The organism is Pseudomonas sp. Z003-0.4C(8344-21), assembly GCF_900104975.1.
Taxonomy (GTDB): Bacteria; Pseudomonadota; Gammaproteobacteria; order Pseudomonadales; family Pseudomonadaceae; genus Aquipseudomonas; species Aquipseudomonas granadensis.
The window spans coordinates 57,304-172,646 of record NZ_LT629756.1 but is presented as its reverse complement, the minus strand read 5'-3'; the positions used below and the strand labels follow the sequence as shown (position 1 = coordinate 172,646).

The following is a 115,343-nucleotide window of genomic DNA, read 5'->3' as shown; positions in this document are numbered from 1 at the left end:
TCTTGCCGTACTCAGCGAGCAGGACGGCCGCCGCGCCGCGCCGCCGACCGTTTATCGGGCACTGGATTTCCTCCTGGAAAACGGTCTGGTGCACCGCATTTCGTCGCTCAACGCCTTCGTCGGTTGCGTCCACCCGGAGCACGCGCATCAGGGCCAGTTCCTGATCTGCCGGGTGTGCCACGCTGCCATTGAGCTTGAACAAAAAGTGATCAGCGACGCGATCATCAACAGCGCCAGGGATGTTGGCTTCATCGTTGAAGCGCAGACCGTCGAAGTCGTCGGCCTGTGCTCCGGTTGCCAGGGGGCTTGATGAGCAACGCGCTGATCCGTCTGGAACAGGTCGCCGTGACATTTGCCGGGCAGACCGTGCTGGACAACATCGAACTGAGCGTCGAGCCGGGGCAGATCGTCACCCTGATCGGCCCCAACGGCGCTGGCAAGACCACGCTGGTGCGCGCCGTGCTCGGCTTGCTCAAACCGGACAGCGGCAGCGTCTGGCGCAAGCCGAAACTGCGCGTTGGCTATATGCCGCAGAAACTGCATGTCGATCCAACCCTGCCGCTCTCGGTGTTGCGCTTTCTGCGCCTGGTGCCAGGTGTTGATCGTCCGCGTGCATTGGCTGCGTTGAAGGAAGTCGGCGCCGAGCATGTGATCGACAGCCCGGTGCAAAGCGTTTCCGGCGGTGAAATGCAGCGCGTATTGCTCGCTCGGGCATTGCTGCGTGAACCAGAACTGCTGGTGCTCGACGAACCGGTGCAAGGCGTCGACGTCGCCGGGCAGGCCGAGCTGTACAGCCTGATCACCCGCCTGCGCGACCGCCATGGCTGCGGTGTGTTGATGGTTTCCCACGATCTGCATCTGGTCATGAGCACCACCGATCAGGTGGTTTGCCTCAATCGTCACGTCTGCTGCTCCGGGCATCCCGAGCAGGTCAGCGGCGACCCGGCGTTCGTTGAACTGTTCGGCAAGAACGCGCCGAGCCTGGCGATCTATCACCACCATCACGACCACGCCCACGACCTGCACGGTTCGGTGGTCAAAGGCCCGGTTGCCGGGCAACCCCATGTTCACGGAGACCACTGCAAGCATGGCTGATTTTCTGTTGTATGCCCTGCTTGCAGGTCTGGCATTGGCGCTGGTGGCAGGGCCGTTGGGTTCGTTCGTGGTGTGGCGGCGCATGGCTTATTTCGGCGACACCCTGTCCCACGCCGCGTTGCTCGGCGTGGCCCTGGGCTTTTTGCTGGATGTCAGCCCGACGGTGGCGGTGACGGTCGGTTGCCTGCTGCTGGCGGTGTTGCTGGTGACCTTGCAGCAGCGCCAGCCGCTGGCCTCCGACACGTTGTTGGGAATTCTTGCACCGAGCACCCTCTCGCTCGGTCTGGTGGTACTAAGCTTCATGCATGAAGTGCGGATCGACCTGATGGCCTATCTGTTCGGCGACCTGCTGGCGATCAGCCCGACCGATCTGGCGTGGATTCTCGGCGGCACGGCGGCGGTGCTGGTGTTGCTGGTGACGCTGTGGCGGCCCTTGCTGGCGGTTACCGTGCACGAAGAACTGGCGCGGGTCGAAGGACTGCCGGTGGCCGGCCTGCGCATGGCACTCATGCTGTTGATCGCGGTGGTGATCGCAGTGGCGATGAAAATCGTCGGGGTGTTGCTGATTACTTCGCTGCTGATCATCCCGGCGGCTGCGGCACAGCGTCACGCCCGCTCGCCCGAGCAGATGGCGCTGGGCGCGAGCCTGCTGGGCATGCTCGCGGTGTGTGGCGGGCTGGCGCTGTCGTGGTTCAAGGACACCCCGGCGGGGCCGTCAATCGTTGTGACGGCCGCCGCACTGTTTCTGCTGAGTTTTGTTCTGCCCCGTCGAGGGGTGTAGACTTGCTCGCTTTTTGCGCAATTAGAGAGTCGCAGGAATGAAGCCGTTCGCCTCCCGTTATCTGCTCCTTGTCGCATTTTCCGTGCTGCTGGGCGCCTGCCAAAGTACGCCGCCGGTGGCTGAAGTCCCCGACGCGCGGGCTACGGCCATCGCACAGCTGGAGCAAAGCCTGGCCAGCAGCGAACTGGCCACCGCCGAAGACCAGTTGGCCGCTTTGCAGGCCGCAACCCCGAACGATCAGTCCCTTGAGCAATACCAGCGGCAACTGGCCGAGGCGTACCTGCGCCGCAGTCAGATCGTGCTGCAGAAGGGCGATGTCAACGCCGCAGCCACCGCGTTAAGCCGCGCCCGTGTGCTGATGCCCAAGGCGCCAGCGCTGACCGGTGGCGTCAACGGCGCCATCACCGAAGCGCGCAAGGCCGAGCTGGAAAAGGCCGAGGCTGCATTACTCGCCGCCGAAGCCCGGCCGAAAGCCAGGGTGATCGACCCGACCGCCGAAAGCACCACGGTTGCGCTGAACATCCATGATATCCACAAGCTTCAGCGGCAACTCGACGCGATCGCCGCCGATGTCGTGAATTACGAATGTGCCGTCAGCATTCAAGCGCCGCGCACGGCGGATTATCCGTGGCTGGCGACGTTGCTGAGCAAACGGGTTAAAAAGCTCAATCCGGACTTTGATTTGCAGATCGAGAAGCAGATTGTGCGCACGGTGCCGGCGCAGATGGTTTTAAGCCCGCGCAAGCCATAAAAAGCATCGCGGGCAAGCCCGCTCCCACAAGGACAATATGACTCTGTGGGAGCGGGCTTGCCCGCGATGGCGTTGTTACTGTCAGCGAAGATTTTTCAGGCGGGAATCGCCTTGGCTTTAGGCTCCCGCGCCCAAACCCGATGCTCGCCAATCGCGGCGAAGAACGGCTTGGTCAGCGCAGCCACATCCACGCCCTGCAACAACCCGGCATCCGCCTCCAGTTTGAGCAAATCCTGCAACTGCTTGGCGTCGCCGTGCAGCGCAATCGCCTTCAGGTGTTTGTAGGCCTCAAGCAGGTAATGCAACGCCACGCCGTCAGCGCTCAGTGCCTTGATCGACGCCGCGCCACCCGGCACGAACACCGCGTCGAAGGCGATCGACGGCATGCCTTCCATCGACGCATCCACCGGCAATGCCTTGCCATCCGCAGTTTTCACCGGCGCTGATGTCGGGCCGAGTACTTTGGCGTGGGCGCCTTCGGCTTTCAGCGCGTTCTTCATCGCATCGATGGCCGCGCTGTCTACGCCGTTTGCAGCGAGAATCGCCACTTTGCGCGTTTTGATATCACCCGGCAGCAGGTTGGCCTGGCTCAGCGCTGGCGAGCGTTCCAGTGAGGTCTTGCGAACCTCGACGGTGCCCTGGGTTGGCGCTGGCAAACCGAGGTTTTCCGCGACGCGCTTCGCTAGCGTCAGGTCGATATTGGCGAGAATTTCGTTCACTTCCCGTGCGCGGATGAACTCGCGCTCGACCTTGCCCAGCTCGAAGCTGTAGGCGGCGATGATGTGCTCCTTCTCGTGGTCGCTCATGCTGTTGAAGAACAGCCGCGCCTGGGAGAAGTGGTCGCCGAACGACTCGCTGCGCTGGCGGATCTTGGCGGCGTCGATGCGCTCCGGATAGCTCTCGAAACCACCGTCCTGCGCGGCCGGCGGGGTTTCTTTCGGCCAGCCGCCATCGATCGAGTTCGGCTCATAGGAGGCGCGGCCCTTGTCGATGGTGGTGCGGTGCTGGGCGTCGCGCTGGCCGTTGTGGAACGGCGCCACCGGGCGGTTGATCGGCAACTCGTGAAAGTTCGGCCCGCCGAGTCGGCTGATCTGCGTGTCGGTGTAGGAAAACAGCCGGCCCTGCAGCAGCGGGTCGTTGGAGAAGTCGATGCCCGGCACGATATGGCCCGGGCAGAACGCGACCTGTTCGACTTCGGCAAAGAAGTTGTCCGGGTTGCGGTTGAGGGTCATTTTGCCCAGCGGCGTGATCGGCACGATTTCTTCGGGGATGATCTTGGTCGGATCGAGAATGTCGAAATCGAAGGCGTGTTCGTTTTCCTCTTCGACGATCTGTACGCCAAGTTCCCATTCCGGGTAGTCGCCCATTTCGATCGACTCCCACAGGTCCCGACGGTGGTAGTCGGTGTCTTTACCAGCCAGCTTCTGCGCCTCATCCCACACCAGCGAGCAGGTGCCGGCAGTCGGGCGCCAGTGGAATTTGACGAAGCGCGATTTGCCCTCTGCGTTGATCAGGCGGAAGGTGTGCACGCCGAAACCCTGCATGCTGCGCAGGCTTTTCGGGATGGCCCGGTCGGACATCGCCCAGATCACCATGTGCGCGGATTCCGGCACCAGCGAGACGAAGTCCCAGAAGGTGTCGTGAGCCGAGCCGCCGGTAGGAATTTCATTGTGCGGTTCGGGTTTCACCGCGTGGACGAAGTCGGGAAACTTGATCGCGTCCTGAATGAAGAACACCGGCATGTTGTTGCCGACCAGGTCGAAGTTGCCTTCGTCGGTGAAAAACTTCACCGCAAACCCTCGTACGTCACGCACGGTATCGCCGGAACCGCGCGGGCCCTGTACCGTGGAAAAGCGCACGAAAACCGGGGTTTTCTTGCCCGGGTCCTGCAGGAAACCGGCCTTGGTCAGTGCCGCGTGGTTCTCGTAGCTCTGAAAGAAACCATGGGCACCAGTGCCGCGGGCGTGAACAATGCGCTCGGGAATGCGCTCATGGTCAAAGTGCGTGATTTTCTCACGCATGATGAAGTCTTCCAGCAGCGACGGCCCGCGTGGCCCGGCTTTTAGAGTGTTCTGGTTATCGGCGATCTTCACGCCCTGATTGGTGCGAAGGGCCTGACCGGTTGCGTCGGAACGGAATTCTTCCAGGCTCTCGAGCTTGGCGTTGGTGTTGGCGCGATCCGGGGTATCGGTCCCGGCCAGTTCGCTTTTAGCGGGTGCAGGCTTTTTGATGCTCATCAGACGTAAACTCCTCGTTTGGCCCCGGATGCCTTCCGCAGACCCTTGAGTGATTCCCGGGCACGGCACCCAGGGTTTCAAGTCGCTTACTTAGTGACTGGCGAGCGTTTCAGCCGTTCCGTTTATCTGACCTTTGATCGCGTTATTGCCAAATCGAAGGTTAATTGCGAAATAAATGCTAAGAACCTCTATACGGACAGGCTAAAATGCGCGCCCGGCTAACCGCTGATCCTTTTCCAACGCGCCCCACAAGGTTCGCTACGTGATCGAGTTTCAAAACGTGCACAAGACTTACCGCGTCGCCGGTAAGGACATCCCCGCGCTGCACCCGACCAGTCTCACCATCGAGAACGGTCAGGTGTTCGGCCTGATTGGCCATTCCGGTGCGGGAAAAAGTACCCTGCTGCGTCTGATCAATCGCCTGGAAGATTCCAGCGGCGGCAAGATCATTGTCGACGGCGAAGAAGTCACCGCGCTGGACGCCAACGGCCTGCGCCGTTTCCGCCAGCAAGTCGGGATGATCTTTCAGCACTTCAACCTGCTGGCGTCGAAGACGGTCGCGGATAACGTCGCGTTGCCGCTGACCCTGGCCGGCGAACTGTCGGGCAGCGACATCGACAAACGCGTCGCCGAATTGCTCGCGCGGGTTGGTCTGTCCGATCACGCGAAGAAATACCCGGCACAATTGTCCGGCGGCCAGAAACAGCGCGTCGGCATTGCCCGTGCGCTGGCGACCAAACCGAAGATTCTGCTGTGCGACGAGGCCACCAGCGCCCTCGACCCGCAGACCACCGCCTCGGTGCTGCAACTGCTGGCCGAGATCAACCGCGAACTGAAACTGACCATCGTCCTGATCACCCACGAAATGGACGTGATTCGCCGTGTCTGCGACCAGGTGGCGGTGATGGACGCCGGTGTGATCGTCGAGCAGGGTTCGGTGGCCGATGTGTTCCTGCATCCGCAGCACCCGACCACCAAGCGTTTCGTCCAGGAGAGCGAGCAGATCGACGAAAGCGAGCAGCGCGACGATTTTGCTCACGTGCCGGGCCGCATCGTGCGTCTGACCTTCCAGGGCGAAGCGACCTACGCGCCGTTGCTCGGTACCGTCGCCCGGGAAACCGGCGTCGACTACAGCATCCTTGCCGGTCGCATCGATCGCATCAAAGACATTCCGTACGGGCAATTGACCCTCGCCGTCACCGGTGGCGACATGGAAGCGGCCTTTGCCCGCTTCACCGCCGCTGACGTTCACATGGAGGTATTGCGCTAATGGAAATGTTTGACGCTGCAATCAAGCAATACGACGCCGCGATAGAAGCCATCAAGCTGTTCTTTCAGAACATCGACTGGCTCGAAATCGGCCTCGCCACCAACGACACTTTGCTGATGCTCGGCGGCTCGCTGTTGTTTACGGTTCTGCTCGGTCTGCCACTGGGCGTGCTGCTGTTTCTCTGCAGCCCGCGTCAGTTGCTGGAGAACCGAGTCCTCTACGCGATCCTGTCGGTTATGGTGAACATCCTGCGTTCGCTGCCGTTCATTATTCTGCTGATCGTGATGATCCCGTTCACCGTGCTGATCACTGGCACGTCGTTGGGCGTGGCCGGTGCGATTCCGCCACTGGTGGTCGGTGCCACGCCGTTCTTCGCGCGGCTGGTGGAAACCGCGCTGCGTGAGGTTGATCGCGGCATCATCGAAGCGACCCAGTCGATGGGCGCGACCACGCGGCAAATCATCGTCAATGCCCTGCTGCCGGAAGCACGCCCGGGCATCTTCGCGGCGATTACGGTGACGGCGATTACACTGGTGTCCTACACGGCGATGGCCGGTGTGGTCGGCGCCGGTGGGCTGGGTGACCTGGCGATCCGTTTCGGTTACCAGCGTTTCCAGACCGACGTGATGATCGTCACTGTGGTGCTGTTGCTGATTCTGGTGCAGGTGTTGCAGATGGTCGGCGATCGACTGGTCGTGCATTTCTCGCGCAAATAAGCGGTTTTTAATCAAGAGAGGCGCGGGCCATTCGCTGGCGAGCGCCATCACAAGGAGTTCGCTGAATGAAAAAACTGATCGCTGCTTTTGCTGCCGTTGCAGCATTCTCGGCGCAAGCCGAAACCCTGACCGTTGCCGCCACCCCGGTGCCGCACGCGGAAATCCTCGAGTTCGTCAAACCGGCGCTGGCCAAGGAAGGCGTGGATCTGAAGGTCAAGGTATTCACCGACTACATTCAGCCAAACGTGCAGGTGGCGGAGAAGCGTCTGGACGCGAACTTCTTCCAGCACCAGCCGTACCTCGATGAGTTCAACAAGGCCAAGGGCACCAGCCTCGTTTCCGTTACCGGCGTACACCTGGAGCCGCTGGGCGCCTATTCAAACAAGCTCAAGGATCTGAAGGATCTTCAGGGCGGCGCCAATGTGGTCATCCCGAACGACGCCACCAACGGCGGCCGTGCGTTGTTGCTGCTGGCCAAGGCCGGCGTGATCACTTTGAAGGATCCGACCAACATTCTGTCGACCATCAAAGACATCGCCGAAAACCCCAAAGACCTGAAATTCCGTGAACTGGAAGCCGCGACCATCCCGCGTGTGCTGACCCAGGTCGATCTGGCGCTGATCAACACCAATTACGCGCTGGAAGCCAAGCTCGATCCGTCCAAGGATGCGCTGGTGATCGAAGGTAACGACTCACCGTACGTGAACATCCTCGTGTCCCGCGCGGACAACAAGGACAGCGACGCGATGAAGAAACTGGCGGCTGCGCTGCACAGTCCGGAGGTGAAGCAGTTCATCACCGAGAAGTACAAGGGTGCGGTGTTGCCGGCGTTCTGATTTCGGTAGTTGCAAATGAAAAAGGGGCGCATTTGATGCGCCCCTTTTTTTGCCTGGAATATGGCCCCTGTAGGAGTGAGCCTGCTCGCGATCGCGGTGTGCCTGTCACATCAATGTTGGATATGCCGACGCCATCGCGAGCAGGCTCGCTCCTACAATGAATCTGCGGTGTTCTTATTTGCGGTTAAGCATTTGCGGAAGTTGCGCAACCAGCTTGGCATTGTTCAGCGGCGCCCGGATAAACCCGCGCTGCTTGCCGTCCGGGCCGATCACCGCCAGATTGCCGCTGTGATCCACCGTGTAATTGGGCTTGCTGGTGTCGGCCGGGATAAACGGAATGCTCACCGCATTGGCAACCTTCTGCAGCTCCTCGATCGAGGTCGGCGTCAGGCCAATGAACTGCGGATCGAAATACCCCAGGTACTGCTTCAACTGTTTTGGCGTATCGCGGTTCGGGTCAACGCTGACCAGCACGATCTGCAGCTTGTCCACCGCATCCTTGGGCAATTCGCTCTTGATCTGGCGCAGTTGCGCAAGCGTGGTCGGGCAGATGTCCGGGCAGAAGGTGTAGCCGAAAAACAACAGGCTCCATTTGCCCTGCAGTTCATTGATGGCCAGCGGTTTGCCGTCCTGATCGGTCATGGTCACGTCCGGCAGGGTGCGGCTTTGCGGCAGCAGAATGATTCCGGCGTCGATCAGCGCGGTCGGGTCGCCCTGGCCTTTGCCGCTCAGCACTTTGTTGACGGTCAGGCCCAGGATCAGCGCGATGACGGCGACGAGGATGAAAACGGTTTTCTGGGTTCGGGTCATAGGTTCAACAGTAAGTAGTGGTCTACGAGCAGGGCGATGAACAACAGGAACAAGTACCAAATAGAGTACTTGAAGGTGTTGATCGCCGCGTGCGGCCGAGTGCCACGGTACAGCACCACGGCCCATTGCAGAAACCTGGCGCCGAGGGCGAGGGCGCAGATCAGGTAAAGCATGCCGCTCATGTGAATCACGTACGGCAACAGACTCACCGCCAGCAGCGCAAAGGTGTACAGCAGAATGTGCACTTTGGTGTAGTGCTCCCCGTGCGTCACCGGCAGCATTGGAATGTCGGCCTTGGCGTATTCCTCTTTGCGGTGGATGGCCAGCGCCCAGAAATGCGGCGGCGTCCAGGCGAAAATGATCAACACCAGCAGCAGCGGTTCGGCGCTGACGTGACCGGTGGCGGCGGTCCAGCCGAGCAATGGCGGTGCGGCGCCGGCGAGGCCGCCGATGACGATATTTTGCGGCGTCGCGCGTTTGAGGAAACCGGTGTAAACCACCGCGTAACCAAGCAACGAGGCGAGGGTCAGCCACGCCGTCAGCGGGTTGGTGAAGGTCAGCAACAAGGCCTGACCGAGCAGCGCCAGCACCAGCGCAAACGTCAGCGCTGCCGCCGGTGAAACCCGGCCCTCGACCAATGGCCGTTTGTGCGTACGCGCCATCACCGCATCGATGCGCCGATCGACCACATGATTGACCGCCGCCGCGCCGCCCGCGCACAGCGCAATACCGAGATTGCCAAACACCAGCACCGTCCACGGCACGCCGGCGCGGGTGGCGAGGAACATGCCGACCAGCGAGGTGATCAGCATCAGCACCACGACTTTCGGTTTGGTCAGCTCCAGATAATCGCGCCACAGCGCTTGCGTCGCGCGCGCGCCGGTCAGACTCGCCATGGCGTTTCTCCTTTAAGTGCAATGGGCGCGACGGCGTGTTTACGCGGGCTGAGGTGCCAGCGTGCGAGCGCCGGTCGGGTGACCCGGACGAGGCGGGTGCGCGCGTGATAATTGACCAGCACCATGCTCAGCAACAGCGCCGCGCCCCCGATGTTGTGCGCGACCGCGACCGCCAGCGGCAGATGGAACAGCACGTTGCTGATACCGAGGCTGATTTGCGCGGCGAGGGCCACCAGCACCAGCCCGGCCAGGCGCGTCATGCCCACTGCTTTCAACTGCCAGGCCAGGCCGAGCAGCACAGCGGTCACGAGCAGCGCGCCGATGCGATGGGTCAGGTGAATCGCGGTGCGCGCATCACTGTCGAGTTGCCCGCCCAGATAATTCGGGCCGATGTGTTGAGTCAGGTGAAACCCATTGGCGAAATCCGCCGGCGGCAGCCATTGCCCATGGCAGGTCGGGAAGTCGATGCACGCCACCGCGGCGTAGTTGGAGCTGACCCAGCCGCCGAGAGCAATCTGGCCGATGACCAGCAACAACCCGGCCGTGGCCCAATATTGCAAACGCCTGGGCACGGTCAGCGCCGGCAGTACGCCGGACAAGCGCAGCGTCAGCAGAAACAGCAGGCTCAAGGTCGCAAAACCGCCGAGCAAATGCCCGGTGACCACCTGCGGCCAGAGCTTGAGCGTCACCGTCCACATGCCGAACGCCGCTTGTGCAAACACCACTGCCAGCAGAAACAGCGGCAGCTTCAACGGCAGCCCCGGGTGGCGGCGATTGACCCAGGCGCGCCCGGCCAATACGGCAATCAGCAACCCGAGGGTGCCGGCGAAATAACGGTGGATCATCTCGTTCCAGCCCTTGTGCGCTTCCACCGGCGAGTCCGGGTAATGCAGTTCGGCATGGGCCAGTTGCGCCTCGCTTTTCGGCACGCTGATAAACCCGTAGCAACCCGGCCAGTCGGGGCAGCCGAGGCCGGCGTGGGTCAGGCGCGTGTAGGCGCCGAGCAGCACCACAATCAGTGCCAGCAGGGTGGCAAACAGCGCGAGGCGAAATCCAGGTTTGGCCATGACGATGCCCTTATCCGATGTTGGACAGTTTCAGCAGATGCCGCAGGTCGTTGAGCAGATCCTTGCCTTTCACGTTCGGTTCGTAGCGCAGCACCAGATTGCCGTGCGGGTCGATGATCCACAGTTGTGGCGTGGCTTTATCGCCGGTGGCCTTGCTGAAGGCGGCAGCGTCCAGCGGATAGCGCTGCAGTTGCGGATATTCGCGTGTGAGCTTGGCCTCGTAGTCAGCGCTCAGTGGTTGCGTCGCGGCAAGGGCATGGCTGGCGCGCCCGGCTTCGCGGCCGAGACCGATCTGGATCTGCCGCGCCAGATACACCAGTTGCTGGCAATCCACCGCACACGCTGTCGGCGCCGTCACCAGCAATTGCCAGCGCTCCTCGTCCGCCTGCACGCCGAGGTCGGCGCGGGTCTGGCCGTTGCCGATCAGTTCGCCGTGATAGCTGCGGCCCTCGGGCACCCAGAACTGCAATTTGTACATGCCGGTGGCGAGGATCATCGGCCCGACCACGCCGAGGACAATCAACAGCAGCTGGATGCGTCCGCGACGGCGGCTGACGGCAGGTTTGGCTTCAGACATGCTGGGTGGATTCATGGCCGTTCCCATGGTGCTTCTCCTTTGCGTTGTGCAAGCCCAAATAAACGTAGAGACCGAGCAGGGCGGTCGCCATGGCGAACCACTGCACGGCGTAGCCGAGATGTTTTTCCGGGCCCATCGCGACAACGGGCCAGTCGGTCCGGTAGCTGGCCGGGCCGGGTTCGGCGCGCACTTCATAGGCGAAGCCGTCGCGCTCAAGCGTTTGCCAGAGCTTGCCCGGCTCGACGGCGGTGACGGTTTGCGGCCAGGTGCGGCTGACCGGATCGGCATGCAATTGGAACGTCGCGCCGGGGGCGACGTAGACCCAGGCGTCGAGCGTCAGCGCATCAGTAGGCGTGGAGAACTGCGGCGCCACACGGCGATCCGGCCACGGCAGCCAGCCGCGATTGACCAGCAGCCACAACCCGCTGCGCTGATCCTGAAACGGTTGCAGCAACTCGACGCCAACCTTGCCGCCACGCTGGCGGTTATCGAGCAACAAGCTGTGCGCGGCATCGAATTGGCCGTGCAGACGCACGCGGCGATAAGCCGGATCGGCGCTGGTTGCGAGTTCGCTGCTGGCCATCGGTTCGGCCGCACGGCGCTCGGCATAGCTGGCCAGCAGCGCGGTTTTCTCCGCGCCGCGGCCCAGTTGCCAAAAGCCCAGCGCGATCATCAGCGGCAGCAACAACGCGACCATTACGGTCGGTATCACCCCCGGCCGGAAGCGCTTCATGGCCGCGCCACAAAGTCAGTCGTCGCGCTCGCTATACTCAACTGCATCGCCTGTCCCCCGGAGTTCTTCCCATGCTCAAAGCAGCGATCGTCCTGATGCTGATTGCCACGGTGATCAGCCTGTTCAGCGGCCTGTTTTTCCTGGTCAAGGACGACAGCAGCTCCAATCGCCTGGTCATCGCCTTGAGTGTTCGGGTGGCCTTGGCCGCCGTCACCGTCGGCCTGATCGCCTGGGGTTTCTACAGCGGCCAACTGGTGTCCCACGTACCGTGGTAGCTGCAAGCGGTCAGCTACAAGCTACAAGTAAAAGCTTTACCGCTTGAGCTTGAAGCTTGAAGCTAGCGGCTTGCAGCTGCTGTCCCACGTACCGTGGTAGTTGCAAGCTACAAGCGGCAAGCTACAAGTTGGGAGCCATCGCGCTTTGACTTGAAGCTTGCAGCTAGCAACTTGCAGCTGTTTTCAGAGCACATAAACGAAGAAGAACAAGCCGATCCACACCACGTCGACGAAGTGCCAATACCAGCTCGCCGCTTCGAAGCCGAACTGATGCTCGTTGTCGAAATGGCCCTTCATGATCCGCATCAGCATCACGAACAGAATGATCGTGCCGATGGTCACGTGGGCGCCGTGGAAGCCGGTGAGCATGAAGAACGTCGCGCCGTAGATCCCCGAACCGAGGGTCAGTCCCAGCTCCTTGTAGGCATGAATGTATTCCTCGGCCTGGAAGCCAAGGAACGCGATGCCCAGCAGCACGGTGATCGCCAGCCACAGTTTCAGCGCGCCGCGATGGCCCTTCTTCAAGGCGTGGTGGGCGATGGTGATGGTCACGCTGGAGCTGACCAGCAGAATGGTGTTGATCAGCGGCAGGCCCCACGGGCTGATGACATCCTTGGGTGGCGGGAAAAGTTTCGGGTCCGGATTGTTCAGTAATGGCCAGACGTACTCGAAGTTCGGCCAGAGCATTTCCGACACGCCCTTGCTGCCTTCGCCGGCCAGACCCGGCGCGGAAACCGTACGGATATAAAAGAGCGCGCCGAAGAAGGCGACAAAGAACATCACCTCGGAAAAGATGAACCAGCTCATGCCCCAGCGAAACGAGCGGTCCAGCTGCGGGCTGTAGAGTCCCGCGCGGCTTTCCTTGATCACCGCGCCGAACCAGCCGAAAAGCATGTACGCCAGCAACAGCCCGCCGACGAAAAAGATCAGCGGGCCGTGGGAATCCGGGCGCGCTGCCTTCAGATCGTTGAACCAAGTAGCCAGGCCGTACACGGTGACGAACATCCCGAGCGTGGCGATAATCGGCCATTTGCTCTGGGCCGGGACGTAATAATGCTCATGAGTTGCCATTTATTGTTCTCCTTATCGGCCACGCTCAACCGCCGGTATTAACAGCCACCGGTGGATGTCGGGCGGTGATATCGAACAGCGTGTAGGACAGCGTCAGGTGCTTCACTTCCTTGGGCATGTCGCGGTCAACGATGAAACGCACCGGCATTTCGATTTGTTCACCGGGCTGCAGCACCTGCTGGGTAAAGCAAAAGCATTCGGTCTTGTGGAAGAACGCCGCCGCGTTGCTCGGCGCGATGCTCGGCACCGCTTGCGCACTCATCGGCTTGTCGGTGGGGTTGCGCGCAATGAACACCATCTCGTTGACCGCACCGGGGTTGGCGGTCAGTTCGTCATGCTTGGGATAGAAATCCCATGGCATGTCGGCGGTGTTGGTCGAGAGAAACTGCACGCGCACCTGGCGCGAAGTGTCGACCACTTGCTCGCCCTCGTACTGCCCGCCGGTCTTGCCGTTGATGCCGAAGGCCTTGCACATCACGTCGTAGATCGGCACCAGGGCAAAACCGAAGACGAACATCGCCACCACCACCAGTAACAGGCGAGTGACCAGTTTTTTCAGCGAGATCGAGTCAGCCATGGTGTTTGACCTCTGCCGAGAACCCTGTGGGAGCTGGCTTGCCAGCGATAGCACCCCCGCGGTGTGTCAGGCAGGCAGCCATCGCTGGCAAGCCAGCTCCCACATAGATTTTCACAAGGCTGAAGGTGTTCATTTCACTTCCGGCGGCGTGGTAAAGGTGTGATACGGCGCCGGCGACGGCACGCTCCACTCCAGGCCTTCGGCGCCATCCCACGGTTTGGCCGGGGCCGGTGCGCCGCCACGAATGGTTTTGATGACGATGAACAGGAAGAAGATCTGCGTGGCGCCGAACATGAACGCGCCGATCGACGAGACCATGTTGAAGTCGGCAAATTGCAGGTTGTAGTCCGGAATCCGTCGCGGCATGCCTGCCAGCCCGACGAAGTGCATCGGGAAGAAAGTCAGGTTCATGCCGACGAACGAGAGCCAGAAATGCAGCTTGCCGAGAGTTTCGTCGTACATGTGCCCGGTCCATTTCGGCAGCCAGTAATAGGCCGAGGCGAAGATGCCGAAGATCGCCCCCGGCACCAGTACGTAGTGGAAGTGCGCAACGACGAAGTAGGTGTCCTGGTACTGGAAGTCCGCCGGAGCGATCGCCAGCATCAGCCCGGAGAAACCGCCGATGGAGAACAGAATCACGAACGCCACCGCGAACAGCATCGGCGTCTCGAAGGTCATCGAGCCCTGCCACATGGTGCTGGCCCAGTTGAACACCTTCACCCCCGTCGGTACGGCGATCAGCATGGTCGCGTACATGAAGAACAATTCGCCCACCAGCGGAATGCCGACCACAAACATGTGGTGCGCCCAGACGATGAACGACAGGAAGGCGATGCTCGCTGTGGCGTAAACCATCGAGGTGTAACCGAACAGCGGTTTGCGCGCGAAGGTCGGGATGATCTGGCTGACCGCGCCGAAGGCCGGCAGGATCATGATGTACACCTCGGGGTGGCCGAAGAACCAGAACACATGCTGGAACAGCACCGGGTCACCACCGCCGGCAGCGCTGAAGAAACTGGTACCGAAGTGGATGTCCATCAGCATCATCGTCACGCACCCGGCCAGCACCGGCATCACCGCGATCAGCAGGAATGCGGTGATCAGCCAGGTCCAGACGAACAGCGGCATTTTCATCAGGGTCATGCCGGGGGCGCGCAAGTTGAGAATGGTCGCGACCACGTTGATCGCGCCCATGATCGAGCTGATGCCCATCAGGTGAATGGCAAAAATGAAGAACGTCACGCTTTCCGGCGCATAGGTCGTCGACAGCGGCGCATAGAACGTCCAGCCGAAATTCGGCCCGCCGCCCGGCGTGAACAAGGTCGAGACCAGCAGCAGAAACGCCGCCGGCAGCAACCAGAAGCTGAAGTTGTTCATCCGTGGCAGGGCCATGTCCGGCGCGCCGACCATCAGCGGAATCATCCAGTTGGCGAGGCCGACGAACGCCGGCATCACCGCACCGAACACCATGACCAGACCGTGCATGGTGGTCATCTGGTTGAAGAATTCCGGCTGAACGATCTGCAAACCGGGCTGGAACAGCTCGGCGCGAATCACCATGGCGAACGAGCCGCCGAGCAGGAACATGCAGAACGCGAACCACAGGTACAGCGTGCCGATGTCCTTGTGGTTGGTGGTCAGCACCCAGCGCATCAGGCCTTTGGCGGGGCCGTGGGCGTGGTCGGCGTGACCGTGGTCATCGATGACAGCGCTCATGGCCGGTCTCCTTCAGGTGAGTGAACTGGGTTTGCCGGGGCACGCGGCCCCGAGCGATTGACGAAGTACGCAATAGACCGGCTCATTGGCTTTCCGCCTGTTTCAGCTCCAGCACTTCCTTGGGCGTGACCATGTCGCCCTTGTTGTTGCCCCAGGCGTTACGTTCATAGGTCACGACCGCAGCGATATCGACTTCCGACAGTTGCTTGCCGAACGCCGCCATGGCGGTACCGGGTTTGCCGTGGAAGACAATGCCCAGGTGATCCTTGATCGGTCCGGTGGCGATTTTCGAGCCCTTGAGCGCCGGGAACATCGGCGGCAGGCCCTGGCCTTCGGCCTGGTGACAAGCCACGCAAGTGGTGTGGTAGACCTTGTCGCCGCGCTCCTTGAGTTCGTCGAGGGTCCATTCCTTGCTGGTCAGTTCTTTGAGCTGCGCCGCTTCGGCCTTGCGCTCGGCGAGCCATTTTTCGTAGTCGGCCTGCTCCTTGACCTCGACCACGATCGGCATGAAGCCATGGTCCTTGCCGCACAACTCGGCGCACTGGCCACGGTACAGGCCGGGCTTGTCGATACGGGTCCAGGCTTCGTTGACGAAACCGGGGATCGCATCGCGCTTGACCGCGAACGCCGGCACCCACCATGAGTGAATAACGTCGGCGGAGGTGACGAGGAAGCGCACCTTGGCGCCGATCGGCAGCACCAATGGCTTGTCGACCTCGAGCAAGTAGTGCTCGCCTTTGGCTTCCTTGTTGTGGATCTGCTCGGCGGGGGTGGCCAGGTTGCTGAAGAACTCGACGTCCTGACCCAGATATTTGTAGTGCCACTTCCACTGATAACCGGTGACCTGGATATCGATATCCGGCTCACTGGTGTCGTACATCTTGATCAGTGTTGCGGTGGCGGGGACGGCCATGGCCACCAGAATCAGCAGCGGCACAATGGTCCACATGATTTCGACGCCGGTGCTTTCGTGGAATTTTGCGGCGACCTGGCCGGTGGAACGGCGGTGCACCATCATCGACCAGAACATGGCGCCGAAGACGATGATCCCGATCACCACACAGATCCAGAAAATGGTCATGTGCAGGTCGAATACTGCGTGACTGATTTCAGTCGCTCCAGGCGCCATATTCACCGTCCAGGCCGCATTGGCCTGGCTGAATATCGACCACAACAGGAGGCCCATCCAGACATGTGGATGTCGCATCATTGCGGGTTCCCCTTATCGTTCTTGTTATCCCGCCGGCATACGCCTGCGGCAAGGGAGCGGCTGCATCAGACTACGAACTTGAATCGCCGGGCCTTGCTGCGGGTGCAGTCGGGCGTCATCAGCTAACTCCATTCATTGGCGAGTATAGACAGCGTCGGGAAATTGCAACCCGAGCACGTAAATCATCTGAAACAGCCTGCGCTTGCGTTCAAGGGCACGAATGGAGAAGGATGCAGACGAGTGGTGGCGAATGGATATAACGCAGCTGCATCAAGGATGAAATAATTATGACAAATGCGTCTTAGCGTTTTTCGTAAGCCAGCTAAGTTATGTCTTCCCTATTTCATTGCCTTGTTTCCTGGAGTTTTCATGAACACCGCCGCATTGCGCGAGCAGATCCAAAAAGCCCAACAACACGAAAAGGATACCGGCCTGCTGACCCGTCAGCTGGAAAGCAAGCTGCCTCACCTGCACCCGGCGATCCAGTTGCCGGAAGCCGACGCCAACGGCGTGCTGACGCGTTTTGTCGCCGCCTACATCGATGAAGTACCCGATCTGCTGGATGCAGCCAATGAAGTCGCCAGGGAAGCGGGAATCGAATCGCAGATCAAACCGGTGCTGAAAATCGCCGAGCAGTATTTCCTCCAGCCGCCGGCCATCATGGCCGGGCATGTCGGCCTGGACAGCCTGCTCGACGAAGCCTATCTGGCGCACCGTTTTGTCGAAGAGGTCAACGACCTGTACATCAAGCATTTCGGCCAGCCATTGATCCCCCTGGACATGACGGTGGCCAATCTGATTGCTCACCAATTGATCGGTGAGGCATTTGCCAACCAACTGGACGAAGCGGTGCACCACGCCATCGACGAGATGCTCAACGACGAGAGTTTTGCCCTGGAGTCGGTAGAAGCCTACCGCGACAAACTCAGCAGCCCGGACACAGGCGCTGCGTGGAAACGCTGGCCGTGCATGAGCCGGCGGTTGGGTGTGGGGCTGGAGCTGGATCAGCCGGCTGCCTGAGTCAAACACGATCCTAATGTAGGAGTGAGCCTGCTCGCGATGTGGATAGAACATTCAACATCTTTGTTGATTGATCCGCCGCCATCGCGAGCAGGCTCACTCCTGCAGGGGTTGAGTTCAACCCGGAGTTTAACCGGCTGCACCAATCCCGGTATTGGTCCGAACCCTGCCTTCAAGCCTGCGCTTCAATCCTCGCGACTCGATCAACAGCTTCGACCCTTTTGCCGCATTCGCCCGGCCCCATTCCTCGAGCAGTTCCAGACACGAGTGGTCGATATAACTCAGGTTATTCAGCGGCACATGAACGGTCGTGCCGTGGGGAATGGTGTTCAGCACCTGGGTCAGCGCCGGCACTTTGAGGAACGTCGCCGCGCCGATCAGGCGCAACTCCATCTCGCCGTCCTGTGGCAGATCGATCAGGCTGATTTTCAGGCGCGAGGCCTTGAATGCCAGCTTCAACAACGTCAGGCCGAAACCGATCAGCACGCCGGTCAACAAGTCGGTAAAGATGATCGCCAGCGCCGTCGCGGCGTAGGTGAACATCGGCATCCTTCCGTAGCGACCCAAGCGGCGAAATGCCTTGAGATCGACCAGTTTGAACCCGGTGTACACCAGCACGCCGGCCAGACTGGCTACCGGAATGCTCTGCAGCACACTCGAGAGCAACAGCACGAACGCCAGCAGCCACAGTCCATGGAAAATCGTCGAGTAGCGCGTGGTCGCACCGGCCTGAACGTTGGCCGAACTGCGCACGATTACGCCGGTCATCGGTAACGCACCGACCAGCCCGCAGAGCATGTTGCCGACACCTTGCGCCGACAGTTCACGGTCGAAATCCGAGCGCACGCCGCTGTGCATTCGGTCCACCGCGGCGGCGGACAACAGGGTTTCGGCGCTGGCGATGAACGCCACGGCGAACGCAGCAATCAGCAGCGTCGGGTCGGCGAGGCTCATCAGGTCGGCGGGCTTGAGCCAATCGATGGCTTCGGCCAGATTCGCCGGCACTTCCACACGCTTGACCTGCAAGGCCAGCAGCAGACTCACGGCCGTCGCCAGGCCTACACCCAGCAGCGCACCGGGAACGAAACGCAGCGAATGCGGGCGGAATTTTTCCCACAGCCACATCACCGCAATCGTCGCGAGCCCGAGCACCCCGGCCTGCCAGCCAAACGACGGCAGGGCTTGCGCCACCGCCGCCGGGAATGCCGTGAGGTTATCCAGCCCTGACGGTTGCGGCTTGGCATCGAGCATCACGTGCACCTGCGACAGCACAATCAGCACGCCAATTCCCGCCAGCATGCCGTAGACCACCGCTGGCGCCGTGACCCGGAACCAGCAACCGAGCTTCAGGCGCCCGGCGACCAGTTGCAGAAAACCGGCCAGCAACAGAATCGGCCCGAGCATCTCGATGCCGTGCTGGCGCACCAGTTCGAAGACCAACACCGCCAGCCCCGCCGCCGGCCCGCTGACCTGCAACGGCGACCCCGCCAACCAACCGACTACCAGGCCACCGATGATTCCGGTGATCAGACCTTTGGCCGGCGGTAACCCTGAGGCAATCGCAATACCCATGCACAGCGGCAGGGCGACCAGAAACACAACCACGGAAGCGAGCAGCTCCCGAGGCAACACCGCTTTCAATTGAGCCGCACGCATGGCGATTCTCCCGAAGTTTTCTTCAGGCATGGCGAGGCCGGGCCGCTGAATCAGCGGCCGGCGTCAAACCACACAGATGTTTAGGAAGAGTTAGAAGCGCGCTTTGGGCGTCGCGACCGGTATCGGATGGCTGCCATCAAGCGGCAGGAAACGACCCTGATCTGCGTCGTAAGCTTTGATTTCGCTGGTTTCGATGTTGTAGACCCAGCCATGGATGAACAGATGACCGTTCGCCATGCGCGAGGCTACCGAAGGATGGGTACGCAAGTGCTGCAGCTGGGCGATGACGTTTTCCTCGGTGAGGATCGGCATGCTTTCTTTTTCGTCGGTGCAGTTGCAGTTGTCATGCACCATGGTTTTCGCCACTTCGGCGTGGCGCAGCCAGGCTTTGACCGTCGGCATTTTTTCCAGGCTGTCCGGGTTGAGTACCGCACGCATGGCACCGCAATCGGAATGGCCGCAGATGATGATGTGCTGCACGCCAAGCGCCAGCACCGCATATTCGATCGCGGTGGAAACGCCGCCGTTCATCTGCCCGTAGGGTGGCACGACGTTGCCGACGTTACGGGTCACGAACAGATCGCCAGGCGAACTCTGGGTGATCAGCTCGGGTACGATGCGCGAGTCAGCGCAGGTGATGAACATCGCTTTGGGCGCCTGGGCCGTAGCGAGTTTCTTGAACAGTTCTTCCTGCTGGGGAAAAACGTCATGATGAAAGCGTAAAAAGCCATCAACGATCTGTCGCAGTGCTGCATCGGCGGATTCCGCTTCAGGGCTTTGCGCCGAGGCAGCCAACGACTGTTTATCCTTGTCACTCATGATTCATCCTCTTTGGCGGATTCAGGGGGTCTTCCCCCGGTATTCCGGTATGAAGCCAGTGGCTGTTTAAACCATCCGGGTCATCCCGACCCGTCAGTCACTCGATGAACAAGGTAGCTGCCGAAACTTAACTCAAACTGAATCAAACGCTCTAGAACGTGTGTTCCAGGTCACAAAAACGTGACCGGGAATTTCGGCAGAAGGATTCCAACCCACAACCCTGAGTCAATTGTCGCTAAATCAGCGACATCTGGCGACCCGGCGGACAGAAGGCTGTGCAATTGAGGTCGTAACCTTCGCGATGATTCAAGCCAAGGCGTTTGATGGCCTTGGCAAAACGCTGCGCGAGCAGCTCGGCAAAAATGCCTTCGCCACGCATGCGCGCACCGAAACGGCTGTCGTAGAGCTCGCCGCCGCGGCTCTGGCGGATCAGGCTCAGGACGTGGGCGGCGCGTTGCGGATAATGTGCGGCCAGCCATTCCTCGAACAGTGGCGCCACTTCCAGCGGCAGGCGCAGCATCATGTACGCCGCGCTTTGCGCGCCGGCAGCGTGGGCTTCGCTGAGCAGGCTTTCGATTTCGCTGTCATTGATCATCGGAATCATCGGCGAACAGAGCACGCCGACCGGAATCCCGGCCTCGCGCATCACCCGGATCGCGCGCAAACGTGCCTTCGGCGCGGCGGCACGGGGTTCAAGAATGCGTTTGAGTTCGTCATCCAGGGTGGTCAGGCTGATCATCACTTTCACCAGCCGTTGTTGCGCCAGTTCGGTGAGCAGATCCAGATCACGCAGGATCAGCGAACCTTTGGTGACGATGGTCACTGGATGCCGATAGCGCAGCAGCACTTCGAGGGTCTGCCGGGTAATTTTGTATTCGCGTTCGATCGGCTGATACGGATCGGTGTTGGAGCCCAGATTGATCGGCGCGCATTGATAGCCTTTCTTGCTCAATTGCTCTTCCAGCACTTGCGCGGCGTTGGTCTTGGCAATCAGCCGGGTTTCGAAATCCAGCCCCGGCGACATGTCCCAATAGGCATGGCTGGGCCGCGCGTAGCAATAAATGCAGCCGTGCTCGCAGCCGCGATAGGGATTGATCGAACGGTCGAAGGGCAGGTCTGGCGAAGCGTTGCGGGTGATGATGGTTTTTGCGGTTTCGATCAGCACCTCGGTGTTCTGCGTTTCAGGCACTTCCTGATACCAGCCGTCATCCTCGGCCACCGAACGGTTAGGCGCGAAGCGGTTGTGCGGGTTGGTTGCGGTGCCGCGACCGCGAGGCGGTGGAGTGATCATGATGCTGCTCTCGGTCTGTATGGACATACAGTAGCCGAGTGAGGGGTGTCTGATCCAGTACCGTTCAGCGATGAGTCCACTGCCCTTTCTTGATCCGCAAACAAGAGACAACCGGCGATACACATACTGGGTTGTTGTGCAAAGTTACCGCAGATAATCTTCAGCACTTAAGTGGACCCAAGATGGGTTACAAAAACAAAAAGGATTTAGTTCATGTCGTTTCTTAATCAACGTGGCGTTTTCATGCAAATGATGTTGCCCAATGCCTCCGAGCCCAACACCATTGTTTCCCTGCAACTGGCACGCAAGGAATTGGGCTGGGACGCCGAGCAGGAGCAGCCCACCGAGGCCTTGGTCGACTCGAGTTACGTGGTCGCAGTGTCTGCTGATCGTGGCAAGACCTTCACTATTCGCAGCAACAAAAATGATGTAGACGGCGACGGTGATATCGATAGCGATGACAAGGAAAAGTTGATTGCGCTGGCCAAGGCGTATGTGAGTATCGTCAATCCGTAAGTTGGATTTACGCTCACCGCTTTAAATAAAAACCCTGCATGAAAAGCTCATGCAGGGTTTTGTTTTATTGATGCTCGGTCACTTGACCAAGATCATTCGGCGACATGGTTTCCATGTCATTGCTGCGCAGGTTGGCGACGTCTTTGGCGCTCACCGGTGTGCCCTTGTTGCCCCAACTGCCACGAATGAAACTCACCACATCCGCGACTTCCTGATCCGACAGGCGCCAGGCGAAGCCGGGCATGGTAAAGGTCGATGGCGCAGTGTGCGTGGCCGGCAGCGTGCCGCCCTTGAGGACGATGTGGATCAACGAAGTCGGATCGTCCGTCTGCAACACCGGATTGCCCGCCAGCGCCGGGAACACGCGGGTGTAGCCGTGCCCGTCGGTGCGGTGGCACGCCGCGCAGTTGTCGATGTACACCGAAGCGCCACGCTGACTGTCGTCACCGTTCCACAGCGCTTTGGCGGCTTTTTCATCGTACTGATGTGGCTGATCCGAAGGGTCGCTGGCCGGCAGCGACTTCAGATAACGGGCGATGGCGGTCAGGTCGGCGTCGGTCATGTACTGCATGCTGTGCGTGACCACGTCGCTCATGCCGCCGAACACCGCGCTGCGATCACTGCGGCCGGTCTTGAGGAATTGCACCAGTTGCTCCTCGCTCCAGCTGCCGAGGCCGTCCTTGTGGTCGCCGCGCAGGCTCTTGGCGATCCAGCCTTCCAGCGGCGCACTGCCGGCGAGAAAGGTTTTGCCATCCGATGCGCTGAGGGATTTTTCCTGCATGGTCAGGGCGCGCGGCGTGTGGCAGGCGCCGCAGTGGCCGAGGCCTTCAACCAGATAAGCGCCGCGGTTGATTACCGCATCCTCACCCGTAGCCGTGAAGTCCTCGACCTTGGGCGCAAACAGCCAGCGCCAGCCCATCAGCGGCCAGCGCATGCTCAGCGGCCACGGGATGTCGCTGGCCTTGTTCTCCTGCGCGACCGGAGCCACGCCATGCATGAAATACGCGTACAGCGCTTGCATGTCGGCTTGGTTGACCCGGGCGTAGGATGGATACGGCATCGCCGGGTACAACGTGCTGCCGTTTTTGGCCACGCCATGACGCACGGCCTGGTCAAAGTCCTCGAAGCTGTAATCACCGATACCGGATTTGTCCGGGGTGATGTTGGTCGAGTAGATCGTGCCGATCGGCGTTTCCATCGGCAGGCCGCCGGCGAACTGCTTGCCGTTTTTCGCGGTGTGGCAAGCCACGCAATCACCGGCGCGGGCGAGGTATTCGCCTTGCTTGATCAGATTCTGATCTACTTCCGCTGCCTGAAGGGAGGCACTGCCGAGCAGCGCCAGGGTGGCGATAACGAGATTTTTCATGGTCATCGCTCCTTATGCCTGAACCAGCGGGCCGGGGTTTTTCAGGTACTGCTCACGGATCGCTTTTGCCGACCAGTACGTCAGTGCCGCGACCAGCCCGGTCGGGTTGTAGCCCAGGCCTTGCGGGAACGCCGAGGCGCCAGGCACGAAGACGTTGTGCACGTCCCAGCTCTGCAGGTAGCGGTTCAACGCGCTGGTCTTCGGATCGGTGCCCATGATCGCGCCACCGTTGAGGTGGGTGGTCTGATAGGACGCGGTGTTGAAGTGGTCGCCGACCTGTTTGCCGATCACAGCAATCGCTTTTGGCCCCATCGCTTGGGCGACCTTGCCCATTTTTTCGACCATGAAGCGGTTCATCTTGATGTCGTTTTCCTGCCAGTCGAAGGTCATCCGCAGCAGCGGCAGGCCGTAGGCATCGCGATACACCGGATCAAGATCGAGGTAGTTGCCGCGGTACGACTGATGCGCACCATGGGCGTCCATCGACACCTGATGGGTGTAGTAATCGGCGGTCGCACGTTTCCACGCGCTGCCCCACGCCGGAGTGCCGGGCGGGTTCGAGGTGCCGGCAATCGGGCGGCTGCCGGCCTGGTTGACCCACATCGGCGAGCCGCCGACGAAGCCGTGCGGGCCGTGGTCGAAGTTGTCGGCGTTGAAGTCATCCAGCGCCACGCCGTTGCCGCCGGCGCCGATGAAGTTGTTGGTGTGAGTATCCTTATCGAAGAACGCCTTGATGGTCGCCATGTTCTGGTAGGCGAAGTTGCGCCCGACCACGCCTTCGCCGCTGATCGGATCGTACGGTTTGCCAATGCCCGAGAGCAGCATCAGACGCACGTTGTGCAACTGGAACGCGCCGAGAATCACCAGATCCGCCGGTTGCTCGATCTCGCGGCCCTGGCCGTCGACGTAGGTCACGCCGGTGGCTTTGCTCTTGCTGCTGTCGAGGTTGACCCGCAGCACATGGGAGTTGGGCCGCAGTTCGAAATTCGGCAGCGGCTTGAGCGCCGGCAGAATGTTCACGTTCGGCGACGCCTTGGAATACATGTAGCAGACATAACCGCTGCAGAAACCGCAAAAATTGCACGGGCCCATCTGCGCGCCGTAGGGATTGGTGTACGGCCCCGACGTATTGGCTGAGGGCAGGTTGTAGGGTTTGTAACCGACCTCCGTCGCGGCTTTGCCGAACAGCTGAGCCGAAACCGTATTCTTCTGCGCTTCGAGCGGGAACGGGTTGGAGCGGTCCGGGGCGTAAGGGTTGCCGCCCTTGCCCTGACCGATCAGCTGGCCTTTGACGGTCCAGGCCTGGCCGGAGGTGCCGAAGACTTTTTCGGCGAAATCGAAGAACGGCTCCAGCTCTTCATAGCTGACGCCGAAGTCCTGAATGGTCATGTCCTTGGGGATGAAGCTTTTGCCGTAGCGCTCTTCGTAATGGCTGCGCATGCGCAACTCGATCGGATCGACACGGAAGTGCACGCCCGACCAATGCAAACCGGCACCGCCGACGCCATTGCCCGGCAGGAACGCGCCCAACTGGCGGTTCGGCAGGGCGATGTCGTTGACGCTATGCCGAATGGTCACGGTCTCTTTGGAGATGTCCTGAAAGAGTTTCTTGCGCACGCTGTAGGTGAGTTCGTCGATCACCTGCGGATAGTTGCCGTCGGGGTAGGTGTCCTGCATCGGCCCGCGCTCCAGCGCCAGCACGTTGAGACCCGCTTCGGTCAGTTCCTTGGCCATGATCGCGCCGGTCCAGCCGAAACCGACGATCACGGCGTCGACCTTTTTCATTACCGTTGCCATGCTTACGCCCTCTCGCCGCGAATCGACACTGCCGGGAAGGGGTACTGCTCGTTGCGTTCTACCCAATCCATGAAATCGGCGCGGGCGCCGGGGAAACCGATCATGGTCCAGCCGACCATGCCTTTATTGCCACCGTGAATCGGGTCGCAGAAGAAGCCTTCCTTGGTGTTTTGCAGCAGCAGATTGAAGAAAATCTTCGCCGGAACCGCGTCGAACTGTGGTTTGCCGGCTTCAAGCTGCTTGAGCAAATCGTCTCGGGTAGCGCTGTCTTGCTCGGCAAATGTTTTACCGTTGAGGGCTTTTGCCCACTGATCAGTGGCGGCGATGCCCAGACGATAGATGTCCTTGGGCACCAGTTTGCTCTGCCAACCCATCTCCGGCGCGGCGTCGGCATTGAACGGGCCTTGCATGTACCACAGGGCACCGGCGGCGTACGGCGTGTTCATCTGACGATCGATGTATTCCGGCACGCCGGCTTCGAGCGCGCCCGGGCCTTGGGCATCGTTGGGGATCAATTGCGCGACGGCGGCATTGATGAACGCCCATTCCTCAGCGGTGAAATAGCTGGGCTGGTACTCGCCGGCCTTGGCACGAACTGGCTGGGTGGCAGGTTTGGCGGGCGCGGTTTCAGGCGCGGCGTTCAGCACGCTGCTGCCCAGACCGCTGCCGGCCAGGGTGACGACTGGGATCAGGGTCAGGGATTTGCGCAAAAACTCACGCCGCGGGTTGTCTCGATTTTCATCAGACATGGGGTACACCTCATCAGGCATTAGCATTGAGCCGATTCTGCGAAAGGCTTGGGATTTTGCGTCGCAACGACAGCGCCCTGGCCTGAAAAAGGCAGGGGTGCCTGCAACATCGTGTGACAAATGGTAGCAGGCTAAGCATCAGCATGAACCGGCTCGATGGAAAAAAGCCGCGACCGCCATGAAATTTTTGTCATCAATGGCCATTCACAATTCTTTAACAAGCGGCTCACAGGGCTTTGACCGCACGACCGCGAAGCTGCGCCGTCTCTCACTGAAACCTCCGAAACGGTCAATTCCAGCATGTCTCGAGTGCGTGTGTTTCCTGTTCTTTGCTCGGTGCTTGTCGCCCTGTTGCAGCTGACGTCCGCTCAGGCGGAGTCGCTATCGATGGCCCGTCCGGCTGAATGGGCGCAGCCGGTGGAGGTGCAATACAACCTGTTCCAGATGTCGCCGACCTTGTATCGCAGCGCTTTGCCCGACGGTGGTGCGCTGCCGCTTCTGAAAAATCTGAAGATCATCACGGTGATCAATTTTCTCCCGGACGATGATCGCAGCTGGCTAGCGGATCCTGCCATTGAGCAGGTGCGATTGCCCTACCGCACCAATCATGTCGACGACAGTGACGTGCTCAAGGCTTTGCGTGCGATCCAGGCGGCCGAAGCCAACGGCCCGGTGCTGATGCATTGCAAGCACGGTTCTGATCGCACCGGGCTGATGGCGGCCATGTATCGGGTCGTGGTGCAGGGGTGGAGCAAAGAGGACGCACTGAGCGAAATGACTCAGGGCGGTTTCGGCGACAGCACCCACTTCAAGGACGGCATTCGCTACATGATGCAGGCGGATGTAGACAAGTTGCGCACTGCGCTGGCCAACGGTGATTGCAGCACCAGTGCCTTCGCCACCTGCTCGATGAAAAGCTGGTTCAAATCGGCCCACGTCGAGTAGCCCGCGGTTCAATCCGGCTGTGCTGGAAAAAGTTCGGCAGGTATTGGATAACCGAGGAACGTCTCCATTGCGTCTGGCAGCGAAACCGAATCGCCAGAGAAGAATGCCTCGCGCAGATCCCGACCGGTCTGTGGGTTGAACACGCCTTCGCGTTCGACGCGCTTGAACGCTTCGGAGGCCAGCACACCTGACCATTTGTAGGCGTACACCGAGGCTTCGTAACCGGTCACCACGTAATCGAAACTGTTTGCAAACCGGCAATAGGTCGGCAGGTTCAGTTGCGGTATCTGCTGCAGCACCGCGTCGAAGCACTGTTGCACGTTGCGGCCATTGGCCTCGCTGCGGTGCAATTCAAGATCGAGCAATGACTCAAGCAACAGCATCGCGGTATCGCGGCTGGTGTGCGCCGCGATGGCGGTCAGCGCCGAGCTGATCCGCTCACGGCTCAACGGCACACGGTTCTGGTAATGCGCGGACAGCCACTCAAGAAGCTCACCCGACAGGCTCAACTGCTCGAACAGCTGCCCGGCGAATTCACCCGAGTCACGGCCCATTTGCGAGATTCCCGAAAGGTTAAAGTGAGGCGAGCGGGTCAGCACATGCTGCAGGCAATGCCCGAACTCATGAAACAGCACGCGCAAGTCCTTGTGCGACAGCAGGCCCTGATGCCCGCCGCTGATGGGCGGGAAATTGCAATGGAGGACAGCGATCGGCAGAGCCGGTCGACCTTCGGCATTGATACGGTGGTCGCGCACGGTGTGGGTCATGGCATAGTCGGGTGCGTCCGGGCGATGAAAGAGGTCCAGGTAGATAAAGCCGATGACTTGATCGTACTCGCTGATCTCCAACAGCCGCACCGCCTCGTGCCAATGGCTCAGGTCCTTGCGCTCGGTCAGTTTGACGCCGAATAGATGTTCGATGAACAGGCAGAAACGGCGCAGCGTTTCGTCGAGTTCAAAGTGCTGGCGAAGGCCTTTGAGTGCGCTCGCCGAATGTTGCTGGCGCCATTGTTCAGCGAAATAGTCAAAATCCCAGGCCTGCAGATCATCGACCCCCCGGGTCGCAGCAAATGCCTGCAAGTCCTGTGTGTCCCGCTCCAGCGCCGCGCGGTTGCGTGCGATCTGCTGCTTTAGAAACGCTTCGACCTGAGCCGGCGAGGCCGCCATCTGTTGCGAAAGGCGCAGATGGGCAAAGCTTTCGAAGCCTAGCAATCGAGCTTGTTCATGGCGCAGCGCGAGCAGTTTCTGCAAGACCGGGCCGTTATCGAACCGGTCGGCATGCGGCCCCTGATCCGAGGCCCGGGTGTTGAACGCGACGAAGTACGCTTCCCGCAAACTGCGGTCGCTCGCGTTTTTCATCAGGTATTCATATGTGTTGCGATCCAGCGTCAGCAGCCAGCCGGTTTTTCCGGCCTGACGCGCGTTGAGCAGCAACTGATCCGTGAAGTCGGCAGACAGCCCATCCAGCGTGGCAAACTCGTCGATCTGTCGGGTCCAGGCCGCGTTACTGCGCTCCAGATTGATCAGAAACAATTGCTGTTGAAAGTCGATGTCGACGGTGATCGCAGCCAGTCGCTCACGTTGTTCGGCGGGCAATTCGATGCCTGTCAGACGGAAGCCGGACAGGGTCATGGCCAGCGATGCCTTGCGAAACGCATCGAAGCTGGCGGCGATCGGGCTCCGCTCCAGACCTTGATAGGTGCGGTAAAGCGCCAGATTGGCAAATTTCAGCGAGCGATAGCGCTTCGCGATCAGGCTGCACTGCGCGCTTGGCACCAGCCAGTCGGCATCAGTGCCTTTGACCGTGTCGAGCACTTCTACGATGGCGATGGCTTCGGCGATCCGTGCGTCGGCTTCGTCGATGGCGATCACCAGATCATCCCAGTTCGGGTGGATGGTCTGCGTGGCAATCACCTCGGCGATGATCCGTTGGTTGTCAGCGACGATGGCCTCGAAGGCGGGCACCAGGTGTTCGGCTTGCAGCTCGGACCAGGCCGGCAGTTGCCAGCGTTGCAGCAGGGGGTTGGCAGGGGGCATCGCGTCTTCCTTGACCGTAGGCTGAAAAACCCAGCATACGGACAAGGCGCGAAGTTCAGGCGGTAAAGGAATACCACCTGGAAGTGGCGATTTTACTCGTCAGTCTTTTTCTTCAGTTTTGGATTAGGGAAAAACTGCACTGCCTGGACTTTCTTGTCCGCTGGCGGCTTGAGCGCACTGGTGTTGACTCGCGTGCCCAGTTCCTTGGGCACCGACAGCCCTTGCTCATTCAGCGTGTCCGAATAACCGCAGGCCACGCATTCGCGGTGCGGCACGCCGTCTTCGTTCCACATCATCAGTTTGTCTGGCTCGCTGCACGCCGGGCAAACCGCCCCGGCGATAAAGCGCTTTTTGGTAATCACAGGCCCCTCACTCATGCTGCCGCGTCCTCACTCAGGCCGCTGTGGCGCAACAGCGCGTCGATCGACGGCTCACGGCCACGGAAGTCGACGAACAGCACCATCGGTGCCTGCGAACCGCCACGGGCCAGAATCGCCTCGCGGAAAGCGCGACCGGTTTGCGCGTTGAGCACACCGTCTTCTTCGAATTTGGAGAAAGCATCCGCCGAAAGCACTTCAGCCCACTTGTAGCTGTAGTAACCGGCGGCATAACCGCCAGCGAAGATGTGCGCAAAGCTGTTGGGGAAGCGGTTATACACCGGAGGGCGCATTACCGACACCTCGTCGCGCACGCCTTCAAGTACCTGCGCCACGCTGCGACCGTCACCGTGGGTGGCGTGCAGTTCGAAGTCGAACAGCGAGAACTCCAGCTGACGGACCATCATCAGGCCGGACTGGAAGTTTTTCGCCGCGAGCATTTTTTCCAGCAGATCCTGCGGCAGCGGCTCGCCGGTTTCGTAGTGACCGGAAATCAGCGCCAGGCCTTCCGGCTCCCAGCACCAGTTTTCCATGAACTGGCTCGGCAGCTCGACCGCATCCCACGCCACGCCGTTGATGCCCGATACGCCAGCATGATCGACGCGGGTCAGCAGGTGGTGCAAGCCATGGCCGAACTCGTGGAACAGCGTGGTCACTTCATCGTGGGTCAGCAGCGCTGGCTTGCCGCTGTCGGCCGGGGTGAAGTTGCACACCAGGTTGGCCACCGGGCTTTGCAGTACACCGTCGACGGTGCGTCGGCGGTCGCGGGCGCCGTCCATCCACGCACCGCCACGCTTGTTGGCGCGGGCATACAGGTCGAAGAAGAAGCGCCCGACGTGCTCGCCGTTTTCCTTGATTTCGAACAGGCGCACGTCCGGGTGCCAAGTGTCGAAGCCTTTCAGCTCGGCGATTTCGATGCCGTACAGACGCTGAACAATGGCGAACAGGCCGCTCAGCACTTTGTCGATCGGGAAGAAGGCGCGCAGGGTTTCCTGGGCGACGCTGTAACGCTGTTCGCGCAGTTTTTCGCCGTAGAAACCGCTGTCCCAGCTTTGCAGATCGGCGCAGCCTTGTTCGGCGGCGTAGGCCCGCAACTGTTGCAGATCCTGCTCGGCAAACGGCTTGCTGCGCTTGGCCAGATCACGCAGGAAGCTCAGCACCTGATCGCTGGATTCGGCCATCTTGGTCGCCAGACTCAGTTCGGCGAAGCTGGCAAAGCCCAATAGCTTGGCCAGTTCCTGGCGCAGGTCGAGGATCTGTTCCATCACCGGGCCGTTGTCGTTCTGGCCGGCGTTCGGGCCTTGATCCGAGGCGCGGGTGCAGTAGGCGGCGTAGACTTCTTCACGCAACGCACGGTCCTGCGCGTAGGTCATCACCGCGTAATAGCTCGGGAATTCGAGGGTGATCAGCCAGCCGTCGAGGCCTTTGGCTTGCGCGGCGGCCGCCATTTGCGCCTTGGCCGAATCGGTCAGGCCGGCGAGGGCGGCTTCGTCGGTGACATGCTTGGTCCAGGCCTGAGTGGCATCGAGCAGTTGATTGGAGAAACGGCTGCCCAGCTCGGACAGTTTGCTCTGCACTTCGGCGTAACGCTTCTGTTCGGCCTCCGGCAGGTCGATACCCGACAGACGGAAGTCACGCAGCGCCTGTTCGAGAATAGTCTTTTGCGCGACGTCAAAACCGGCGGCTTCCGGGCTGTTGGCCAGCGCTTCATAAGCCTGGAACAACTCGCGGTTCTGGCCCATTTCGGTGGAGTAGGCGCTCAAGGCCGGCAAGCACGACTCGTAGGCTTCACGCAGTTCGGCGCTGTTGCAAACGGCATTGAGGTGGCTGACCGGGCTCCAGGCCGCGCCGAGACGATCATTGAGTTCGTCCATCGCCAATACCAGACCGGCCCACGTCGGGTGCTGGCCCTGGCTCTTGAGAATTTCGGCAATGGCCGCGCGGTTATCGGCCAGAATGGTTTCGATGGCCGGCAGGACGTGTTCGGCACGGATCGTGGAGAACGGTGGCAGGTCATAGGACTGCAGCAGGGGGTTGTTCACGCTCACGGTTGGCACCTTGGCTGGAAGAAACATGCGCCCATCTTAATTACAATCGCCACTCACCGCAGCTATCGGCGACAGAGAGAGAACTAATCGTGGCCCTTCGCAAGTACCAGCAACACACCCCGCAGTTAGGCAAAGGCGCGTTTGTCGACGGATCCGCGGTGGTAATCGGCGACGTCGAAATCGGCGAAGACAGCTCCGTCTGGCCGCTGACCGTGATCCGCGGCGACATGCACCGCATCCGCATCGGCGCGCGCACCAGCGTGCAGGACGGCTGCGTGCTGCACATCACCCACGCCGGCCCGTTCAACCCCGATGGCTTCCCGTTGCTGATTGGCGACGATGTGACCATCGCTCATAAAGTCATGCTGCACGGCTGCACCGTCGGCAGCCGCGTGTTGATCGGCATGGGCAGCATTGTCATGGACGGCGCCGTGGTCGAGGACGATGTGATCATTGGCGCCGGCAGCCTGGTGCCGCCGGGCAAGCGCCTGCAAAGCGGCTTCCTGTACGTCGGCAGCCCGGTGAAACAGGTGCGCGCCCTTACCGACAAGGAAAACGCCTTCTTCACCTACAGCGCTGCCAATTATGTGAAGCTCAAGGATCTGCATCTGGCCGAAGGCTACGACACACTCTGAAGCGAAATCGCGACTGCCCAGGATTATCCATGCATTACCAGACCATATTGTTCGACCTTGATGGCACCCTGACCGACCCGCGTGAGGGCATCACCCGTTCCATTCAGTTCGCCCTCGGCAAACTCGGCATCGAAGAGCCGGATCTGACCAGACTCGAACACTTCATCGGTCCGCCGCTGTTGCAGGCGTTCATGCAGTTCTACGCATTCGACGAGGCCAAGGCGTGGCAGGCGGTGAATTTCTACCGCGAGCGCTTCAAAGTCACCGGCCTGTATGAAAACCGGGTGTTCGATGGCGTCACGCCGTTGCTGCAAACCTTGAGCGGTCAGGGGCGTCAGCTGTTTATCGCTACGTCGAAACCATGGGAATTCGCCCGCGAGATTGCTCGGCATTTTGATTTCGCGCGGCACTTCAAGGTGATTTACGGCAGCGAACTGGACGGCACGCGGACCAACAAGGTCGAGTTGATCGCACATTTGCTGCAGGAGGAAGGGCTGGACCCGGCTGATACGCTGATGATCGGCGACCGCAAGCACGACTTGATCGGCGCGCGCAGTAATGGCCTGGATGCGGCGGCGGTGGGGTATGGATTTGGCAGCTTTGAAGAGTTGAATGCCGAAGCGCCGGCTTATCACTTCGAGACGTTGGATGCGTTGCATCAGGCGTTTCTGCTGCGCTGATCAGATTGCTATCGCCAGCAGGCTGGCTCCCACAGGGGATTTGCGTCGTATACAAACCAAGGTGGGAGCCAGCCTGCTGGCGATGAGGCCTGTTCAGCCACTCAAAGACTGAGACTCGGCCAATGCTTTGAGCGCCACCTTGCGCTCAGCCACCGGCAGCCTCTCACAGGAATTTGCGTCGTATACAAGACCAATGTGGGAGCCAGCCTGCTGGCGATGAGGCCCGTTCAGCCACTCAAAGACTGTGACTCGGCCAATGCTTTGAGCGCCGCCTTGCGCTCATCAACCGGCAGCCTCTCACAGGAACTTGCGTCGTATACAAGACCAATGTGGGAGCCAGCCTGCTGGCGATGAGGCCCGTTCAGCCACTCAAAGACTGTGACTCGGCCAATGCTTTGAGCGCGACCTTGCGCTCATCAACCTGCAACTTCCCCAGCTTCTCAACCTCGGTATAAAACCTCAGCCAATCCCCGCCAACTTGCCTGAATAACTGCGCAAACGCCGGCACCCATTGGTCATACAGCCCAAACGGCAACAATCGCGCATTGTTCAGCGGCGCGTTCACCCAGGCGTCATAACGCTTGTCCCCGGCCCATTCGCTGTCACGCAGCGCCCGATAATCGCGCCGAAAGCGCTCGAACTCCGCCGCTTTGCGCTCGCGCATCTGCTCGGCGGGCAATGGTTGTGCGTATAAGGTTTCCAGGCGTGAGCGAGTGTCGAGAACCAGGTTGATGAACTGGTCACGCTGTTTGAGCCGTGAGGCGTTATCGGCCGGCAACCCGCGAAACGCGCGCCATTGTCGGGTGCCCTCCTGCTCGACGAATGTGGCAAAGGACTCATTGAACTCGGTGTCGTCCGGCACATAACAGCGCTGATGCGCCAGCTCATGGAAGATCAGTGTCGCCAGACGCTCTTCGCCCCAGCCCATCATCGTGTTGATAATCGGGTCGTTGAACCAGCCGAGGGTCGAATAGGCCTCGACGCCGCCAATTGACACGTCCATACGGTTCAAACGCTGGATCGCGGCTTCGCCCCGCGCCGCGCTCTGGCTGTAATAGCCGCGGTAGGCCACGCACCCGGCAATCGGGAAGCAATGATTTTGCGGGGTCAGGGAAAATTCGGCAGTGGCGAACACATTCCACACCACGTACGGCCGACCGATGTCGGCGTATAACCGGTAACTCTGGTTGTCCGGGAGGTGCAGATGCTCGCTGGCGAAGGTGCGAGCCTTTTGCGATTGCGCCAGGTGAGCGCGCAACGTCGCGTCTCGGCCTGGATCGTTGATCACTTTTTGTACCGGTTCGCGCGCGTGCAGTAGTTGCAACTGCCCACTGGCCAACTGACTGTAATAGCTGACGCTGGCACAACCGTTGAGCAACAAAAACAACACACCCGGAAACAAAATCGTAAAAACGCGATCAAGTAACCCAAGGCTTGGAAACGGCCTGATCACAATAAGAAATCCCTCGGAGAGTCTGCCCGCAAGACTATCCCGCCTTCAGGAGCACCGCTATGCGCAAGTTGATGCTGACAGGGGGCCTGCTGACGCTGGCCGGTTGTGCCGGATTCGGAATGCCCGACCCTGACCCCTCGCAAGCCTGGATCGATCTGGACGCCCGGCAACAGGACACGGCGCTGCAAGCGCTGCAGGTCGATACGCAAGCGGCCGTCGACAAGCGCTACTTCGAAGTACAGCCCGGCAGCCATGAGCTCAAGGTGCGTTATCAGTTCCCGGTCGAGGCTACCAATATCGGCCCTGGTGCTGAACCGCTCTGGCGCGATTGCCGGTTGAGCGTCAAATTCAAGGATTTCAACGCCGGCCAGCGTTATCAATTGCAGGCCGGCAGTATCGGCTTCCGGCCGTGGGCCAAACTCTATGACGAGCAGCGCAAAATGGTCGGCCAGGCCACGCCAGCGGGCTGCCAGAGCAGCTGATCGGCGCTATGCTGAATGTTCCGATCCGTGGACATTCATCATGCGCCAAGTGCTGTTGTTGCTCGCTGTCAGTCTGCTCGCCGGGTGCCAGACGCCGCTGCCCCCGGTTGATCCGCAAATGGCTTGGGTCGAGTTCTCGACGCCGAGCCCCGGCGGCAAGTTATTGATGGCCGAGCGTCTGGACAACCAACGCCTGAACGACGGGCGTTTCTTTCAGGTCACCCCCGGCAGCCATGAACTGCGCGTGCGCTTCGATTTCGAAGTATTCGGTGGCGGCGGCAGCCTGCTGACCGGCCCGGTCGAGCGCTTGTGCTATCTGACCATTCGTTACGAGCATTTCGAGGCGGGCCAGCGTTATCTACTGGAGGGGCGCTCGCTGGCCTTTACGCCAAGTGCGCGGTTATACAACGCGAAACGCGAAATCGTTGCCGAAGATCGCGAGTTCAACTGCATCATCTAGCGCTTCAGCTGTCGTTTTTCTGGTAGATGATTCTCTTCTGACCGTTCTCGCAAGAACCGACGATCATGGCTGAATCGTGCTGTTTCGCCTCCTCCTTGGTGATGATTTCCAAGGTGTACGACGGAATTGCCTTCGCCTGAATCTTGATTTCGATTTCCTTTCTGAGTTCTTCGCAGTTCTTGGGGGCTGCGATAGCGGAGGTGGCCAGTGCACTGCAAAGGATCGCCAAGCCAATACGTTTCATCGATGAAGCTCCTTGAGGCAGCGCGCACGGGCGTGCGCTGAAGCTGCTGGCAGTTATTCGACCACATTTCCACGGAGCGGGTTCTGACTTTGCTCACACCTTGTGCCAAGAGCCTGAGGTCCTGGTGATGCTGAGGTTGCTATCGCGAGCAGGCTCACTCCTACAAGGGATCACATTTATTCAGCAGGAATGCGATCAACTGTAGGAGTGAGCCTGCTCGCGATGGCGTCAGACCAGCCAATGCTGAATTAGCTGATCAGCGAAGCCTCAAGGGTAATTTTCGCATTCAGCACCTTGGACACCGGGCACCCTTCCTTGGCCTTGTTGCTCAATTCCTCAAACTGTTGCTGGGTCGCCCCGGGAATCTTCGCCTTGAGAATCAACTTTATAGCGGTGATCGCAAACCCGCCGTCGACCTGATCCAGCGTGACTTCAGCGTTGGTATCGATACTGTCGGCCTTCAGGCCCGCATCGCCCAGAATCATCGAAAACGCCATGGAGAAGCAGCCGGCATGCGCGGCGCCGATCAGTTCTTCCGGGTTGGTGCCCTTGCCGCCCTCGAAGCGCGCCTTGAAACCATAAGGCGCTTCCCGGAGTACGCCGGTTTCGGTAGAGATCGAGCCCAGACCGGTTTTCAGATCACCTTCCCAATGCGCCGATGCCTTTTTCACGATAGCCATGTCTGCCTCCTCAAATAGGGCGCGGAACGCCGCGCCGTCGTGGTTTTCACTAGCAAGGCTTCTGAGGATAGACGGCGGAACAAAGTTCAGCCTGGCTGAATCGTTGACTTTTTTAGTAGGAAATTTCGACGCCTCTATTGAAACTCGGGTATATGCCCTCATTGCATGAAACACGCTTATGGATCTGGCAGGTTTTCGTTCGCTAGAAAAACCTGCCTCCCCACTCGGAGATGCAGGTTTATGAAACAACTGTCCGACGTAAAATTTTCCACCCTTGATCTTGTACCGGTGCGCGAAAACGGCAGCCCGGCGCAATCGCTGCGCAATTCGCTGGACCTGGCGCAGCATGTCGAGAAACTCGGCTACACGCGCTTCTGGGTGGCTGAACACCACAACATGGATGGCATTGCCAGTTCGGCGACGTCGGTGCTGCTCGGTTATCTGGCCGGCGGAACGTCTAGCATTCGTGTCGGTTCCGGCGGTGTCATGCTGCCCAACCATGCACCGCTGGTGATTGCCGAGCAGTTCGGCACGCTGGAGAGTCTGTATCCGGGGCGCATCGATCTTGGCCTGGGCCGCGCGCCCGGCTCCGATCAGATGACCGCACGCGCGTTGCGCCGTGAACGTTCTGGCAGTGCCGATGACTTCCCCGAAGACGTCGCCGAACTGGTGCGTTACCTCGGCCCGCGTACTCCGGAACAACGAGTGATCGCAATGCCGGGCACCGGCACCAACGTGCCGATCTGGCTGCTCGGCTCCAGTCTGTTCAGCGCGCAACTGGCCGGTGAGCGCGGTTTGCCTTACGCCTTCGCCTCGCATTTCGCGCCGCGCTTCATGCACGAGGCGATCCGCGTCTATCGCAATCACTTCAAGCCGTCGGCGGTGCTCGACAAGCCGTACGTGATGCTCGGCGTGCCACTGGTTGCGGCAGACACCGACGAGCAGGCGGATTATCTGGCCACATCGGTGTATCAGCGCATTCTCGCGCTGATGCGTGGGCAGAGCCTGGTGCAGCGTCCGCCGGTGAAAAGCATGGATGGCCTGTGGTTGCCCCATGAGCGCGAAGCAGTGGGCGATTTCCTGGGCCTGGCGATGGTTGGTGGCCCAGAGAAGATCCGCGCCAAGCTGCAGGTGCTGATTGAGCAGACCCAGGCGGATGAGCTGATTTTCACCTGCGACTTGTATGAGCATGCCGATCGCCTGCATTCCTACGAATTGCTGGCGCAGGTCATGAAAGGCTGAAAAACGCCCTCACCCTAACCCTCTCCCGGAGGGAGAGGGGACTGACCGGGGTGAATGTTCGAGATACGCCGAGCTGAGATATCCAGTCGAACTCAGGATTTGCACAGCCCGCAATCTGCTCCCTTTCCCCCTCGCCCCTTGGGGGAGAGGGCTGGGGTGAGGGGGCGGTCTCAGTCGTTATCAAATGCTGAATACCGGACACAAAAAAGCCGACGCATCCACGTCGGCTTTTGCATTTCAGGCGCGATCAACCGCGCTTGTAGACGATTTCCTTGGTCCCGCCTTCGCAGGTGCCGACGACTTGGCCGCCATCGGCGCCCTTATCGACAACTTCCAGCGAATACCCGGAAACGCCCTTGGCGTCGAGCTTCGCCGCGATTTCGCTTTTCAGCTCTTCACATGGCTTGCCGGCTGCGAACGCACCACCCGCAAGGCTCAACAAACCTACTGCCAACATGAACTTCTTCATCGGTCGCACTCCCTGGTCGGATTGAAAGAGGCGGGCACCGAGCCGTTCGCTCGATGCGACCACCCTGTAGCGCATTGCCATTCCTATGGCACTCGGCCAGCGCGCAAGTTCAGAAGACTAGACCAAACTCAGCTGCTGGCAATCTTGAAACCGACCTTGAGTGTTACTTGAAAATGCGCGACCTGGCCGTTTTCGATGTGGCCGCGGGTTTCGGTGACTTCGAACCACTCCAGATTACGCAGGGTTTTGTTGGCTTCTGCCAGCGCGTTGTTGATGGCATCTTCGATGCTGGTAGTGGACGAACCGACCAGTTCGACTTTCTTGTAGGTGTGGTGGTCACTCATAACGAACTCCTTGGGATGGAAGGCGTGTGGAATTGAGATTAGCAGCGATTCGCTCTGTTGATTTCGGTGGCGCTGCGCTGCCGAAGTTCAGAATTTCTGCACTTTCTCGAAGCACTGAAGTCCCAACCAACACACGCCACTCATCACCAATGCAGGAGAGCCACCATGGCCAACACCTCGTTACGCAAAGCCTCGTTGCAAAGCATGGAAGCGGAAATCGAGAGTCTGCTCAAATCGTTGGAAAGCCTTAAAGACGATGCTTCGGACGAGTCGCGCAAGACCCTCAAGGCGTTGAAAAGCAATGCTGAAAGTGCGCTGAAACACTCGCGTCACCTGCTCAGCGATGCTTACGAAGAAGTCAAAGTGAAAACCCGCGAAACCGGCATTGCCACTCGCGATTACGCCCAGGAACACCCATGGACCACGGCCGGCGTTGCAGTCGGTGCCATCGGCCTGCTTGCCGCTTATTTTCTGTTCAAGCGCGGCGAGTGATCGGTCTGGCGCAGTTCGTTTTTCAACCACTGCGCCAGTTGCCGAGCGCGTCCGTCAGCGGCGCGCTTGGGTAGCCACAACGCCAGTTGCGCCGGGGTTTCGCAAAAGCCCCAGGGCGCAACCAGGCGACCGGCCTTCAAGTCCTCTGTCACCAGCGGCTCCGGCGCGATTGCCACGCCAAGCCCCGCCACCGCAGCCTCCAGCAGATAATACAAATGCTCGAAACCTTGCCCGAGCTTCAGCGCTTTGGTGTCGAGGTCGTTCTGCTGCGCCCAGCTTGGCCACGCTTGTGGACGCGAGGTGGTATGCAGCAAGGGTTGGTCGAGCAGCGCTTGAGCGGGCGCGGCCTGCAAGGCTTGATAACCGACAAACAGCGGGCTCATCACCGGCCCGATGCGCTCGGCGGCCAGTTCGTAGACCTGCATGTCGGCCGGCCACGGTGGCTCGGCGAACACCAGTAACGCGTCCAGCCCCGGACGGCGCGGATCGAGGTCGCCCTCACCGGCAGACAAATGCAGACGCAAATCCGGCAGATCGGCGTTCAATCGTCCCAAGCGTGGAATGAACCAGCGCGCCAGCAAGCTCCCCGAGCAACCCAGCACAAACGGCGCATCGACGCTGCTTTGGCTCAGTTCCGCACACACGCTGCGCAAACGATCGAACGCCTCGCCACTGGCATCACGCAGCCGCACGCCGGCATCTGTGAGTTTCAAGCCGCGCCCATCCTTGACGAACAGACTCACGCCCAGGTGTTCTTCAAGCACTTTCAGTTGCCGGCTGACCGCACCGTGAGTCACGTGCAACTGTTCGGCGGCTTGGCTGACGCTGTTCAATCGGGCAGTCGCTTCGAATGCGCGCAAGGCATTCAGGGGAGGAAGATCCTGGCTCATGGTATCTGTGAGTTTTCCTGACAGGTTGCGGCGATCTTATCGGTTTTCAGCGTAGAAGGTCAGGGGTAGAGTGGTGGTCATTGTCTTTTGACCCGAATTCACCTGGAGCACACCATGACCCAGACTTCGCACACTTCCAACCTGCGCAACGGCCCGGACGATAACGGCCTGTTCGGTGCGTTCGGTGGCCGCTATGTCGCCGAAACCCTGATGCCGCTGATCCTCGATCTGGCGCGCGAATACGAAGCGGCCAAGGAAGATCCTGCGTTCAAAGAGCAATTGGCCTACTTCCAGCGTGACTATGTCGGACGTCCGAGCCCGCTGTATTACGCCGAACGCCTGACCGAGTTCTGCGGCGGCGCCAAGATCTACCTCAAGCGCGAAGAGCTGAACCATACCGGCGCGCACAAGATCAACAACTGCATCGGCCAGATCCTGCTGGCGCGGCGCATGGGCAAAAAACGCATCATCGCCGAAACCGGCGCTGGCATGCACGGCGTGGCAACCGCCACTGTTGCTGCACGTTTCGGTCTGGATTGCGTGATCTACATGGGCACCACTGACATCGAACGTCAGCAGGCCAACGTGTTCCGCATGAAACTGCTCGGCGCTGAAGTGATTCCGGTGGTTGCCGGCACCGGCACGCTGAAAGATGCGATGAACGAAGCCTTGCGTGACTGGGTGACCAACGTCGACAGCACTTTCTACCTGATCGGCACCGTGGCCGGCCCGCACCCGTATCCGGCGATGGTTCGGGATTTCCAGGCGGTGATCGGTAAGGAAACCCGCGATCAATTGCAGGCCCAGGAAGGTCGTCTTCCGGACAGCCTTGTGGCGTGCATTGGTGGTGGCTCCAACGCCATGGGCCTGTTCCACCCGTTCCTCGACGACAAAAGCGTCGAGATCATCGGCGTTGAAGCCGCAGGTTACGGCATTGAGACCGGCAAGCACGCGGCGAGCCTCAATGGCGGCGTTCCGGGTGTATTGCATGGCAACCGGACCTTCCTGCTGCAGGACGACGATGGCCAGATCATCGACGCGCACTCGATTTCCGCCGGCCTCGACTACCCAGGCATCGGCCCGGAACACGCCTGGTTGCATGACATTGGCCGCGTCCAGTACACCTCGGTCACCGACGACGAAGCCCTTGAGGCGTTCCATAAGTGCTGCCGTCTGGAAGGGATCATTCCTGCGCTGGAAAGCGCACACGCTCTGGCTGAAGTATTCAAACGCGCACCGAAACTGCCAAAGGATCACCTGATGGTGGTCAACCTGTCGGGTCGCGGCGACAAGGACATGCAGACCGTCATGCACCACATGGAAACTTCCAAGCAGGAGAAACACTGATGAGCCGCCTGCAAACCCGTTTTGCCGCCCTCAAGGAACAGAATCGCGCCGCGCTGGTGACCTTCGTCACGGCCGGTGATCCTGATTACGACACTTCGCTGGCGATCCTCAAAGGCTTGCCCGGCGCGGGGGCCGATGTGATCGAGCTGGGCATGCCGTTCACTGACCCGATGGCCGATGGACCGGCGATTCAGCTGGCCAACATTCGTGCCTTGGGCGCCCAGCAGAATCTGGCGAAAACCCTGCAAATGGTTCGTGAATTTCGCGAAGGCAACAGCGACACGCCGCTGGTGCTGATGGGCTATTTCAACCCGATCCACAAGTTTGGCGTCGAGCGCTTCATTGCCGAAGCCAAAGATGCCGGTGTCGACGGCCTGATCGTGGTCGACATGCCGCCTGAGCACAACGCTGAACTGTGCGACCCGGCTCAGGCCGCCGGTCTGGACTTCATTCGTCTGACCACGCCGACCACCGACGATGCGCGTCTGCCGAAGGTCCTCAATGGCAGTTCCGGTTTTGTCTATTACGTGTCGGTCGCGGGTGTGACCGGTGCTGGCGCGGCGACGCTGGAGCACGTCGAGGAAGCTGTGGTCCGTCTGCGTCGCCACACCGACTTGCCGATCAGCATCGGTTTCGGTATCCGTACGCCGGAGCAGGCAGCGGCGATCGCGCGGCTGGCCGATGGTGTGGTGGTGGGGTCGGCGCTGATTGATCACATCGCCAGTGCCGATACGCCTGCGCAGGCTGTCGACGGTGTGTTGAGCCTGTGCGCTGCGCTGTCCGAAGGTGTGCGCAAGGCTCGTGTCTGACGCGCAAGATCAGCGCAAGCGATGACTTTATAAAAAAGGCTTCAGAACAGTGTTCTGAAGCCTTTTTGTTTTCAGGGCAGTTCAAGCCCGCCCGAAGCCTTGTGCAGTTTGCGCAGATGCTCGCCGATCTGCTTTACGTTGGCTTCGCTGGCGGCGATTTCCGCGGCGCGCTTGGGCTCCAGCAACTTGCGCACCTCCGTATCCAGATCGCCAGAGAGGGCCAGCAGCTTTTTCTGCCGCTGACTGCTTTCCGCTTCGAGCTGGCCGAACTCGCTCGGCTGCGGCAGGCCGTAACCCTTGGCATCGAGCAATTCCGCCGGCCGACTGAGGAAGCCGCTGTTGGCGAGAATTTCCTGCAGGGTAGCGTTGGCCTTGTCCATGCCGCCGTTTTCCAGCTCGCGGGCGCCGAGGTAACGCTGCTTGACCTCGTCCTGCGCCAGCAACAACTGACGACGGAAACTCGCCTGTTCGAGCAGCAGCAACGCCGCACTGGTGCGCAAGTCGGCACGCTCGAACCACTCGCGACGCTTTTCGGCGGACAGCGATAGCCATTCTTCAACGGTGTTCTGTTTGATCGGCAACTGCTTCTTCAACACGTCGAACATGGCCTGGTAGCGGTCACGGAACGAGTCGAAACGATAGCCCAGGCGCAACGCCTCTTTCGGATCATCGAGTACGCTGGTATCAGCCAGATCTCGGCCCTTGAGCACTTCCAGCAAACCGTTGGGCATGATGCTGTCGAGACCGACCAGTTGCGCGTTGTTACTGCCACTGCGCAGCAACTTCAGGCCTTCAACCGCGCAGTTGTTGGACAGGAAGAAGTAGTTCCCGTCGTAGCTCCAGTGCATTTCGGCGGCGTGTTCGACCACGCCTTCGATTTCCTTACGGGACAGCTTCAGCGGCACCGAAGCAAGGCTGCGCAATTCGGTCTTGGTGTATTCGTCGATCACTTGTGCCAGAGGCAATACGAACAGCCGCGACGGGTATTTGCCGACCAGTCCGTCCCAGCTCGACAGTTGCACGTCGCCGACGAAGGCGCGGTACGACAGCACCAGATGCTGGTCCAGATCGAGGCGGCAATCCGGCCCGCGCGGGCGGCCCGGTGCACAGATGACCAGACGCAACATACTGTGGCCCCAGCGGCTGACCCAGTTCTGATTGGCCTCGGCCAGCAGGTAATCGACGGCGTAAACCCGTTCCGGATCGACCTGCCCCAACGGTTGCTTGGCAAAGTCGTTGCCGGCATTGAGAAAGGCGAAGGTTTTGCTGCAGGTGTCTTTGGCCTCCGGCGCCCAGCCGAAGTGGTCGCGGTAATAGCGGTACAGCGCCGGTCGGCGGCAGGCGTAACTCGAGTCGAGGAGGAAATACTCCATGTTGACCGCGACGAATTCCTTGGGGCTCGATACTTCGTAGAGATCAGGGCTGCGGGCGATCTGCCGGTTATGTTGCTCGCGCTCCCCCCGGCGGCCGACGTATTGCTGCCAGCCGGCCAGATCAAGCAGCCGCGGATCATCACTTAGGGTGAAGCGCCGGCCATTCTGTCCGCGACACTCATCCGGGATGCCGATCAGCCCGGCACTGTCGAAGCGCCGGGTGCAGCGCTGGATCAGCGTGCGCTCGGCATCCGGCCAGAGGCGGGCGCGGTCATAGATGTGGGTGATTTCATGCAGCACAGTGGCCAGCAGTTCCTGACGCACAGTGCCATGGGGGCGATTGGTTTTTTCTTTGGCGGCGCTGCCGTCCGTCAGCCCGGAGAGCAGTCTTCGATTCAGATCGAGCTCAGCCACCAGCGTGGCTTGGCCGTAGGCGTTGGCGGGCATGTCGTCGGTCCAGCCAACGTCGATACGCCGATCCAGCCGCTCGATGAAACTCGGCGGCAACTTGTGCATGGCCTCATCGATCAGCGCCTGGCTGGCCTGTTGTTCGGCGGGGCTCAAACCGTCGGTCTTGAGCCGTAATTGCAGGCTGGCGTGAGCGCTGTTGCCGATCAGCAACAACGCCCCGGCCAGCAGCCAGGCGCCAACGGACTTCACAGTGCGAGGATGGCTTCAGCGAGCACCTGATCACTGGCGTCGCGCGCTTCCGGCACGCGCGTGCGCAAGGTGTTGATGGCAGCTTCCAGGTGCGCGCCACGGATATTCCCGTTGGTGGCGACGAAACTGGCGGCGTCGTCATGGGCTTCGCGGATGATTTTAGAATCGCGAATCGAGGTCGTGGTATCGGAGGTGAAATCAATGGTGCGCTGGGAGGCACGGACAATGATGTTACTGGTGGCTACCAGGGTTTGCGCCTGAGCCACGTCGGCCAACAAAAACAGGCCAAGGGCGGCAGCAATCAGCGGGCTACGCATGGAACGACTCCGAAAGGGACAAGATAACTATTGGACGAGAATTGCTTCCGCCAGTTCAAGGTCGCTGGCATGAAGTTTTGGCCGGTTTTTGCGCAGGTAATGCAGCGCGGATTCCAGCCGGGCGCCTCGCCATTCACCATCACTGGCAACGAAGGCTGCCGCGTCATCGTGAGCGGCGAGCAGCAGTTTACGGTCGAACGGCGCGGAAGACACCATGCTGGTCGCGTAAGCGCTGACAACGGTGCCTTGGGTAGAGGCATTGAACGCGTCGAAGGCGCCGGCCGATGTCGCCCAGCAGGCGGTTAAAAAAGCAGAGCAGATGAGCGGATTGGAAAGAAAGCGCATGGGACTCGACAACTGTTAACGAGCCTGAAGGCTAGCGCAAAAGCCCGGGCCAGAGCCAGCGTTGAAACATCGGGACACGGCTGGCGTGTCCCGCAATGCTTGAGGCGTTTACAGCGTCAGGATGGCCTGGGCCAGTTGCGCATCGCTCGCTTCCAGCTGCGGCGCCTGATGACGGATGTGATCCAGCGCGCTTTCCAGTTTCACCCCGCGGATATCGCCCTGGCTGGCAACGAAGCTTGCCGCGTCATCGCGAGCGGCGAGAACGATCTTGTCGTCACGGAAGGAAGAGGTGACGTCGGAGGTCGCGTCCGAGGACGCTTTGAGAGCACCGACGAGGGAGTCGGTGGTCACGATGAAGCTGGTGGCGCTGGCGTTGGCAGCTACGGCCAGCAGGGCTGCGGCGCTGAGCAGACGAAGACGGGTCATGTAGAACTCCTTTGGATAAACCGTAGTGAGAGGTGGCTCGGTATCTGAGGAGTCAGACGCCAGATGCTTAACGTTCGCCACGTTCTGTGTGGATATTAGGCTGCCGCACGGGATTCGCCCAGTGATGGCCACCGCTGCGTCTATCGATACGCGTAACTGTACCGTTGAATATCAGGTTTTTGAGAATTGTACTGGTTCGACCAGAAAACATCCGTCTGGAGGTTTTTTGAGCGCTGAAACGACAAAACCCGTCGTGGTTTCCCACGACGGGTTCTGCTTGTTCAATTCGGGTTGCTGGCGGTGGGTCTTGGCGACCAGAGCCAGCGACGCTGCTTAGCGCCAGAACGGCTTGCTCAGCTCTTCGTAGCGTTGTGCTTCGCTGATACCGGCGTCGGCCAGCAGACGCGAATCCAGACGAGCCAGTTGATGGCGGCTGGAGATGCGGCGCTGCCACAACATCAGGTTGGCGATAACGCGCAGAGGCAGGGAAGCCTGGGTGTTTACAGCTTTGTCTTCGAAGAACAGTTCGGAACTGAGTGTACGTTCCATGGTTGACATCCTTCCGCTTGTGGCGGGATCAGGTAGTGGTTTGACTGGTGCCCATGATCCTCTCGTTTGCCTAGGCTCTCTAGATACAGTTGCACTGTATTGTGAGTGACCAGTTAACTGTTTATAGAGGGTGTACGGGTCAAAATCGAGCAAACTGTACCTGTCTGCACTCATGTGGTGCGTTTTGGCTCGATTGCACGGGTGGTGTAGGAGATTACTGTCGGAAAAAACCAGTACAGCAGTACAGTTTTTGACAATTGCAGAGGGTTTGCCAATGTCGGCTGGCGCAAACTGTGTTTGCACCAGCGAGCATCTGTGTGATTACACCGCGAGCATGCGCCCGGTTTCTTCCAGATTCATGTGCCAGCTCAGGGCTTCACGCAGGATGTGCGGGGTGTGACCGCCGATTGCACAGGCGGCGGTGAAATAATCGTTCAGCGCCGGGCGGAAGTCCGGGTGCACACAGTTATCGATGATCACGCGCGCGCGTTCACGGGGTGCAAGACCGCGCAGATCCGCCAGGCCAATCTCGGTGACCAGAATGTCGACATCATGCTCGGTGTGATCGACGTGGCTGACCATCGGCACCACGCTGGAAATCGCGCCGCCCTTGGCGATCGATTTGGTCACGAACACCGCCAGATGCGCGTTACGCGCGAAGTCGCCGGAGCCGCCGATGCCGTTCATCATCCGTGTGCCGCAGACGTGGGTGGAGTTGACGTTGCCGTAGATATCGAACTCCAGCGCCGTGTTGATACCGATGATGCCCAGACGCCGCACCACTTCCGGGTGGTTGGAGATCTCCTGCGGACGCAGGATCAGCTTGTCCTTGTACTTTTCCAGATTGCCGAACACATCGCTGTTACGGCGCTCTGACAGGGTAATCGAACTGCCCGAGGCGAAGCTCAGCTTGCCAGCATCGATCAGGTCGAAGGTCGAGTCCTGCAGCACCTCGGAGTACATGGTCAGATCTTCGAAAGGCGAGTCGATCAGGCCGCACATCACCGCGTTGGCGATATTACCGATCCCGGCCTGCAGCGGGCCGAGCTTGTTGGTCATGCGACCGGCGTCGACTTCCTGTTTGAAGAAGGTGATCAGGTGTTCAGCAATGGCGTTGGTATCAACGTCGGGTGTGGATACCGTCGACGGCGAATCCGACTGCTGGGTGATGACGATGGCGACGATTTTCTCCGGTGGGATCGGAATCGCCGTGCTACCGATGCGGTCGTCGACCTTTACCAGTGGAATCGGCGTGCGAGTCGGACGGTAGGTCGGGATATAGATGTCGTGCAGACCTTCGAGGTTGGCGTTGTGCGCCAGGTTGATCTCAACGATCACTTGTTTGGCGAAAATTGCGAAGCTCGCCGAGTTGCCGACCGAAGTGGTCGGCACGATGTGCCCCTGTTCGGTGATGGCCACGGCTTCGATTACCGCGATGTCCGGCAGCTTCAGTTGCTGATTGCGCAATTGCTCGACGGTTTCCGACAGGTGCTGATCGATGAACATCACCTGGCCGGCATTGATCGCCTTGCGCAAGGTGCTGTCGACCTGGAACGGCATGCGCCGCGACAGCACGCCGGCTTCGGTCAGTTGCTTGTCGAGGTCGTTGCCCAGGCTGGCGCCGGTCATCAAGGTGATCTGCAGCGGCGTGACCTTGGCCCGCTCGGCCAGTGCGTGAGGAACGGCCTTGGCTTCGCCGGCGCGGGTGAAGCCGCTCATGCCGACGGTCATGCCGTCCTCAATCAGAGCAGCGGCGTCGGCAGCGCTCATCACTTTATCCAACAACGAAGGCAGGCGAATACGGTCACGGTACATGGATTATTATCTCGGGCAACGAGTAGCAGGATGCGCAGTCTAGTGAATTTGACGGGCGCCTGTCCCGCTACCAAGGTCGCAAACGAGGCGTCTATTTCGCGGGTTTCAAGTAAAACACCGTTACCGGATCTGCAACAACGCGGCAAATTGTCCGGTGTTTCGCGCAAACAAAAACGCCCCGACAAGTCGGGGCGTTCGCTATTGAAGCGGTGGATTACTCGACCGCTTTGACCATGTCTTCGATGACTTTCTTTGCATCGCCGAAAACCATCATGGTCTTGTCCAGATAGAACAGTTCGTTGTCCAGACCGGCGTAGCCGCTGGCCATCGAGCGCTTGTTGACGATGATGGTCTTGGCCTTGAACGCCTCGAGAATCGGCATGCCGGCAATCGGCGATTTCGGATCGTTCTTCGCGGCCGGGTTGACCACGTCGTTCGCGCCGAGCACCAGTACCACGTCGGCCTGACCAAACTCGGAGTTAATGTCCTCCATCTCGAACACCTGATCGTAAGGCACTTCGGCCTCGGCGAGCAGCACGTTCATATGCCCCGGCATCCGCCCGGCCACCGGGTGGATCGCGTATTTCACAGTCACGCCACGGTGAGTCAGCTTCTCGGTCAGCTCCTTCAGCGCATGCTGGGCCCGCGCTACTGCCAGACCATAGCCCGGAACGATGATCACGGTATCGGCGTTGGTCAGCAGGAAAGTGGCGTCATCAGCCGAGCCGGATTTCACCGGGCGTGCTTCTTTGGCGCCGGCCGGGCCCGCATCCGCCGTGTTGCCAAAACCGCCGAGCAGTACATTGAAGAAGGAGCGGTTCATCGCCTTGCACATGATGTAAGAGAGGATCGCCCCGCTCGAACCCACCAGGGAACCGGCAATGATCAGCATCGAGTTGTTCAGCGAAAACCCGATACCCGCCGCCGCCCAGCCCGAATAACTGTTGAGCATCGACACCACCACCGGCATGTCGGCGCCGCCGATCGGGATGATGATCAGCACGCCCATCACGAACGCCAGTGCCAGCATCAGCGCGAACGCGGTGAGGTTGCCCGTGAACATGAAGGTCAGGCCGAGTGCCAGCGTCGCCAGACCCAACACGGCGTTGAGCTTGTGCTGACCGGCGAACTGTACCGGTGCGCCCTGAAACAGGCGGAACTTGTATTTGCCCGAGAGCTTGCCGAAGGCGATCACCGAACCGGAGAAGGTGATCGCACCGATGGCTGCACCGAGGAACAGCTCCAGACGGTTGCCCGCCGGAATCGCGTCGCCCAACTGTTTGACGATACCCAGCGACTGCGGCTCAACCACGGCGGCAATCGCAATGAATACCGCCGCGAGGCCGATCATGCTGTGCATGAACGCCACCAGTTCCGGCATCTTGGTCATTTCAACGCGTTTGGCCATGATCGAACCGGCGGTACCGCCGACCAGCAAACCGACGATCACGTAACCGATGCCGGCAGTGGCAAGCTCAGCGCCCAACTTATAGATGAGGCCAACCGTGGTGATGATTGCCAGCGCCATGCCGAGCATGCCGAACAGGTTGCCGCGCCGCGAAGTGGTCGGGTGCGACAGGCCTTTGAGGGCCTGGATAAAGCAGATCGACGCGATCAGGTAGAGCGTCGTCACGAGATTCATGCTCATTACTTCGGCGCCTCTTCTTTTGCTTTAGGGGCTTTCTTCTTGAACATCTCAAGCATGCGACGGGTGACCAGGAAGCCACCGAAGACGTTGACCGCCGCCAGTGCCACGGCCAGCGTGCCCATGGTTTTGCCCAGCGGGGTGACGGTCAGTGCGGCGGCGAGCATGGCGCCGACGATGACGATCGCCGAGATCGCGTTGGTGACTGCCATCAACGGCGTGTGCAGTGCAGGCGTAACGTTCCAGACCACGTGGTAACCGACATAAATCGCCAGCACGAAGATGATCAGGTTGTAGATACCGGGGGAGATAAGCTCTTCCATCGTCTGAATCCCTGCTTAGGCGTTTTTGCGGATGACTTGGCCGTCGCGGCACATCAGGCACGCGGCGACGATGTCGTCTTCGAGGTTGACGTCGAACTGGCCTTCCTTGGTGAACACCAGCTTGAGGAAGTCCAGCAGGTTGCGCGCGTACAGTGCCGAGGCGTCGGCAGCCACTTCACCGGCGAGATTGGTCGGGCCGACAATGGTCACGCCGTTCTCAACCACGACCTGATCGGCCACGGTCAGTGGGCAGTTGCCACCCTGAGCGGCGGCGAGATCGATGACTACCGAACCCGGTTTCATCTGCGCCACGGTTTCCGCGCTGAGCAGCGTCGGTGCCTTGCGGCCCGGAATCAGCGCGGTGGTGATGACGATATCCGCTTGTTTGGCGCGCTCATGCACGGCCTGGGCCTGACGCTGCATCCAGCTCGCCGGCATCGGCCGCGCATAACCACCGACACCGACCGCGCATTCGCGTTCTTCATCGGTCTCGTAAGGCACGTCAACGAACTTGGCGCCGAGGGATTCGATCTGCTCTTTTACCGCCGGACGCACGTCAGACGCTTCGATCACCGCACCCAGACGTTTCGCCGTGGCAATCGCCTGCAACCCGGCCACGCCAGCGCCGAGAATCAGCACGCGCGCCGCTTTCACGGTGCCCGCAGCGGTCATCAGCATCGGCATGAAGCGGGGATAGTAGTGAGCGGCCAGCAATACCGCTTTGTAGCCGGCAATGTTCGCCTGCGACGACAACACATCGAGACTCTGAGCGCGTGAGGTGCGCGGCGCCGCTTCCAGGGCGAATGCGGTAATCCCGCACTCGGCCATTTTGGCGATGGTTTCGTTGTTGAACGGGTTGAGCATGCCAACCAGCACGGTGCCACGCTTGATCAGCGTCAGTTCGGCGTCGCTCGGGGCGACCACTTTCAGAATCAGCTCGGCGCCAAACGCATCATTGGCACTGCCAATGGTTGCGCCTGCCGCTTCATAGGCACTGTCGACGACGCTGGCTTTGATGCCGGCGCCGCTTTGCACAGTGACCTTATGACCTTGGCTGATCAGCTTCTTGATGGTTTCCGGCGTTGCAGCAACCCGTGTTTCACCGGTCTGGGTTTCGAGAGGAACACCAATGTGCACGTCAAATCTCCTGCGTGATCTTATTGAGTAAACCCAGGCACTGCGGATGGTGCGACTGGGGCGGCCGATCAGCACGATCCCGCCAAATCAGGGCGGGGCGCGGCATTTTGCAGGCGAACTTTATGCCCTTCAAGGGATTATGACGGGTGACGGAAAATTAACTACAAGTCATCCCGTGACCGAATGTCGCAGATGGCCAGTTGAATCCCGTGCAGGGCGTGCCCTGCAAGGATTCTGGCTGAATATTGAAAAATTTCTGATAGGTGACGTGAATAGGCAGCAATGTGTCGCCAATGAAGGCTCAAAGCCACGTCCTACGGAGCTTGTGGGACGTCTGTACGACTTTCGGATACAGTCGTTGAAATAGCGACAAATACTTATATCTGTAGGGCTTTGATTTTCCTGACTACGGGGTTAGCAATTGCTGGGAGCCGCTATTCTTCTAGGCTGTAGCTCTGCGCTTGGTGTAACAGCCAGTCACGAAATGCCTTAAGTGACGCCGATTCGACCTTCCGCTCCGGAATCATCAGGTAATAAGCCTTGATGCTGGAAAGTGCCTGGTGATTGGCGATCACTAAACGTTTCTCCGCCAGCTCTCGTTGAATCAGGAAGGGTGGAATCAGCGCGATGCCCATGTCGTGCATAGCCGCTTGGGCGAGCATTGAGAATAGCTCGTAGCGTGGGCCTGTCATGTCGCGGGAAATATTCAGCTGTTGCGAGTTGAACCACTGACGCCAGGCGTAGGGGCGGGTGGTCTGTTGCAGCAACGGCAATTGGGCGATGGCATCAGCGCTCAGATGTGTTCGGTTGCCGAGGAGGTCGGGGCTGCACACTGGCATCGGATTCTCGCCCATCAGTCTGTGGGATTCAGTGCCGGACCAATCAGCATCGCCGAAGTAGATCGCCGCATCGAATTGCGTATCGGCAAACAGGAACGGACGGGTACGGTTGGTCAGGTTGACCGTGACTTGCGGGTGCTTGTGTTGAAAATCCTTCAAGCGCGGCAACAGCCATTGCGTGCCGAACGTCGGCACTACCGCCAGTTCGATCACATTGGCGCCTTGCTGCCCCATGACCGACAGGGTGTCACGCTCGACGGCATCGAGTTGCGTCGCGACCCGACGACTGTAGGAAAGCCCCGCCTCGGTCAGTTTTACTCCGCGCCGCGAGCGTCGGAACAGTTCGACGCTGAGGAAGTCCTCGAGGCTGGCGATCTGTCGGCAAATGGCGCCTTGAGTGAGGGAAAGTTCTTCCGCAGCCCGGGTAAAGCTCTCATGGCGAGCGGCTGCTTCGAAGCTGATCAGGGCCGCGGTGCTGGGTATCTTCCTGCGCATGTACGCCAACCTCACTAATACGTCGCACAAAAGGCTGTTCGCGACGTTTCGGAGTGAGAAATTAGCACAACAGGATGCGAAATCCTCGTTTGCCGGGACGACGAACCACGCCTAGGATCATTGCCACGTTAATTCAGTCGATTTGCGAGGACACACTCATGGGCGGTAAAGCTAGTTTCAACTGGATCGATCCCCTGCTGCTGGATCAACAGCTCACCGAAGAAGAGCGCATGATCCGCGACACCGCCGAGCAGTTCGCTCAGCAAAGTCTCGCGCCGCGTGTCCTTGAAGCTTTCCGCCATGAAAAAACCGACCCGGCGATTTTCCGCGAAATGGGCGAAGTGGGTTTGTTGGGCGCAACCATTCCCGAGCAGTACGGTGGCAGCGGCCTGAACTACGTCAGCTACGGCTTGATCGCTCGTGAAGTGGAGCGTGTCGACTCCGGCTACCGTTCGATGATGAGTGTGCAGTCCTCATTGGTGATGGTGCCGATCAACGAATTCGGTACCGAAGCCCAGAAACAGAAGTACCTGCCGAAACTGGCGTCCGGAGAATGGATCGGCTGCTTTGGTCTGACCGAGCCGAACCATGGCTCTGATCCCGGCGCGATGATCACCCGTGCGCGTAAAGTCGACGGCGGCTACAGCCTGACTGGCGCGAAAATGTGGATCACCAACAGCCCGATCGCCGACGTGTTCGTGGTCTGGGCGAAAGACGATGCCGGCGACATCCGTGGCTTCGTCCTGGAAAAAGGCTGGAAAGGCCTGAGTGCTCCCGCGATTCACGGCAAGGTCGGGCTGCGTGCATCGATCACCGGTGAGATCGTCATGGACAACGTGTTTGTGCCGGAAGAAAACATCTTCCCGGACGTGCGCGGTCTGAAAGGCCCGTTCACTTGCCTCAACTCCGCGCGTTATGGCATTTCCTGGGGTGCTCTGGGGGCTGCCGAATTCTGCTGGCACACCGCTCGCCAGTACACTATGGATCGCCAGCAATTCGGTCGCCCATTGGCCGCAACCCAGCTGGTACAGAAGAAGCTTGCCGACATGCAGACCGAGATCACCCTGGCTCTGCAAGGTTGTCTGCGTCTGGGGCGGATGAAGGATGAAGGCACGGCGGCGGTCGAGATCACCTCGATCATGAAGCGCAATTCGTGCGGCAAGTCGCTGGACATCGCTCGCATGGCTCGCGACATGCTCGGCGGCAATGGAATCTCCGATGAGTTCGGCGTCGCTCGCCACTTGGTCAACCTGGAAGTGGTGAACACCTATGAAGGTACTCATGACGTTCACGCGCTGATCCTCGGGCGTGCGCAAACCGGCCTGCAGGCGTTCTATTAAAGGAGAGCGACCATGGGCGCGCTGTCACATCTGCGGGTACTGGATTTGTCGCGAGTGCTGGCCGGACCGTGGGCCGGGCAGATTCTCGCCGACCTTGGCGCCGAGGTGATCAAGGTCGAGCGTCCGGGCAATGGCGACGACACGCGCGCCTGGGGGCCGCCGTTCCTTAAGGACGCCTACGGCGAGAATACGTCGGAAGCGGCTTATTACCTGTCCGCCAACCGCAACAAACAATCGGTAACCATCGATTTCACCCGTGCCGAGGGGCAAAAGCTGGTACGCGAGCTGGCGGCGAAGTCCGACATTCTGATCGAGAACTTCAAGGTCGGCGGTCTGGCGGCCTATGGCCTTGACTATGAGTCGTTGAGGGCGATCAATCCGAACCTCATCTACTGCTCGATCACCGGGTTTGGCCAGACCGGCCCTTATGCCAGGCGCGCCGGTTACGACTTCATGATTCAGGGCTTGGGCGGGCTGATGAGCCTGACCGGTCGTCCTGAAGAGGATGAAGGCGCCGGGCCGGTGAAAGTCGGTGTGGCGCTGACAGACATTCTCACCGGGCTGTATTCGACGGTGGCGATTCTGGCGGCGCTGGCGCATCGGGATCACGACGGCGGTGGTCAGCACATCGACATGGCATTGCTGGATGTTCAGGTCGCTTGTCTGGCGAACCAGGCGATGAACTACCTGACAACGGGCAGTGCGCCCAAGCGCCTGGGCAACGCGCATCCGAATATCGTGCCTTATCAGGATTTTCCTACCGCTGACGGCGACTTCATTCTTACCGTCGGCAATGACGGGCAGTTCCGCAAGTTTGCCGACGTGGCCGGGCAGCCGCAGTGGGCAGATGATCCGCGTTTTACGACCAACAAACTGCGCGTGGCTAACCGAGCGGTGCTGATTCCATTGATTCGCCAAGCGACCGTGTTCAAAACTACCGCCGAGTGGGTTGCTCAGCTTGAGCAAGCCGGCGTGCCCTGCGGGCCGATCAATGATCTGTCGCAAGTGTTTGAGGATCCGCAGGTAAAGGCACGCGGACTGGCGATCGAGTTACCCCATGCATTGGCGGGGATGGTGCCTCAGGTGGCTAGTCCTATCCGTATGTCGCAGACGCCTGTCGAATATCGTCACGCGCCACCGTTATTGGGCGAGCATACGCTTGAAGTGCTGCAGCGAGTGCTGGGCCTGGGGGCGGGTGCGGTGGCTGATTTGAAGGTGGCCGGAGTGCTGTGATGATTCCTTCTATATAGAAGGAATCGGTTTTGATCGTTTTTTGATCGGTCTGCAAGTAATTGAATAAAAAGCGAAATTAACGGTTGACGGCGAATTTCAGATGTCTATAATTCGCCCCACTTCCGGCGCAGTCGAAACGGAAAACTCCTTGAGATTCAACGAGTTAAGTAGGTTTCGGCGGTAAGTGGCTTCAGTTCATCGAAGCTCGAAAGGGAGTTGAAAAAGAGGTGTTGACAGCAGCGTGTAACGCTGTAGAATTCGCCTCCCGCTGACGAGAGATCGGAAGCGCAAGTGGTTGAAGTTGTTGAAGAAATCTTCGAAAGCTTCTGAAAATAATCACTTGACAGCAAATGAGGCTGCTGTAGAATGCGCGCCTCGGTTGAGACGAAAGATCTTAACCAACCGCTCTTTAACAACTGAATCAAGCAATTCGTGTGGGTGCTTGTGGAGTCAGACTGATAGTCAACAAGATTATCAGCATCACAAGTTACTCCGCGAGAAATCAAAGATGTAACCAACGATTGCTGAGCCAAGTTTAGGGTTTCTTAAAAACCCAAAGATGTTTGAACTGAAGAGTTTGATCATGGCTCAGATTGAACGCTGGCGGCAGGCCTAACACATGCAAGTCGAGCGGATGAAGGGAGCTTGCTCCTGGATTCAGCGGCGGACGGGTGAGTAATGCCTAGGAATCTGCCTGGTAGTGGGGGACAACGTTTCGAAAGGAACGCTAATACCGCATACGTCCTACGGGAGAAAGCAGGGGACCTTCGGGCCTTGCGCTATCAGATGAGCCTAGGTCGGATTAGCTAGTTGGTGAGGTAATGGCTCACCAAGGCGACGATCCGTAACTGGTCTGAGAGGATGATCAGTCACACTGGAACTGAGACACGGTCCAGACTCCTACGGGAGGCAGCAGTGGGGAATATTGGACAATGGGCGAAAGCCTGATCCAGCCATGCCGCGTGTGTGAAGAAGGTCTTCGGATTGTAAAGCACTTTAAGTTGGGAGGAAGGGTTGTAGATTAATACTCTGCAATTTTGACGTTACCGACAGAATAAGCACCGGCTAACTCTGTGCCAGCAGCCGCGGTAATACAGAGGGTGCAAGCGTTAATCGGAATTACTGGGCGTAAAGCGCGCGTAGGTGGTTCGTTAAGTTGGATGTGAAATCCCCGGGCTCAACCTGGGAACTGCATTCAAAACTGTCGAGCTAGAGTATGGTAGAGGGTGGTGGAATTTCCTGTGTAGCGGTGAAATGCGTAGATATAGGAAGGAACACCAGTGGCGAAGGCGACCACCTGGACTGATACTGACACTGAGGTGCGAAAGCGTGGGGAGCAAACAGGATTAGATACCCTGGTAGTCCACGCCGTAAACGATGTCAACTAGCCGTTGGGAGCCTTGAGCTCTTAGTGGCGCAGCTAACGCATTAAGTTGACCGCCTGGGGAGTACGGCCGCAAGGTTAAAACTCAAATGAATTGACGGGGGCCCGCACAAGCGGTGGAGCATGTGGTTTAATTCGAAGCAACGCGAAGAACCTTACCAGGCCTTGACATCCAATGAACTTTCCAGAGATGGATTGGTGCCTTCGGGAACATTGAGACAGGTGCTGCATGGCTGTCGTCAGCTCGTGTCGTGAGATGTTGGGTTAAGTCCCGTAACGAGCGCAACCCTTGTCCTTAGTTACCAGCACGTTATGGTGGGCACTCTAAGGAGACTGCCGGTGACAAACCGGAGGAAGGTGGGGATGACGTCAAGTCATCATGGCCCTTACGGCCTGGGCTACACACGTGCTACAATGGTCGGTACAAAGGGTTGCCAAGCCGCGAGGTGGAGCTAATCCCATAAAACCGATCGTAGTCCGGATCGCAGTCTGCAACTCGACTGCGTGAAGTCGGAATCGCTAGTAATCGTGAATCAGAATGTCACGGTGAATACGTTCCCGGGCCTTGTACACACCGCCCGTCACACCATGGGAGTGGGTTGCACCAGAAGTAGCTAGTCTAACCTTCGGGAGGACGGTTACCACGGTGTGATTCATGACTGGGGTGAAGTCGTAACAAGGTAGCCGTAGGGGAACCTGCGGCTGGATCACCTCCTTAATCGACGACATCAGCTGCTCCATGAGCTCCCACACGAATTGCTTGATTCATTGAAGAAGACGATAGAAGCAGCTTTAAGCTCCAAGCTGATAGCTCCAGGCTAACAGTTACGCGCTCGAAATTGGGTCTGTAGCTCAGTTGGTTAGAGCGCACCCCTGATAAGGGTGAGGTCGGCAGTTCGAATCTGCCCAGACCCACCAATTTTGTTATGGGGCCATAGCTCAGCTGGGAGAGCGCCTGCCTTGCACGCAGGAGGTCAGCGGTTCGATCCCGCTTGGCTCCACCATATAAACTGCTTCTGAAAGCTTAGAAATGAATATTCCGAGAGAATATTGATTTCTAGTCTTTTGATTAGATCGTTCTTTAAAAATTTGGGTATGTGATAGAAAGATAGACTGAACGTTACTTTCACTGGTAACGGATCAGGCTAAGGTAAAATTTGTGAGTTCTCTTAATTGAGAAATTCGAATTTTCGGCGAATGTCGTCTTCACAGTATAACCAGATTGCTTGGGGTTATATGGTCAAGTGAAGAAGCGCATACGGTGGATGCCTTGGCAGTCAGAGGCGATGAAAGACGTGGTAGCCTGCGAAAAGCTTCGGGGAGTCGGCAAACAGACTTTGATCCGGAGATGTCTGAATGGGGGAACCCAGCCATCACAAGATGGTTATCTTGTACTGAATACATAGGTGCAAGAGGCGAACCAGGGGAACTGAAACATCTAAGTACCCTGAGGAAAAGAAATCAACCGAGATTCCCTTAGTAGTGGCGAGCGAACGGGGACTAGCCCTTAAGTGGCTTTGAGATTAGCGGAACGCTCTGGAAAGTGCGGCCATAGTGGGTGATAGCCCTGTACGCGAAAATCTCTTAGTCATGAAATCGAGTAGGACGGAGCACGAGAAACTTTGTCTGAACATGGGGGGACCATCCTCCAAGGCTAAATACTACTGACTGACCGATAGTGAACTAGTACCGTGAGGGAAAGGCGAAAAGAACCCCGGAGAGGGGAGTGAAATAGATCCTGAAACCGTATGCGTACAAGCAGTGGGAGCCCACTTTGTTGGGTGACTGCGTACCTTTTGTATAATGGGTCAGCGACTTATTTTCAGTGGCGAGCTTAACCGAATAGGGGAGGCGTAGCGAAAGCGAGTCTTAATAGGGCGTCTAGTCGCTGGGAATAGACCCGAAACCGGGCGATCTATCCATGGGCAGGTTGAAGGTTAGGTAACACTGACTGGAGGACCGAACCGACTACCGTTGAAAAGTTAGCGGATGACCTGTGGATCGGAGTGAAAGGCTAATCAAGCTCGGAGATAGCTGGTTCTCCTCGAAAGCTATTTAGGTAGCGCCTCATGTATCACTGTAGGGGGTAGAGCACTGTTTCGGCTAGGGGGTCATCCCGACTTACCAAACCGATGCAAACTCCGAATACCTACAAGTGCCGAGCATGGGAGACACACGGCGGGTGCTAACGTCCGTCGTGAAAAGGGAAACAACCCAGACCGTCAGCTAAGGTCCCAAAGTTATGGTTAAGTGGGAAACGATGTGGGAAGGCTTAGACAGCTAGGAGGTTGGCTTAGAAGCAGCCACCCTTTAAAGAAAGCGTAATAGCTCACTAGTCGAGTCGGCCTGCGCGGAAGATGTAACGGGGCTCAAACCATACACCGAAGCTACGGGTATCATCTTAGGATGATGCGGTAGAGGAGCGTTCTGTAAGCCTGTGAAGGTGAGTTGAGAAGCTTGCTGGAGGTATCAGAAGTGCGAATGCTGACATGAGTAACGACAATGGGTGTGAAAAACACCCACGCCGAAAGACCAAGGTTTCCTGCGCAACGTTAATCGACGCAGGGTTAGTCGGTCCCTAAGGCGAGGCTGAAAAGCGTAGTCGATGGAAAACAGGTTAATATTCCTGTACTTCTGGTTATTGCGATGGAGGGACGGAGAAGGCTAGGCCAGCTTGGCGTTGGTTGTCCAAGTTTAAGGTGGTAGGCTGAGATCTTAGGTAAATCCGGGATCTTAAGGCCGAGAGCTGATGACGAGTTACCCTTTGGGTGACGAAGTGGTTGATGCCATGCTTCCAAGAAAAGCTTCTAAGCTTCAGGTAACCAGGAACCGTACCCCAAACCGACACAGGTGGTTGGGTAGAGAATACCAAGGCGCTTGAGAGAACTCGGGTGAAGGAACTAGGCAAAATGGCACCGTAACTTCGGGAGAAGGTGCGCCGGTGAGGGTGAAGGACTTGCTCCGTAAGCTCATGCCGGTCGAAGATACCAGGCCGCTGCGACTGTTTATTAAAAACACAGCACTCTGCAAACACGAAAGTGGACGTATAGGGTGTGACGCCTGCCCGGTGCCGGAAGGTTAATTGATGGGGTTAGCTAACGCGAAGCTCTTGATCGAAGCCCCGGTAAACGGCGGCCGTAACTATAACGGTCCTAAGGTAGCGAAATTCCTTGTCGGGTAAGTTCCGACCTGCACGAATGGCGTAACGATGGCGGCGCTGTCTCCACCCGAGACTCAGTGAAATTGAAATCGCTGTGAAGATGCAGTGTATCCGCGGCTAGACGGAAAGACCCCGTGAACCTTTACTATAGCTTTGCACTGGACTTTGAATTTGCTTGTGTAGGATAGGTGGGAGGCTTTGAAGCGTGGACGCCAGTTCGCGTGGAGCCATCCTTGAAATACCACCCTGGCAACTTTGAGGTTCTAACTCAGGTCCGTTATCCGGATCGAGGACAGTGTATGGTGGGTAGTTTGACTGGGGCGGTCTCCTCCTAAAGAGTAACGGAGGAGTACGAAGGTGCGCTCAGACCGGTCGGAAATCGGTCGTAGAGTATAAAGGCAAAAGCGCGCTTGACTGCGAGACAGACACGTCGAGCAGGTACGAAAGTAGGTCTTAGTGATCCGGTGGTTCTGTATGGAAGGGCCATCGCTCAACGGATAAAAGGTACTCCGGGGATAACAGGCTGATACCGCCCAAGAGTTCATATCGACGGCGGTGTTTGGCACCTCGATGTCGGCTCATCACATCCTGGGGCTGAAGCCGGTCCCAAGGGTATGGCTGTTCGCCATTTAAAGTGGTACGCGAGCTGGGTTTAGAACGTCGTGAGACAGTTCGGTCCCTATCTGCCGTGGACGTTTGAGATTTGAGAGGGGCTGCTCCTAGTACGAGAGGACCGGAGTGGACGAACCTCTGGTGTTCCGGTTGTCACGCCAGTGGCATTGCCGGGTAGCTATGTTCGGGAAAGATAACCGCTGAAAGCATCTAAGCGGGAAACTTGCCTCAAGATGAGATCTCACTGGAACCTTGAGTTCCCTGAAGGGCCGTCGAAGACTACGACGTTGATAGGTTGGGTGTGTAAGCGCTGTGAGGCGTTGAGCTAACCAATACTAATTGCCCGTGAGGCTTGACCATATAACACCCAAGCAATTTGCGTCGAACAGACCAGATTGCGGTGTGTGAAGACGAAACGAACCGAAAGTTCGATGTTCACAAAACACCGACAGCTGTCACATACCCAATTTGCTGAAGCGAGGCCATCTGGTCACGAGTCAGTACCCGAATTTCTTGACGACCATAGAGCGTTGGAACCACCTGATCCCATCCCGAACTCAGCAGTGAAACGATGCATCGCCGATGGTAGTGTGGGGTTTCCCCATGTGAGAGTAGGTCATCGTCAAGATTAAATTCCGAAACCCCAATTGCGAAAGCAGTTGGGGTTTTGTTTTAGTAGAAGTTCCTGTTTTTGCTGGCTTGTTACCGTGTTGACGGGCCAGATAAAGAATTTCTTGACGACCATAGAACATTGGAACCACCTGATCCCATCCCGAACTCAGCAGTGAAACGATGTATCGCCGATGGTAGTGTGGGGTTTCCCCATGTGAGAGTAGGTCATCGTCAAGATTCAATTCCGAAACCCCAATTGCGAAAGCAATTGGGGTTTTGTCTTTTCCGCAACCCGGAAACTCAATGATCAAACGGGGCGGCGTGCCTTACTGATGCGTCGAGCCTGCCATTTGCGCCACCAGATATAGACGCCGGTGACCGACAAGCCTGCAATCATGACGCCTAACACTGCGATGATGATTTGCCCGGTAACCCCGAAAATCCGTCCGCCATGTATCGGAAGTTGCAATCGGTAGAACTGCTCGCCCAACGTTCCCTGTCCCGCTATCTCCTGCCCTAACAATCGACCGTCAGTACCATGAAAGAACAGCCAGGATTTGCCATGCGCTTCGGTGTCATGTTGCCCGAATCCGGCACCGTAAAAGTTGTATTCAAAGCTGTAATACAGTTCACCAATCGGTGCTGTCAGCCCTAGCCTTTTTCCTTCTTGCAACGCCCTTTCGTATGCCTGTTGATAACTGAACTGCGTCGCGCCCAGTTCATCTACGGGCATTCGTCCTCGCGCCTCGTAGACGCTCGGCTCTATCGACGAAAATAACGACACTGCAGGCTTGAACACCTGGCTCGGCAAGTTCATGGCCACGCTGCTGACTGCGATCGGCAGCAGCAACAACCACAGCCATAATCCCCCGGCGCGGTGCAGATCGAAGTTGAGCCGATAAGCGTGTCCGCCCTTTACTTTCCAGGCAGTCGACCACTTCTTCCAGAATGGCTTTCCCCGCGGCAACGTCAGCCAGAGGGCAACGAAACAATCGATCACCCAGGCAACCGCCACCAAGCCCATCAACCACAATCCCCAATTGCCTGGCAACGTCAGGTTGTAGTGGAACTCGAGAATGAACGGGATGAGATTCTCCCGTTGAAAACAGCATTCGCCCCAATAGCGCTGACCCTTCTGCTCGGCGTTCACCGGATCCAGATAGAACACCTGATTGCGCTCATCGTATGGCTTGCCGGTCGCCGGGTTATTGCGCGCAACTGCGGCCAGCAACGCCGTATGGCCGACCTCGTCTGGATACTCCATGTACCAGACTTGCAGCGTCGGATGTGCCTTCTGTACAGCGCCAACCAAATCACCGGGAGGCAATCGCTCGCCCACTGCAGACGCCGCATAAAATTGCGGATTCAACCACTCGTCCAGCTCATGATTGAACGCCAGAATGCTGCCCGTCAGTCCGGCCAGCAACAAAAAGACCGCCGTCGCCAAACCGATATAGCGGTGCAACAACACGAGAAAAGCACGCATGAGAAACCCCCTGCAAAAACGACGAAGCCAGCGCCTGATAGCTCAGGCGCTGGCTTTTTTCATGCACGAAACAAATGGTTAGAACTGGTAGCTGACCGTCGCCGCGACATTGCGCTCTTCGCCCATGTAGCAGAAGTTCAGGCTGGCACAGGAAGCCACATAGGATTCGTTGGTCAGGTTGTTTGCATTCAGGCGTACGTCGACGCCTTTCAAACCGACCTTGCCCAAGTCATAACCAATCGAGGCATCGAACAACGTATAGGAAGGCACCTTCAGGGTGTTCTCCGCATCGGCCCAGCTGTAGCCGACATAACGAACCCCACCACCCAGGCGCAAGCCATCGAGTGCGGCACTGTCGAATTTATAGTCCGCCCACAACGAGGCCATGTGCCGCGGCGCCTGGGTCGGTGAGTTGCCCTTGTTCTCGATAACGTCGGTTGAGGTGCTCAGGGTGCTGATCATCGACTTCGAATACTCGATGTCGGTAAAGGTGTAACTGCCGAGGAGTTTGAGGTTGTCGGTCAGTTGCGTGTGCGCTTCCAGTTCCAACCCCTGGGAGCGAACAGCCCCTACCGCGCGGTAGAAGTTTTCCTGCGGCAGCTTGGTCGCGAGGTTCTCCTGATCGATGCGAAACAGCGATGCAGTAAACAGGTTGTCGGTGCCCGGCGGCTGATACTTCAAGCCGATTTCCCATTGCGTGCCGTCGGTCGGTGCCAGCGGATTGCCGGCGCTGTCGGCGTAGGAGTTCGGGTTAAACGATTCCGAGTAGCTGATATACGGCGCCAGGCCGTTTTCGAACAGATACAGCGCACCGGCGCGACCCGTCAGTTTGGTGCGTCGATCGTTGATCTCGGTGCCGGCAGGGCGTCCTGCTTCGGCGATGCGGTTTTCGTCAGATGTCTCGACCCAGTCCTGACGCAGGCCCAGTGAGAAACGCCACTGGTCCATCTCGATCAGGTCTTGCAGGTAAACCCCGGTCTGCTCCAGGCGTCGCAGATAACTGGTCTCGCCGTACATATCGATGGCCGAGTTGCCGTACATCGGATTGAAGGCGTTGATCGGAGCAAGACCGCCGCTGGTCCAGTCGACCACGGTTTTGCGCCGCTGATAGTCAGCGCCCAGCAGCACCGTATGCTTCGTCGCACCGGTAAAAAACTCGGCCTGGAGCATGTTATCGACGATGAACGCATGCAGGCGTTCATCACCGCCAGTGTAGTAGCGGTTCAGCTCGTTACTGGTCGGCGAAGTCCAGCCATAGGCGTAGACCTGATCCATGTTTACCTTGGAATCGAGGTAGCGGAAGTTCTGGCGCGCGGTGAAGACGTCGTTGAAGCGATGCTCGAACTGATACCCGAAGGATTGCTGGTCGCGCGAATAACCATCGATACCCGGCTCACCTTCAAAGAAATCCGTCGAGATACGCTGACCGTTGCGCTGATGGATCGTGCCATCCGCCGGCACGCCGCCATGGTAGCCGCCATCCGGGTCGTGTTGCAGATAAGCCTGCAGTGTCAGCGAGGTGTCTTCGCTGAAGTCGATGCTGAGGGTCGGCGCCAGGGCGTAGCGCTTTTCCTTGTTGTGGTCGAATTGCGTGTCGGAGCGATCCGTTAAACCGGTCAGACGATAGGCAATGCGCTTGTCGTCATCGACCGGGCCGCTGAAGTCAAAACCGAACCCGCGTTGCCCCTGATTACCCACCGTGGCCTGTACTTGATGATAGGCCTCGTACAGCGGCTTCTTGCTCGTCAGCGCGACCAGACCGCCGGGTGAGCTGCGGCCATACAACACCGAAGACGGGCCTTTGAGAATGTCCACTCGCTCGAGGAAATACGGGTCGACTTGCAGGGTGCTGTAAGTACCGCTGTCACCCATCGACTTGAGACCGTCCAGATAAATGTTGTCCACCGAGCCATCGTTGAAACCGCGCATCGCCACGTAGTCGTAACGATGAGTCGCGCCATACGGATTGGTCAGCACGCCCGGGGCGTAGCGCATGGCCTGAGAGACGGTCTGTGAGCCTTGGTCATCCATTTGCTCGCGCGTGACCACGGACACGCTTTGCGAAGTCTCGAGCAATGCGGTACTGGTTTTGGTGGCGATCTGGCTGTGAGTAGCGTTGTAGCCCGCCATGCTGCCCAGCGCGTTGCCGAGGGCGAAGCCTTTGATGTCGGTGGTCGGCAGGGCCAGCGCTTCGCTCTCGGCGTGCGGGCGCAGGATGTAGCGGCTGCCATCCTGGCTGACCGCTTCCAGACCCGAGCCGCCGAGCAAATGGCTCAGCGCCTGATCGGTGGAATATTCGCCCCGAACCCCCGGTGAGTGGCGGCCCTGAGTCTGTTGCGGGGTCATCGACAAAGTGATGCCCGCCTGACGCGCAAACTGATTCAGCGCCTCGTCCAGCGGCCCCGCAGCGACGTCATAGCGCGGGCTGACCGCACCGGCAGTGACGTCGGCAGCGAGGCTCACGCCTGGCAATACACCCACACTCAGCGCGGTAGAAAACAGCGCGGCGCGAACGGCGTGCTGCAGCAGGCTCGATTCAATGGTGAAATTCAGAGAGTTCTTACAGTGGGCGCGGACAGTCATTGTGGGTTTCCGTAGGAAGTCGCAAACGCTTGGATTGAAGTGCTTACTGACTAAGCCGAAGCCCTTGCGAAAACCCGCCAAAAAATTTCACACCGCACGTTCCACGTTTACCCACCAGCGTGTCCGGTAGCGCAATTGCACCGGCAGGGTCTGCGGCAGTACCGCCAGCAGTTTGTCCGTGTCCTCCAGTCGGAACACCCCGGACAGGCGCAGGTCTGCTATCTGCGCTGCGCAATTGAGCACACCCTGACGGTAGCGCCCGACTTCATTGAGGAAATCACCGAGGCGCATATAGCGCGTGACGATCAAACCGTCGACCCACGCGCCGGCGTCCATATCCGGTGCCGGCACCGGGCGAATCTGCAGGTGGTCGATGCGGTAGCTCTGGCCGGCGACGGCTTCGACCGAATTACCGCCGGAAACAATGGCAACGCGGCCGCTGGTCACAGTGAGCCGGCTGCAATCGTTGTCCTGACGCAGAATGAAGCGAGCGCCAATGGGCGCATACGTAGCGTGACGGCTTTGCACGCGCAGCGGGCGATCGAACGGCGCGCCTTCGTCGGAGCCGCCACAACTGACGATGATCTCGCCGCGAGTGAGTTTGATCAGGCGCTGCTGCGTCGTGTAATGCAGGTCCACCGCGCTGGCGGTGTTGAGCTCGATGCGCGTGCCATCGGGTAATTGAAAACCGCGCTGCTCACCGGTCGCGGTGGCGTAATCGGCGCTCCATTGCTGCCAGGCCCCGCTGTCCTTGGCCAGCCACGCGGCGGAGCCCAACAGCAATGCGCCTGAGAGCAACTTCAAGGCCTGCCGCCGGCCGAGACCTTGCGCACTGTTTTCTAGCGTATTGAACGCCACTTGTGCGCCGGGCACCGCACGAAGGTTGCTGCTCAGTTCGGCTTGCAGCGACTGCACACGCTGCCAGGCCAGTTCGTGTTCATGATGTTCGGCCCGCCATTGTTCGCACTGGCGACTCAGCCGTGGATTGCCGTGGTTGTTGCGCAGGCGCAGCAGCCAGTGAATGGCTTGTTTGACTACCTGCGGTGGCGGCTCGGCGCGGCGGCCAAGTGCAGCGTTGTCCAGCGGCATCAGTGCGCGTACCGCAAGACATAACAGTGATACAGCGCTTCGGCAACGTAGCGTTCCACCGAGCGCAACGATAGCCCCATCTGCTCGGCGATCTGCTTGTGGGTCAGACCTTCGCACTGCGCCAGCAGAAAGGCCTGACGGACCTTCGGTTTCAGTCCTTCAAGCATGCGCGCGATGCTTTCCAGCAGTTCGATGATCAGGGCGCGGGCTTCGCTGCCTGGCGTTTCGGCTTCGGGCAAATGGGCGATGGTTTCCAGGTACGCACGCTCGATTTCTTCGCGGCGCCAGTGATCGATCACCAAGCCACGAGCGATGGTGCGCAGGAACGCGCGAGGGGCTTTGAGCTCCAGGCGTTCGCTGCGTTGCAGCAGGCGGACGAAGGTGTCCTGTGCCAGATCCGCCGCATCCGCTGCGTTGCCCAGCCGCACGCGCAGCCAGGTGTTGAGCCAGCCGTGATGACAACGATAAAGCGTCTGTACCGCAAACTCGGGGGAGGACATGAACGCGACAGCCCGGACGTCACAAATGATAATTAGTCGCATTGTCTTCAAGGATCGCAGAGTTTGCAACCGCTGCTCACGCAGCGCGCGGAAAAATCTTCCCTCAGCCGCTCTGGCCCGCCGTTCGGCGGGAATCCGACAGAAACGCGATCCATTTCCAACGCAACCCTAAGATTTCTCCCACGCGTGCCGACAGACTGGTGAGACATGCGTGCACCAAAGTAGAGCGGCCGGAAGAACGCTGCCTGCGCTGTACATGGAATGTTGCATCCGGAACGCATCCCCACTTTTGGCATAAGAAGTCCCATGAAATGAATTTAAAGTTCAGCCATAAAATTCTACTGGCCGCCTCGGGCGTCGTGGTCCTGGCGTTCGCGCTGTTCACGCTCTACAACGACTATCTGCAGCGAAGCACCATTCGCCAGAACCTTCAGTCTTCCGTTCAGCAGGCCGGTGATCTGACCGCCAGCAGCGTGCAGAACTGGATGAGCGGGCGGATTCTGGTGCTGGAAAACCTCGCGCAGAACGTCGCTCATCAGGGCAAGGACGCCGATCTGCCGGGGCTGGTCGATCAGCCGGCCTTCACCTCGAATTTCCAGTTCACCTATGTTGGCCAGGCCAACGGTGTGTTTACCCAACGCCCGGACGCGAAGATGCCGGACGGCTACGATCCGCGTCAGCGCCCCTGGTACAAGCAAGCGGTGGTCGCGGATAAAACCATGCTGACCCCGCCGTACATGGCCGCGGTTGGCGGGCTGGTAGTGACGATTGCCATGCCGGTGAAGAAGAACGGTGAATTGCTCGGCGTGGTCGGTGGCGACCTGAGCCTGGAAACCCTGGTCAAGATCATCAACTCGGTGGACTTCGGAGGCCTTGGCCATGCGTTCCTGGTCAGCGCTGACGGTCAGGTGATCGTCAGCCCGGAAAAGGATCAGGTCATGAAAAACCTGAAAGACATCTACCCGAACACCAGCGTGCGCATCGAGAAGGGCAACCAGAACGTCGTGCTCAACGGCGAGGAGCGGATTCTGTCGTTCACCCCGGTCAACGACCTGCCGAATGCGCAGTGGTACATCGGTCTGTCGATCGATCACGACAAAGCCTACGCGGCGCTCAGCCAATTCCGCACCTCGGCGCTGATCGCGATGTTTGTCGCCGTGGCCGCGATTGCGTTGCTGTTGAGTCTGTTGATCAACGTCTTGATGCGACCGCTGACCACCATGGGCCGTGCGATGCAGGACATCGCTCAGGGCGAAGGCGATCTGACTCGACGCCTCTCGGTAGAAAGCAAAGACGAATTTGGCGAACTGGGCAGTGCCTTCAACCAATTCGTTGAACGGATTCACGCGTCGATTTCCGAAGTGTCCTCGGCCACCCGTCATGTGCATGACTTGTCGCAACGGGTCATGGCCTCGTCGAACGCCTCGATCGTCGGCTCTGACGAACAAAGCGCGCGCACCAACAGCGTCGCGGCTGCCATCAATCAATTGGGTGCTGCCACCCAGGAGATCGCCCGCAACGCTGCCGATGCTTCGCAACACGCCAGCGGCGCCAGCGAGCAGGCGGATGACGGGCGTCAGGTGGTCGAGCAGACGATTCAAGCGATGACCGAGCTGTCGCAGAAGATCAGTCTGTCGTGCACGCAGATCGAAACCCTCAATGCGAGCACCGACAACATCGGCCACATTCTCGATGTGATCAAAGGCATTTCGCAGCAGACCAATCTGCTGGCGCTCAACGCGGCGATCGAAGCGGCGCGTGCCGGTGAGGCCGGGCGTGGTTTTGCGGTCGTGGCGGACGAGGTGCGTAACCTTGCCCATCGCACTCAGGAATCGGCGGAAGAGATCCACAAGATGATCACTTCGCTGCAGGTCGGCTCGCGTGAAGCGGTGACCACGATGAATGCCAGTCAGGCGTCCAGCGAGCAGAGCGTGGAAGTGGCCAATCAGGCCGGTTTGCGCCTGGTCAGCGTGACCCAGCGCATCGGCGAAATCGACGGCATGAACCAGTCCGTGGCCGCGGCCACGGAAGAGCAGACCGCCGTGGTCGAAACCCTCAACGTCGACGTCAACCAGATCAACCTGCTGAACCAGCAAAGCGTGGCCAACCTCAACGAGACGTTGAAGGATTGTGATGCGTTGTCGCAGCAGGCCAACCGGTTGAAGCAGTTGGTGGACAGCTTCAAGATCTGATAGCGGTTTGTCAGACCGCGTTATCGTTCAATCGCGGGCAAGCCCGCTCCCACAGGAATTTTGGCGAACACTTTATTTGTGAACGACTCGAATCCTGTGGGAGCTGGCTTGCCAGCGATAGCGGTGATCCATTCACCGCAAAGCCAAAGTCTTAAACAAACAGCTTCAAAACATTCCCCATCGCATCATCAGCAAACCCCTGCACAAAATCCCTGAACCCCGGCAGCGCTTCCTCCCCGCCCGACACCGGCTCGGCAATGATCGTCCAGGTTGCCCGCGATTGCCCTTCGCCCAGCGCCTCGACATTCATCGCCGCCCACAGATTCGCCACGCCCAAGGTGTTATAGATCGTCGTCCAGGTCATGCTCCGTGCCTGCTCATCGCGGGAGTTGAGTTGCTCGACCACAACGTTGCCATCCTTGAAGATTTTCTTGCGCAGCGAGGACACGCCCTCGCCGGTCATTTCGATGTGCGATAGCGCCGGAATGAAACGCTCGAAAGCGCCAAAGTTGCCGACTACCGCCCAGACTTGCGCCGCGTCCGCCGGCACTTGCACCGAAGACACGACGTGGCAGCCGTGGGGGTTTTTGATCAGGGTGTCCGGTTGCAGATTGCTCATGGTGGTGCTCCTTTTATGTTGCGTCAGATGAACTTGATTTCTTTCAGGTAATCGCAGCCGCGGCGCAGCAGTGCCGGGGATTTCTGTGGGTAATGCGCGCCCATCTGCTGCACGCCGGCTTCAGCGTTGGCGTGGCCGATCAGGGAGATGTCGCCGATGTCTTCTTCGAAGCCGTTGAGGTAGAAACCGAGCACGCCGAACAGCGCGTTGTCGGCGTCGACCCGGCTCAACTGCTGTTGCCAGTCGGCGACGCTGACCAGCGAAAACTCGCTGCCGTTTTCGCGGAACGAAGCGACGTAGGCGTCCCAGCTCAGCGGCTCGGGGTTGTGCAGGTTGAACACCGCACGGTCAGGCGAATAACGGCTGGCATGGAAGGCGATGAAGCGGGCCAGGAAGTCCACCGGCATCAGATCGAAATTCAACGCGAAGGCCGGGACCTGGCCGAGTTGAATCGAGCCCTTGAGCATCAGCATCAAACGGTTCTTGTGCGGCTGGCAGACGCCGCTCAGGCTGTTGAAACTGATGTTGCCGGGGCGATACACATTGACCCGCACGCCACGCTCTCGGGCCCTTTCGAGAATGCGCTCGCCAACCCACTTCGACAGGTTGTAGCCGTTGCGGATGTAGATGGGTGGCGTCGTCGCGGCCGGCAGTTCCAACACGCGACCCGCGTCATCGACGCTGCTGGACGCCGACAATGTCGAGACGAAGTTGAAGACCTTTTTGCTCTGCCCTTCGCACAGGCGCAGCAGGGCGAAAATCGGCTCGACGTTGTCCGCTGCCAGCGACTCGTAATCAAGCACATGGTTGACGTTGGCGGCGTTGTGCACCAGCGCGCCGAACTCGCGATCGAGGCGCTGATAATCTTCTTCGCTCAGGCCCAATTGCGGCCGGGTGATGTCCGCCGCATAGACCCGCACGCGACTCAGATCCAGATGCTCCAGGCGGTTTTCCCGCAGTGACTCGGCAAAGCGCTGCGCGGCCGTTTGCCCGCCACCGTCACGCACCAGACAGGCGACTTCGCTGGCGCCCCAACCGAGCAGCGCTTCGACAATATGCACGCCGACGAAACTGTTGGCACCGGTAACGATGACCTTGTGCACATCGCCCATGCGGCTGATCGGCAACGGCTGGATATCGAGCGCGCGTTCGGCATCGGCCATGGCCTGGGCGCTGAGCACGGCGCTGTCATCGGTGCCGCGCACCAGGGTTGCGAGCTTGGCGATGGTCGGCTGTTCGATGAAGCGATTGATCGAAATGCTGCGGCCGAATTCTTCACGCAAACGCAGCAACATTCGCGACAGCAAGATCGAATGGCCGCCCAGATTGAAGAAGCTTTCATCGGTGGAAATATCACTGCCTGGCAGCTCCAGCAACTCGGCCCAGATTTCCAGCAGCAGCGCTTCGTCGGCAGTGACCGGCAGGCGTTTCGGCCCGCTGTCCTGCATGCTCACGGGCATTTCCAGCAACGCCTTACGGTCGACCTTGCCGTTGCTGGCGGAGGGCATGCCGGGGAGTTCAGTCCACGCCACCGGTTGCATGTAGTCCGGTAGAAATTGCCGGGCGTGAGCCTTCAGTCCGTCGCGGGCAGTGGCCGACTGCGGCTGAGCGAGAAAGGCCAGAATCCTGCGCTGACTGTCGATCACTACCGCCACTTGCCGGTACAACTGGCTCTCACGCAGGCAGCGTTCGATCTCCTCCGGCTCGACCCGGAAACCGCGGATCTTCACCTGATTATCGCGCCGCCCACACAACTCGATACCTTGCTCGCCCCAACGCGCCATGTCGCCAGTGCGGTAGGCGCGCAGTGTCTGGCCGTCCGGCAGATTCAGGCGCAGATAACGCTCGGCCGTCTGCTGCGGATTGTTTAGATAACCGAGGCAGACGCCGGGGCCGACGATGAACAATTCGCCGACGGTGTTTTCCAGCACCGGTTGCAGATCGTCATCAAGAATCAGCACCTGGCTGTTGGCGATCGGCGCGCCGAGGCTGCGGTTGCTGTCGCCCGCTTGCAGTTGTCGCGCGGTGATCAGCACGGTGGCTTCGGTCGGACCGTAAAGGTTGTGCAGGGTGCCCTGACGGGTCAGTTGCTCGATGACGTACGGCTCGCAGACGTCGCCGCCGGTCATCACCTGTACGCCTTCGAGTTGCTCCAGCGGCAGAATGCTCAACAGCGCTGGCGGCAGGAAGGCGTGAGTCAATTGCCGGCGCCGGATCAGCGCCACCAGTTGCAACGGATCGCGCCGTTGCGTGTCGTCGGGCACCACCAGTTCGGCGCCGCTGAGCAAGGTCGCAAAGATATCGATCAGCGACGAATCGAAGCTCAGCGAGGAGAACTGCAGCACTCGGCTCTCGGCCTGCAACTGCGCGTAATCGGCGTACCACGCCGTGAAATGCGCGAGGTTGGCCTGGCTGAGCAACACACCTTTCGGGTGCCCGGTGGTACCGGAGGTGTAGAGCGCCATACAGGGTGCATCGAGCTCGGGGCGCTGACGCATTAACGGCAGGTCGAGATCCGCTGCGGCGCTGTCGATGAGGCTGACGTCCAGCCCCGGCATTGTGTTGCTGAGCGGATGCTCGCCGTCATGCAGCAACAGCAGCGCGCCGGCGTTTTGCGCAATGTACTGCTGGCGCGGCAACGGATGGCTCGGCTCCAGCGGCAAATACACGGCGCCGCTGCCGAGGATTGCCAGGATCGATGCGAACAGCTCGGGGCTCTTCGGCAGGCAGACCGCGACGATCCACGGCTGCGAATGCGGCTCCAGCAACGCGTGCAGGCGCTGCTGAATCGCTCGGCTGTGGGCGTGCAATTGGCGATAGCTGATGCAACGTTCGCCGAGGTGCAGCGCTGGCCGTTCAGCGTGCTTGATCAGGCTCTGTTGCAGACGCTCGATGACGCTCACTTGTGCCTGTTCCAGCAGCGCGGCATTCGCCGTGTCGTTGCGCCGATGGACATAAGCCAGGCTGTCGAGAAAGCGCAGGTTTTCCATGCGCTCGAAATCCGGCGCGCTCAGCGGGGCGAGCTGTTGCAGATAGTCGCCGTCGCGGGACAGGCGACTGACCAGTAGCGCCACTTCATCGACCACATGCGCCAGAACTCGCTGGCGCAGCGCCTGACCGTTGCCTGACGGCTCATCGCCGATCGGCACGCGGCTGATCAGTGACGAGCCGCGAAAGCACAGCAGGTCGAGGATCGGCAAACCGGCGCGACTCGCACCGACGCCCAAACGCAAATGCAGGTGCGGAATGGCGCAGCGATCGCCGGCGCCAATGAAGCCATCGTCGATGATCAGATCCACCGGCGCTTGCGCGGCAGCATTGCGTTGCACCGAGTGACCGTGTTGTTCAAATTCCAGCGCCAGATCGGTCATGGCCTGGCTGGCACCAATCAGCAAAATGTCGAGACGTTTCATGAAGACCTCCTTGTCAAACCAGATAGTCACGCAGGGCGTGCTGCACGCAGGGCGCGTCGAGCAGCGAGCTGTTGTGGAAGAACCTGACGATGTTGCCCACCAGCGGGTGATGGCGATTGATCGGGAAGGCCAGGCCGGCCATTTCCTCCCGAAGCGAACAGCGCGTGGCTTCGCTGACCGGCAGCGCATCGATCAGGCGCAGGTCGAAGGACTTTTGAATGTCGTTGGTCAGGTAGTGGCCGATGAACACCGGCAGCATCTGCGCGATGGTTTCGCGGTCGGCTTCGCTCGCGGTGTGCCAGTAGATGCGCACCATGCGCGCCCAGAAACTCGAATGGCGACCCTCGTCGAGCAAGTGATCAGCCATCAGCCCTTTGATTGACGGTTTGACTGAGTCGTCGCGGGCGAACGCGGCGACATCGCCGGTCACGGTGTTTTCTGCGATGGCTACGCAAATCAGCTCTACGGCGCTGCGCAAATGCTCCGGCGCCAACGCCACGGCGGCGGGGATCGCCCGGCTCAGTTCGATCTGGTCGGGTAGCTGGATCGGTTCGATGCCGGTCATGGCCACCGTCTGCTGCATGAAATCCATCGCCACCAGCGCGTGGTAATCCTCATCGACCACCACGGTCATCGCGTCGTAACGACAGGCGAAGGGGAATGCCACGGCGAAGCGATCCTTGGCGATGCTGCGCGCAGTTTTGTCGACGATTTCCGTCTCGAAAATCACCACATCGTTGATGAACTTGTACAGCGTCTGCACGAGGGCGAAATCACGTTGCTCTGGGCATTCGCGCAGGAAGGTATCGCTGAGCACCAAGGGTTGGCGGCTGAGCGGATAGATCAGGCGATCGTCGTCTTCCAGCACCCGGCGCGGCCGGGTGCGAATGGTCGCGCGCTGTTCCCAGGCGTCGGCGAAAGATTGATAGTCGGCAGCGTTCATTGCGCCACCTCCGCCAACGGTTCGCGCATGCTCAGGCGCAGGCCGTCCCACAAAGCGATGCGGCTTTCCACGGCGGCGACGGCGCTGGCATAGACCTCGGCTTCGCGTTGCGGGTCGCCGTCGACCAGACGCTGGAGCAGGTGCTCGGCCGCCGGGCCGTGATCTTCAGAGTCGACCTCGATATGCCGCTGCAGGTAATAGCGAAAGGTCGGGGCCTGCTCGATGCCGATGCCCCAGTCATCGAGGATGCGCTGGAACATGCTCGGGATCACGCTCTCGCGACCGTGCAGAAACGCCGCAGCGACGCTGTGCCCCGGCGCATGCAACGCGGTGTGCAAGGTGTCGCGGACGAACTGCGCGGCGGCCGGATCAACCTCGACGCTTCGCAGCGCGACGTCGTAGCTCACGCCTTCCTGTTGCAGCGCGACGAAACGTTCGACCGCTGTGGTGCTGGCGCCGATTTCGCGCATGGCGTCCAGGTACAACTCGAAGTGGCTGTAGTGCCCATCGACCAGGCGATCGTCCGACTCCTCGCCAAGCACGATTTCGTTGATTAGCCGGGCGGCCTGCGGATCGCGCGGCGGTAACCAGGGCAATCGGGTGCAGGTCAGTTCCTGTTGCAGACGTTTCGTCAGCGACATGAAGTCCCACACGGCGAATACATGGGTTTCCATGAAGCGACGCAATATTGATAACGAAGTGATCTCGGCAAAGATTGGATGATTGCTGAGTTCGACTTTCTTCAAGGCGAGTTGGTGCTTGGAAGGCATGATGACGTCCTTAATCATTGGGGTGAAATGGAACTGCTTGTGCAATTGCGCAGTTAATGTTGCGCCGGGTTAGTTGTGTGTCCGCATCAATTGAAGTTGGGTGCCGGTAAACAAACTGCCCGGCGTGTTTTTGCGCAAAGCCCTGCTATGCAGGCGTGCGGCCTGTGCGGTGCGCTGCTTCATGGCGCCGCGTGCCGAAGCGAACACCAGGCTCAACTTCGGCGGAGAAAAAACTAATACAGGAAGCAAACATTTAACAAGCGCAATTTTAATTAATTTAAGTTTGCTGTTTTTCAAATGCGTAAAGTTCCAATAAGACTTTCGGGAAAAGTTTTATTTGGGCGTAGTTACTCCTTTCAGCCAATAGCGGCCAAAATTGGATAACAAGAGTGAATGCCTCACTCGAAGCAACTTTTTATTGAAAAGAATTGATTGATTGATTGATAGGGGATGAAAGTTGGCCGGGACCGGCGCCAGAACTTCCTTTTTCCCGTGACAAGGCTCCTTCCGTAGGTTCCTGTTGCGGGGACTGCACCGTCAGGTCGGCGCGTCCCCGTTCTGTATGGGGTGGCCGTTCAAGAGTGCGGGTAATTTGTCGCTACGGCTATGACCGATTCGTCGGTGCCACGCCGTGAGGATTGGGCAGAACGGTGCAGGAGAGGGCGAGCGGGAGCGAGGACTAGCCCGCCGCGGGGCGGGCGATCGCTTGGGGATTTGTAAGCGGGTGATTCGCGGGAGTTACGGTCTCAGCGGGCAACCGAACGGCTTTGTGCCGCAGGTGTAGCGAGGTAGCGGGTGATGACCTCGACACCGCGGTTGAGGTGCTGCTCCAGCAGCTCGATAGACAGCTTGATGTCACGCTCGCGCACGGCTTGGAGCATCGCCCGGTGATCGTCCTGGGACAATTTGCCCAGGCCCATCGACTCAAGGTTGAAACGCAGGAAGCGCTCTTCTTCGTTAAGCCCGTCCTCGACCAGACGCAGCAGGCGTTTGTTCGGCGCTTTGCTGTACAGGGCCATGTGGAACAAACGGTTGAGCCGGCCGATTTCGGTGTAATCGTGCTGCGCTTCCAGCTCCTCGATATACGCGGCGGCCTGGGCGTGATCGGCTTCGGTCAGCAGCGGGATCGACTGACGCATGGCTTCGGCTTCGAGCAGGATGCGCAACTCGTAGGTTTCGGTGGCATCGCCTTGAATCAACGGCGCGACCACTGCGCCTTTGTGCGTGGTCACACTCAGCAATTCCTGCGCTTCGAGCTGGCGCAAGGCTTCGCGCACGGGCATGCGGCTGACACCGAACAGATCCGCCAGATCCTGCTGGCGCAGCGCCGTACCGCAGGGCAGTCGACCATCGAGAATCGCCGAACGTAACGTTTCTTCAATGACCGAACGGGCCAGATGCGCAGGAATCGGTCCGTCGACTTTAATGCTGTGCAGCGGTTTGGGCTTCTGTGTCACGACTACGCACCCTGTAGGTCGGTGATTTGGATCCAAATGACACTAGTGATTGCTCTACAGCTTGTCAAACCGTGTAGAAGAACGAGGTTACATTTACAGTTTAGCGTGCCAGTGATGATCTCATGGTGCCATTGTTTTTTAGCGGGCTAAGCTTCAACATCGAACGCTTCCCTTTTTGCCCTCTGGAAACCTGCTGTGGCGGTACGATTCGCGATCCCTCGGACGTTGCGCTGGTCAGGCTGCGCACTGCTGCTGGCCGGCGTCATGCTGGGCGGCCTGCATGCCGATTGGGATTTTTCCGCGATCAGCCGCAAGGCCACTGCGCTCTACGGGCCGCTCGGCGCCGGCCAGCAACGCATCGATGCCTGGCAGAATCTGTTGGCAACACAGCAGCAAGCCAGCGAAACGGACAAGCTGAAAGTGGTGAACCTGTTTTTCAACAAACAGGTGCGCTACGTCGAAGACATCGATCTGTGGCGGCAGGTCGACTATTGGGAAACCCCCATCGAAGCCTTGTGGAAGGGCGCCGGCGACTGCGAAGACTATGCGATCGCCAAGTATTTCAGCCTGCGCCACCTCGGGGTTTCCAGTGACAAGCTGCGCATCACCTACGTCAAGGCACTGCGCCAGAACCGCGCGCACATGGTCCTGACTTACTATGCGACCCCCGATGCCATGCCGCTGGTGCTCGACAGCCTGATCGATCCGATTCAGCCGGCATCGCAGCGGACTGATTTGCTGCCCGTCTACTCTTTCAATGCCGAAGGGCTGTATCTGCCGGGGGCCAAGGGCAACAAGAAGGTTGGCGACACCAAACGCCTGTCGCGCTGGCAGGATGTCTTGAAGAAAATGCAGGCCGAAGGTTTCCCGGTCGAGACGACTAACTAGGAGCACGCGCTCAGATGTCTTTGTTCAAACAGCTGTTGATCGCTATCTGTCTGTTCCTGGTGGTCGCCTTCACCGGCAGCTTCATGGTCAGTCTGGAGAGCTCGCGTACCCAGTACGTCAATCAGTTGCGCTCCCACGCGCAGGACGCCGCGACGGCGCTGGCCTTGTCGCTGACACCGAATATCGACGACCCGGCGATGGTCGAGCTGCTGGTCAGCTCGATTTTCGACAGTGGTTATTACGCGAGCATTCGAGTGGTCAACGTGAAGACCGATCAGACCATCGTCGAGCGCAGCGGCATTCCCGCCGTGAGCAATGTCCCGGACTGGTTCGTCAAACTCATCGGCCTGGAACCGGCCGGCGGCGACGCCTTGGTCAGCCGTGGCTGGGAGCAGGCGGCGCGGGTCGAGGTGGTCAGCCATCCGATGTTCGCCGTGGCCAAGTTGTGGCAGAGCGCGCTGGGCAGCCTCGGCTGGCTGTTGCTCTGCGGTGCGCTGAGCGCAGTACTCGGTGCGTTGCTGTTGCGCCGGCAGTTGAAGCCGCTGGATTACATGGTCCAGCAATCCCACGCGATCGCCCGGCGCGAATTCCTCAGCCTGCCGGAGTTGCCGCGCACGCCGGAACTGCGCCGTGTAGTGCAGGCGATGAATCAGATGGTCGAGAAGCTCAAGGCGCTGTTTCAGGAGCAGGCCGAACGCAGTGAAAAACTGCGCGCCGATTCCTATCAGGACAATCTTACCGGGCTGGCCAACCGGCGTTATTTCGAGATGCAGCTCAATGACCGGGTGAGCAATCCGGAGCAGGCCAGTTCCGGTTATCTGCTGCTGTTGCGGGTCAAGGATCTGGCCGGCCTCAACCAGCGCCTCGGCGGCCAGCGCACCGATGAATTGTTGAAAGCGGTGGGCGAGCAACTGTCGCGCGAATGCGCCAAATACCCGGAAACCCAGAACCTGATTACGCGGATTCGTGGCGGTGAGTTTGCCGTGCTGGCGCCGGGGCTGGTCCGCGAAGAGGCGCTGCAACTGGCGCAAAACCTCGACAGCGCACTGAGCAGTCTGCACGCGACGGGCGCTACCGACGTCGCCGCAGTGGCTTCGATCGGTCTGGCGCCGTTCGCTTACGGGGATTCGCCGCAGCAGGTCCTGACCTTGGGCGATCAAGCGCTGGCGCAGGCCGAAGGGCAGGGCGAGCAGAACTGGGCGTGCATCGATCAAAGCCTGACAGCGGATGTAGGCGATGATCACCACGCCTGGCATCGCTTGCTCGATCAGGCTTTGAATCAGCAGCGTTTCGAGTTGTATTTCCAACCGGTGGTGGCGGCGCAGGACACGCAACTGGTGCTGCATTACAAGGTGCTTTCTCGCTTGCTCGATGAGCAGGGCCGGACTATCCCGGCCGGGCGCTTTCTACCGTGGCTGGAGCGCTTCGGCTGGACGACGCGGCTCGATCGCTTGATGCTCGAGCGCGTGCTGGAGCAAATGAAAGAGCACGAAGATTCGCTGGCACTGAACCTGTCTTCGGCCACCCTTGCTGATCCGCAGGCGCTGAACAAGGTCTTCGAGATTCTGCGCGCACACTCCAACCTCGGTTCGCGCCTGACTCTGGAAATCGGCGAAGAGCAGTTGCCCGAACAAGCGCTGCTGGAGCAACTGACCCGACGCCTGCGCGAATTGGGCTTCTCCTTGAGCCTGCAGCGCTTTGGCGGTCGCTTCAGCATGATCGGCAACCTGGCGCGGCTGGGCCTGGCGTACTTGAAGATCGATGGCAGCTACATTCGGGCGATTGATCAGGAGAGCGACAAACGCCTGTTCATCGAAGCGATCCAGCGCGCGGCGCACAGCATCGATCTGCCGCTGATTGCCGAGCGGGTCGAGACTGAAGGCGAGCTGTCAGTGATTCGCGAGATGGGCTTGTATGGCGTGCAGGGGCAGTTGCTGGGTGAGCCGAAGCCCTGGGCTTGACCTGATCGTTCCCACGCTCTGCGTGGGAATGCAGCCCGTGACGCTCCGCGTCACAACGATGTTTGAGCGGTGTGGCTGGAGCGCAGAGCGTCCCTTGATGCATTCCCACGCGGAGCGTGGGAACGATCACCGCAGGGAAATCAGATCAACCCGCCCTCATCCTCATCGATCAACTGGCTCAACCCGCCCAGCGCCTCACGCGCCTGGTTGCGGTCCATCAGTTTGGCCTGGGCCGCGGGGGGCAGGTCGGTGACGCGGATCACGCCTTTTTGGGTCAGCACCTGAATCAGGTCGTCGAGTACCCGAATCATCTCGAAGTCGCTCTGCTTGAGCTGTTTGAGGCTGTTCTCCACGGCTTCGTTGGCGTACCACGCCTGGATTTCATGGTTGTCGGCCGGCAGCGTTTCCGTGGCTTCGGCGTACGCCGCAGCTTCCACGCGAATCAACTGGCCTTGCGCATCGCGTTGCACGTAAAACATTGAGCATCCCTCGGAAAAGAACCAGCGTCGTGCTGTCAGCAGCATAGCCAACTGTGCGCAAGTATGCGGTGCAACGATGAAATCGTCACCGGGGTGACTGACACAACGCAACGGCCGCCCCTGAGGGCGGCCGTTTTGTTTATGCATCAGCTGTTGTTGTGGTCGACCTTGATGGTCGGGTCGCTGCCGGCAATCAGGTTGTGCAGGCTGGCGCTCGACCAGTTGTTGCCTTCCAGTTTGATCGTCACGTCCGGTGTTGCCGCCGCGGCATCGCCGGAGTTGAACTTGCCCCCCGAGCTGACTTGCAGCGAGGACGTGCCGTCGACCGTGGTGATCTTCAGGAAGTTGTCGATGGTGCTGCCGGTCTCGCCCTGCAGCAGGTCGCGCAGGTCGATCCGGTCACCGTCGGCGGCCTTGAAGTCCTTGATCACGTCACTACCGGTGTCGCCTGCCTTCCAGACAAAGGTATCGGCACCGGAACCACCGATGAGGATGTCGTTGCCCTTGCCACCGATCAGCGTGTCGTTGCCGCTGCCGCCGAGCAGGATGTCATTGCCTTTGCCGCCATCGAGCAGGTCGTTGCCGCCCGAGCCGAACAGAATGTCATTGCCCGCGCCGCCCAGCAGGGTGTCGTTGCCGTCATGCGCACCGGACACATCGAACGCCTGATAGTGCTCGGTGATGTACTGGTGCACGTTGCTGGTGCTGACTTTGCTGACATCGACGCCGGTTTCCTTGGCGACGAACGCCTGCATTGCCTGATAACCCTCACCGGCAATGCCGTTGAAGCTCACCAGATCGCCGAACAGGATGTCGTTGCCGTCGCCGCCGTTGACGGTGTCGTTGCCCGGCATCGTCGCTTCGGTGTGGCCGATGATCGAGTTGGCCAGATCCTTGGGATCGATGTTGGTCTGCGGGGTTTTATCCGAATCGTAGGGCTTCAGATCGTTAAGGCTGACGCCGCTGTTGAGACCGATGGCTTCGACGTTCGACAGGCCATTGAGCAACGCGAAGCTGCTGGTGGAATTGTCGGTGGTGTACCAGTCGGTGCTGTTGCCGCTGCCATTCAGACTCGACAGCTCGTAGGTGCCGTCACCCTGAGCGTGGATAGTGCCCAGGTTGCTCCAGTTCCAGTTGCCGTTTTTGTACGTCTGCAAAACCACCGTGCCAGCGCTGTTGATGCTCAGGTAGTGGGTGTTGTCGATGTACGTGCTGAAGCTGTCGCCCGGCTTGTAGTTGCTGGTATTGACCACGCTGTCGAGCCTGACGCTGCCGTACAGCGTCGGGTTGGTCTGCTCGCCGCTCTGGTAGTAGGTCGGCTGGCCGTCGGTGATGAAGTACGTAAGGTTCTTCGCCCCGGTGTTGGCCACCGCGTCAGCACTCTGGAACCAGTTGGCCGTGGTCTTGAACACGTCCTCGTAGTTGGTGCCGCCGCCGGAGCCCATCGAGTCCAGCACCGCTTTGAGCAGGGTCAGCGCGTTCGGGTCGTTGAGGTTGACCGACACCGATTTGTTGACCTGAGTATCGAAGTCCACCAGGAAGATGTTCACCGTGCCTGAGTTGCTGCCGCCCAGGCTTTGCTTGAGGGTGTTGAACACCGAGGTCAGCGAGTCCTTGGCCGCGTTGAGCGACGATGCGCTCATGCTGCCGGAACTGTCGACCATGAAGGCAATGTTGTAGTTGGTGCCCGGCACCACGGTCAGACCACCGATGTCGGCGACGATGATGTCGTTGCCATCGGTACCGGTGACGGTGTCGTCGCCCGAAGTTGCCACGACCGCGTTGTAGACCGCTGGCACCACAGTGACCGGAATGGTTGCGGTGCTGCTCGCCGAACCGCCGACCATTTCGGTGGAGGTCGAGGTCACGGTCAGGTTGAACTGGCCGTTGTAGTAGGTCGGCGGGGTCACGGTCAGGCTGCCGAGATTCCAGCCGGTGACGTTGGCTTCGCCGTTGCTCGCGGTGACGGTGAAGGTATGCCCGGCGCCATCGCTGAGTACCGAACCGACCGGTGCACCGCTGATTTTCACGCTCAGGGTTTCCGAACCGTCAGTATCGGTCAGCGCGGTGCTGATCGCCGACAGTTTCACCGTGGTGCCTTCGGCGCCAGTGTTGAGCTTGTAGCCGTCGTAATAGCCTTCGCCGTTGGTGCCGTGCAGATCGGAGACGGTGACGCCCGAGTTGATCAGATCCTGCACGCCGGTGTAGATCGGCACGCCAGCATTGCTCAGGTCGATCGGCGTGCTGCCATTGACCGACAGGTTGACGTCGTAGCTGCCCGGGCCGCTCTGGTTGTGGTGGTAGATGTCGAGTGTGTAATAGCCGCTGGTGGTCGGGGTGAACGATCCGTTGATCGCCCCGCCCGCACCCCAGGTGCCCGACGCCACATTCTTGCCGCCGATGGTGATCAGCAAGCTGTCATCGGCGACACCGCTGAAGGTGTAGGTCTTGCCGGCTTCCAGGTACATCAGGCCCGAGGTCTTCGACGCTGTGCCGGCGGTCACGCTGCCGTCGGACTGTACGTTGGTCACATTGCCGCTGGAATTCGGCGTGCCGGCGCCATCGATGACGTTTTTCAACGTGGTCGAGTCCGCGCCATTGCCGCTGGTACCCAGGCCGGACAGACCGGTCCAGACTTCCTTGATCAGTCCGGTGGACTTCACGCTATTGTCGGCCACGTTCACAGTCGGCGCGTCTGCCACTGGCGTGATGTCGATTTTCACCGTGCCGGTGTTGCCCAGCAGTTGACCGTCGGTTGGCTGGAACTTGATCTGCGCGTAATCCGCCTGGTTGTTGCCCAGGCCGGTGCCGCCGTAGCCATTGACACCCGACTCGTTGGCATCCGGCAGGAAGCGCAGCTTGCCCGCGTCGATGTCGGCCTTGGTGAAGGTCTGGTTATTGGCCACGTCCTTCCAGGTCGAGCCGTCCAGATACTGCAGTTTGCCTTCGCCCGGCAGCTGGGTGATCTTGATCCCGAGGCTGCTGGCCGGGCTATCAACGTCGCTGACACCGAAGGTCGACCAGCCAAGTACCAGCGGCGTGTCTTCGCTGCCGGTGACATTGCTCGGCGCCGCCACCGGTGCGTCGTTGACCGCCACCACGTTGACCGTGGTGGTCGCGGTGTTGGAGTAGTTGCTGCCATCGGTCACGGTCACGGTGATGATCCGCGGCACGGTGCTCGGGTTTTCGCTGCCGTTGGTGAAACTGATGTTCTTGATGACCTGCATGTAGTCGGCCAGCGTCGCGTTACCCGACAGGGTCAGGGTCACCGTGCCGTTGGTGCTGTTGGCATTGATGGTGATGCCGTTGACGCTGTTGCCCAGGTTCAGCGCATCGCCGTCCTGACGGTTGGTCAGGACCACGGTGGCGCCGGTCAGCAGGGTGCTGTCCGGGTCGGTGATCTTGATATCGGTGTCGGCAATCGACACGCCCGCGCCCGGAGTGTTCTCGGTGAACGTCACTTTGTAATCGGCACCGGTGGCGCCGCTGGAGTTGTTGGCATCCAGGTCGAGCACCGGCGGCGCATCGTTGTCGATGATCGAGGTGCTGACGCTGCCATTGGTGGCGCTGACCGCAAGGTTCTCGAAGTTGCCGCCAGTGGCCGAATCGATCTTGACCACGAAGTTCTCGGTGCCTTCGGTGATCTTGTCATCGAGGGTGGCGACGTTGAACTGCGCGCTGCTCGCGCCCGCCGGAATCTTCACGGTGTAGACGCCGGTGAAATCCGAACCGTCGGCGGCGGTGCCACTGTAGACGATTTTCAGGGTCACTTCGGTTTGCGCCGGGTGGTTCAGGCTGACCGTGTAAGTGGCGGTCTGACCTTCGGTCACCGAGGTGCTGCCGCTGATGCTGACGGTGGTGGTGTCGACGGTGTCGGCAACGCTGGTGACCGCCGGAGCGGTGCTGGTAACGAGATTTTCGAAACCGCCGCCGCTGGTGCCGGTGATGGTTGCCTGCACGCTGCCAGCGTCTTTGTAGACGTCATCCGACGGCGCAGCAACGGTTGTGGTACCGGTGGTTTCGCCAGCCTTGATGGTGATCACGGCGCCGTTGGACAGGGTTACTGTCACAGGTGAACCGGCAGGGTTGGTCAGGGTTGCGGTGTAGGTAATCTGACCACCTTCGGCAACAGAACCGGTTGCACTCAGCGACAGGTTAGTGGTGTCGACGGTGTCGGTCACGTTGGTGCTGACCGGCGTCTTGTCGGCTACGAGGTTTTCGAAGTTGCCGCCAGTCGCATTGGTGATCGAGTTGGTGATCGGTGCGTGACCGGTCAACGCATCGTTCGGTGCGGTTGTGGTCGCGGTGCCGGTGGTTTGGCCGATGCCGATGGTGATGGTTTGACCATTGGCCAGGGTTACCACAACTGGTGAGCCGGTAACCGGAGCACCGACAGTTGCGGTGTAGACGACGTTGCCGCCTTCAGCCGCAGTGGCGGTCGCGGTCAGCTTCACCGTGGTGGTGTCGATGGTGTCGGTGACTTGAGTGATCGCAGGCGTGGTGCTCGGAACGAGGTTCTCGAAGTTGCCACCGGTGGCGCTGGTGATGGCCGCCTGCACGGAGCCGGCGTCTTTATAGACGTCGTCGGTCGGTGCCGGAACGGTTGTGGTACCGGTGGTTTCGCCTGCCTTGATGGTGATGACGGCACCGTTGGACAAGGTCACGGTCACTGGCGAGCCAGCGGCGTTGGTCAGGGTCGCGGTGTAAACAATCGAACCGCCTTCAGCCACAGAACTTGTCGCGCTCAGCGTCAGGTTGGTGGTGTCGGCCACATCGGTGACGGTGGTGCTGACCGGGGTTTTATCGGCCACGAGGTTTTCGTAGTTGCCGCCAGTTACGTTGGTGATCGAGTTGGTGATCGGTGCGTGACCGGTCAAGGCATCGTTCGGTGCGGTGGTAGTCGCGGTGCCGGTGGTCTGGCCGACGCCGATGGTGATGGTCTGACCGTTGGCCAGGGTTACCACAACTGGCGAGCCGGTAACTGGTGCACCGACGGTGGCGGTGTAGACGACGTTGCCGCCTTCAGCCGCGGTCGCGGTCGCGGTCAGTTTGACCGAGGTGGTGTCGATGGTGTCGGTGACGCTGGTGATGGCGGGCGTTGTGCTCGGTACCAGGTTTTCGAAGTTGCCACCGGTGGCGCTGGTGATCGTCGCCTGCACGGAGCCGGCGTCTTTGTAGACGTCGTCGGACGGTGCCGGAACAGTTGCGGTGCCGGTGGTTTCGCCGGCCTTGATGGTGATTACGGCACCGTTCGACAGGGTCACGGTGACTGGCGAGCCGGCGGCGTTGGTCAGGGTTGCGGTGTACGTAATCTGACCACCCTCGGCTACAGAACCGGTCGCAGACAGCGTCAGGTTCGTAGTGTCGACGGTGTCGGTCACCGTGGTGCTGACCGGTGTTTTGTCAGCAACGAGATTTTCGAAGTTGCCGCCAGTTACGTTGGTGATCGAGTTGGTGATCGGCGCGTGGCCGGTCAAGGCATCGTTCGGTGCGGTGGTAGTCGCGGTGCCGGTGGTCTGGCCGACGCCGATGGTGATGGTCTGACCGTTGGCCAAGGTTACGACAACTGGCGAACCAGTCACTGGCGCACCGACGGTGGCGGTGTAAGTCACGGTGCCGCCTTCAGCCACCGACGTATCGGCCGTCAGTTTGACGGTCGAGGTATCGACGGTGTCGGTAACTTGTGTGACGGCGGGCGTTGTGCTCGGCACCAGGTTCTCGAAGTTGCCACCGGTGGCGCCGGTGATCGTCGCCTGCACCGAGCCGGCATCTTTGTAGACGTCATCGGACGGCGCAGCAACGGTTGCGGTGCCGGTGGTTTCGCCAGCCTTGATGGTGATCACGGCGCCGTTGGACAGGGTCACGGTCACTGGCGAACCGGCAGCGTTGGTCAGCGTGGCGGTGTAAACGATCGAGCCACCTTCAGCCACGGAGCCCGTCGCACTCAGCGACAGATTTGTAGTGTCGGCCACATCGGTGACGGTGGTGCTGACCGGGGTTTTATCGGCCACGAGGTTTTCGTAGTTGCCGCCAGTTACGTTGGTGATCGAGTTGGTGATCGGCGCGTGGCCGGTCAAGGCATCGTTCGGTGCGGTGGTAGTCGCGGTGCCGGTAGTCTGGCCGACGCCGATGGTGATGGTCTGACCGTTGGCCAAGGTTACGACAACTGGCGAACCAGTCACTGGCGCACCGACGGTGGCGGTGTAAGTCACGGTGCCGCCTTCAGCCACCGACGTATCGGCCGTCAGTTTGACGGTCGAGGTATCGACGGTGTCGGTAACTTGTGTGACGGCGGGCGTTGTGCTCGGCACCAGGTTCTCGAAGTTGCCACCGGTGGCGCCGGTGATCGTCGCCTGCACGGAACCGGCGTCTTTGTAGACGTCATCGGATGGCGCCGGAACGGTCGCGGTGCCGGTGGTTTCGCCAGCCTTGATGGTGATGACGGCGCCGTTGGACAGGGTCACGGTCACTGGCGAACCGGCAGCGTTGGTCAGCGTGGCGGTGTAAACGATCGAGCCACCTTCAGCCACGGAACCGGTCGCGCTCAGCGTCAGGTTGGTGGTGTCGGCAACATCGGTGACGGTGGTCGAGACTGGAGTTTTGTCGGCAACCAGATTCTCGAAGTTGCCGCCGCTGACGTTGATGATCGAGTTGGTGATCGGCGCGTTGCCGACCAGCGCATCGTTCTGGGCAACAGAGGTTGCAGTGCCGGTAGTCTGGCCAACACCGATGGTGATGGTTTGACCGTTGGCCAGCGTCACGACAACTGGCGAGCCGGTAACTGGTGCACCGACGGTGGCGGTGTAAGTCACGGTGCCGCCTTCAGCCACCGACGTATCGGCCGTCAGTTTGACGGTCGAGGTATCGACGGTGTCGGTGACTGTCGTCACGGCTGGTGCAGTGCTCGGCACCAGGTTCTCGAAGTTGCCACCGGTGGCGCCGGTGATCGTCGCCTGCACGGAACCGGCGTCTTTGTAGACGTCATCGGCCGGTGCCGGAACGGTCACGGTGCCAGTGGTTTCGCCAGCCTTGATGGTGATCACGGCGCCGTTGGACAGGGTCACGGTCACTGGCGAACCGGCAGCGTTGGTCAGGGTGGCGGTGTACGTAATCTGACCACCTTCAGCCACGGAACCGGTCGCGCCAAGCGACAGGCTGGTGGTGTCGACGGTGTCCGTAACGTTGGTCGAAACCGGCGACTTATCAGCAACCAGATTCTCGAAGTTGCCACCGGTCACGTTGGTGATGGAGTTAGTGATCGGTGCATGACCGTTCAACACATCGTTCGGTGCGGTGGTAGTCGCGGTGCCGGTAGTCTGGCCAATACCGATGGTGATGGTCTGGCCGTTGGCTAGAGTCACGACCACAGGCGAACCGGTTACCGGAGCGCCAACAGTAGCGGTGTAGGTGACGTTGCCACCTTCAGCGGCCGACTCGGTGGCAGTCAGTTTGACGGTGGTTGTGTCTATGGTATCCGTGACGTTGGTCACCGCCGGAGCAGTGCTTGGCACCAGGTTCTCGAAATTGCCGCCCGTTGCATCCTTGATGCTGACTTCGACTTTTCCGGCATCCTTATAGACGTCATCGACAGGTGCCGGAACGGTCACGGTGCCAGTGGTTTCACCAGCCTTGATGGTGATCACGGCGCCGTTCGACAGGGTCACGCTCACCGGTGTGCCGGCCGGGTTGGTCAGCGTTGCGGTGTAGGTGATCTGGCCACCTTCGGCTACCGAATCACTGGCAGTCAGATTCAGATTGGTGGTGTCGGTGGTGTCCGATACCGCGGTGTCCGCGGACTTGCCATCCACCACCAGTTTTTCGTAGTTGCCGCCCGTGGCGCCATCGATGGTCACGCTCAGCGAACTGCCGCCGGCCAGCGGACTGTTCGGCGCGACGTAGTTGACGCTGCCGGTGGTTTCGCCAACGGCGATGGTGATGGTCTGACCGTTGGACAGGCTCACGATCACCGGCGAACCGGTAACTGGCGCGCCCACGGTCGCGGTGTAGACCACGGTTTCGCCTTCGGCGACGTTCGCCGTAGCGCTCAGCGACACGGTGGAGGTGTCGATGGTGTCGTTGACGGTGGTCACCGCCGGAACGGTGCTGGTGACCAGGTTTTCGAAGTTGCCACCGGTCGCGCCTTTGATGGTCGCTTCAACGCTGCCGGCGTCTTTGTAGACGTCGTCCTTTGGTGCATCGACGGTCACGGTGCCGGTGGTTTTGCCGGCATCGATGGTGATCGTCGCGCCATTCGACAAGGTCACGGTGACGGGCGAACCGGCGGCGTTGCTCAAGGTGGCGGTGTAGGTGATCTGCCCGCCTTCATTCACCGAACCGGTGGCGCTGAGCGTCAGGTTGGTGGTGTCGCTGGTGTCGGTCACGGTAGTGCTGACCGGGGTTTTGTCAGCAACGAGGTTTTCGTAGTTGCCGCCGCTGACGTTGGTGATCGAGTTGGTGATCGGCGCGTGGCCGGTCAATGCATCGTTCGGCGCGGTAGTGCTCACGCTGCCGCTGGTCTTGCCGACTTCGATGGTGATGTTCTGACCGTTGGCCAGGGTGACAACAACCGGCGAACCGGTGACCGGCGCGCCGACCGTGGCGGTGTAGGTGACAGTGCCACCTTCGGCAGCGGTCTCGGTGGCGGTCAATTTGACTGTCGAGGTGTCAACGGTGTCGGTGACATCAGTGACCGCCGGCGTGCTGCTCGGCACCAGATTTTCAAAGTTGCCGCCCGAGGCGTCCTTGATCGTGACTTCGATTTTGCCGGCATCTTTATAGACGTCATCGGCAGGCGCCGGAACGGTCACGGTGCCGGTGGTTTTGCCGGCTTCGATGGTAATGACCGCACCGTTGCTCAGATTCACGGTGACCGGCGTACCGGCCGGATTGCTCAGCGTGGCGGTGTAAACGATTGAACCGCCCTCGGTCACGGAGCCAGTCGCGGACAACGACAGGTTGGTGGTGTCGGCAACGTCAGTCACCGAGGTCACGGCCGGGGTTTTATCGGCGACGAGGTTTTCGTAATTGCCACCGCTGGTGCCGTCGATTTTGACGCTCAGCGTGTTGCCGCCGGCCAGAGCATCGTTCGGCGCGGTGAAGTTGACGCTGGCGTTGCTGGCGCCGACCGGGATGGTGATGGTCTGGCCGTTGGACAAGGTCACAACTACCGGCGAACCGGTGACCGGTGCGGTCACGGACGCGGTGTACACCACCACGCCACCTTCGACGGTGCTGGCGCTGGCCGTCAGTGAAACGGTGCTGTTATTGATGGTGTCGGTGACATCGGTCACGGCCGGGGTCTTGTCGACCACCAGATTTTCAAAGTTACCGCCGCTGGTCTTGGTGATGCTCGCATCAACCTTGCCGGCGTCCTTGTACACGTCATCGCCGGGAGCGGCGACAGTCGCGGTGCCGCTGGTCGCGCCTTTGGCGATATTGATCACCGCACCGTTGCTCAGGGTCACGGTCATGGCGGTGCCGGCCGGATTGGTCAGGGTCGCGGTGTAAACGATCGAACCGCCCTCGGCGACGCTGCCGGTGGCGTTCAGGCTGATATTGGTGGTGTCGACGCTGTCGGTGACTTTGGTCACGACCGCAGAGCGATCGGCATCGACCTTCTCGAAATTGCCGCCGGTGTGGCTGGAGATCGCCGTCTGCACCTTGCCGCCATCCACGTATGGCGTGTTGGCCGGGGCGGGGAAGTTCACCGAACCGCTGGTGGCGCCGGCAGCGATGTTGATCACCGCGCCGTTGGCCAGGGTCACCGTCATGGCGCTGCCGGCCGGGTTGCTCAGGGTCGCGGTGTAGGTGATCTGGCCACCTTCGCTGACGGTGTCGCTGGCGGTCAGGGTCAGGCTGGTCTTGTCGACGGTGTCGTTGACCGTAGTGCTGACCGGGGTCTTGCTGACGTCGAGTCTCTCGAAATTGCCGCCGCTGGCATCGGTCATGGTCACGGTGAGCTTGCTGACATCCTTGTAGACGTCATCGCTCGGCGCGGCGACGGTCACCGAACCGCTGGTCTTGCCAGCTTCGATGGTGATGGTCTGGCCGTTGCTCAGGTTGACGGTCACCGGCGTCTGCGCGGCGTTGGTCAGGGTCGCGGTGTAGGTGATCGAGGTGCCTTCGAGCACATAGCTTTCAGCGCTGAGGGTCAGGTGCGTGGTGTTGACGGTGTCGGCGACGTTGGTCACCGCTGGCGTCGGGTTGGCGACGAGGTTTTCGAAGTTGCCACCCGCAGTGTCCTTGATGGTTACTTCGACTTTGCCGGCGTCTTTGTAGACGTCATCGGCAGGCGCCGGAACGGTCACGGTGCCGGTGGTCTTGCCGGCGTCGATGGTGATCGTCGAACCGTTGCTCAGGGTTACGGTGACTGGCGTGCCGGCCGGGTTGCTCAGCGTCGCGGTGTAGACAATCTGCCCGCCTTCGTTGACGTTGCCGGTGGCGGTCAACGCAACGGTGGTGGTGTCGACGGTATCGGTCACGGTGGTGCTGACCGGAGTCTTGTCGGCGACCAGATTTTCGTAGTTGCCGCCGCTGACGTTGGTGATCGAGTTGGTCAACGGTGCGTGACCGATCTGGACGTCATTCGCTACGGGGGTGGTAACGCTGCCGGTGGTCTGGCCGACGGCGATGGTGATGTTCTGGCCGTTGGCCAACGTCACGACAACAGGCGAGCCGGTAACCGGTGCGCCAACGGTGGCGGTGTAGGTGACGATGCCGCCTTCGGCGACCGAAGTATCGGCGGTCAATTTGACCGTCGAGGTATCGATGGTGTCGGTGACTGTCGTCACGGCTGGAGCAGTGCTTGGTACCAGGTTTTCGAAGTTGCCACCGGTGGCGCTGGTGATCGTCGCCTGCACGGAGCCGGCGTCTTTGTAGACGTCATCGGCAGGTGCAGCAACGGTCGCGGTGCCGGTGGTTTCGCCAGCCTTGATGGTGATCACGGCGCCGTTCGACAAGGTCACGGTCACCGGTGAGCCAGCGGCGTTGGTCAGCGTCGCGGTGTACGTAATCTGGCCACCTTCAGCCACGGATCCTGTCGCACTCAGCGACAGATTGGTGGTGTCGGCAACGTCGGTGACGGTGGTCGAAACTGGAGTTTTGTCCGCAACCAGATTTTCGTAGTTGCCGCCGCTGACGTTGGTGATTGAGTTGGTCAGCGGAGCGTTGCCGGTCAGCGCGTCGTTCGGAGCGGTGTAGGTGATGGAACCGGTGGTCTGGCCGACGGCGATGGTGATGTTCTGGCCGTTGGCCAGAGTTACCACGACTGGTGAGCCGGTAACTGGCGCGCCAACAGTCGCGGTGTAAGTGACGGTGCCGCCTTCGGCGACAGAAGTATCGGCGGTCAATTTGACTGTCGAGGTATCGATGGTGTCGGTGACTGTCGTCACGGCTGGAGCAGTGCTTGGTACCAGGTTCTCGAAGTTGCCACCGGTGGCGCTGGTGATCGTCGCCTGCACGGAGCCGGCGTCTTTGTAGACGTCATCGGCAGGTGCAGCAACGGTCGCGGTGCCGGTGGTTTCGCCAGCCTTGATGGTGATCACGGCGCCGTTAGACAAGGTCACGGTCACTGGCGAGCCAGCGGCGTTGGTCAGCGTCGCGGTGTAAGTGATCTGGCCGCCTTCGGCCACGGAACCGCTGGCGCTGAGGCTCAGTCCGGTGTCATCGACCGAGTCGGTGATTGTGGTCACGGCTGGCGTCGTGTTCGGCACCAGGTTTTCAAAGTTGCCACCGGTAGCGCCAGTGATGGTCGTGGTGACGGTGCTGCCATTGTTGTAGACATCATTCGCCGCTGTCGGCACGTTCACGGTGCCGACGGTTTCGCCGGCCGCGATGGTAATGGTCGAACCGTTGGACAGAGTGACGGTCACCGGCGTCTGCGCCGGGTTGGTCAACGTCGCGGTGTAAGTGATCTGGCCGCCTTCAACGATGTTGTTGGTCGCGGTCAGAGTCAGGCCGGTGTTGTCGACCGAGTCGGTGATGGTGGTGACTGCTGGCGTGTTGCTTGGCACCAGATTTTCGAAGTTGCCGCCGGTAGCGCCAGTGATGGTGGTGCTGACGGTGCCGCCGTTGTTGTAAACGTCATTCGGCGCAGTCGGCACATTGACGGTGCCGACGGTTTCGCCGGCGGCAATCGTGATGGTCGAACCGTTCGACAGGGTGACGCTGACCGGCGTCTGCGCCGGGTTGGTCAGTGTCGCGGTATAAGTGATCTGGCCGCCTTCAACGATGTTGTTGGTCGCGGTCAGGGTCAGGCCGGTGTTGTCGATCGAGTCGGTAATGGTGGTGACTGCTGGCGTGTTGCTTGGCACCAGGTTTTCAAAGTTGCCGCCGGTAGCGCCAGTGATGGTGGTGCTGACAGTGCCGCCGTTGTTGTAAACGTCATTCGGCGCAGTCGGCACATTGACGCTGCCAGTGGTCTGGCCAGCGGCAATCGTGATAGTCGAACCGTTCGACAGGGTGACGGTGACCGGCGTCTGCGCCGGGTTGGTCAGTGTCGCGGTGTAAGTGATCTGGCCGCCTTCAACGATGTTGTTGGTCGCGGTCAGAGTCAGGCCGGTGTTGTCGACCGAGTCGGTGATGGTGGTGACTGCTGGCGTGTTGCTTGGCACCAGATTTTCGAAGTTGCCGCCGGTAGCGCCAGTGATGGTGGTGCTGACGGTGCCGCCGTTGTTGTAAACGTCATTCGGCGCAGTCGGCACATTGACGCTGCCAGTGGTCTGGCCCGCGCCGATGGTGATGGTCGAGCCGTTCGACAGGGTGACGGTGACCGGGGTTTGCGCCGGGTTGGTCAGTGTCGCGGTATAGGTGATCTGACCACCTTCAACGACGTTGTTGGTCGCGGTCAGGGTCAGGCCGGTGTTGTCGACCGAATCGGTAATGGTTGTCACCGCTGGCGTCGGATTCGGCACCAGATTTTCAAAGTTGCCACCGGTAGCGCCAGTGATCGTGGTGCTGACGGTGCTGCCATTGTTATAAACGTCGTTTGTCGGGGTCGGCACGTTGACGCTGCCAGTGGTCTGGCCCGCGCCGATGGTGATGGTCGAGCCGTTCGACAGGGTGACGGTCACCGGGGTCTGGGCGGGATTGGTCAGCGTCGCGGTGTAGGTAATCTGCCCGCCTTCGGTAACGTTCGGGGCCGTCGTCAGGGTGACGGTGGTGGTGTCGACGGTATCGGTGACCTGGGTAGTCGCCGGAGTAGTCGGCGGGGTCACGGTGATGCCGTTGCCGCCGGTGGTCCCGGTGACGGTCACGTCGATTTGCGTCGGGTCGTTGTACACCGTGTCATTCGGCGCCAGCGGCACGTTGACAGTGCCGGTGGTGGAACCGGCCGGAATCACGATCACCGAGCCGTTGGACAGGGTGATGGTCAGGTCCGTCAGCGGCGCCTGGGTCAGGGTCGCGGTGTACACCAGCACGCCGCCGGCTTCGGTAATGGTCGGCGTGGCAGTCAGGCTCAGGGTCGAGGCGCGCAGGGCGTTGGTGGTGGTGTCGCTGGTCAGGCCACCGGTGGTCTCCTGGGCGACTTGCCCGGCAGCGTTGATCCCGGCAGTCGGGAAACCAATGGTCGGGTCGACCCGGCCCGCGGTCGCGTCGAGCATGACAAAACTGTGGCCGCCACCGGCGGCACCACCGGTACCCGCGGCGCTTGGGCCCGCAGCGGTGGATTCAAGGGCGGTGGTCGGGTCGACGCCGGCGGCGATGGCTTGCTGCAGCTCTTCTACAGAAGGCGCAGCTTGCGCGGTGGCTTCAGCCAGGTCGGTGCTGGAATCGGGCGCGCTGGCGCTCCACTGCGTATCGCGACCCAGATCGAGGGTGCGGCCATCGGCCAGCTCCAGCGACACGGCGCCGGACAGGCCGGTGTCGATCTGATCGCCAACATAAAGGCGATCGCCTTCAACGAGTACGCGTCGCACGCCCTCTGGGGACACCACGAAAACCTGACCGACAATGCTTTTGACGATGGCAACAACACTGCTCATTGAAGACTCTCCGGGGTGTCGCGTTCAGTTGACTTCCATGGACCTGACGGGCGTCGGCGCCACTTCAGTCTGGACGTGTTTCTAGAAAATGGATAACTTGTTGACGCTGTATTTCGTCAATAAATTGGCTATAAATTTTCGCGATTAACTTTATGCCAAACTATTGACCTTATGGGTGCCATCCTAAACAATCGCCCCACTAATGTCACATTGATATTTCCGCGGCGACCTGTCCTTCAGCCTGTCATCCAGTTCCTCTTTTGAACTTTCCGACATACGGTCTTTCGGGTTGCCGTCATCCGACGCAGCGCCGCGTTTTTGCTGTGATTCAAGACAAGAAGTTCTGGGAAAATTCCAACCATGCGTTCGCTTTTGCTCCTTGCCGCACCCTTCGCTCTCGCCGCTTCATTCGTACAAGCACAATCCTTACCAGAAGCCATGCAACAGGCACTGGATGTCCATCCGGAGATCCAGGCGGGAGTCAACAGTCGATTGGCAGCGGATTATCAGTTGAAGGCGGCGAAGGGCGGCTACTTGCCCAAGGTCGATCTACTGGGCGGTTACGGCCGCGAAGGCACCGATAGCGTGACCACTCGCGCCAACGGCGGCGGCAATCACTGGGAGACGTTGAATCGCAGCGAGTCAAGTTTACGTCTCTCGCAAATGGTTTTTGACGGTTTTGCCACCTCCAACGAAGTTGCGCGTCAACAAGCCAACGTCAGCTCGCGTGCCTACTCGCTGCTCGGCACTTCCGAACGTACCGCGCTGACTGTCGCTCAGGTTTATCTGGATGTGCTGACTCGCCGCGAATTCGTGCGTCTGGCCGAGGAAAATCTCAAGAGTCACCAGCGCATCTACGACCAGATCCAGTTGCGCACTCAGCGCGGCGTCGGCAGTGGCGCCGACCTCGATCAGGCCGAAGCGCGGATGGCCCAGGCCCGCAACAACCTGATCACCGAGCAGACCAACCTCGCCGACTCGGAAACCAATTTCCTCAGCGCCGTCGGCCAGATGCCCGATCAACTGGAGCGCCCGGCGCCGTTCATGGCAATGATGCCGGCCAACCTCAACGAGGCCCGCGCGCAGATGCTGGAAAACAGCCCGATCCTGCGTTCGGCCGAGTCGGATATCGCCGCTGCCGAGAAGCAGTACGCCACCGCCAAGTCGACCTTCTACCCACGTTTCGATGCCGAGCTGGGCCGCACCGCCGACAACGACCTCGATGGTCAGAACGGTCACAACAACGAATGGCAGGCCATGCTGCGCATGCGTTTCAACCTGTATTCCGGTGGCAGTAACAAGGCTGATCTGGAATCCAAGTCGTACCTCGCCAACCAGGCGCTGGACATCCGCAACAACGCCCTGCGTCAGTTGAACGAAGAGCTCGGCCTGGCCTGGAACGCCCTCAATAACGCCAATGCGCAGGTGCCGATCGCCCAGCAATACGTCGATCACAGCACCTCGGTGCGCACGGCTTACCAGCGCCAGTTCAGCCTCGGCGAACGGACCCTGCTGGATCTGCTCGACAGCGAAAACGAGCTGTTCACCGCGTCGCGGCGTCTGGCGGAAATCAAGAACATTCAGTTATTTACTCAGTACCGAATCAAGGCGACCATGGGCGAATTGCTCAAAAGCCAGGGTGTAGTCGCGCCGTTGGCATCGGTTGTGCAGAACGATGTGAAACCCAAGGTCCAGCTGCCTGGGATGAATTGAGTTATCCCTTTCAACTGTCGAAGAGTGTCGAGCGTGGAATCAGAAGTCAGTCGAGTTCATCTCAGCCATGATCCACGCGCGTTGCATGACGATCCGTTACTGGATGGTCTGCTCGCCCTTTGCATGCTGCACCAGAAGCCGGCCAGCGCAGCGATGCTGACCACCGGCCTGCCGCTGCCCAAACAACGCCTGAGTGTCGAGTTGCTGCCGCGTGCGGCGGCTCGCGCCGGCCTGCAAGGGCGGGTGCTTCAGCGCAAACTCGAAGAAATCCCGGCGATCGCCATGCCGGCCTTGCTGCTGCTCAAGGACGGCCGCAGTGCCGTGCTGCTCGGCTGGCAGGGCGACAGTGATGCGCGGGTGCTGCTTAGCGAAAGCGATGGCGGCGAGTCGACCGTCAGCCGCGAGCTGCTCGCCGACGACTACATCGGCAAAGTCTTCTTCGCTCAGCCGCAACACAAATTCGACGTCAACCACGGCACGCTGATTCCGCGTGCGCGCTCGTGGTTTCGCGACACCCTCAAGCGCTCGCGCTGGCTCTACGCCGATGCGATCGCCGCGAGTTTCCTGATCAACATCATCGCCATGGCCGCGCCGCTGTTCGTGATGAACGTGTATGACCGCGTGGTGCCGAACCAGGCCGAAGCGACCCTGTGGGTGCTGGCGCTGGGCATTACCGGCGCGTACATCTTCGACCTGATCCTGAAAAGCCTGCGCAGTCTGTGCCTGGACCTGGCCGGGAAGAAAACCGACCTGATCATCTCGGCGACGCTGTTCGAACGCATCGTCGGCATGGCGATGAAATACCGCCCGGCGCGGGTCGGCAGCTTTGCGCAGAACATCCATGAGTTTCAGAGCCTGCGCGACTTCCTCGCCTCGCTGACCCTGACCAGCCTGATCGATCTGCCGTTCACCATCCTGATCTTTATCGTGATCGCTATTCTCGGCGGGCATCTGGTATGGATTCCGGTGCTGGCCTTCCCGATTGCCTTGCTGATTGGCTACGCGTTGCAGAAGCCATTGGTCGCGACCATGGAGCGCACCATGGCCCTCGGTGCCGAGCGCCAGTCGAGCCTGATCGAAACCCTCGCCGGCCTCGACGCGGTCAAGGTCAACAACGCCGAAAGCGAGCGTCAGTACCAATGGGAGCAGACCATCGGCACCCTCAGCCGCCTCGAACTGCGGGTGAAGATGCTTTCCGGTCTGGCGATGAACATCACCTTGCTGATCCAGCAACTGGCCGGGGTGATCATGATCGTCTTCGGCGTCTACCAGATCATCGCCGGCAACCTGAGCATGGGTGGGCTGATCGCCTGCTACATGCTCAGCGGTCGCGCGCTCAGCCCGCTGGCCTCGCTGTCCGGTCTGCTCACGCGCTATCAGCAGGCGCGGGTGACCATGACCTCGGTCGACCAGATGATGGAGTTGCCGCAGGAGCGCAATTTCGAAGAACGCCCGCTGAGCCGCAAGGTGCTGCAAGGCGCCATCGAGTGCCGTCAGCTGAGCTTCACCTACCCGGAGCAACAGAATCCGGCGCTGAAAAACATCAACCTGGTGATCCGTCCCGGCGAGAAGATCGGCATCATCGGCCGCAGCGGCTCGGGCAAGAGTTCGCTGGCCAAACTGCTGGTCGGCCTCTATCAACCGGACGACGGCGCGCTGCTGGTCGATGGCGTGGACATCCGCCAGATCGACGTCAGCGAACTGCGCTACAACATCGGCTACGTACCACAAGACATCCAACTGCTGGCCGGCACCTTGCGTGACAACCTGGTGTCCGGCGCACGTTATGTCGAAGACGAACTGGTGCTGCAAGCTGCCGAACTGGCCGGCGTTCACGAATTCGCTCGCCTGCATCCGCAGGGTTACGAGCTGCAAGTCGGCGAGCGTGGGCAGAACCTGTCCGGCGGCCAGCGGCAGAACGTTGCCCTGGCCCGGGCGCTGTTGCTCAATCCGCCGATTCTGCTGATGGACGAGCCGACCAGCGCCATGGACAACACCGGCGAAGAACGCCTCAAGCAACGCCTCGCGGCGGTGATCGAAAACAAGACCGTGGTGCTGGTGACGCACCGGGCATCGCTGTTGTCGCTGGTCGATCGCCTGCTGGTGGTCGATCGCGGGCAGATTCTCGCCGACGGCCCGAAAGCCGCGGTGATGGAAGCGTTGAAGAAGGGGCAGATCAGTGTTGCTTAAGTCCGGTGTCAAGGAATCGATCCGTCGCTACTTCAAGGGTTCTGCTTCGCTGCAGGGCCAGCCGCTGCCAGAGGTCAACAAGGCGCTGATCGAAGACGCCCCGCGCGTTGTGCGCCTGACCATCTGGGCGATCATCGGTTTCTTCGTGTTCCTCATGCTCTGGGCCAACTTCGCGGTGATCGACGAAGTGACCAAGGGCGACGGCAAGGCGATTCCGTCGTCGAAGATCCAGAAGATTCAAAACCTCGAGGGCGGCATCGTCTCGGAGCTGTTCGTCAAGGAAGGGCAGATCGTCGAAGCCGGCGCGCCGCTGATTCGTCTCGACGACACGCGTTTTGCTTCCAACGTCGGCGAAACTGAAGCGGATCGCCTGTCAATGCTGTTGCGTGTAGAACGCTTGAGCGCGGAAGTCGATGATCGTCCGCTGAATTTTCCCGAGGACGTGCTCAAAGCTGTGCCGGGGCAGGCCAAGAGCGAAGAATCGCTGTATATCAGCCGCCGTCAGCAGTTGCACGACGAAATCGGCGGCTTGCAGGAGCAGTTGATTCAGCGCCAGCAAGAGCTGCGCGAGTTCAGCTCCAAGCAGGCGCAGTACCGCCAGCAGCTGGGCCTGCAACGCCAGGAAATCAATATGTCCGAGCCTCTGGTGGCGCAGGGCGCGGTGTCGCCGGTGGAAGTGCTGCGGCTCAAGCGCGCCGAGGTTGAAACCCGTGGTCAGCTCGACGCAACCACCCTGGCCATTCCGCGTGCGGAGTCGGCGATCAAGGAAGTGCAGCGCAAGATCGACGAGACCCGTGGCAAATTCCGCAGCGAAGCGCTGACCCAGCTCAACGAGGCACGCACCGATCTGAACAAGGCCCAGGCCACCGGCAAGGCCCTTGAAGACCGCGTCAGTCGTACGCTGGTTACCTCACCCGTGCGGGGTATCGTCAACAAGTTGCTGGTCAACACCATCGGGGGCGTCATCCAGCCGGGCAGCGACATGGTGGAAATCGTGCCGCTGGATGACACCCTGCTGGTCGAAGCGAAAATTCGTCCGCAGGACATTGCCTTCCTGCATCCGGGACAGGAAGCGATCGTCAAATTCACTGCCTACGACTACACCATTTATGGGGGGCTCAAGGCCCAACTTGAGCAGATCGGCGCCGACACCATCACCGATGAAGACAAGAAAACCACCTACTACATGATCAAGGTGCGCACCGAGCGCAGCCACCTGGGCACGGATGAAAAGCCGCTGCTGATCATTCCGGGGATGGTCGCTTCGGTGGATATCATCACCGGCAAGAAGTCAGTGTTGAGCTACCTGCTCAAACCGATCATTCGCGCGCGGGCCGAGGCGTTGCACGAACGCTGATTTTCAGTGGCCTCACTGGCCTCATCGCTGGCAAGCCAGCTCCCACAAGGTTCTTGGTTGGAACTTGATTATGTATCCGACACAAAAAACTGTGGGAGCTGGCTTGCCAGCGATGGCGTCAGCAAAATCGCCACTTCGTGCTTGTAAGTGACACAAATCGTCACCCAACCCGTACCAATCGCCATATCGTTATTCTCCAACGGTATTTAATTTCCAATTCTTATAGCTATAAAGTCGTCCCCCTGCGTACCTGCCGACCAATCGGCGCGCCGCACGACCTGAACCAACACGCAATCCAGCGTGAGTGTCTGATCGACGAGCGCGCCCGTGAGCGCGCCGTGCGGGGGAGATGGAAAGATGTCCGCAGCTATTGCCACCCTGAGCGCCGCGACCGCCGCGCCGCAAACCTTCGAAATTCGCCCGTTTAGCTGTGCCGTCGGCGCCGAAATCGTTGGCCTCGACCTGAGCCGACCGGTCAATGACCATGATTTCGCGCGCATTCATCGCGCGCACCTCGATCACCATGTCGTGGTGTTTCGCGACCAACGGATCACCCCGCAACAGCAGATCGATTTCAGCCGCCGCTTCGGTGTGCTGCAGATTCACGTGCTCAAGCAGTTCCTGCTGGCCAATCATCCGGAAATCCTCATTGTTTCCAACGTCATCGAAAACGGCCAGAACATCGGCCTCGGTGACGCCGGTAAGTTCTGGCATTCCGATCTCTCCTATAAAGAGCTGCCGAGCCTCGGTTCGATGCTTCATGCCCAGGAGTTGCCGGAGGAGGGCGGTGACACGCTGTTCGCCGACATGCACAAAGCCTGGGACGACCTGCCCGCCGCGTTGCGTAACGCTGTCGAAGGCCGCTTCGCTGCGCACTCGTACACCGCGCGCTACAGCGAAACCAGGTTCGAGGGCAACTGGCGCCCGACCCTGACCCCGGAACAATTGGCGCAAGTCGCCGAAGTGGTGCATCCGGTGGTGCGCACACACCCTGAAAACGGCCGCAAGGCCCTGTTCGTCAGCGAAGGCTTCACCACCCGCATCGTCGGCTTGCCGCAAGACGAAAGTCAGCAACTGCTGAGTGAGCTCTACGCCCACAGCGTGCTGCCGCAAAACATCTACCGCCATCAGTGGCAACCCCATGACCTGGTGTTCTGGGACAACCGCTCGCTGATCCACCTCGCCGCTGGTTGCCCCGCGCACCTGCGCCGCAAGCTGTATCGCACGACCATCCAGGGCGATGCGCCTTTCTGATTCGCGGAGATTGCCAAGACCATGAACGCTCCCTTGCCAGGCCACGCGGCCAGCAACCCGGTCGCCCGCAGCGAAGCGCTGCTGGCGGTCGATCGCGTCAGCCTCGAATACCGCACGCCGCAACGCGTGGTGCGCGCCACCCATCAGGTCAGTTTCGAAATCGACCCGGCCGACCGTTACGTGCTGCTCGGCCCGTCCGGCTGCGGCAAGTCGACCTTGCTCAAAGCCGTCGCCGGTTTCATCCAGCCGTCCGAAGGCGAGATCCGTTTGCAAGGCCAGCGCGTCGATGCGCCGGGGCCGGACCGGATTGTGGTGTTTCAGGAATTCGATCAACTGCCACCTTGGAAAACCGTCAAACAGAACGTGATGTTTCCGCTGCTGGCCTCGCGAACGTTGAACAAAAAACACGCCGAAGAACGTGCGCTGCACTATCTGGAAAAGGTCGGGCTGGCGGCGTTCGCCGACGCCTATCCACACACCCTGTCCGGCGGCATGAAAGCGCGGGTCGCGATTGCCCGGGCACTGGCGATGCAACCGAAAATCCTTCTGATGGACGAGCCGTTCGCTGCGCTGGATGCGCTGACCCGGCGCAAGATGCAGGAGGAGCTGCTGCTGCTCTGGGACGAGGTGCGTTTTACCTTGCTGTTCGTCACCCACTCGATCGAAGAGGCGCTGGTGGTCGGCAATCGCATTCTGTTGCTGTCGCCCCATCCGGGGCGCGTGCGCGCCGAAGTGCACAGCCATCAATACGATCTGCACAGCCTTGGCGGTGTGGCGTTTCAGGAGTCGGCGCGGCGCATTCACCGGCTGCTGTTCGATGAAGGCCAGTCGCCCGACACCGAACGTGATCACGACTTCAACGACATTCGCATCGCCTATTGAGCGGCCAGGAGGACTACCCGATGAGCCATTCATCATCCGTGCGTGAAGAATTCGAAATCGAGCTCGAGCCGCTGACGGCGGTGCCGGTCGAGCGTGAGCTGGCGCTGGGTACGCGGCTGTGGCAACAGGGCTGGCTGCGCAAGAGCCTGATCCTGATCGTGCTGGCGCTGCTGTGGGAAGTGATCGCGCGAGTCCAGAACAATGACCTGATGCTGCCGAGTTTTCTGCAGACCAGCCATGCGCTGTTCGACGGCTTGCTCAGCGGTGAGCTGTTGGCCAAGGTATGGATTTCGCTGGTGGTGCTGATCAAGGGTTATCTGATCGGTATCATCCTCGCCTTTGGCCTGACCACGCTGGCGGTGTCGACGCAGTTGGGCCGCGATCTGCTCAGCACGATGACCTCGATGCTCAATCCACTGCCGGCGATTGCCCTGTTGCCGCTGGCACTGCTGTGGTTCGGCCTGGGGCAGAACAGCCTGATTTTCGTGCTGGTGCATTCGGTGCTGTGGGCACTGGCGCTGAACACCTATGCCGGCTTCATGGGTGTCTCCGAAACCCTGCGTATGGCTGGGCGCAATTACGGTTTGAAGGGCTTACGCCTGGTCCTGTTCATTTTGATCCCGGCGGCGCTGCCGTCGATTCTGGCCGGGCTGAAGATTGGCTGGGCGTTTGCCTGGCGCACCCTGATCGCGGCAGAACTGGTGTTCGGCGCCACCAGCGGCAAGGGCGGGCTCGGCTGGTACATCTTCCAGAACCGCAACGAGCTGTACACCGACAAGGTGTTCGCCGGGTTGGCCGTGGTGATCCTGATTGGTTTGCTGGTGGAGAATCTGGTGTTCGATTCGCTGGAGCGGGTGACGGTCAAGCGTTGGGGTATGCAGCGCTGATCGTGGTGTGACCGCCGGCCTCATCGCGAGCAGGCTCACTCCTGCATTTTGGAATGCGTTCCCCCTGTAGGAGTGAGCCTGCTCGCGATAGCTTTATCAGCGGCACCGCTTGATCTGAAAGATGTTTGCTAGCATTGCGTCCAGATCAATCCCGATCAGCCAAGAGTGCTCAGCATGCAACTCCCGGACATGAACCTGCTCGTCGCCCTCGACGCTCTGCTCGACGAGGGCAGTGTGGTCGGTGCGGCGCGGCGGATGAATCTCAGCCCGGCGGCGATGAGCCGCACGTTGACGCGCATCCGCGAAGCCATCGGCGATCCGATTCTGGTGCGCGCCGGCCGCGGTCTGGTGCCGACACCCAAGGCTCTTGAGCTGCGCGAGCAGGTGCGCGACGTGGTCGAGCAGGCCGCGCTGCTGTTCCGCTCTGCCGATAGCGTGGAACTGGGCACCCTGCGGCGGCGCTTCAGCATTCGCGCCAATGACTTTTTCGTCGGCGTCTATGGCGGCAAGTTGTTCGACACCCTCGACAAACTCGCCCCGCACTGCGAACTGCGCTTCGTCCCGGAAGGAGACGGCGACGACGAGGCGCTGCGCGAAGGACGCATCGACCTGAGCGTCAGCAACACCCGGCCGGTCACGCCTGAAGTGAAAGTGCAGAACCTGTTCTCGACGCATTTTGTCGGTCTGGTGCGCGAGGACCATCCGCTGCTCGATGGCGAAATCACCGCCGAGCGCTACGCCGGGTTCTCTCACATCAGCATGTCGCGCCGGGGCATCGCCCGCGGCCCGATCGATACGGCGCTGAATGCGCTGGGCCTGGAGCGCCGAGTGGCGGTGATTGCGCCGAGTTTCCATGCGGCGATGTTCGCCCTGCCGGATTCCGACCTGATCCTGCCGGTGCCCAAGGAAGCCCTGTTGAGTGTCCGCCGCCTGGGCCTGAAACTGCGCTCGTTCAACCTGCCGATTCCCTTGCCGATGCTGATGCTGACCCAGGCCTGGCACCCGCGCTTCGACAAGGACCCGGCACACCGCTGGCTGCGCGAAACCCTGAAAACCTGCTGCGATGAAACGTGGCTGGCGGCACAGCCCTAGACTTGGAACCGACACAAAACCCCTGTAGGAGTGAGCCTGCTCGCGATAGCGGTATGTCATTCGACACCTGAATCAACTGACACACCGCTATCGCGAGCAGGCTCACTCCTACAAGTCTCATTGTTGTGTCTGATGCACTTATAACCTGCCAATAAGTCAATTTTCGGCATTGCCAAGCCCCACTAAAATGCTCCGGTATTTTTCTCTCCGGAGTGTGTATTCATGACATCCCTGACGGCTGCGGCACCTGTTGCTGCGGCCAATCCGGCGACGGCGGCTGCGCCACCGGTGTTCGGGGCGCGGATCATCATTGGCCTGGTCGGCGTGCTGCTGGCAGTGCTGGTATCGGGCCTCAACGAGATGGTGACCAAGGTCGCCCTCGCCGATATTCGCGGCGCGCTGCACATCGGTTACGACGAAGGCACCTGGCTGGTCGCCAGTTACACCGCCACCTCGGTCGCGGCCATGGCGTTCGCGCCGTGGTGCTCGGTGACCTTCTCGCTACGGCGCTTCACCTTGTGCGCGATCAGCCTGTTCACCTTGCTCGGTGTGCTGTGCCCGTTCGCGCCTAACTACGAAAGCCTGCTGCTGATGCGCACTGTGCAGGGGCTGGCGGGCGGCGCCTTGCCGCCCATGTTGATGACCGTCGCCCTGCGTTTCCTGCCAGCGAACATCAAGCTGTACGGACTGGCCGGTTATGCGCTGACCGCGACCTTCGGCCCGGGACTGGGCACGCCACTGGCCGGTTTGTGGACCGAATACGTCGGCTGGCAATGGACGTTCTGGCAAATCGTCGTGCCGTGCCTGATCGCCATAGCGGCGGTGGCCTATGGCATTCCGCAGGATCCGCTGCGTCTCGAACGCCTGAAAACCTTCAACTGGAAAGGTTTGCTGTTGGGGTTTCCGGCGATCTGCATGCTGGTCATCGGCCTGCTGCAAGGCAATCGCCTGGACTGGTTCGAATCGAACCTGATCTGCGCCTTGCTCGGCGCCGGTTCGCTATTGCTGGTGGCGTTTCTGATCAACGAGTGGTCGCAGCCGATTCCGTTTTTCAAATTGCAGATGCTCGGCATTCGCAACCTGTCGTTCGCCCTGATGACGCTGGCCGGCGTATTGGTCGTATTGCTTGCTGTGGTGCTGATTCCGTCGAGTTATCTGGCCCAGGTGCAAGGTTATCGCCCGGTGCAGACCGCGCCGATCATGCTGATCGCAGCCCTGCCGCAGTTGCTCGCGCTGCCGCTGGTGGCGGCGCTGTGCAACCTGCGCTGGGTCGACTGCCGCTGGGTGCTGGGGATCGGTTTGAGCCTGCTGGCGCTGTCATGCCTGGGCGGGTCGCACCTGACCTCGGCGTGGATCCGCGATGATTTTTATGTGCTGCAGTGGTTGCAGATTCTCGGCCAGCCGATGGCGGTGCTGCCGTTGCTGATGCTGTCCACCGGCAGCATTACCCCGCTCGACGGGCCGTTCGCCTCGGCGTGGTTCAACACCGTCAAAGGGCTCTCGGCGGTAGTTGCCACCGGGGTGATCGAGGCGCTGACCACTTCGCGCCTGCATTTTCATTCGAGCATGTTGGTCGACAGCCTCGGCAATTCGCCGCTGGCCGATCACCGCGATCCGGGGCTCGCCCATCGCCTGCACGAACAGGCGGTGGTGCTGACGTCCTCGGATCTTTACATCTGCATGGCAGGCGTCGCGCTGGCGCTGATTCTGCTGATTTTCTGGCTGCCGACGCGGATCTATCCGCCGCGCGCGCCGACTTGATTGCTGCACTGAAACAGAAGGTTTTTATGACGACTCAAGCAAAGCAAAAACTCGCGGTGGCCGTTGCCGCTGCGCTGGCTGTCGGCGTGCTGGTGTACCTGGCGCTGCCTGGCCTGTTTGGTAAACGGACCGAGCAAAGCACCAACGATGCCTTTGTCTCGGCGGATTACACGCTGGTGGTGCCGCGCGTCGCCGGGTTCATCAAGCAAGTGCTGGTCGAGGACAACCAGCAGGTGAAGGCCGGGCAATTGCTGGCGTTGATTGATGACCGCGACTTACGTGCCGCAGCCGAAGCGGCGGACGCGCAAACCCTGGTCGCGCGAGCGCAGCTACAGAATGCCCGGGCGACGCTGGAGCGCCAGACTTCGCTGATCGCCCAGGCTCAGGCCTCCGTGGTGTCGGCCAAGGCTGAGATGGCTTTCGCCCAGCAGGAACTGAACCGCTACAACCACCTCGCCGGTGTCGGTGCCGGTACGGTGCAGAATGCGCAACAGGCGCGCACGCGGATCGATCAGGCCTCGGCGCGGCTCGACACGGCGACGGCGAAGCTAGCCGCCGAGCGCAAGCAAGTGGAAATCCTCACGGCGCAACGGGACGCCGCCGAAGGCAGTCTGAAACACGCGCAAGCGGCGCTGGAAATCGCCAGTTTCAACCTCTCCTACACGCGCATCACCGCGCCGCAGGACGGCATGATCGGCGAGCGCGCGGTGCGGGTCGGTGCCTACGTGACGCCGGGCAGCAAACTGTTGGCGGTGGTGCCGTTGCAGCAGGCCTATGTAGTAGCTAATTTTCAGGAAACCCAGCTGACCGATGTGCAGCCGGGGCAGGATGTGCAGGTGCGCGTCGACAGCCTTGGTGGTGAAACGTTAAGCGGCCGCGTCGAAAGTATCGCACCAGCAACCGGTGTGACATTTGCCGCGGTGAAGCCGGACAACGCCACCGGCAATTTCACCAAAGTCGTACAGCGGATTCCAGTGAAGATCATGCTGGAGCCGGGCCAGCCATTGGCCGAACGGTTGCGGGTGGGGATGTCGGTGGAGGCGAGTATCCATACGGCGCAGGCGAAGGTGGATCGCGAGGTGGTACAGCGATGACCGGCGTTGAATTGACTGGCCTCATCGCTGGCAAGCCAGCTCCCACAGGGTCCATGGGCAGCCCTGAAAAATCTGGACAGCCTGCGCAAACCCTGTGGGAGCTGACTTGCCAGCGATGGGGCTATTGGCAGCAAATCACTTCAAGTGCCTTGCTCACCCTATGCCTCAGCGCCTGCACTGTCGGCCCCGACTTCCAAAGGCCCGAAGCCACGCCAATCACCAACTGGGCCAAACCCGCCAAATCCGCCCCCAGCCAAGCCGTCAGCGAACCGCTCAACGAGCGCTGGTGGGAGGTCTTCAAAGATCCGCAGCTCTCGGCTCTCACCCAGCGTGCCGTGCGCAGCAACCTCGACCTGCAACTGGCCAGCCGTCGTCTGCAGCAAAGCCGCGCCGCCCGTCAGGTGATCACTGCCGAGCGTTACCCGAACACCGCTGCCAGCGGCAGCTATGGACGCAAGCGCAACAGTGGCGAAGGCCTCAACGATCCTTCCGGGCATAACGGCGATTCGGCCTTCAACCTGTGGGATGCCGGTTTCTCTGCGTCCTGGGAGTTGGACTTCTGGGGCCGCGTGCGCCGTGAAACCGAAGCCGCCAACGCCAACCTGCAAGTCGCCGAAAACGACCGCCGTGGCGTCTTGTTGACCGTGCTCGCCGACACCGCGCAAAACTACATTCAGTTGCGCGGCGTGCAGAACACCCGCGCCGTCACCGAACAGAACCTCGACGTCGCCCGTCACAGCCTCAAGCTTTCACAACTGCGTCTGGCCGACGGCGTGGCGACCGATCTGGACGTCGCCGAAGCCGCCGCGCAGGTCGCCGCCATCGAAGCGCGCCTGCCGGCGCTGGAGCAGCGCCAGGCGCAACTGATCAACGCGATCAGCCTGTTGATGGGCGAGCCGCCGCAGGCCTTGGCCAAAGAGTTATCCACAGACGCAGCGGTGCCGCAGCCACCGCTACAAGTGGCGATCGGCTTGCCGTCGCAACTGGCCGAACGACGCCCCGACATCCGCCAGGCCGAAGCACGTCTACATGCGGCCACCGCCACTGTCGGCGTGGCCAAGGGCGATTTCTACCCACGCATCACCTTGTCCGGCAACCTCGGCTCGCAAGCCATGCAACTCAGCGACTTCGGTTCCTGGGGCTCGCGCGCGTTCGGCATCGGCCCGCAATTCAGCCTGCCGCTGTTCGACGGCGGACGCCTGCGCGGCATGCTGCAACTGCGCGAAGCGCAACAGCAGGAAGCTGCCATCGCTTATCAGCAAACCGTACTGCGCGCCTGGCACGAAATCGACGATCAACTGACCGCCTACAACGCCAGCCAGCGCCGCCGCGACAGCCTCGCCGAAGCCGTGCGCCAGAACCAGATCGCCCTGCGCACCGCGCAGCAACAATACGTCGAAGGCGTGTCCGACTTCGTCAACGTCCTCACCGTGCAGAGCGCCTTGCTGGCGACCCAGGAACAGTGGGTCGAAAGCTCCACCGGCGTCTCGCTGGCGATGGTTGGCTTGTACAAGGCGCTGGGCGGCGGATGGCAGTCGATGTATCCGGCGCAGCAGATGGCTTCGGCCACGCCGGACGTCGCAAAGCCCTGAATCAACAGCGCCAGCTATGCTCAACTCCACTGGATCAAGCGGTTCAACGCCGCGCCTGAATTCCACAGGAGTTGCAGCATGGAAAAACCACAACACAGCCTCCCGGCCCTGTTCAAACAACTCGGCCTCGCTGACGACCCGATCAGCATCGACCAATTCATTGCCAGCCATTCCCCGCTCAAGCCGGAATTGCATTTGGCGGAGGCGTTTTTCTGGTCGAAAAGCCAGGCGCAGTTCCTGCGCGACGAGATTCTGGAGGATGCGGATTGGGCGGAGGTGGTGGATCAGTTGGATGTGATGTTGCGTAAGGGGCGTGAGGGGTGATTACTTCGGCTGAGGCCAAGCTCGTGCCGTATGAACCAGCGCCATGATATAGACGGCGTCGCGCTCCGTTTGATAGACAAGACGGTAACTTGGATGTGGAATCACCTCCCGTGTACCGGCAATGATGCCGGCACGGCCAATCAGCGGGTTGTCAGAAAGGCGATGTACCGCTTCGCTGAAGCGTAAATCCATTTCGATGGCCGCTCTTGGGTTGGCGGCCTGCAAATAATCCCAAATGTCTGCACGATCCTGTGCGGCGGCTGGCGTCCATATAATCCTCATAGGCGATCTTCCGCCTGCCTGCGTTTGGCAGCGAACGCGGCTTCTACATCTTCGTTGCTCAATCCGTTCCCCGAACGCATGGATTCCCGAGCGATTTCAACCTTGCGTTGTAAAAAGGCTTCGTATTCACGCGCCTCTCGTTGGGTTTGTACGTACTGACGCATCATGTCTCGCATAATTTGCGAGGCTGGCCGATGTGCCGCCTCTGCTTCCGCCATGAATTCTTCTCGGAGCTCCGGCTCTAGCTTCATTGTGAAAACGGCTTGTTTTGACATGTCAGTCTCCTACGACTAGTAATGACAACGTATATACCTTGTCATCACTTAATTGGCATTATTTGTTTGATCACGGCGACCAGCGGGGAGATTTGTTTCAAAACTTGACTGAATTTCCTCTCCAATGCGATATTGATAGTTAGCAAACTAACAGTGTCCGTTTTCCCGTGTCCGATTCCCTCGACAATCTCCAGATGAACATCAGCAGCGCCATGGTGGTGGCCGCGCGGCATTGGCGGAAGATCTGCCAGACCACGCTGGTGAACTATGGAATTTCCGAAGCCTGCGCCGTTCCATTGTTGATGATCGGGCGTCTTGGCGAAGGTGTGCGCCAGGTTCAGGTGGCTCAGGCTGCCGGCATGGAGAGCCCGTCGCTGGTGCGCCTGCTCGATCAGCTGTGTCATTCCGGTTACGTCTGCCGGACCGAGGATGCTCAGGATCGCCGCGCCAAATGCCTGAGCCTGACCGACCGCGGCCGTGAGCTGGTGCAAGCGGTGGAGGTCGAGCTGGTGCGCTTGCGCCACGAGGTGCTCGAAGGCATCGATCGGGACGATCTGGAAGCTACGCTTCGGGTACTCAGGGCTTTTGAGGCGGCCAGCCCGCCTGTGGTGGTCAATTCTTGAACGGTTTTTTCACTGGCATTCCGCCGGCCCGGGACTGGTTCTACGGGGTCCGTACCTTTGCAGCGTCGATGATTGCGCTGTACATCGCCCTGCTCATGCAAATGCCGCGTCCGTATTGGGCGATGGCCACGGTGTATATCGTCTCCAGCCCGTTTCTCGGGCCGACCAGTTCCAAGGCGTTGTACCGCGCGATCGGCACCTTTCTCGGCGCTACAGCGGCGGTGCTGTTCGTGCCGATGTTTGTGCAGAGCCCGTATGTGCTGGTGGTGGTGATCGCCTTGTGGACCGGGATTCTGCTGTTCATGTCCTTGCACCTGCGCACCGCCAACAGCTACGCGTTGATGCTCGCCGGCTATACCTTGCCGCTGATCGCCCTGCCGGTGGTTGATAATCCGCTGGCGGTATGGGATGTGGCCGAGGCGCGGACCGAAGAGATTTTTCTCGGCATCGCCGTCGCTGCCGTGGTCGGGGCGATATTCTGGCCGCGTCGCCTGGCACCGGTGTTCAACGATGCAGTGAGCAAATGGTTCGCCGACGCGACGACCTACAGCCAGAAGTTTCTCAGCCGCGATGTGCAGCCCGAGGAAGTCACGGCTTTGCGCATGGCCATGGTTGCCAGTTTCAACAGCCTCGAATTGATGATTGGCCAGTTGCCTCACGAAGGCGCGCGTCCGCAGACCGTGCGCAACACCAATGAACTGCGCGGGCGGATGATCCACCTGCTGCCGGTGATCGATGCGCTGGAAGATTCGCTGTATGCCCTTGAGCGGCGCACCCCGGAACTGGTCGAACAATTCCAGCCGCTGCTGACGGCCACTCGCGAATGGCTGAGCCATACAGATGCTGACCTCAGTCGCTGGCAGGCGCTGAAAGATCAGCTCGACGCTTTACAGCCGAGCGCCGAAGCGCTGGAGGATCGCAAACAGTTGCTGTTCTCCAACGCGCTGTATCGCCTCGGCGAATTCATCGATTTGTGGCAGGACTGTCGCAGTCTGCAGGACGCGATTTTGTGCGAACGCCAGGACAGCTGGCGTGCGGTGTATCGCCACTGGCGCCTCGGCCGGTTGACGCCGTTTATCGATCGCGGGTTGATGCTGTATTCGGCGGCTTCGACGATTCTGGCGATCATCGTCGCTTCAGTGTTGTGGATCCTGCTCGGCTGGCCGGACGGCGGCAGTGCGGTGATTCTCGCGGCGGTCGCGTGCAGTTTCTTCGCCTCGATGGATGACCCGGCACCGCAGATCTACCGGTTCTTTTTCTGGACCGGCATGTCAGTGCTGTTCGCCAGTCTTTATCTGTTTTTGATCCTGCCCAACCTGCATGATTTCCCGATGCTGGTGCTGGCGTTTTCGGTGCCGTTCATCTGCGTCGGCACGTTGACCGTACAGCCGCGTTTCTACCTCGGGATGCTGCTGACACTGGTCAATACCTCCTCGTTCATCAGCATTCAAGGCGCTTACGATGCCGACTTTTTCGCCTTCGTGAACTCCAATCTGGCAGGGCCGCTGGGCCTGTTGTTCGCATTTATCTGGACGCTGGTGGCGCGGCCGTTCGGCGCGGAACTGGCGGCCAAGCGTCTGACTCGTTTCAGCTGGAAGGACATCGTGCGCATGACCGAGCCGGCCAACCTCGCCGAGCACCGGCAACTGGGCGTGCAACTGCTCGATCGACTGATGCAGCATTTGCCGCGTCTGGCCCTGACAGGGCAAGACACCGGGATTGCGATGCGTGAAGTGCGCGTGGGGCTGAATATGCTCGATTTGCTTGCCTATACCCCGCGGGTGAGCGGTGCGCCAAAGGCCTTGCTGCAGCAAGTGGTCAGCGAGGTCGGCGAGTATTTCCGCGCCTGCCTCAAGGCTGGCGAACGCCTGCCAGCGCCGAGCGGTCTGCTGATGACGCTCGACCGTACCCGCCGTGCGCTCAATGGCCAGGGCGACGATGAAACCCGCCGGCACCTGTTGCACGCCTTGAGCGGTTTGCGTCTGGCCCTGCTGCCGGGCGTCGAATTCGTCTCCAGCGCCGAGCCCGAAGAACCGCTGCCCGATGGAGCGCCCCTATGATCGGTGACCTGGACATCAGCGGCATCTTTCTGCCGACGCTGCTGGTTTTGATGGGCATCACTTACGTGTTGTTTTTGCTGGTGCATGGCGTGCTGCAACGCCTGCACTTTTACCGTCTGGTCTGGCACCGGGCATTGTTCAACGTGGCGCTCTATGCCGTGCTGCTGTACGGCGTGGACTCACTCAGTCGATACCTGATGACATGAAAAAACCGTTTCTGACTATTGGTCGCGTGGTCCTGACCCTGCTGATCGTGACCTTCGCCGTGGTCCTCGTCTGGCGCATGGTGATGTATTACATGTTTGCGCCGTGGACCCGCGATGGCCACATCCGCGCCGACATCATCCAGATTGCCCCGGACGTGTCCGGGCTGATCCAGCAGGTGGAAGTGAAGGACAACCAGCTGATCAAGCGCGGCCAGGTGTTGTTCAGCATCGACCAGGACCGTTTCAAACTGGCCCTGCGTCAGGCCAAGGCTGCTGTCGCCGATCGCGAAGAAACCCTTGCCCAGGCGCAGCGTGAAGCCAAGCGTAACCGTGGCTTGGGCAACCTGGTGCCGGCCGAGCAACTGGAAGAAAGCCAGTCGCGCGTAGCCCGTGCGCAATCGGCGCTGGCCGAGGCGTTGGTGGCGGTGGACAGCGCGCAGCTCAACCTCGACCGTTCGGTGATCCGCAGCCCGGTCGACGGTTACGTCAACGACCGCGCGCCGCGTCCGCAGGAATTCGTCACCGCCGGGCGTCCGGTGTTGTCGGTGGTCGACAGCAATTCATTCCACATCGACGGCTACTTCGAAGAAACCAAACTCGACGGCATTCATGTCGGTCAGTCGGTGGACATCCGCGTGATCGGCGACCGCGCCAGACTGCGCGGCCACGTCGAAAGCATCGTTGCCGGCATCGAAGACCGCGACCGCACCAGCGGCAGCAACCTGTTGCCCAACGTCAACCCGGCGTTCAGCTGGGTGCGTCTGGCGCAGCGGATTCCGGTGCGTATCGCCTTTGATGAGGTGCCGGCAGATTTCCGCATGATCGCCGGACGCACGGCCACGGTGTCGATCATTGAGGATGATCAACAGCGGGAGCCTGCGCAATGAGCAGGGCGCTGATCATCGCCGGGCTCGGCCTGATGTTGTCGGCGTGTCAGGTGGTCGGGCCGGATTATCAGGTGCCTGACGACGCGGCGATTCAGCGCAAGGACATTCAGGGCGAACTGACGGTGGCCGGCAAACCGGTGGTCTCGGCGCCCGTGCCAGCGGACTGGTGGCGGCTGTACCAGGATCCGCGTCTGGATCAGCTGGTGCAGCAGGCCATGGCCTCCAACACCGATTTGCGTGTGGCGGCAGCCAACCTGCAACGCGCGCGGGCGCAGGTCGATGAAGCCGAAGCGGCAGGCGGCTGGAGCGGTGGGGTGAAAATGGGCGCCCAGCGTTTGCAGGAATCCGGACAGGCATTTTTGCTGCCGGAAAAAGTGCCGGTGGCCAACATCGCCGATATCGGCATCAGCGCCTCGTATCAGTTCGATCTGTGGGGCACGCTGCAACGTGGTATCGAAGCGGCAAAAGCCAACGCCGACGCGACCCAGGCCGCCGCCGATACCGCGCGCATCACATTGGTTGCCGACGTTGTGCGCGCCTACACCCAAATCTGTGCCGCCAACGAAGAGCGCGAGATCGCTCAGCATTCCCTGGATCTGCAATCGCAAAGCACGTCGTTGATCCAGCGTTTGCGGGACGCCGGGCGTGGCGACGAAACCCAGGTCACCCGTTCGCAAACCCAATTCAAGTCCCTGCGCGCCGACATGCCGCGCTACGAAGCGGCGCGTCAGGCCGGTTTGTTCCGTCTGTCGATGCTGCTGGCCACACCGGTCGATCAACTGCCGGCGGGCACCGCCAGTTGCGCCGAGCTGCCGAAAATCGCTCAGTTGCTGCCAGTCGGTGACGGCGCCGCATTGCTCAAGCGGCGCCCGGATATCCGTCAGGCCGAACGGCGTCTGGCCGCGGCCACAGCCGGGATCGGCATCGCCACCGGTGAGTTGTACCCGGACATCAGCATCGGCGCGACCATCGGCACGGTCGGCATCATCGATGACCTCGGTGATCCGTCGACCAACCGCTGGGGCTTTGGCCCGTCGCTGAACTGGAAAGTGCCGACCAACGGCGCCCGCGCGCGCATCCGCGAAGCCGAGGCCAATACCCAGGGCGCGCTGGCGCATTTCGACGGCGTGGTGCTCAACGCCATCCGTGAAACCCAGACCGGCCTGGCTCAGTACAGTGCGCTGCTGCAACGCCGCGACGCATTGGCCGAGGCCGAGCAGTCGGCAAAACTGGCCGCCGAGCAGACGCACCGCTTTTTCCAGGCCGGCCGCGAGTCGTTCCTCGCCGACCTGCAAGCGACCCGCACCTACACCGATGTCACCGCGCAACTGGCCGCCGCCAACACGCAAGTCGCGATGAGCCAGATCGATTTGTTCCTCGCCCTGGGCGGCGGCTGGGAAAGCGGACGAACGCACGCTTCAAGCCCCGGCAAACCCTGAGGTCATTGCTATGCTTTGAAGTGTTGGAGGCGCGCCCCGTGCAAAGCGCGCCTTCTGCACGCATCGCTGGCGCTGGTCCGGGGGAAACCAATAATGAAAAACCCTTATGCTCTGGGCTTCTGGTGCGCCTTGATAGCGCTGGTGCTGCTATCGGCCACCTATTTCTACGGCATCATGCTGGCCCACCAGATCGACACGGCCATGATCTTCCTCGACAGTGCTGTGGCGCTGATCGCGGTCATGGCGATCGTCGTGGTCGCGTGGGCCTCGGTTCAGGTGCAGCGGGTCAAGAAACGCCAACTGGAACAAGGCAAGGTCCTGGTGCTGATCTGGGACACCAAAGTCGCCCTGCGCCGGGTCGAAACCGTGTTCGACCGCTATTTCTGGGGCAGCTACTGGCAGCCCGGGCGCACCTTCGCCGAAGTCATGGGCGAACTCACCGGCACCCCGCTGGAAAAAAGCCTCGAAGCCCTTAAAAAGCAATGCCTGGAACTCGACAAGCAGATCGCCGACGAGGGCTGGCACTGGCTGAACAACGCCCGCGAACTCTCCGACGTCGCCACCGCCATGGCCCGCGAACGCTATCAACTGGATTTCTGCGACCCGCGCGCCGAGGGGCCGGAGGGTGCGGTGATCGATCGTGACTTTGAAGTGCTGGTTTATACCTGGACGGCGCGGCTGAAGAGCTTTGATCATCAACTCGATGAGATCGAGGCTGAGTACTCCTGATGCTCGACTGAATCAACCGGCCTCATCGCTGGCAAGCCAGCTCCCACAAGGTTTTGTGGTGTTCACAGAATTTGTGTTCGCTGGAGATCCTTGTGGGAGCTGGCTTGCCAGCGATGGCGGCTGTGTTCACTGCGAAACTCTCATGGCCCGCCGACTGTCCATTCCCCCCATGGACACTCTTTAACCTTTAAACATTGGGCCGGTTCCCGCGCCCGGTGCTAATCTCCACCGCTGAATTCAGCGCAGTCGAGCCGCGACCCGGTCACGGGTTCAGGGAAGACGACCACACTCACAGCCACGGAAATCGATCAGGTCATTCATGAATAAATCAGCAGGCGTGCTTCTCGGAATTGTTGTTGCCATCGGCGCGATCAGCGCGGGCGGGGCCTGGTACACCGGGACCAAGATCGAGGGCGTGCTGAACAACGCCGTCAGCAACGCCAACAAAGAGCTGCAGACCGCCATGGCCGGCTCCAACGGCACGGCGTCTCTGGAACTGGTGTCGCTGGAGCGCCACACGTTCACCAGCACCGCGCACTATCGTCTCAAAGGCGAGGGCGAGATGTTCGGCGATGCACCGGTCGAGTTGCTGTTCGTCGATCACATAGAGCACGGCCCGCTGCCATTCTCGCGGCTGGTGTCGTTGAAGTGGTTGCCGGTCATGGCCACCAGCAACTACGAGCTGGAAAAGAGCCCGACCACCGAAAAATGGTTCGCCGCGACCAAGGGCGTCGCGCCGCTCAAAGGTGTGACCAACATCGGCTACGACGAATCGACCACCAGCACGCTGGACCTGGTGCCGTTCGAAACCGCGCTGGATGCACAGTCGAACCTGAAATTTTCCGGCCTGACCATGGACATTTCCGCCAGCGCCCAGGCGCAGAAGGTCAAGGCGGACGGTTACATGGACAACCTGAAACTGGTCACCGTGGCCGAAGACCAGACACCGGTGCAGGTCGAAATCAACGGCCTGACCCTGGCCAGCAACCTCGCCAAAAGCAGCTATGGCTACTACACCGGGGAAAACACCCTGGAAGTGACCAGCAGCAAAACCACCTTCGGTGCGCAGCCGATGGTGCTGGGTGTGAAGAACTTCGAAATGAAGAACCGCACCGAAGAAAACGCCAGCAATGCTTCCGGCCGCGCTGACTACAAGATTGGCGAAGTGACCCTCAACGACAAGAAAGTCGGCTCGGCGGCCATGGCCATGAGCCTGAAGAACCTCGACATTCCGTCGACGATGTCGCTGATGCAGATCTACCAGACCAAGCTGCAGCCTTATGAAAAAGCTGCCGCCGAAGCGGCCGCTCAGGGTTTGCCGGCACCGGAGCTGAACCTGACCGAAGCGGAAAACGCGCAGGTCAAAGCCGACCTGCAGAAACTGCTCGCCGCCGGCCCGCAACTGGCGCTGGAGAACCTCTCGTTCAACACCGCCAACGGCGAAAGCCGCGCCAATCTGGTCATTGACCTGACCAAGCCGCAGTCGATGGATCTGCCACCGGATCAACTGGGCAAGCAACTGATCGCTCTGCTGGACCTGAATATTCAGGTATCGAAACCGATGCTGGTCGATCTGCTCAGCGTGCAAGCGCAACTGGATGGTCAGACCGACGCCAAAGCCATCGTCGATCAGTCCAAGGAAGCAGCAGACATGTTTGCTGGCATGGCCGTCGGTTCGCAATTGGCGGTGGTCGACGGCACCAACGTTGTGACCAAGCTGCATTACGCGGCCAATCAGGTCGAATTCAACGGCCAGAAAATGACCGTTGAACAGTTCGTCGGCTTCCTGATGAGCAAGTTCGCCGGCGTCACGCAAGTGCAGTGATCGAGCGGCATCAATAGAAACGCCCGGCCTCTGTCACCCACAGGCGCCGGGCGTTTTGCCGTCTGGCGTTCGGGATTTGCGCAGCCTCCTACCCCGCACTACGTGGATTCTGAACAATTATTGCGTTGCGAAAACTGGTCTACGCTTGCGTGCAACACTGCCTGACTAAGCGTGGCCATGGATGTTGCCATTGGCCACCGTTACGAATGGGCAAAGAGGGGCATCGCGACCCGGCTGGCCATGTAAGGATGCTGACGAATGCCGCGTATTGATGGTTCTGTACTACATCGTGGTTTACGCCCTTTGTTTCAAGTCGCGCTGTGCAGCCAGTTGCTCTGGCCGGCCCTGGCGTTCGCCGACACACCCTATGATCAGATGGTGCGCGACGCCCGTGTCGGGCATTACACGCCTGCGCTGACGCTGCTTCGCCAGATGCCGCCGGGTCAGGCGAGCACCGGGCAGATCAGCGATCACCTGCAAATCGCCAGTTGGGCCGGACTCGACGCCGAAGTGGTGCAGGTCTACGAGACCCAGGGCCGCGACCGCGTGCTGCCGGTGCAGGCGCTGACGGCCACCGCGCGGGCCTATCGCAACCTCAAGCGCTGGGATAAAGCCACTGAGGTCTACAACAAGGCCTTGGCCCAGGCGCCGGACAACGCCGACCTGCAACTGGGCCTGGCCCTGACTCAGGCGGATGCCGGCAAACCTGATGAAGCGGTGACACGCGCCAAAGCGCTGGTCGCCGCCAAACCCGATGATCCTGCGCGGCGCCTCGCGCT

Annotated in this window: 91 protein-coding genes, 2 tRNA genes, 4 rRNA genes and 1 pseudogene (2 of these 98 only partly in view); 49 read left to right on the top strand and 49 right to left on the bottom strand. The window is 60.1% G+C overall.

What is annotated here, in order from left to right; all coding sequences use genetic code 11:
* The 4 genes in view from BLU24_RS00755 to BLU24_RS00740 are tightly spaced (at most 37 nt apart) and all read left to right on the top strand, a layout consistent with a single transcriptional unit that may run on beyond the window.
* On the top strand, positions 1-310 hold the 3' portion of the coding sequence (locus tag BLU24_RS00755; RefSeq protein ID WP_090287953.1) for a Fur family transcriptional regulator. 173 nt of this gene lie to the left of the window's left edge; only the last 310 of its 483 coding nucleotides appear in the window; the start codon falls outside the window, past its left edge; its stop codon occupies positions 308-310.
* The gene (gene znuC, locus BLU24_RS00750) at positions 310-1,095 is read left to right on the top strand and encodes a zinc ABC transporter ATP-binding protein ZnuC (RefSeq protein ID WP_093096270.1); all 786 of its coding nucleotides are present in this window, start codon (positions 310-312) and stop codon (positions 1,093-1,095) included. Before BLU24_RS00755 ends, znuC begins: the two co-directional genes overlap by 1 nt.
* Positions 1,088-1,876 (top strand): zinc ABC transporter permease subunit ZnuB, encoded by a 789-nt coding sequence (gene znuB, locus BLU24_RS00745; RefSeq protein ID WP_090287957.1) that lies wholly within the window; start codon positions 1,088-1,090, stop codon positions 1,874-1,876. Before znuC ends, znuB begins: the two co-directional genes overlap by 8 nt.
* Before the next feature lie 37 nt (positions 1,877-1,913).
* Entirely contained in the window at positions 1,914-2,627 is a 714-nt protein-coding gene (locus BLU24_RS00740; RefSeq protein ID WP_093096264.1) for a PA5502 family lipoprotein, read from the top strand.
* Between the two features lie 95 nt (positions 2,628-2,722).
* Here the strand turns inward: BLU24_RS00740 and katE are convergent, their stop codons facing one another.
* The gene (katE, locus tag BLU24_RS00735; RefSeq protein ID WP_093096260.1) at positions 2,723-4,864 is read right to left on the bottom strand and encodes a catalase HPII; all 2,142 of its coding nucleotides are present in this window, start codon (positions 4,862-4,864) and stop codon (positions 2,723-2,725) included.
* A gap of 262 nt (positions 4,865-5,126) precedes the next feature.
* Here katE and BLU24_RS00730 point away from each other — a divergent pair, with 262 nt between their 5' ends.
* The 3 genes from BLU24_RS00730 to BLU24_RS00720 all read left to right on the top strand — a co-directional run bounded on the left by BLU24_RS00730 (position 5,127) and on the right by BLU24_RS00720 (position 7,686).
* The gene (locus tag BLU24_RS00730; RefSeq protein WP_090287964.1) at positions 5,127-6,134 is read left to right on the top strand and encodes a methionine ABC transporter ATP-binding protein; all 1,008 of its coding nucleotides are present in this window, start codon (positions 5,127-5,129) and stop codon (positions 6,132-6,134) included.
* A 5-nt stretch (positions 6,135-6,139) separates the two neighbouring features.
* A complete protein-coding gene (locus BLU24_RS00725) occupies positions 6,140-6,850 on the top strand; it encodes a methionine ABC transporter permease (protein WP_172833304.1) in 711 nt (236 codons plus the stop codon).
* 65 nt (positions 6,851-6,915) lie between these two features.
* Entirely contained in the window at positions 6,916-7,686 is a 771-nt protein-coding gene (locus BLU24_RS00720) for a MetQ/NlpA family ABC transporter substrate-binding protein (RefSeq protein WP_093096255.1), read from the top strand.
* A gap of 174 nt (positions 7,687-7,860) precedes the next feature.
* Here the strand turns inward: BLU24_RS00720 and BLU24_RS00715 are convergent, their stop codons facing one another.
* From BLU24_RS00715 to BLU24_RS00695, 5 genes and pseudogenes are all read right to left on the bottom strand, one after another.
* A complete protein-coding gene (locus BLU24_RS00715) occupies positions 7,861-8,496 on the bottom strand; it encodes an SCO family protein (protein WP_093096250.1) in 636 nt (211 codons plus the stop codon).
* Entirely contained in the window at positions 8,493-9,392 is a 900-nt protein-coding gene (gene cyoE, locus BLU24_RS00710) for a heme o synthase (protein WP_093096246.1), read from the bottom strand. The genes BLU24_RS00715 and cyoE overlap by 4 nt, the downstream gene beginning before the upstream one ends.
* Before the next feature lie 76 nt (positions 9,393-9,468).
* Positions 9,469-10,459: pseudogene (locus BLU24_RS00705) on the bottom strand (COX15/CtaA family protein); the annotation flags it as partial.
* 10 nt (positions 10,460-10,469) lie between these two features.
* Positions 10,470-11,063, bottom strand: a complete 594-nt coding sequence (locus BLU24_RS00700) for a hypothetical protein (protein WP_093106335.1) — start codon at positions 11,061-11,063, stop codon at positions 10,470-10,472.
* The gene (locus BLU24_RS00695) at positions 11,029-11,769 is read right to left on the bottom strand and encodes an SURF1 family protein (protein ID WP_093096234.1); all 741 of its coding nucleotides are present in this window, start codon (positions 11,767-11,769) and stop codon (positions 11,029-11,031) included. The genes BLU24_RS00700 and BLU24_RS00695 overlap by 35 nt, the downstream gene beginning before the upstream one ends.
* Before the next feature lie 71 nt (positions 11,770-11,840).
* On the opposite strand from BLU24_RS00695, the gene BLU24_RS00690 reads away from it, so the two are divergent.
* Complete coding sequence (locus tag BLU24_RS00690) at positions 11,841-12,044, top strand: twin transmembrane helix small protein (RefSeq protein WP_090287978.1); 204 nt, start codon at positions 11,841-11,843, stop codon at positions 12,042-12,044.
* 183 nt (positions 12,045-12,227) lie between these two features.
* On the opposite strand, the gene BLU24_RS00685 is transcribed toward BLU24_RS00690, so the two are convergent.
* The 4 genes from BLU24_RS00685 to coxB all read right to left on the bottom strand — a co-directional run bounded on the left by BLU24_RS00685 (position 12,228) and on the right by coxB (position 16,618).
* Positions 12,228-13,115, bottom strand: a complete 888-nt coding sequence (locus tag BLU24_RS00685) for a cytochrome c oxidase subunit 3 (protein ID WP_093096231.1) — start codon at positions 13,113-13,115, stop codon at positions 12,228-12,230.
* A gap of 25 nt (positions 13,116-13,140) precedes the next feature.
* Positions 13,141-13,692: a cytochrome c oxidase assembly protein gene (locus BLU24_RS00680; protein WP_039757111.1), complete on the bottom strand. Its 552-nt coding sequence runs from the start codon at positions 13,690-13,692 to the stop codon at positions 13,141-13,143.
* A 129-nt stretch (positions 13,693-13,821) separates the two neighbouring features.
* Complete coding sequence (ctaD, locus tag BLU24_RS00675) at positions 13,822-15,408, bottom strand: cytochrome c oxidase subunit I (RefSeq protein ID WP_016772327.1); 1,587 nt, start codon at positions 15,406-15,408, stop codon at positions 13,822-13,824.
* 82 nt (positions 15,409-15,490) lie between these two features.
* Positions 15,491-16,618 (bottom strand): cytochrome c oxidase subunit II, encoded by a 1,128-nt coding sequence (coxB, locus tag BLU24_RS00670; protein ID WP_090287983.1) that lies wholly within the window; start codon positions 16,616-16,618, stop codon positions 15,491-15,493.
* Positions 16,619-16,987: 369 nt separating this feature from the next.
* On the opposite strand from coxB, the gene BLU24_RS00665 reads away from it, so the two are divergent.
* Positions 16,988-17,638 carry a hypothetical protein gene (locus BLU24_RS00665; RefSeq protein WP_093096227.1) on the top strand — a complete coding sequence of 217 codons (651 nt, stop codon included), beginning with the start codon at positions 16,988-16,990 and terminating at the stop codon, positions 17,636-17,638.
* Positions 17,639-17,767: 129 nt separating this feature from the next.
* Here the strand turns inward: BLU24_RS00665 and BLU24_RS00660 are convergent, their stop codons facing one another.
* From BLU24_RS00660 to BLU24_RS00650, 3 genes are all read right to left on the bottom strand, one after another.
* Positions 17,768-19,294, bottom strand: coding sequence for a SulP family inorganic anion transporter (locus BLU24_RS00660; protein WP_093096219.1), 1,527 nt, complete (start codon positions 19,292-19,294; stop codon positions 17,768-17,770).
* A gap of 90 nt (positions 19,295-19,384) precedes the next feature.
* On the bottom strand, positions 19,385-20,113 hold the full coding sequence (locus BLU24_RS00655) for a carbonic anhydrase (protein ID WP_093096212.1): 729 nt from the start codon (positions 20,111-20,113) through the stop codon (positions 19,385-19,387).
* Between the two features lie 235 nt (positions 20,114-20,348).
* Positions 20,349-21,404 carry a PA0069 family radical SAM protein gene (locus BLU24_RS00650; RefSeq protein WP_093106331.1) on the bottom strand — a complete coding sequence of 352 codons (1,056 nt, stop codon included), beginning with the start codon at positions 21,402-21,404 and terminating at the stop codon, positions 20,349-20,351.
* A gap of 213 nt (positions 21,405-21,617) precedes the next feature.
* On the opposite strand from BLU24_RS00650, the gene BLU24_RS00645 reads away from it, so the two are divergent.
* Entirely contained in the window at positions 21,618-21,920 is a 303-nt protein-coding gene (locus BLU24_RS00645) for a hypothetical protein (protein WP_090287993.1), read from the top strand.
* 64 nt (positions 21,921-21,984) lie between these two features.
* Here the strand turns inward: BLU24_RS00645 and BLU24_RS00640 are convergent, their stop codons facing one another.
* The 3 genes from BLU24_RS00640 to BLU24_RS00630 are packed head-to-tail and all read right to left on the bottom strand — an operon-like array spanning position 21,985 to position 25,832.
* Positions 21,985-23,286 carry a c-type cytochrome gene (locus BLU24_RS00640; protein ID WP_093096205.1) on the bottom strand — a complete coding sequence of 434 codons (1,302 nt, stop codon included), beginning with the start codon at positions 23,284-23,286 and terminating at the stop codon, positions 21,985-21,987.
* Between the two features lie 12 nt (positions 23,287-23,298).
* The gene (locus tag BLU24_RS00635) at positions 23,299-25,083 is read right to left on the bottom strand and encodes a GMC family oxidoreductase (RefSeq protein WP_093096201.1); all 1,785 of its coding nucleotides are present in this window, start codon (positions 25,081-25,083) and stop codon (positions 23,299-23,301) included.
* Between the two features lie 2 nt (positions 25,084-25,085).
* Positions 25,086-25,832 carry a gluconate 2-dehydrogenase subunit 3 family protein gene (locus BLU24_RS00630; RefSeq protein ID WP_093096198.1) on the bottom strand — a complete coding sequence of 249 codons (747 nt, stop codon included), beginning with the start codon at positions 25,830-25,832 and terminating at the stop codon, positions 25,086-25,088.
* Positions 25,833-26,132: 300 nt separating this feature from the next.
* Here BLU24_RS00630 and BLU24_RS00625 point away from each other — a divergent pair, with 300 nt between their 5' ends.
* A complete protein-coding gene (locus BLU24_RS00625; RefSeq protein ID WP_093096194.1) occupies positions 26,133-26,777 on the top strand; it encodes a dual specificity protein phosphatase family protein in 645 nt (214 codons plus the stop codon).
* 8 nt (positions 26,778-26,785) lie between these two features.
* Here BLU24_RS00625 and BLU24_RS00620 read toward each other — a convergent pair whose 3' ends face one another.
* The 3 genes from BLU24_RS00620 to prlC all read right to left on the bottom strand — a co-directional run bounded on the left by BLU24_RS00620 (position 26,786) and on the right by prlC (position 31,265).
* Positions 26,786-28,813: a M3 family metallopeptidase gene (locus BLU24_RS00620; protein WP_093096188.1), complete on the bottom strand. Its 2,028-nt coding sequence runs from the start codon at positions 28,811-28,813 to the stop codon at positions 26,786-26,788.
* A 92-nt stretch (positions 28,814-28,905) separates the two neighbouring features.
* Positions 28,906-29,190 (bottom strand): YheV family putative zinc ribbon protein, encoded by a 285-nt coding sequence (locus BLU24_RS00615; protein WP_090288005.1) that lies wholly within the window; start codon positions 29,188-29,190, stop codon positions 28,906-28,908.
* The gene (gene prlC / locus BLU24_RS00610; RefSeq protein ID WP_172833230.1) at positions 29,187-31,265 is read right to left on the bottom strand and encodes an oligopeptidase A; all 2,079 of its coding nucleotides are present in this window, start codon (positions 31,263-31,265) and stop codon (positions 29,187-29,189) included. Before prlC ends, BLU24_RS00615 begins: the two co-directional genes overlap by 4 nt.
* A 62-nt stretch (positions 31,266-31,327) precedes the next feature.
* On the opposite strand from prlC, the gene BLU24_RS00605 reads away from it, so the two are divergent.
* Entirely contained in the window at positions 31,328-31,873 is a 546-nt protein-coding gene (locus BLU24_RS00605; protein ID WP_093096185.1) for a gamma carbonic anhydrase family protein, read from the top strand.
* A 29-nt stretch (positions 31,874-31,902) separates the two neighbouring features.
* Positions 31,903-32,553 carry an HAD family hydrolase gene (locus BLU24_RS00600; protein ID WP_093096179.1) on the top strand — a complete coding sequence of 217 codons (651 nt, stop codon included), beginning with the start codon at positions 31,903-31,905 and terminating at the stop codon, positions 32,551-32,553.
* Positions 32,554-32,914: 361 nt separating this feature from the next.
* Here the strand turns inward: BLU24_RS00600 and BLU24_RS00595 are convergent, their stop codons facing one another.
* A complete protein-coding gene (locus BLU24_RS00595) occupies positions 32,915-34,006 on the bottom strand; it encodes an aminopeptidase (protein ID WP_093096175.1) in 1,092 nt (363 codons plus the stop codon).
* A gap of 59 nt (positions 34,007-34,065) precedes the next feature.
* Here BLU24_RS00595 and BLU24_RS00590 point away from each other — a divergent pair, with 59 nt between their 5' ends.
* Both BLU24_RS00590 and BLU24_RS00585 read left to right on the top strand, forming a co-directional pair.
* The gene (locus BLU24_RS00590) at positions 34,066-34,488 is read left to right on the top strand and encodes a PA0061/PA0062 family lipoprotein (RefSeq protein WP_090288013.1); all 423 of its coding nucleotides are present in this window, start codon (positions 34,066-34,068) and stop codon (positions 34,486-34,488) included.
* Positions 34,489-34,528: 40 nt separating this feature from the next.
* Positions 34,529-34,948 (top strand): PA0061/PA0062 family lipoprotein, encoded by a 420-nt coding sequence (locus tag BLU24_RS00585; protein WP_093096171.1) that lies wholly within the window; start codon positions 34,529-34,531, stop codon positions 34,946-34,948.
* A 4-nt stretch (positions 34,949-34,952) separates the two neighbouring features.
* On the opposite strand, the gene BLU24_RS00580 is transcribed toward BLU24_RS00585, so the two are convergent.
* Positions 34,953-35,192, bottom strand: a complete 240-nt coding sequence (locus BLU24_RS00580; protein ID WP_093096164.1) for a DUF1161 domain-containing protein — start codon at positions 35,190-35,192, stop codon at positions 34,953-34,955.
* Positions 35,193-35,440: 248 nt separating this feature from the next.
* Positions 35,441-35,872 (bottom strand): OsmC family protein, encoded by a 432-nt coding sequence (locus tag BLU24_RS00575; RefSeq protein ID WP_090288018.1) that lies wholly within the window; start codon positions 35,870-35,872, stop codon positions 35,441-35,443.
* Positions 35,873-36,112: 240 nt separating this feature from the next.
* Here BLU24_RS00575 and BLU24_RS00570 point away from each other — a divergent pair, with 240 nt between their 5' ends.
* Entirely contained in the window at positions 36,113-37,114 is a 1,002-nt protein-coding gene (locus tag BLU24_RS00570; protein WP_093096157.1) for an LLM class flavin-dependent oxidoreductase, read from the top strand.
* Positions 37,115-37,361: 247 nt separating this feature from the next.
* On the opposite strand, the gene BLU24_RS00565 is transcribed toward BLU24_RS00570, so the two are convergent.
* Positions 37,362-37,583 (bottom strand): DUF1161 domain-containing protein, encoded by a 222-nt coding sequence (locus BLU24_RS00565; protein ID WP_093096151.1) that lies wholly within the window; start codon positions 37,581-37,583, stop codon positions 37,362-37,364.
* Positions 37,584-37,711: 128 nt separating this feature from the next.
* Entirely contained in the window at positions 37,712-37,927 is a 216-nt protein-coding gene (locus tag BLU24_RS00560; RefSeq protein WP_090288024.1) for a dodecin, read from the bottom strand.
* A gap of 165 nt (positions 37,928-38,092) precedes the next feature.
* Between BLU24_RS00560 and BLU24_RS00555 the strand changes: the two genes are divergently transcribed.
* Positions 38,093-38,419 carry a DUF883 family protein gene (locus BLU24_RS00555; RefSeq protein ID WP_039757078.1) on the top strand — a complete coding sequence of 109 codons (327 nt, stop codon included), beginning with the start codon at positions 38,093-38,095 and terminating at the stop codon, positions 38,417-38,419.
* Here the strand turns inward: BLU24_RS00555 and BLU24_RS00550 are convergent.
* The gene (locus BLU24_RS00550; RefSeq protein ID WP_093096146.1) at positions 38,392-39,309 is read right to left on the bottom strand and encodes a LysR family transcriptional regulator; all 918 of its coding nucleotides are present in this window, start codon (positions 39,307-39,309) and stop codon (positions 38,392-38,394) included. The genes BLU24_RS00555 and BLU24_RS00550 overlap by 28 nt on opposite strands.
* Before the next feature lie 114 nt (positions 39,310-39,423).
* Between BLU24_RS00550 and trpB the strand changes: the two genes are divergently transcribed.
* A complete protein-coding gene (trpB, locus tag BLU24_RS00545) occupies positions 39,424-40,656 on the top strand; it encodes a tryptophan synthase subunit beta (RefSeq protein ID WP_093096139.1) in 1,233 nt (410 codons plus the stop codon).
* A complete protein-coding gene (gene trpA / locus BLU24_RS00540; RefSeq protein WP_093096132.1) occupies positions 40,656-41,465 on the top strand; it encodes a tryptophan synthase subunit alpha in 810 nt (269 codons plus the stop codon). Before trpB ends, trpA begins: the two co-directional genes overlap by 1 nt.
* Before the next feature lie 71 nt (positions 41,466-41,536).
* On the opposite strand, the gene BLU24_RS00535 is transcribed toward trpA, so the two are convergent.
* The 10 genes from BLU24_RS00535 to BLU24_RS00490 all read right to left on the bottom strand — a co-directional run bounded on the left by BLU24_RS00535 (position 41,537) and on the right by BLU24_RS00490 (position 51,389).
* Complete coding sequence (locus tag BLU24_RS00535; RefSeq protein WP_093096128.1) at positions 41,537-43,498, bottom strand: DUF7844 domain-containing protein; 1,962 nt, start codon at positions 43,496-43,498, stop codon at positions 41,537-41,539.
* Complete coding sequence (locus BLU24_RS00530; protein WP_093096124.1) at positions 43,495-43,815, bottom strand: DUF2388 domain-containing protein; 321 nt, start codon at positions 43,813-43,815, stop codon at positions 43,495-43,497. The genes BLU24_RS00535 and BLU24_RS00530 overlap by 4 nt, the downstream gene beginning before the upstream one ends.
* Positions 43,816-43,842: 27 nt before the next feature.
* Complete coding sequence (locus BLU24_RS00525; RefSeq protein WP_090288037.1) at positions 43,843-44,160, bottom strand: DUF2388 domain-containing protein; 318 nt, start codon at positions 44,158-44,160, stop codon at positions 43,843-43,845.
* Between the two features lie 108 nt (positions 44,161-44,268).
* A complete protein-coding gene (locus BLU24_RS00520) occupies positions 44,269-44,586 on the bottom strand; it encodes a DUF2388 domain-containing protein (RefSeq protein WP_093096118.1) in 318 nt (105 codons plus the stop codon).
* A gap of 333 nt (positions 44,587-44,919) precedes the next feature.
* A complete protein-coding gene (locus BLU24_RS00515) occupies positions 44,920-45,135 on the bottom strand; it encodes a DUF1127 domain-containing protein (RefSeq protein ID WP_007911656.1) in 216 nt (71 codons plus the stop codon).
* 321 nt (positions 45,136-45,456) lie between these two features.
* Positions 45,457-46,950, bottom strand: a complete 1,494-nt coding sequence (locus tag BLU24_RS00510; protein ID WP_093096112.1) for an acetyl-CoA hydrolase/transferase family protein — start codon at positions 46,948-46,950, stop codon at positions 45,457-45,459.
* A gap of 214 nt (positions 46,951-47,164) precedes the next feature.
* Positions 47,165-48,598, bottom strand: coding sequence for an NAD(P)(+) transhydrogenase (Re/Si-specific) subunit beta (locus BLU24_RS00505; protein WP_093096108.1), 1,434 nt, complete (start codon positions 48,596-48,598; stop codon positions 47,165-47,167).
* Positions 48,598-48,918: an NAD(P) transhydrogenase subunit alpha gene (locus BLU24_RS00500; RefSeq protein ID WP_003220416.1), complete on the bottom strand. Its 321-nt coding sequence runs from the start codon at positions 48,916-48,918 to the stop codon at positions 48,598-48,600. The genes BLU24_RS00505 and BLU24_RS00500 overlap by 1 nt, the downstream gene beginning before the upstream one ends.
* Positions 48,919-48,933: 15 nt before the next feature.
* Positions 48,934-50,055 carry a Re/Si-specific NAD(P)(+) transhydrogenase subunit alpha gene (locus BLU24_RS00495; protein WP_093096105.1) on the bottom strand — a complete coding sequence of 374 codons (1,122 nt, stop codon included), beginning with the start codon at positions 50,053-50,055 and terminating at the stop codon, positions 48,934-48,936.
* Between the two features lie 434 nt (positions 50,056-50,489).
* On the bottom strand, positions 50,490-51,389 hold the full coding sequence (locus tag BLU24_RS00490) for a LysR family transcriptional regulator (RefSeq protein ID WP_093096100.1): 900 nt from the start codon (positions 51,387-51,389) through the stop codon (positions 50,490-50,492).
* A gap of 158 nt (positions 51,390-51,547) precedes the next feature.
* Between BLU24_RS00490 and BLU24_RS00485 the strand changes: the two genes are divergently transcribed.
* From BLU24_RS00485 to rrf (BLU24_RS00445), 8 genes are all read left to right on the top strand, one after another.
* Positions 51,548-52,729: an acyl-CoA dehydrogenase gene (locus BLU24_RS00485; RefSeq protein WP_090288050.1), complete on the top strand. Its 1,182-nt coding sequence runs from the start codon at positions 51,548-51,550 to the stop codon at positions 52,727-52,729.
* A gap of 12 nt (positions 52,730-52,741) precedes the next feature.
* Positions 52,742-53,962, top strand: coding sequence for a CaiB/BaiF CoA transferase family protein (locus tag BLU24_RS00480; protein WP_093096096.1), 1,221 nt, complete (start codon positions 52,742-52,744; stop codon positions 53,960-53,962).
* Between the two features lie 565 nt (positions 53,963-54,527).
* A 16S ribosomal RNA gene (locus BLU24_RS00470) occupies positions 54,528-56,064 on the top strand.
* A 123-nt stretch (positions 56,065-56,187) separates the two neighbouring features.
* Positions 56,188-56,264: transfer RNA gene (locus tag BLU24_RS00465), tRNA-Ile, on the top strand.
* A 10-nt stretch (positions 56,265-56,274) separates the two neighbouring features.
* Positions 56,275-56,350, top strand: a tRNA-Ala gene (locus BLU24_RS00460).
* A gap of 234 nt (positions 56,351-56,584) precedes the next feature.
* A 23S ribosomal RNA gene (locus tag BLU24_RS00455) occupies positions 56,585-59,478 on the top strand.
* A gap of 152 nt (positions 59,479-59,630) precedes the next feature.
* A 5S ribosomal RNA gene (rrf, locus tag BLU24_RS00450) occupies positions 59,631-59,746 on the top strand.
* Between the two features lie 105 nt (positions 59,747-59,851).
* A 5S ribosomal RNA gene (gene rrf, locus BLU24_RS00445) occupies positions 59,852-59,967 on the top strand.
* The 16S, 23S and 5S rRNA genes sit together here with 2 tRNA genes alongside, the layout of an rRNA operon.
* A 70-nt stretch (positions 59,968-60,037) precedes the next feature.
* Here the strand turns inward: rrf (BLU24_RS00445) and BLU24_RS00440 are convergent.
* The 4 genes from BLU24_RS00440 to BLU24_RS00425 form a co-directional block, all read right to left on the bottom strand.
* A complete protein-coding gene (locus BLU24_RS00440; protein ID WP_093096092.1) occupies positions 60,038-61,216 on the bottom strand; it encodes a PepSY-associated TM helix domain-containing protein in 1,179 nt (392 codons plus the stop codon).
* 78 nt (positions 61,217-61,294) lie between these two features.
* Entirely contained in the window at positions 61,295-63,799 is a 2,505-nt protein-coding gene (locus tag BLU24_RS00435) for a TonB-dependent siderophore receptor (protein ID WP_093096089.1), read from the bottom strand.
* Positions 63,800-63,886: 87 nt separating this feature from the next.
* Entirely contained in the window at positions 63,887-64,888 is a 1,002-nt protein-coding gene (locus BLU24_RS00430; protein WP_093096084.1) for a FecR domain-containing protein, read from the bottom strand.
* Positions 64,888-65,388, bottom strand: a complete 501-nt coding sequence (locus BLU24_RS00425) for a sigma-70 family RNA polymerase sigma factor (RefSeq protein WP_093096080.1) — start codon at positions 65,386-65,388, stop codon at positions 64,888-64,890. The genes BLU24_RS00430 and BLU24_RS00425 overlap by 1 nt, the downstream gene beginning before the upstream one ends.
* A 311-nt stretch (positions 65,389-65,699) precedes the next feature.
* On the opposite strand from BLU24_RS00425, the gene BLU24_RS00420 reads away from it, so the two are divergent.
* A complete protein-coding gene (locus BLU24_RS00420) occupies positions 65,700-67,580 on the top strand; it encodes a methyl-accepting chemotaxis protein (RefSeq protein ID WP_093096076.1) in 1,881 nt (626 codons plus the stop codon).
* A 151-nt stretch (positions 67,581-67,731) separates the two neighbouring features.
* Here the strand turns inward: BLU24_RS00420 and BLU24_RS00415 are convergent, their stop codons facing one another.
* The 6 genes from BLU24_RS00415 to BLU24_RS00395 form a co-directional block, all read right to left on the bottom strand.
* Positions 67,732-68,199: an SRPBCC family protein gene (locus BLU24_RS00415; protein ID WP_093096073.1), complete on the bottom strand. Its 468-nt coding sequence runs from the start codon at positions 68,197-68,199 to the stop codon at positions 67,732-67,734.
* A gap of 23 nt (positions 68,200-68,222) precedes the next feature.
* Positions 68,223-71,612, bottom strand: a complete 3,390-nt coding sequence (locus BLU24_RS00410; protein ID WP_093096069.1) for an amino acid adenylation domain-containing protein — start codon at positions 71,610-71,612, stop codon at positions 68,223-68,225.
* A gap of 13 nt (positions 71,613-71,625) precedes the next feature.
* Positions 71,626-72,555 carry a diiron oxygenase gene (locus BLU24_RS00405; protein WP_093096066.1) on the bottom strand — a complete coding sequence of 310 codons (930 nt, stop codon included), beginning with the start codon at positions 72,553-72,555 and terminating at the stop codon, positions 71,626-71,628.
* Positions 72,552-73,325 carry a DUF3050 domain-containing protein gene (locus BLU24_RS00400; protein WP_093096062.1) on the bottom strand — a complete coding sequence of 258 codons (774 nt, stop codon included), beginning with the start codon at positions 73,323-73,325 and terminating at the stop codon, positions 72,552-72,554. Before BLU24_RS00400 ends, BLU24_RS00405 begins: the two co-directional genes overlap by 4 nt.
* A 69-nt stretch (positions 73,326-73,394) precedes the next feature.
* Positions 73,395-73,622, bottom strand: coding sequence for a hypothetical protein (locus BLU24_RS27490; protein WP_157720811.1), 228 nt, complete (start codon positions 73,620-73,622; stop codon positions 73,395-73,397).
* A gap of 449 nt (positions 73,623-74,071) precedes the next feature.
* Positions 74,072-74,782, bottom strand: coding sequence for a GntR family transcriptional regulator (locus tag BLU24_RS00395; RefSeq protein ID WP_093096058.1), 711 nt, complete (start codon positions 74,780-74,782; stop codon positions 74,072-74,074).
* A 195-nt stretch (positions 74,783-74,977) separates the two neighbouring features.
* On the opposite strand from BLU24_RS00395, the gene lapG reads away from it, so the two are divergent.
* Both lapG and lapD read left to right on the top strand, forming a co-directional pair.
* Positions 74,978-75,670, top strand: coding sequence for a cysteine protease LapG (lapG, locus tag BLU24_RS00390; RefSeq protein WP_090288073.1), 693 nt, complete (start codon positions 74,978-74,980; stop codon positions 75,668-75,670).
* Positions 75,671-75,684: 14 nt separating this feature from the next.
* Complete coding sequence (lapD, locus tag BLU24_RS00385; protein ID WP_093096054.1) at positions 75,685-77,631, top strand: cyclic di-GMP receptor LapD; 1,947 nt, start codon at positions 75,685-75,687, stop codon at positions 77,629-77,631.
* 140 nt (positions 77,632-77,771) lie between these two features.
* Here lapD and BLU24_RS00380 read toward each other — a convergent pair whose 3' ends face one another.
* Positions 77,772-78,110 (bottom strand): tryptophan synthase subunit beta, encoded by a 339-nt coding sequence (locus tag BLU24_RS00380; RefSeq protein ID WP_090288078.1) that lies wholly within the window; start codon positions 78,108-78,110, stop codon positions 77,772-77,774.
* Between the two features lie 146 nt (positions 78,111-78,256).
* Positions 78,257-92,092, bottom strand: a complete 13,836-nt coding sequence (locus BLU24_RS00375) for a retention module-containing protein (protein ID WP_093096050.1) — start codon at positions 92,090-92,092, stop codon at positions 78,257-78,259.
* Between the two features lie 360 nt (positions 92,093-92,452).
* On the opposite strand from BLU24_RS00375, the gene BLU24_RS00370 reads away from it, so the two are divergent.
* The 11 genes from BLU24_RS00370 to BLU24_RS00320 all read left to right on the top strand — a co-directional run bounded on the left by BLU24_RS00370 (position 92,453) and on the right by BLU24_RS00320 (position 106,238).
* Positions 92,453-93,805 carry a TolC family outer membrane protein gene (locus tag BLU24_RS00370; protein WP_093096046.1) on the top strand — a complete coding sequence of 451 codons (1,353 nt, stop codon included), beginning with the start codon at positions 92,453-92,455 and terminating at the stop codon, positions 93,803-93,805.
* A gap of 33 nt (positions 93,806-93,838) precedes the next feature.
* On the top strand, positions 93,839-95,995 hold the full coding sequence (locus BLU24_RS00365; protein ID WP_090288085.1) for a type I secretion system permease/ATPase: 2,157 nt from the start codon (positions 93,839-93,841) through the stop codon (positions 95,993-95,995).
* Positions 95,985-97,352: an HlyD family type I secretion periplasmic adaptor subunit gene (locus tag BLU24_RS00360; RefSeq protein ID WP_090288088.1), complete on the top strand. Its 1,368-nt coding sequence runs from the start codon at positions 95,985-95,987 to the stop codon at positions 97,350-97,352. Before BLU24_RS00365 ends, BLU24_RS00360 begins: the two co-directional genes overlap by 11 nt.
* A gap of 357 nt (positions 97,353-97,709) precedes the next feature.
* Positions 97,710-98,606, top strand: coding sequence for a TauD/TfdA dioxygenase family protein (locus BLU24_RS00355; RefSeq protein WP_093096041.1), 897 nt, complete (start codon positions 97,710-97,712; stop codon positions 98,604-98,606).
* Between the two features lie 21 nt (positions 98,607-98,627).
* Positions 98,628-99,488, top strand: coding sequence for an ABC transporter ATP-binding protein (locus BLU24_RS00350; RefSeq protein WP_093096035.1), 861 nt, complete (start codon positions 98,628-98,630; stop codon positions 99,486-99,488).
* Between the two features lie 20 nt (positions 99,489-99,508).
* Entirely contained in the window at positions 99,509-100,375 is an 867-nt protein-coding gene (locus BLU24_RS00345) for an ABC transporter permease (RefSeq protein ID WP_093096030.1), read from the top strand.
* Between the two features lie 174 nt (positions 100,376-100,549).
* On the top strand, positions 100,550-101,467 hold the full coding sequence (locus tag BLU24_RS00340) for a LysR family transcriptional regulator (protein ID WP_090288096.1): 918 nt from the start codon (positions 100,550-100,552) through the stop codon (positions 101,465-101,467).
* A 222-nt stretch (positions 101,468-101,689) separates the two neighbouring features.
* Positions 101,690-103,228 (top strand): MFS transporter, encoded by a 1,539-nt coding sequence (locus BLU24_RS00335; protein WP_093096027.1) that lies wholly within the window; start codon positions 101,690-101,692, stop codon positions 103,226-103,228.
* 26 nt (positions 103,229-103,254) lie between these two features.
* On the top strand, positions 103,255-104,322 hold the full coding sequence (locus tag BLU24_RS00330; RefSeq protein WP_093096023.1) for an HlyD family secretion protein: 1,068 nt from the start codon (positions 103,255-103,257) through the stop codon (positions 104,320-104,322).
* A complete protein-coding gene (locus tag BLU24_RS00325) occupies positions 104,319-105,914 on the top strand; it encodes an efflux transporter outer membrane subunit (protein ID WP_172833229.1) in 1,596 nt (531 codons plus the stop codon). Before BLU24_RS00330 ends, BLU24_RS00325 begins: the two co-directional genes overlap by 4 nt.
* Before the next feature lie 78 nt (positions 105,915-105,992).
* Positions 105,993-106,238, top strand: a complete 246-nt coding sequence (locus BLU24_RS00320; RefSeq protein ID WP_093096019.1) for a DUF2789 domain-containing protein — start codon at positions 105,993-105,995, stop codon at positions 106,236-106,238.
* Here BLU24_RS00320 and BLU24_RS00315 read toward each other — a convergent pair whose 3' ends face one another.
* Positions 106,239-106,520: a type II toxin-antitoxin system RelE/ParE family toxin gene (locus BLU24_RS00315; RefSeq protein WP_093096013.1), complete on the bottom strand. Its 282-nt coding sequence runs from the start codon at positions 106,518-106,520 to the stop codon at positions 106,239-106,241.
* Positions 106,517-106,795: an antitoxin of toxin-antitoxin stability system gene (locus BLU24_RS00310; RefSeq protein ID WP_090288106.1), complete on the bottom strand. Its 279-nt coding sequence runs from the start codon at positions 106,793-106,795 to the stop codon at positions 106,517-106,519. The genes BLU24_RS00315 and BLU24_RS00310 overlap by 4 nt, the downstream gene beginning before the upstream one ends.
* Positions 106,796-106,989: 194 nt before the next feature.
* Between BLU24_RS00310 and BLU24_RS00305 the strand changes: the two genes are divergently transcribed.
* From BLU24_RS00305 to pgaA, 8 genes are all read left to right on the top strand, one after another.
* The gene (locus tag BLU24_RS00305) at positions 106,990-107,418 is read left to right on the top strand and encodes a MarR family winged helix-turn-helix transcriptional regulator (RefSeq protein ID WP_090288108.1); all 429 of its coding nucleotides are present in this window, start codon (positions 106,990-106,992) and stop codon (positions 107,416-107,418) included.
* On the top strand, positions 107,415-109,478 hold the full coding sequence (locus tag BLU24_RS00300) for an FUSC family protein (protein ID WP_093096010.1): 2,064 nt from the start codon (positions 107,415-107,417) through the stop codon (positions 109,476-109,478). The genes BLU24_RS00305 and BLU24_RS00300 overlap by 4 nt, the downstream gene beginning before the upstream one ends.
* Positions 109,475-109,684 carry a DUF1656 domain-containing protein gene (locus BLU24_RS00295; protein WP_016772264.1) on the top strand — a complete coding sequence of 70 codons (210 nt, stop codon included), beginning with the start codon at positions 109,475-109,477 and terminating at the stop codon, positions 109,682-109,684. The genes BLU24_RS00300 and BLU24_RS00295 overlap by 4 nt, the downstream gene beginning before the upstream one ends.
* Positions 109,681-110,571 (top strand): efflux RND transporter periplasmic adaptor subunit, encoded by an 891-nt coding sequence (locus BLU24_RS00290; RefSeq protein WP_093096007.1) that lies wholly within the window; start codon positions 109,681-109,683, stop codon positions 110,569-110,571. The genes BLU24_RS00295 and BLU24_RS00290 overlap by 4 nt, the downstream gene beginning before the upstream one ends.
* A complete protein-coding gene (locus tag BLU24_RS00285; protein WP_093096003.1) occupies positions 110,568-112,010 on the top strand; it encodes an efflux transporter outer membrane subunit in 1,443 nt (480 codons plus the stop codon). The genes BLU24_RS00290 and BLU24_RS00285 overlap by 4 nt, the downstream gene beginning before the upstream one ends.
* A 93-nt stretch (positions 112,011-112,103) precedes the next feature.
* Positions 112,104-112,739 (top strand): NADH:ubiquinone oxidoreductase subunit N, encoded by a 636-nt coding sequence (locus tag BLU24_RS00280; protein ID WP_093095998.1) that lies wholly within the window; start codon positions 112,104-112,106, stop codon positions 112,737-112,739.
* 319 nt (positions 112,740-113,058) lie between these two features.
* Entirely contained in the window at positions 113,059-114,564 is a 1,506-nt protein-coding gene (locus BLU24_RS00275) for a YdgA family protein (protein ID WP_093095996.1), read from the top strand.
* 258 nt (positions 114,565-114,822) lie between these two features.
* Positions 114,823-115,343, top strand: the 5' portion of a protein-coding gene (gene pgaA, locus BLU24_RS00270; RefSeq protein WP_093095993.1) for a poly-beta-1,6 N-acetyl-D-glucosamine export porin PgaA. Its footprint extends 1,960 nt past the window's final position; the window shows 521 of its 2,481 coding nt (coding positions 1-521); the start codon lies at positions 114,823-114,825; its stop codon lies beyond the right edge, outside the window.

Bases quoted from the DNA above. Each gene is read 5' to 3' on its own strand.
- znuC (WP_093096270.1), top strand. From the start codon at position 310: ATGAGCAACGCGCTGATCCGTCTGGAACAGGTCGCCGTGACATTTGCC.
- znuB (WP_090287957.1), top strand. From the start codon at position 1,088: ATGGCTGATTTTCTGTTGTATGCCCTGCTTGCAGGTCTGGCATTGGCG.
- BLU24_RS00740 (WP_093096264.1), top strand. From the start codon at position 1,914: ATGAAGCCGTTCGCCTCCCGTTATCTGCTCCTTGTCGCATTTTCCGTG.
- katE (WP_093096260.1), bottom strand. From the start codon at position 4,864: ATGAGCATCAAAAAGCCTGCACCCGCTAAAAGCGAACTGGCCGGGACC.
- BLU24_RS00725 (WP_172833304.1), top strand. From the start codon at position 6,140: ATGTTTGACGCTGCAATCAAGCAATACGACGCCGCGATAGAAGCCATC.
- BLU24_RS00720 (WP_093096255.1), top strand. From the start codon at position 6,916: ATGAAAAAACTGATCGCTGCTTTTGCTGCCGTTGCAGCATTCTCGGCG.
- BLU24_RS00715 (WP_093096250.1), bottom strand. From the start codon at position 8,496: ATGACCCGAACCCAGAAAACCGTTTTCATCCTCGTCGCCGTCATCGCG.
- cyoE (WP_093096246.1), bottom strand. From the start codon at position 9,392: ATGGCGAGTCTGACCGGCGCGCGCGCGACGCAAGCGCTGTGGCGCGAT.
- BLU24_RS00700 (WP_093106335.1), bottom strand. From the start codon at position 11,063: ATGGGAACGGCCATGAATCCACCCAGCATGTCTGAAGCCAAACCTGCC.
- BLU24_RS00695 (WP_093096234.1), bottom strand. From the start codon at position 11,769: ATGAAGCGCTTCCGGCCGGGGGTGATACCGACCGTAATGGTCGCGTTG.
- BLU24_RS00690 (WP_090287978.1), top strand. From the start codon at position 11,841: ATGCTCAAAGCAGCGATCGTCCTGATGCTGATTGCCACGGTGATCAGC.
- BLU24_RS00685 (WP_093096231.1), bottom strand. From the start codon at position 13,115: ATGGCAACTCATGAGCATTATTACGTCCCGGCCCAGAGCAAATGGCCG.
- BLU24_RS00680 (WP_039757111.1), bottom strand. From the start codon at position 13,692: ATGGCTGACTCGATCTCGCTGAAAAAACTGGTCACTCGCCTGTTACTG.
- ctaD (WP_016772327.1), bottom strand. From the start codon at position 15,408: ATGAGCGCTGTCATCGATGACCACGGTCACGCCGACCACGCCCACGGC.
- coxB (WP_090287983.1), bottom strand. From the start codon at position 16,618: ATGATGCGACATCCACATGTCTGGATGGGCCTCCTGTTGTGGTCGATA.
- BLU24_RS00665 (WP_093096227.1), top strand. From the start codon at position 16,988: ATGAACACCGCCGCATTGCGCGAGCAGATCCAAAAAGCCCAACAACAC.
- BLU24_RS00660 (WP_093096219.1), bottom strand. From the start codon at position 19,294: ATGCGTGCGGCTCAATTGAAAGCGGTGTTGCCTCGGGAGCTGCTCGCT.
- BLU24_RS00655 (WP_093096212.1), bottom strand. From the start codon at position 20,113: ATGAGTGACAAGGATAAACAGTCGTTGGCTGCCTCGGCGCAAAGCCCT.
- BLU24_RS00650 (WP_093106331.1), bottom strand. From the start codon at position 21,404: ATGATCACTCCACCGCCTCGCGGTCGCGGCACCGCAACCAACCCGCAC.
- BLU24_RS00645 (WP_090287993.1), top strand. From the start codon at position 21,618: ATGTCGTTTCTTAATCAACGTGGCGTTTTCATGCAAATGATGTTGCCC.
- BLU24_RS00640 (WP_093096205.1), bottom strand. From the start codon at position 23,286: ATGAAAAATCTCGTTATCGCCACCCTGGCGCTGCTCGGCAGTGCCTCC.
- BLU24_RS00635 (WP_093096201.1), bottom strand. From the start codon at position 25,083: ATGGCAACGGTAATGAAAAAGGTCGACGCCGTGATCGTCGGTTTCGGC.
- BLU24_RS00630 (WP_093096198.1), bottom strand. From the start codon at position 25,832: ATGTCTGATGAAAATCGAGACAACCCGCGGCGTGAGTTTTTGCGCAAA.
- BLU24_RS00625 (WP_093096194.1), top strand. From the start codon at position 26,133: ATGTCTCGAGTGCGTGTGTTTCCTGTTCTTTGCTCGGTGCTTGTCGCC.
- BLU24_RS00620 (WP_093096188.1), bottom strand. From the start codon at position 28,813: ATGCCCCCTGCCAACCCCCTGCTGCAACGCTGGCAACTGCCGGCCTGG.
- BLU24_RS00615 (WP_090288005.1), bottom strand. From the start codon at position 29,190: ATGAGTGAGGGGCCTGTGATTACCAAAAAGCGCTTTATCGCCGGGGCG.
- prlC (WP_172833230.1), bottom strand. From the start codon at position 31,265: ATGTTTCTTCCAGCCAAGGTGCCAACCGTGAGCGTGAACAACCCCCTG.
- BLU24_RS00600 (WP_093096179.1), top strand. From the start codon at position 31,903: ATGCATTACCAGACCATATTGTTCGACCTTGATGGCACCCTGACCGAC.
- BLU24_RS00590 (WP_090288013.1), top strand. From the start codon at position 34,066: ATGCGCAAGTTGATGCTGACAGGGGGCCTGCTGACGCTGGCCGGTTGT.
- BLU24_RS00585 (WP_093096171.1), top strand. From the start codon at position 34,529: ATGCGCCAAGTGCTGTTGTTGCTCGCTGTCAGTCTGCTCGCCGGGTGC.
- BLU24_RS00580 (WP_093096164.1), bottom strand. From the start codon at position 35,192: ATGAAACGTATTGGCTTGGCGATCCTTTGCAGTGCACTGGCCACCTCC.
- BLU24_RS00575 (WP_090288018.1), bottom strand. From the start codon at position 35,872: ATGGCTATCGTGAAAAAGGCATCGGCGCATTGGGAAGGTGATCTGAAA.
- BLU24_RS00570 (WP_093096157.1), top strand. From the start codon at position 36,113: ATGAAACAACTGTCCGACGTAAAATTTTCCACCCTTGATCTTGTACCG.
- BLU24_RS00565 (WP_093096151.1), bottom strand. From the start codon at position 37,583: ATGAAGAAGTTCATGTTGGCAGTAGGTTTGTTGAGCCTTGCGGGTGGT.
- BLU24_RS00560 (WP_090288024.1), bottom strand. From the start codon at position 37,927: ATGAGTGACCACCACACCTACAAGAAAGTCGAACTGGTCGGTTCGTCC.
- BLU24_RS00555 (WP_039757078.1), top strand. From the start codon at position 38,093: ATGGCCAACACCTCGTTACGCAAAGCCTCGTTGCAAAGCATGGAAGCG.
- BLU24_RS00550 (WP_093096146.1), bottom strand. From the start codon at position 39,309: ATGAGCCAGGATCTTCCTCCCCTGAATGCCTTGCGCGCATTCGAAGCG.
- trpB (WP_093096139.1), top strand. From the start codon at position 39,424: ATGACCCAGACTTCGCACACTTCCAACCTGCGCAACGGCCCGGACGAT.
- trpA (WP_093096132.1), top strand. From the start codon at position 40,656: ATGAGCCGCCTGCAAACCCGTTTTGCCGCCCTCAAGGAACAGAATCGC.
- BLU24_RS00530 (WP_093096124.1), bottom strand. From the start codon at position 43,815: ATGCGTAGCCCGCTGATTGCTGCCGCCCTTGGCCTGTTTTTGTTGGCC.
- BLU24_RS00525 (WP_090288037.1), bottom strand. From the start codon at position 44,160: ATGCGCTTTCTTTCCAATCCGCTCATCTGCTCTGCTTTTTTAACCGCC.
- BLU24_RS00520 (WP_093096118.1), bottom strand. From the start codon at position 44,586: ATGACCCGTCTTCGTCTGCTCAGCGCCGCAGCCCTGCTGGCCGTAGCT.
- BLU24_RS00515 (WP_007911656.1), bottom strand. From the start codon at position 45,135: ATGGAACGTACACTCAGTTCCGAACTGTTCTTCGAAGACAAAGCTGTA.
- BLU24_RS00510 (WP_093096112.1), bottom strand. From the start codon at position 46,950: ATGTACCGTGACCGTATTCGCCTGCCTTCGTTGTTGGATAAAGTGATG.
- BLU24_RS00505 (WP_093096108.1), bottom strand. From the start codon at position 48,598: ATGAGCATGAATCTCGTGACGACGCTCTACCTGATCGCGTCGATCTGC.
- BLU24_RS00500 (WP_003220416.1), bottom strand. From the start codon at position 48,918: ATGGAAGAGCTTATCTCCCCCGGTATCTACAACCTGATCATCTTCGTG.
- BLU24_RS00490 (WP_093096100.1), bottom strand. From the start codon at position 51,389: ATGCGCAGGAAGATACCCAGCACCGCGGCCCTGATCAGCTTCGAAGCA.
- BLU24_RS00485 (WP_090288050.1), top strand. From the start codon at position 51,548: ATGGGCGGTAAAGCTAGTTTCAACTGGATCGATCCCCTGCTGCTGGAT.
- BLU24_RS00480 (WP_093096096.1), top strand. From the start codon at position 52,742: ATGGGCGCGCTGTCACATCTGCGGGTACTGGATTTGTCGCGAGTGCTG.
- BLU24_RS00440 (WP_093096092.1), bottom strand. From the start codon at position 61,216: ATGCGTGCTTTTCTCGTGTTGTTGCACCGCTATATCGGTTTGGCGACG.
- BLU24_RS00435 (WP_093096089.1), bottom strand. From the start codon at position 63,799: ATGACTGTCCGCGCCCACTGTAAGAACTCTCTGAATTTCACCATTGAA.
- BLU24_RS00430 (WP_093096084.1), bottom strand. From the start codon at position 64,888: ATGCCGCTGGACAACGCTGCACTTGGCCGCCGCGCCGAGCCGCCACCG.
- BLU24_RS00425 (WP_093096080.1), bottom strand. From the start codon at position 65,388: ATGTCCTCCCCCGAGTTTGCGGTACAGACGCTTTATCGTTGTCATCAC.
- BLU24_RS00420 (WP_093096076.1), top strand. From the start codon at position 65,700: ATGAATTTAAAGTTCAGCCATAAAATTCTACTGGCCGCCTCGGGCGTC.
- BLU24_RS00415 (WP_093096073.1), bottom strand. From the start codon at position 68,199: ATGAGCAATCTGCAACCGGACACCCTGATCAAAAACCCCCACGGCTGC.
- BLU24_RS00410 (WP_093096069.1), bottom strand. From the start codon at position 71,612: ATGAAACGTCTCGACATTTTGCTGATTGGTGCCAGCCAGGCCATGACC.
- BLU24_RS00405 (WP_093096066.1), bottom strand. From the start codon at position 72,555: ATGAACGCTGCCGACTATCAATCTTTCGCCGACGCCTGGGAACAGCGC.
- BLU24_RS00400 (WP_093096062.1), bottom strand. From the start codon at position 73,325: ATGCCTTCCAAGCACCAACTCGCCTTGAAGAAAGTCGAACTCAGCAAT.
- lapD (WP_093096054.1), top strand. From the start codon at position 75,685: ATGTCTTTGTTCAAACAGCTGTTGATCGCTATCTGTCTGTTCCTGGTG.
- BLU24_RS00380 (WP_090288078.1), bottom strand. From the start codon at position 78,110: ATGTTTTACGTGCAACGCGATGCGCAAGGCCAGTTGATTCGCGTGGAA.
- BLU24_RS00375 (WP_093096050.1), bottom strand. From the start codon at position 92,092: ATGAGCAGTGTTGTTGCCATCGTCAAAAGCATTGTCGGTCAGGTTTTC.
- BLU24_RS00370 (WP_093096046.1), top strand. From the start codon at position 92,453: ATGCGTTCGCTTTTGCTCCTTGCCGCACCCTTCGCTCTCGCCGCTTCA.
- BLU24_RS00355 (WP_093096041.1), top strand. From the start codon at position 97,710: ATGTCCGCAGCTATTGCCACCCTGAGCGCCGCGACCGCCGCGCCGCAA.
- BLU24_RS00350 (WP_093096035.1), top strand. From the start codon at position 98,628: ATGAACGCTCCCTTGCCAGGCCACGCGGCCAGCAACCCGGTCGCCCGC.
- BLU24_RS00345 (WP_093096030.1), top strand. From the start codon at position 99,509: ATGAGCCATTCATCATCCGTGCGTGAAGAATTCGAAATCGAGCTCGAG.
- BLU24_RS00340 (WP_090288096.1), top strand. From the start codon at position 100,550: ATGCAACTCCCGGACATGAACCTGCTCGTCGCCCTCGACGCTCTGCTC.
- BLU24_RS00335 (WP_093096027.1), top strand. From the start codon at position 101,690: ATGACATCCCTGACGGCTGCGGCACCTGTTGCTGCGGCCAATCCGGCG.
- BLU24_RS00330 (WP_093096023.1), top strand. From the start codon at position 103,255: ATGACGACTCAAGCAAAGCAAAAACTCGCGGTGGCCGTTGCCGCTGCG.
- BLU24_RS00325 (WP_172833229.1), top strand. From the start codon at position 104,319: ATGACCGGCGTTGAATTGACTGGCCTCATCGCTGGCAAGCCAGCTCCC.
- BLU24_RS00320 (WP_093096019.1), top strand. From the start codon at position 105,993: ATGGAAAAACCACAACACAGCCTCCCGGCCCTGTTCAAACAACTCGGC.
- BLU24_RS00315 (WP_093096013.1), bottom strand. From the start codon at position 106,520: ATGAGGATTATATGGACGCCAGCCGCCGCACAGGATCGTGCAGACATT.
- BLU24_RS00310 (WP_090288106.1), bottom strand. From the start codon at position 106,795: ATGTCAAAACAAGCCGTTTTCACAATGAAGCTAGAGCCGGAGCTCCGA.
- BLU24_RS00305 (WP_090288108.1), top strand. From the start codon at position 106,990: ATGAACATCAGCAGCGCCATGGTGGTGGCCGCGCGGCATTGGCGGAAG.
- BLU24_RS00295 (WP_016772264.1), top strand. From the start codon at position 109,475: ATGATCGGTGACCTGGACATCAGCGGCATCTTTCTGCCGACGCTGCTG.
- BLU24_RS00290 (WP_093096007.1), top strand. From the start codon at position 109,681: ATGAAAAAACCGTTTCTGACTATTGGTCGCGTGGTCCTGACCCTGCTG.
- BLU24_RS00285 (WP_093096003.1), top strand. From the start codon at position 110,568: ATGAGCAGGGCGCTGATCATCGCCGGGCTCGGCCTGATGTTGTCGGCG.
- BLU24_RS00280 (WP_093095998.1), top strand. From the start codon at position 112,104: ATGAAAAACCCTTATGCTCTGGGCTTCTGGTGCGCCTTGATAGCGCTG.
- BLU24_RS00275 (WP_093095996.1), top strand. From the start codon at position 113,059: ATGAATAAATCAGCAGGCGTGCTTCTCGGAATTGTTGTTGCCATCGGC.